Annotated in this window: 108 protein-coding genes, 1 tRNA gene and 1 riboswitch (1 of these 110 only partly in view); of the genes, 61 read left to right on the top strand and 48 right to left on the bottom strand. The window is 68.5% G+C overall.

What is annotated here, in order from left to right:
- Nucleotides 1-160 precede the first annotated feature (160 nt).
- Complete coding sequence (locus ACK4ZD_RS01590) at nt 161-748, bottom strand: RNA pyrophosphohydrolase (RefSeq protein WP_409657813.1); 588 nt, start codon at nt 746-748, stop codon at nt 161-163.
- A gap of 132 nt (nt 749-880) precedes the next feature.
- Between ACK4ZD_RS01590 and ACK4ZD_RS01595 the strand changes: the two genes are divergently transcribed.
- Together ACK4ZD_RS01595 and ACK4ZD_RS01600 are read left to right on the top strand one after the other, a co-directional pair.
- The gene (locus ACK4ZD_RS01595; protein WP_409657816.1) at nt 881-2626 is read left to right on the top strand and encodes a proline--tRNA ligase; all 1746 of its coding nucleotides are present in this window, start codon (nt 881-883) and stop codon (nt 2624-2626) included.
- A complete protein-coding gene (locus ACK4ZD_RS01600; protein WP_409657819.1) occupies nt 2623-3294 on the top strand; it encodes a lytic transglycosylase domain-containing protein in 672 nt (223 codons plus the stop codon). The genes ACK4ZD_RS01595 and ACK4ZD_RS01600 overlap by 4 nt, the downstream gene beginning before the upstream one ends.
- 11 nt (nt 3295-3305) lie before the next feature.
- Here the strand turns inward: ACK4ZD_RS01600 and ACK4ZD_RS01605 are convergent, their stop codons facing one another.
- The 3 genes from ACK4ZD_RS01605 to ACK4ZD_RS01615 all read right to left on the bottom strand — a co-directional run bounded on the left by ACK4ZD_RS01605 (nt 3306) and on the right by ACK4ZD_RS01615 (nt 7670).
- Nucleotides 3306-3872, bottom strand: coding sequence for a UbiX family flavin prenyltransferase (locus ACK4ZD_RS01605; protein WP_409657822.1), 567 nt, complete (start codon nt 3870-3872; stop codon nt 3306-3308).
- A gap of 10 nt (nt 3873-3882) precedes the next feature.
- The gene (gene grxD / locus ACK4ZD_RS01610) at nt 3883-4200 is read right to left on the bottom strand and encodes a Grx4 family monothiol glutaredoxin (protein WP_409657825.1); all 318 of its coding nucleotides are present in this window, start codon (nt 4198-4200) and stop codon (nt 3883-3885) included.
- Nucleotides 4201-4295: 95 nt separating this feature from the next.
- Nucleotides 4296-7670 carry a PAS domain-containing protein gene (locus ACK4ZD_RS01615; protein WP_409657828.1) on the bottom strand — a complete coding sequence of 1125 codons (3375 nt, stop codon included), beginning with the start codon at nt 7668-7670 and terminating at the stop codon, nt 4296-4298.
- 214 nt (nt 7671-7884) lie between these two features.
- On the opposite strand from ACK4ZD_RS01615, the gene ACK4ZD_RS01620 reads away from it, so the two are divergent.
- Nucleotides 7885-8727, top strand: coding sequence for a GNAT family N-acetyltransferase (locus tag ACK4ZD_RS01620; RefSeq protein WP_409657831.1), 843 nt, complete (start codon nt 7885-7887; stop codon nt 8725-8727).
- Nucleotides 8728-8730: 3 nt separating this feature from the next.
- Here the strand turns inward: ACK4ZD_RS01620 and ACK4ZD_RS01625 are convergent, their stop codons facing one another.
- From ACK4ZD_RS01625 to ACK4ZD_RS01640, 4 genes are read right to left on the bottom strand one after another with little or no spacing between them, the layout of a single operon-like run.
- Complete coding sequence (locus ACK4ZD_RS01625; protein ID WP_409657834.1) at nt 8731-9000, bottom strand: HPr family phosphocarrier protein; 270 nt, start codon at nt 8998-9000, stop codon at nt 8731-8733.
- Nucleotides 8969-9415, bottom strand: a complete 447-nt coding sequence (locus tag ACK4ZD_RS01630; protein WP_409657837.1) for a PTS sugar transporter subunit IIA — start codon at nt 9413-9415, stop codon at nt 8969-8971. The genes ACK4ZD_RS01625 and ACK4ZD_RS01630 overlap by 32 nt, the downstream gene beginning before the upstream one ends.
- Before the next feature lie 51 nt (nt 9416-9466).
- On the bottom strand, nt 9467-10735 hold the full coding sequence (locus ACK4ZD_RS01635; protein ID WP_409657839.1) for an MFS transporter: 1269 nt from the start codon (nt 10733-10735) through the stop codon (nt 9467-9469).
- Nucleotides 10732-11250: a hypothetical protein gene (locus ACK4ZD_RS01640; protein ID WP_409657842.1), complete on the bottom strand. Its 519-nt coding sequence runs from the start codon at nt 11248-11250 to the stop codon at nt 10732-10734. The genes ACK4ZD_RS01635 and ACK4ZD_RS01640 overlap by 4 nt, the downstream gene beginning before the upstream one ends.
- A 123-nt stretch (nt 11251-11373) precedes the next feature.
- On the opposite strand from ACK4ZD_RS01640, the gene ACK4ZD_RS01645 reads away from it, so the two are divergent.
- Together ACK4ZD_RS01645 and ACK4ZD_RS01650 are read left to right on the top strand one after the other, a co-directional pair.
- Complete coding sequence (locus ACK4ZD_RS01645) at nt 11374-12546, top strand: hypothetical protein (protein ID WP_409657845.1); 1173 nt, start codon at nt 11374-11376, stop codon at nt 12544-12546.
- Nucleotides 12547-12677: 131 nt separating this feature from the next.
- Nucleotides 12678-13175, top strand: coding sequence for a TlpA family protein disulfide reductase (locus tag ACK4ZD_RS01650; RefSeq protein WP_409657848.1), 498 nt, complete (start codon nt 12678-12680; stop codon nt 13173-13175).
- Here the strand turns inward: ACK4ZD_RS01650 and ACK4ZD_RS01655 are convergent, their stop codons facing one another.
- The 4 genes from ACK4ZD_RS01655 to lipB all read right to left on the bottom strand — a co-directional run bounded on the left by ACK4ZD_RS01655 (nt 13176) and on the right by lipB (nt 16636).
- On the bottom strand, nt 13176-14036 hold the full coding sequence (locus ACK4ZD_RS01655) for a DMT family transporter (protein WP_409657851.1): 861 nt from the start codon (nt 14034-14036) through the stop codon (nt 13176-13178).
- Nucleotides 14037-14256: 220 nt separating this feature from the next.
- A complete protein-coding gene (locus ACK4ZD_RS01660; RefSeq protein WP_409657853.1) occupies nt 14257-14943 on the bottom strand; it encodes a helix-turn-helix domain-containing protein in 687 nt (228 codons plus the stop codon).
- A gap of 2 nt (nt 14944-14945) precedes the next feature.
- The gene (gene lipA / locus ACK4ZD_RS01665) at nt 14946-15938 is read right to left on the bottom strand and encodes a lipoyl synthase (protein ID WP_409657856.1); all 993 of its coding nucleotides are present in this window, start codon (nt 15936-15938) and stop codon (nt 14946-14948) included.
- A 35-nt stretch (nt 15939-15973) separates the two neighbouring features.
- Nucleotides 15974-16636 carry a lipoyl(octanoyl) transferase LipB gene (gene lipB / locus ACK4ZD_RS01670; RefSeq protein ID WP_409657859.1) on the bottom strand — a complete coding sequence of 221 codons (663 nt, stop codon included), beginning with the start codon at nt 16634-16636 and terminating at the stop codon, nt 15974-15976.
- Nucleotides 16637-16761: 125 nt separating this feature from the next.
- Here lipB and ACK4ZD_RS01675 point away from each other — a divergent pair, with 125 nt between their 5' ends.
- Entirely contained in the window at nt 16762-17499 is a 738-nt protein-coding gene (locus ACK4ZD_RS01675; protein WP_409657862.1) for a tetratricopeptide repeat protein, read from the top strand.
- A gap of 6 nt (nt 17500-17505) precedes the next feature.
- On the opposite strand, the gene ACK4ZD_RS01680 is transcribed toward ACK4ZD_RS01675, so the two are convergent.
- The 7 genes from ACK4ZD_RS01680 to ACK4ZD_RS01710 are packed head-to-tail and all read right to left on the bottom strand — an operon-like array spanning nt 17506 to nt 22402.
- Nucleotides 17506-17772 carry a DUF493 family protein gene (locus ACK4ZD_RS01680; RefSeq protein WP_409657865.1) on the bottom strand — a complete coding sequence of 89 codons (267 nt, stop codon included), beginning with the start codon at nt 17770-17772 and terminating at the stop codon, nt 17506-17508.
- The gene (locus ACK4ZD_RS01685) at nt 17769-18656 is read right to left on the bottom strand and encodes a D-amino acid aminotransferase (RefSeq protein WP_409657868.1); all 888 of its coding nucleotides are present in this window, start codon (nt 18654-18656) and stop codon (nt 17769-17771) included. Before ACK4ZD_RS01685 ends, ACK4ZD_RS01680 begins: the two co-directional genes overlap by 4 nt.
- A gap of 40 nt (nt 18657-18696) precedes the next feature.
- On the bottom strand, nt 18697-19851 hold the full coding sequence (locus ACK4ZD_RS01690) for a D-alanyl-D-alanine carboxypeptidase family protein (protein WP_409657871.1): 1155 nt from the start codon (nt 19849-19851) through the stop codon (nt 18697-18699).
- A gap of 57 nt (nt 19852-19908) precedes the next feature.
- Nucleotides 19909-20514: an alpha/beta hydrolase gene (locus ACK4ZD_RS01695; protein ID WP_409657874.1), complete on the bottom strand. Its 606-nt coding sequence runs from the start codon at nt 20512-20514 to the stop codon at nt 19909-19911.
- Nucleotides 20511-20837, bottom strand: a complete 327-nt coding sequence (locus tag ACK4ZD_RS01700) for a (2Fe-2S) ferredoxin domain-containing protein (RefSeq protein ID WP_409657877.1) — start codon at nt 20835-20837, stop codon at nt 20511-20513. The genes ACK4ZD_RS01695 and ACK4ZD_RS01700 overlap by 4 nt, the downstream gene beginning before the upstream one ends.
- Before the next feature lie 9 nt (nt 20838-20846).
- On the bottom strand, nt 20847-21953 hold the full coding sequence (locus ACK4ZD_RS01705) for a VanZ family protein (RefSeq protein WP_409657880.1): 1107 nt from the start codon (nt 21951-21953) through the stop codon (nt 20847-20849).
- 11 nt (nt 21954-21964) lie between these two features.
- Nucleotides 21965-22402: a CopD family protein gene (locus tag ACK4ZD_RS01710; RefSeq protein WP_409657883.1), complete on the bottom strand. Its 438-nt coding sequence runs from the start codon at nt 22400-22402 to the stop codon at nt 21965-21967.
- Nucleotides 22403-22650: 248 nt separating this feature from the next.
- Between ACK4ZD_RS01710 and hemB the strand changes: the two genes are divergently transcribed.
- Complete coding sequence (gene hemB, locus ACK4ZD_RS01715; protein WP_409657886.1) at nt 22651-23652, top strand: porphobilinogen synthase; 1002 nt, start codon at nt 22651-22653, stop codon at nt 23650-23652.
- Complete coding sequence (locus ACK4ZD_RS01720) at nt 23652-24767, top strand: magnesium transporter CorA family protein (protein ID WP_409657888.1); 1116 nt, start codon at nt 23652-23654, stop codon at nt 24765-24767. Before hemB ends, ACK4ZD_RS01720 begins: the two co-directional genes overlap by 1 nt.
- A 7-nt stretch (nt 24768-24774) precedes the next feature.
- Here ACK4ZD_RS01720 and ACK4ZD_RS01725 read toward each other — a convergent pair whose 3' ends face one another.
- Genes ACK4ZD_RS01725 through tsaB form a run of 3 tightly spaced genes read right to left on the bottom strand, consistent with a single transcriptional unit; the run spans nt 24775 to nt 26751 of the window.
- Complete coding sequence (locus ACK4ZD_RS01725; protein ID WP_409658180.1) at nt 24775-25512, bottom strand: uracil-DNA glycosylase family protein; 738 nt, start codon at nt 25510-25512, stop codon at nt 24775-24777.
- Nucleotides 25513-25561: 49 nt separating this feature from the next.
- Nucleotides 25562-26032, bottom strand: coding sequence for a ribosomal protein S18-alanine N-acetyltransferase (rimI, locus tag ACK4ZD_RS01730; protein ID WP_409657891.1), 471 nt, complete (start codon nt 26030-26032; stop codon nt 25562-25564).
- Nucleotides 26029-26751 (bottom strand): tRNA (adenosine(37)-N6)-threonylcarbamoyltransferase complex dimerization subunit type 1 TsaB, encoded by a 723-nt coding sequence (gene tsaB / locus ACK4ZD_RS01735; RefSeq protein ID WP_409657895.1) that lies wholly within the window; start codon nt 26749-26751, stop codon nt 26029-26031. Before tsaB ends, rimI begins: the two co-directional genes overlap by 4 nt.
- Before the next feature lie 32 nt (nt 26752-26783).
- Between tsaB and dacB the strand changes: the two genes are divergently transcribed.
- Nucleotides 26784-28271, top strand: coding sequence for a D-alanyl-D-alanine carboxypeptidase/D-alanyl-D-alanine-endopeptidase (gene dacB / locus ACK4ZD_RS01740; protein WP_409657898.1), 1488 nt, complete (start codon nt 26784-26786; stop codon nt 28269-28271).
- On the opposite strand, the gene ACK4ZD_RS01745 is transcribed toward dacB, so the two are convergent.
- Genes ACK4ZD_RS01745 through purE form a run of 4 tightly spaced genes read right to left on the bottom strand, consistent with a single transcriptional unit; the run spans nt 28265 to nt 31891 of the window.
- A complete protein-coding gene (locus tag ACK4ZD_RS01745; protein WP_409657901.1) occupies nt 28265-29236 on the bottom strand; it encodes a hypothetical protein in 972 nt (323 codons plus the stop codon). The genes dacB and ACK4ZD_RS01745 overlap by 7 nt on opposite strands.
- A 24-nt stretch (nt 29237-29260) precedes the next feature.
- Nucleotides 29261-30241 (bottom strand): L-threonylcarbamoyladenylate synthase, encoded by a 981-nt coding sequence (locus ACK4ZD_RS01750; RefSeq protein WP_409657904.1) that lies wholly within the window; start codon nt 30239-30241, stop codon nt 29261-29263.
- A 16-nt stretch (nt 30242-30257) separates the two neighbouring features.
- Entirely contained in the window at nt 30258-31418 is a 1161-nt protein-coding gene (locus tag ACK4ZD_RS01755) for a 5-(carboxyamino)imidazole ribonucleotide synthase (RefSeq protein ID WP_409657907.1), read from the bottom strand.
- A complete protein-coding gene (gene purE, locus ACK4ZD_RS01760) occupies nt 31415-31891 on the bottom strand; it encodes a 5-(carboxyamino)imidazole ribonucleotide mutase (RefSeq protein WP_409657910.1) in 477 nt (158 codons plus the stop codon). Before purE ends, ACK4ZD_RS01755 begins: the two co-directional genes overlap by 4 nt.
- A gap of 144 nt (nt 31892-32035) precedes the next feature.
- Here purE and ACK4ZD_RS01765 point away from each other — a divergent pair, with 144 nt between their 5' ends.
- Nucleotides 32036-32977 (top strand): tetratricopeptide repeat protein, encoded by a 942-nt coding sequence (locus ACK4ZD_RS01765; protein WP_409657913.1) that lies wholly within the window; start codon nt 32036-32038, stop codon nt 32975-32977.
- A 47-nt stretch (nt 32978-33024) separates the two neighbouring features.
- Here ACK4ZD_RS01765 and ACK4ZD_RS01770 read toward each other — a convergent pair whose 3' ends face one another.
- Together ACK4ZD_RS01770 and fba are read right to left on the bottom strand one after the other, a co-directional pair.
- A complete protein-coding gene (locus ACK4ZD_RS01770) occupies nt 33025-33924 on the bottom strand; it encodes a phosphoribosylaminoimidazolesuccinocarboxamide synthase (protein ID WP_409657915.1) in 900 nt (299 codons plus the stop codon).
- A 69-nt stretch (nt 33925-33993) separates the two neighbouring features.
- Nucleotides 33994-35058 (bottom strand): class II fructose-bisphosphate aldolase, encoded by a 1065-nt coding sequence (gene fba / locus ACK4ZD_RS01775; protein ID WP_409657918.1) that lies wholly within the window; start codon nt 35056-35058, stop codon nt 33994-33996.
- Between the two features lie 262 nt (nt 35059-35320).
- Here fba and ACK4ZD_RS01780 point away from each other — a divergent pair, with 262 nt between their 5' ends.
- Nucleotides 35321-36103, top strand: a complete 783-nt coding sequence (locus tag ACK4ZD_RS01780; RefSeq protein ID WP_409657920.1) for a YdiY family protein — start codon at nt 35321-35323, stop codon at nt 36101-36103.
- 7 nt (nt 36104-36110) lie between these two features.
- On the opposite strand, the gene pyk is transcribed toward ACK4ZD_RS01780, so the two are convergent.
- From pyk to ACK4ZD_RS01805, 5 genes are all read right to left on the bottom strand, one after another.
- The gene (gene pyk, locus ACK4ZD_RS01785) at nt 36111-37544 is read right to left on the bottom strand and encodes a pyruvate kinase (protein WP_409657923.1); all 1434 of its coding nucleotides are present in this window, start codon (nt 37542-37544) and stop codon (nt 36111-36113) included.
- Between the two features lie 88 nt (nt 37545-37632).
- Entirely contained in the window at nt 37633-38826 is a 1194-nt protein-coding gene (locus ACK4ZD_RS01790; RefSeq protein WP_409657926.1) for a phosphoglycerate kinase, read from the bottom strand.
- 71 nt (nt 38827-38897) lie between these two features.
- The gene (locus ACK4ZD_RS01795) at nt 38898-39227 is read right to left on the bottom strand and encodes an AzlD domain-containing protein (protein WP_409657929.1); all 330 of its coding nucleotides are present in this window, start codon (nt 39225-39227) and stop codon (nt 38898-38900) included.
- Nucleotides 39224-39970 (bottom strand): AzlC family ABC transporter permease, encoded by a 747-nt coding sequence (locus tag ACK4ZD_RS01800; RefSeq protein WP_409658183.1) that lies wholly within the window; start codon nt 39968-39970, stop codon nt 39224-39226. The genes ACK4ZD_RS01795 and ACK4ZD_RS01800 overlap by 4 nt, the downstream gene beginning before the upstream one ends.
- Nucleotides 39971-40084: 114 nt before the next feature.
- Nucleotides 40085-40777: a hypothetical protein gene (locus ACK4ZD_RS01805; RefSeq protein ID WP_409657932.1), complete on the bottom strand. Its 693-nt coding sequence runs from the start codon at nt 40775-40777 to the stop codon at nt 40085-40087.
- Nucleotides 40778-40896: 119 nt separating this feature from the next.
- Between ACK4ZD_RS01805 and ACK4ZD_RS01810 the strand changes: the two genes are divergently transcribed.
- Entirely contained in the window at nt 40897-41478 is a 582-nt protein-coding gene (locus tag ACK4ZD_RS01810) for a 5-formyltetrahydrofolate cyclo-ligase (protein ID WP_409657935.1), read from the top strand.
- Between the two features lie 7 nt (nt 41479-41485).
- Here the strand turns inward: ACK4ZD_RS01810 and metF are convergent, their stop codons facing one another.
- Genes metF through ahcY form a run of 3 tightly spaced genes read right to left on the bottom strand, consistent with a single transcriptional unit; the run spans nt 41486 to nt 44617 of the window.
- Nucleotides 41486-42331: a methylenetetrahydrofolate reductase [NAD(P)H] gene (gene metF, locus ACK4ZD_RS01815; RefSeq protein WP_409657938.1), complete on the bottom strand. Its 846-nt coding sequence runs from the start codon at nt 42329-42331 to the stop codon at nt 41486-41488.
- A gap of 29 nt (nt 42332-42360) precedes the next feature.
- Entirely contained in the window at nt 42361-43122 is a 762-nt protein-coding gene (locus ACK4ZD_RS01820; protein ID WP_409657941.1) for a TlyA family RNA methyltransferase, read from the bottom strand.
- Between the two features lie 58 nt (nt 43123-43180).
- Nucleotides 43181-44617 carry an adenosylhomocysteinase gene (ahcY, locus tag ACK4ZD_RS01825; protein ID WP_409657944.1) on the bottom strand — a complete coding sequence of 479 codons (1437 nt, stop codon included), beginning with the start codon at nt 44615-44617 and terminating at the stop codon, nt 43181-43183.
- A 70-nt stretch (nt 44618-44687) separates the two neighbouring features.
- Nucleotides 44688-44759: riboswitch (S-adenosyl-L-homocysteine riboswitch) on the bottom strand.
- Between the two features lie 160 nt (nt 44760-44919).
- On the opposite strand from ahcY, the gene ACK4ZD_RS01830 reads away from it, so the two are divergent.
- Together ACK4ZD_RS01830 and ACK4ZD_RS01835 are read left to right on the top strand one after the other, a co-directional pair.
- Nucleotides 44920-46521 carry a peptide chain release factor 3 gene (locus ACK4ZD_RS01830; RefSeq protein ID WP_409657946.1) on the top strand — a complete coding sequence of 534 codons (1602 nt, stop codon included), beginning with the start codon at nt 44920-44922 and terminating at the stop codon, nt 46519-46521.
- Between the two features lie 11 nt (nt 46522-46532).
- The gene (locus tag ACK4ZD_RS01835; RefSeq protein ID WP_409657949.1) at nt 46533-47309 is read left to right on the top strand and encodes an HAD family hydrolase; all 777 of its coding nucleotides are present in this window, start codon (nt 46533-46535) and stop codon (nt 47307-47309) included.
- Here ACK4ZD_RS01835 and ACK4ZD_RS01840 read toward each other — a convergent pair whose 3' ends face one another.
- Both ACK4ZD_RS01840 and metK read right to left on the bottom strand, forming a co-directional pair.
- Nucleotides 47310-48560: an HD-GYP domain-containing protein gene (locus ACK4ZD_RS01840; protein WP_409658186.1), complete on the bottom strand. Its 1251-nt coding sequence runs from the start codon at nt 48558-48560 to the stop codon at nt 47310-47312.
- Nucleotides 48561-48803: 243 nt separating this feature from the next.
- Nucleotides 48804-49985 (bottom strand): methionine adenosyltransferase, encoded by a 1182-nt coding sequence (metK, locus tag ACK4ZD_RS01845; protein ID WP_409657952.1) that lies wholly within the window; start codon nt 49983-49985, stop codon nt 48804-48806.
- Between the two features lie 200 nt (nt 49986-50185).
- Here metK and ACK4ZD_RS01850 point away from each other — a divergent pair, with 200 nt between their 5' ends.
- From ACK4ZD_RS01850 to ACK4ZD_RS01875, 6 genes are read left to right on the top strand one after another with little or no spacing between them, the layout of a single operon-like run.
- Nucleotides 50186-51049 carry a lysophospholipid acyltransferase family protein gene (locus ACK4ZD_RS01850; RefSeq protein ID WP_409657955.1) on the top strand — a complete coding sequence of 288 codons (864 nt, stop codon included), beginning with the start codon at nt 50186-50188 and terminating at the stop codon, nt 51047-51049.
- A gap of 32 nt (nt 51050-51081) precedes the next feature.
- Complete coding sequence (locus tag ACK4ZD_RS01855) at nt 51082-51930, top strand: lipid A biosynthesis acyltransferase (RefSeq protein WP_409657958.1); 849 nt, start codon at nt 51082-51084, stop codon at nt 51928-51930.
- 37 nt (nt 51931-51967) lie between these two features.
- Nucleotides 51968-52831: a diaminopimelate epimerase gene (gene dapF / locus ACK4ZD_RS01860; RefSeq protein ID WP_409657961.1), complete on the top strand. Its 864-nt coding sequence runs from the start codon at nt 51968-51970 to the stop codon at nt 52829-52831.
- Nucleotides 52828-53517: a DUF484 family protein gene (locus tag ACK4ZD_RS01865; protein ID WP_409657963.1), complete on the top strand. Its 690-nt coding sequence runs from the start codon at nt 52828-52830 to the stop codon at nt 53515-53517. Before dapF ends, ACK4ZD_RS01865 begins: the two co-directional genes overlap by 4 nt.
- Before the next feature lie 13 nt (nt 53518-53530).
- Complete coding sequence (gene xerC, locus ACK4ZD_RS01870) at nt 53531-54466, top strand: tyrosine recombinase XerC (RefSeq protein WP_409657966.1); 936 nt, start codon at nt 53531-53533, stop codon at nt 54464-54466.
- Nucleotides 54467-54486: 20 nt separating this feature from the next.
- Nucleotides 54487-55674, top strand: coding sequence for a class I SAM-dependent rRNA methyltransferase (locus ACK4ZD_RS01875; protein ID WP_409657969.1), 1188 nt, complete (start codon nt 54487-54489; stop codon nt 55672-55674).
- 3 nt (nt 55675-55677) lie between these two features.
- Here the strand turns inward: ACK4ZD_RS01875 and lysA are convergent, their stop codons facing one another.
- Entirely contained in the window at nt 55678-56946 is a 1269-nt protein-coding gene (gene lysA, locus ACK4ZD_RS01880; RefSeq protein WP_409657972.1) for a diaminopimelate decarboxylase, read from the bottom strand.
- On the bottom strand, nt 56946-57119 hold the full coding sequence (gene lptM, locus ACK4ZD_RS01885; RefSeq protein WP_409657975.1) for an LPS translocon maturation chaperone LptM: 174 nt from the start codon (nt 57117-57119) through the stop codon (nt 56946-56948). Before lptM ends, lysA begins: the two co-directional genes overlap by 1 nt.
- A gap of 18 nt (nt 57120-57137) precedes the next feature.
- Here lptM and cyaY point away from each other — a divergent pair, with 18 nt between their 5' ends.
- Nucleotides 57138-57491, top strand: coding sequence for an iron donor protein CyaY (gene cyaY / locus ACK4ZD_RS01890; protein ID WP_409657978.1), 354 nt, complete (start codon nt 57138-57140; stop codon nt 57489-57491).
- Between the two features lie 18 nt (nt 57492-57509).
- On the opposite strand, the gene ACK4ZD_RS01895 is transcribed toward cyaY, so the two are convergent.
- Complete coding sequence (locus tag ACK4ZD_RS01895; RefSeq protein ID WP_409657981.1) at nt 57510-59873, bottom strand: penicillin-binding protein 1A; 2364 nt, start codon at nt 59871-59873, stop codon at nt 57510-57512.
- Nucleotides 59874-60246: 373 nt separating this feature from the next.
- Between ACK4ZD_RS01895 and ACK4ZD_RS01900 the strand changes: the two genes are divergently transcribed.
- The 9 genes from ACK4ZD_RS01900 (at nt 60247) to ACK4ZD_RS01940 (ending at nt 69890) form a co-directional block, all read left to right on the top strand.
- Nucleotides 60247-61326, top strand: coding sequence for a pilus assembly protein PilM (locus ACK4ZD_RS01900; protein WP_409657984.1), 1080 nt, complete (start codon nt 60247-60249; stop codon nt 61324-61326).
- Nucleotides 61323-61937 (top strand): PilN domain-containing protein, encoded by a 615-nt coding sequence (locus tag ACK4ZD_RS01905; RefSeq protein ID WP_409657987.1) that lies wholly within the window; start codon nt 61323-61325, stop codon nt 61935-61937. The genes ACK4ZD_RS01900 and ACK4ZD_RS01905 overlap by 4 nt, the downstream gene beginning before the upstream one ends.
- 10 nt (nt 61938-61947) lie before the next feature.
- Complete coding sequence (locus tag ACK4ZD_RS01910; RefSeq protein WP_409657990.1) at nt 61948-62634, top strand: type 4a pilus biogenesis protein PilO; 687 nt, start codon at nt 61948-61950, stop codon at nt 62632-62634.
- Nucleotides 62631-63170 carry a pilus assembly protein PilP gene (locus tag ACK4ZD_RS01915; RefSeq protein WP_409657993.1) on the top strand — a complete coding sequence of 180 codons (540 nt, stop codon included), beginning with the start codon at nt 62631-62633 and terminating at the stop codon, nt 63168-63170. Before ACK4ZD_RS01910 ends, ACK4ZD_RS01915 begins: the two co-directional genes overlap by 4 nt.
- 5 nt (nt 63171-63175) lie before the next feature.
- A complete protein-coding gene (gene pilQ / locus ACK4ZD_RS01920; protein ID WP_409657996.1) occupies nt 63176-65338 on the top strand; it encodes a type IV pilus secretin PilQ in 2163 nt (720 codons plus the stop codon).
- Nucleotides 65335-65910: a shikimate kinase gene (locus tag ACK4ZD_RS01925; protein WP_409657999.1), complete on the top strand. Its 576-nt coding sequence runs from the start codon at nt 65335-65337 to the stop codon at nt 65908-65910. The genes pilQ and ACK4ZD_RS01925 overlap by 4 nt, the downstream gene beginning before the upstream one ends.
- An 80-nt stretch (nt 65911-65990) precedes the next feature.
- Nucleotides 65991-67661, top strand: a complete 1671-nt coding sequence (locus ACK4ZD_RS01930) for a hypothetical protein (protein ID WP_409658002.1) — start codon at nt 65991-65993, stop codon at nt 67659-67661.
- Nucleotides 67633-68760, top strand: coding sequence for a 3-dehydroquinate synthase (gene aroB / locus ACK4ZD_RS01935; RefSeq protein ID WP_409658005.1), 1128 nt, complete (start codon nt 67633-67635; stop codon nt 68758-68760). The genes ACK4ZD_RS01930 and aroB overlap by 29 nt, the downstream gene beginning before the upstream one ends.
- Before the next feature lie 17 nt (nt 68761-68777).
- A complete protein-coding gene (locus ACK4ZD_RS01940) occupies nt 68778-69890 on the top strand; it encodes a deoxyguanosinetriphosphate triphosphohydrolase (RefSeq protein ID WP_409658008.1) in 1113 nt (370 codons plus the stop codon).
- Here ACK4ZD_RS01940 and ACK4ZD_RS01945 read toward each other — a convergent pair whose 3' ends face one another.
- Nucleotides 69891-70949 (bottom strand): MBL fold metallo-hydrolase, encoded by a 1059-nt coding sequence (locus tag ACK4ZD_RS01945; protein WP_409658010.1) that lies wholly within the window; start codon nt 70947-70949, stop codon nt 69891-69893. It abuts the gene before it with no gap.
- 45 nt (nt 70950-70994) lie between these two features.
- Here ACK4ZD_RS01945 and ACK4ZD_RS01950 point away from each other — a divergent pair, with 45 nt between their 5' ends.
- From ACK4ZD_RS01950 to ACK4ZD_RS02015, 14 genes are all read left to right on the top strand, one after another.
- Nucleotides 70995-71420 carry a MerR family transcriptional regulator gene (locus ACK4ZD_RS01950; RefSeq protein ID WP_409658013.1) on the top strand — a complete coding sequence of 142 codons (426 nt, stop codon included), beginning with the start codon at nt 70995-70997 and terminating at the stop codon, nt 71418-71420.
- A gap of 102 nt (nt 71421-71522) precedes the next feature.
- Nucleotides 71523-71987, top strand: a complete 465-nt coding sequence (locus ACK4ZD_RS01955; protein ID WP_409658016.1) for a PaaI family thioesterase — start codon at nt 71523-71525, stop codon at nt 71985-71987.
- Between the two features lie 48 nt (nt 71988-72035).
- On the top strand, nt 72036-73214 hold the full coding sequence (locus ACK4ZD_RS01960; protein ID WP_409658019.1) for an isovaleryl-CoA dehydrogenase: 1179 nt from the start codon (nt 72036-72038) through the stop codon (nt 73212-73214).
- Between the two features lie 143 nt (nt 73215-73357).
- Nucleotides 73358-75163 (top strand): bifunctional isocitrate dehydrogenase kinase/phosphatase, encoded by a 1806-nt coding sequence (gene aceK, locus ACK4ZD_RS01965; protein ID WP_409658021.1) that lies wholly within the window; start codon nt 73358-73360, stop codon nt 75161-75163.
- 39 nt (nt 75164-75202) lie between these two features.
- Nucleotides 75203-76381, top strand: coding sequence for an acetyl-CoA C-acyltransferase (locus ACK4ZD_RS01970; protein WP_409658024.1), 1179 nt, complete (start codon nt 75203-75205; stop codon nt 76379-76381).
- An 11-nt stretch (nt 76382-76392) separates the two neighbouring features.
- Nucleotides 76393-77061, top strand: coding sequence for an SDR family oxidoreductase (locus tag ACK4ZD_RS01975; RefSeq protein WP_409658027.1), 669 nt, complete (start codon nt 76393-76395; stop codon nt 77059-77061).
- Between the two features lie 22 nt (nt 77062-77083).
- On the top strand, nt 77084-78214 hold the full coding sequence (locus tag ACK4ZD_RS01980; RefSeq protein ID WP_409658030.1) for an acyl-CoA dehydrogenase family protein: 1131 nt from the start codon (nt 77084-77086) through the stop codon (nt 78212-78214).
- A gap of 65 nt (nt 78215-78279) precedes the next feature.
- Nucleotides 78280-79722 carry a Trk system potassium transporter TrkA gene (trkA, locus tag ACK4ZD_RS01985; RefSeq protein ID WP_409658033.1) on the top strand — a complete coding sequence of 481 codons (1443 nt, stop codon included), beginning with the start codon at nt 78280-78282 and terminating at the stop codon, nt 79720-79722.
- Nucleotides 79723-79731: 9 nt separating this feature from the next.
- Entirely contained in the window at nt 79732-81201 is a 1470-nt protein-coding gene (locus ACK4ZD_RS01990) for a TrkH family potassium uptake protein (protein ID WP_409658035.1), read from the top strand.
- 162 nt (nt 81202-81363) lie between these two features.
- Entirely contained in the window at nt 81364-81969 is a 606-nt protein-coding gene (locus ACK4ZD_RS01995) for a 2-hydroxychromene-2-carboxylate isomerase (RefSeq protein WP_409658037.1), read from the top strand.
- A gap of 7 nt (nt 81970-81976) precedes the next feature.
- On the top strand, nt 81977-82375 hold the full coding sequence (locus tag ACK4ZD_RS02000) for a rhodanese-like domain-containing protein (protein ID WP_409658040.1): 399 nt from the start codon (nt 81977-81979) through the stop codon (nt 82373-82375).
- Nucleotides 82376-82490: 115 nt separating this feature from the next.
- Entirely contained in the window at nt 82491-84098 is a 1608-nt protein-coding gene (locus tag ACK4ZD_RS02005) for a carboxyl transferase domain-containing protein (RefSeq protein ID WP_409658043.1), read from the top strand.
- Between the two features lie 14 nt (nt 84099-84112).
- Nucleotides 84113-84898, top strand: a complete 786-nt coding sequence (locus ACK4ZD_RS02010) for an enoyl-CoA hydratase/isomerase family protein (protein ID WP_409658045.1) — start codon at nt 84113-84115, stop codon at nt 84896-84898.
- 35 nt (nt 84899-84933) lie between these two features.
- Nucleotides 84934-86922 (top strand): acetyl/propionyl/methylcrotonyl-CoA carboxylase subunit alpha, encoded by a 1989-nt coding sequence (locus tag ACK4ZD_RS02015; RefSeq protein ID WP_409658048.1) that lies wholly within the window; start codon nt 84934-84936, stop codon nt 86920-86922.
- Between the two features lie 6 nt (nt 86923-86928).
- Here the strand turns inward: ACK4ZD_RS02015 and ACK4ZD_RS02020 are convergent, their stop codons facing one another.
- On the bottom strand, nt 86929-87258 hold the full coding sequence (locus tag ACK4ZD_RS02020; protein ID WP_409658051.1) for a hypothetical protein: 330 nt from the start codon (nt 87256-87258) through the stop codon (nt 86929-86931).
- 123 nt (nt 87259-87381) lie between these two features.
- Here ACK4ZD_RS02020 and ACK4ZD_RS02025 point away from each other — a divergent pair, with 123 nt between their 5' ends.
- From ACK4ZD_RS02025 to ACK4ZD_RS02065, 9 genes are all read left to right on the top strand, one after another.
- Nucleotides 87382-88302: a hydroxymethylglutaryl-CoA lyase gene (locus tag ACK4ZD_RS02025; protein WP_409658054.1), complete on the top strand. Its 921-nt coding sequence runs from the start codon at nt 87382-87384 to the stop codon at nt 88300-88302.
- Nucleotides 88299-88799, top strand: a complete 501-nt coding sequence (locus tag ACK4ZD_RS02030) for a YbaK/EbsC family protein (RefSeq protein WP_409658057.1) — start codon at nt 88299-88301, stop codon at nt 88797-88799. The genes ACK4ZD_RS02025 and ACK4ZD_RS02030 overlap by 4 nt, the downstream gene beginning before the upstream one ends.
- On the top strand, nt 88796-89020 hold the full coding sequence (locus ACK4ZD_RS02035; protein WP_409658060.1) for a DUF1289 domain-containing protein: 225 nt from the start codon (nt 88796-88798) through the stop codon (nt 89018-89020). Before ACK4ZD_RS02030 ends, ACK4ZD_RS02035 begins: the two co-directional genes overlap by 4 nt.
- Nucleotides 89017-89703, top strand: coding sequence for a 2-hydroxychromene-2-carboxylate isomerase (locus ACK4ZD_RS02040; RefSeq protein ID WP_409658063.1), 687 nt, complete (start codon nt 89017-89019; stop codon nt 89701-89703). Before ACK4ZD_RS02035 ends, ACK4ZD_RS02040 begins: the two co-directional genes overlap by 4 nt.
- 240 nt (nt 89704-89943) lie before the next feature.
- Nucleotides 89944-90900 carry a S1C family serine protease gene (locus ACK4ZD_RS02045; RefSeq protein WP_409658066.1) on the top strand — a complete coding sequence of 319 codons (957 nt, stop codon included), beginning with the start codon at nt 89944-89946 and terminating at the stop codon, nt 90898-90900.
- Nucleotides 90901-90940: 40 nt separating this feature from the next.
- Nucleotides 90941-91954 (top strand): AAA family ATPase, encoded by a 1014-nt coding sequence (locus tag ACK4ZD_RS02050; protein WP_409658069.1) that lies wholly within the window; start codon nt 90941-90943, stop codon nt 91952-91954.
- Nucleotides 91929-92996, top strand: coding sequence for a DUF58 domain-containing protein (locus ACK4ZD_RS02055; RefSeq protein WP_409658072.1), 1068 nt, complete (start codon nt 91929-91931; stop codon nt 92994-92996). Before ACK4ZD_RS02050 ends, ACK4ZD_RS02055 begins: the two co-directional genes overlap by 26 nt.
- A 16-nt stretch (nt 92997-93012) precedes the next feature.
- A complete protein-coding gene (locus ACK4ZD_RS02060; protein WP_409658075.1) occupies nt 93013-94068 on the top strand; it encodes a VWA domain-containing protein in 1056 nt (351 codons plus the stop codon).
- A 103-nt stretch (nt 94069-94171) separates the two neighbouring features.
- Nucleotides 94172-95842 carry an MBL fold metallo-hydrolase gene (locus tag ACK4ZD_RS02065; protein WP_409658078.1) on the top strand — a complete coding sequence of 557 codons (1671 nt, stop codon included), beginning with the start codon at nt 94172-94174 and terminating at the stop codon, nt 95840-95842.
- A 3-nt stretch (nt 95843-95845) separates the two neighbouring features.
- Here ACK4ZD_RS02065 and ACK4ZD_RS02070 read toward each other — a convergent pair whose 3' ends face one another.
- Nucleotides 95846-96853, bottom strand: coding sequence for a metal-dependent hydrolase (locus ACK4ZD_RS02070; RefSeq protein WP_409658081.1), 1008 nt, complete (start codon nt 96851-96853; stop codon nt 95846-95848).
- A gap of 225 nt (nt 96854-97078) precedes the next feature.
- Between ACK4ZD_RS02070 and ACK4ZD_RS02075 the strand changes: the two genes are divergently transcribed.
- The 4 genes from ACK4ZD_RS02075 (at nt 97079) to ACK4ZD_RS02090 (ending at nt 101292) form a co-directional block, all read left to right on the top strand.
- Entirely contained in the window at nt 97079-97930 is an 852-nt protein-coding gene (locus ACK4ZD_RS02075) for a transporter substrate-binding domain-containing protein (RefSeq protein ID WP_409658084.1), read from the top strand.
- Nucleotides 97927-100575, top strand: a complete 2649-nt coding sequence (locus ACK4ZD_RS02080; protein ID WP_409658087.1) for a response regulator — start codon at nt 97927-97929, stop codon at nt 100573-100575. The genes ACK4ZD_RS02075 and ACK4ZD_RS02080 overlap by 4 nt, the downstream gene beginning before the upstream one ends.
- Nucleotides 100576-100666: 91 nt before the next feature.
- Nucleotides 100667-100891 (top strand): AbrB/MazE/SpoVT family DNA-binding domain-containing protein, encoded by a 225-nt coding sequence (locus ACK4ZD_RS02085; protein ID WP_409658091.1) that lies wholly within the window; start codon nt 100667-100669, stop codon nt 100889-100891.
- Nucleotides 100888-101292 carry a PIN domain-containing protein gene (locus tag ACK4ZD_RS02090; protein WP_409658094.1) on the top strand — a complete coding sequence of 135 codons (405 nt, stop codon included), beginning with the start codon at nt 100888-100890 and terminating at the stop codon, nt 101290-101292. Before ACK4ZD_RS02085 ends, ACK4ZD_RS02090 begins: the two co-directional genes overlap by 4 nt.
- A 19-nt stretch (nt 101293-101311) precedes the next feature.
- On the opposite strand, the gene ACK4ZD_RS02095 is transcribed toward ACK4ZD_RS02090, so the two are convergent.
- Nucleotides 101312-101388: transfer RNA gene (locus ACK4ZD_RS02095), tRNA-Ile, on the bottom strand.
- A gap of 35 nt (nt 101389-101423) precedes the next feature.
- Complete coding sequence (gene hrcA / locus ACK4ZD_RS02100; RefSeq protein WP_409658097.1) at nt 101424-102452, bottom strand: heat-inducible transcriptional repressor HrcA; 1029 nt, start codon at nt 102450-102452, stop codon at nt 101424-101426.
- 119 nt (nt 102453-102571) lie between these two features.
- Between hrcA and ACK4ZD_RS02105 the strand changes: the two genes are divergently transcribed.
- The 4 genes from ACK4ZD_RS02105 to ACK4ZD_RS02120 are packed head-to-tail and all read left to right on the top strand — an operon-like array spanning nt 102572 to nt 106668.
- The gene (locus ACK4ZD_RS02105; protein WP_409658100.1) at nt 102572-103450 is read left to right on the top strand and encodes an NAD kinase; all 879 of its coding nucleotides are present in this window, start codon (nt 102572-102574) and stop codon (nt 103448-103450) included.
- Between the two features lie 4 nt (nt 103451-103454).
- A complete protein-coding gene (gene recN, locus ACK4ZD_RS02110; protein WP_409658103.1) occupies nt 103455-105146 on the top strand; it encodes a DNA repair protein RecN in 1692 nt (563 codons plus the stop codon).
- A complete protein-coding gene (gene rapZ / locus ACK4ZD_RS02115) occupies nt 105143-106045 on the top strand; it encodes an RNase adapter RapZ (RefSeq protein ID WP_409658105.1) in 903 nt (300 codons plus the stop codon). The genes recN and rapZ overlap by 4 nt, the downstream gene beginning before the upstream one ends.
- On the top strand, nt 106042-106668 hold the full coding sequence (locus ACK4ZD_RS02120) for an LON peptidase substrate-binding domain-containing protein (protein ID WP_409658108.1): 627 nt from the start codon (nt 106042-106044) through the stop codon (nt 106666-106668). Before rapZ ends, ACK4ZD_RS02120 begins: the two co-directional genes overlap by 4 nt.
- A 10-nt stretch (nt 106669-106678) precedes the next feature.
- On the opposite strand, the gene mutY is transcribed toward ACK4ZD_RS02120, so the two are convergent.
- Both mutY and ACK4ZD_RS02130 read right to left on the bottom strand, forming a co-directional pair.
- Entirely contained in the window at nt 106679-107728 is a 1050-nt protein-coding gene (mutY, locus tag ACK4ZD_RS02125; RefSeq protein WP_409658111.1) for an A/G-specific adenine glycosylase, read from the bottom strand.
- A 42-nt stretch (nt 107729-107770) separates the two neighbouring features.
- A protein-coding gene (locus ACK4ZD_RS02130) for a dynamin family protein (protein WP_409658114.1) crosses the window boundary here: on the bottom strand, nt 107771-109548 show its 3' portion. Its footprint extends 229 nt past the window's final position; only the last 1778 of its 2007 coding nucleotides appear in the window; the start codon falls outside the window, past its right edge; the stop codon is at nt 107771-107773.

Raw genomic sequence — 109548 nt, forward strand, 5'->3', positions numbered from 1 at the left:
GCGAATCCGAACTGATCCACCGGGACAACCTGGTGCTCGTGTAACGAGCACCAGGTTGCGGCGCAGGCTCATATCGCGCAGCGATGTGAAGGCGCGCAGCGCCGGGCCGGCGCCACAACGACTGTTTGGCGTGCTCGTGTCACGAGCACATCGCGCACCTTCACCCTTCGTCAGGCTGCGGATGCTCGGCCGCCGGTGCCGCAGAAGGCGTGCGCGGCTCCTCGCGGGCAGGCGGCCGCAGCCCGGAGCGCAGGTAGCGGTTGTGGTGGTGAGGCAGGCGGGGCAGGTAGCGTGCCAGCTCGGTCAGTGCCATCTGGTAGACGCCGCGTTTGAACTCGATCACCGCGTCCAGCGGCACCCAGTAGTCGTTCCAGCGCCAGGCGTCGAACTCCGGGTGGTCGGTGGCGCGCAGGTTCATGTCACTGTCGCGGCCCACGAGCTGCAGCAGGAACCAGATCTGCTTCTGGCCTTTGTAGTGACCACGCGCATCGCGGCGGATGTAGTGCTCGGGCACCTCGTAGCGCAGCCAGTCGCGGGTGCGCGCGACGATGCGCACATGTTCGGGACGCAGCCCCACTTCCTCGTGGAGCTCTCGGTACATCGCCTGCTCGGGGTTCTCGCCGTGTTTGATGCCGCCCTGGGGAAACTGCCACGAATGGGTACGGATGCGTTTGCCCCAGAAGACCTGGTTCTTGTGGTTGAGCAGGATGATGCCGACGTTGGGCCGGAAGCCGTCACGGTCGAGCATAATCGGACCTCGGATTTTTCAGTTGAATTCATTATTGCACCGGCTTGCGTGGCTGCCTACCGGGCTGCACCCAAGGCGCGCCGGTGTGACGTCGTTCACGGCCTGGTCCGCCCCTAGCCTCCATCCCCATTCATGAAAGCCTCCCAGTTCTTCATCTCCACCCTGAAGGAAGCGCCCGCCGACGCGGAGATCGTCAGCCACAAGCTCATGATGCGTGCCGGTCTGATCAAGCGGCTGGGCGCGGGCATCTACAGCTACATGCCGATGGGCCTGCGCACCATCCGCAAGGTGGAGGGCATCATCCGCGAGGAGATGGACCGGGCCGGGGCCATCGAACTGCTGATGCCGGTGGTGCAGCCGGCCGAGCTGTGGCAGGAGACCGGCCGCTGGGACAAGATGGGCCCCGAACTGCTGCGCGTGAAGGATCGGCACGACCGCGACTTCGTCATTCAGCCGACCTCGGAGGAGGTCATCACCGACATCGCCCGACAGGAGCTGCGCAGCTACCGTCAGCTCCCGAAGAACTTCTATCACATCCAGACCAAGTTTCGCGACGAACGCCGACCGCGCTTTGGGATCATGCGCGGACGAGAGTTCACGATGAAGGATGCCTATTCCTTCGATCGCGATCTCGCCTCGGCGCGAAAGAGTTATCAGCAGATGTATGACGCCTATGTGCGCATCTTCGAGCGCTTGGGGCTGCAGTTCCGTGCGGTGGCGGCCGACACCGGCGCGATCGGTGGCGATGCTTCGCACGAGTTCCAGGTGATCGCAGAGACCGGCGAGGACGCGATCGTCTACTGCCCGCAGTCCGACTACGCCGCCAACATCGAGCTGGCCGAGGCGGTGGCGCTGACGGCCGAGCGCGCCGCGCCGTCGCAGGCCTTGGCCAAGACGCCCACGCCGGGCAAGAGCACCTGCGCCGACGTGGCCGAGCTGCTGGGTCTGGAGCTTTCGCGCACGGTGAAGTCCTTGGTGCTGGCCACCGACGAGAAGAACGAGGCCGGCGAGGTGGTGCGCACCCAGGTGTGGTTGCTGTTGGTGCGCGGCGATCACGACCTCAACGAGGTCAAGGCCGGCAAGCTCGAGGGCCTGAAGGCGGGCTTCCGCTTTGCCACTGCGGCCGAGATCGAGGCGCACTTCGGCTGCCAGCCCGGCTACCTGGGCCCCATCGGGCTGAAGCAGCCGGTCAAGGTGGTGGCCGACCGCACGGTGGCGAACATGAGTGACTTCGTCTGCGGCGCCAACGAGGTGGGCTTCCACTACACCGGCGTGAACTGGGGCCGCGACCTGCCCGAGCCCGATCTGGTGGCCGACATCCGCAACGTGGTCGAGGGCGACCCGTCACCCGATGGCAAGGGGCTTCTCGCCATACAGCGCGGCATCGAAGTGGGCCATGTCTTCCTGCTGGGCACGAAGTACAGCGCTGCGATGAACGCGACCTACCTGGACGAGAACGGCAAGCCCCAACTGATGGTGATGGGCTGCTACGGCATCGGTGTGACGCGCATCTTGGGTGCGGCGATCGAGCAGAACCATGACGAGCGCGGCATCGTCTGGCCCGATGCCATCGCGCCGTTCACGGTGGTGCTGTGCCCCATCGGTTACGACCGTTCGGCGCAGGTCAAGGCCGCGGCCGATCGCTTGCATGACGAACTGGCCGCGCTGGGCGTGGACGTGATGCTCGACGACCGCGGTGAACGCCCCGGCGCGATGTTCGCGGACTGGGAGCTGATCGGCGTGCCGCACCGCGTGGTGCTGTCCGATCGCGGCCTCAAGGAGGGCCAGGTCGAGTACCAGGGCCGGCGCGACGCCCAGGCCACCCCGGTGGCGCAGGCCGAGGTGCTGGCTTTCCTGCGCCAGCGCCTGGGGGCATGAGGCCCGGGCGGACGGTCCATCCCTTGCGGCGCCGGCTGATGCTGGCCGGCGCGGCCGGCCTGATCGTGCCCGCCGCGCCCGCGCAGGCCGGCGGCCAGATCGAGGAACCGCTGGCCGACTCGGTGCGCTCGGCCCTGTCGGCAGCGATCGCCAACAGTGCCCCCCCCAAGCCCAGCTTCACCCGCATCGAGGAACGCTTGGCCTACCTGCGCTGGCTGGGCGAGATGAGCGACCGCCTTCGCCGGCGCAAACCGGACCTCACCACACGCCTGGAGTTCCTGGAGACGCTGTGGTACGAGACCACCCGCGCCGGCCTGGAAAAGGCGCTGGTGCTTGGCCTGATCCAGGTGGAAAGCGCGTTCCGCAAGCACGCGGTGAGCCGGGTGGGTGCGCGCGGCTACATGCAGGTCATGCCTTTTTGGAGCCGCCTGATCGGCGATGGCGATCCGGCCAAGCTCTTTCACATGCAAACCAATCTGCGCTTCGGCTGCGTGATCTTGCGCCACTACCTGGACATGGAGAAGGGCAACCTCTTCATGGCCCTGGGGCGCTATAACGGCAGCCGCGGCCGCGCCGAGTATCCGAACGCGGTTTTTGCCGCGCGCGCACATTGGGTCTACGACCCGCCGGCCGGGCCGTCGGGCAGCCCCCAGGCCACGAGCGGGTGACGGGCCGCAGGCTAGAGACCCTGCCAGGCGCGGGGCGCAGCTTCGCCGAAGCCCAGCAGGGCGAGCACGCGCTCGATGCTGTCGTTGACGAGTGCGTCGATGCTGTCGGGGCGGTGGTAGAAGGCCGGCAGCGGCGGAAAGACGATGCCGCCCATCTCGGTGACGGCCGTCATGTTGCGCAGGTGAGCCAGGTTGAAAGGGGTCTCGCGCACCATCAGCACCAGGCGCCGGCGTTCTTTGAGGGTGACGTCGGCCGCGCGACTGAGCAGGTTGTCCGACAGGCCCAGCGCCACGGCGGCCAAGGTCTTCATCGAGCACGGCGCGATCACCATGCCGGCGGTGGGGAAGCTGCCGCTGGCGATGGCCGCGCCCACGTCGCCGGGCGCATAGGCCACGTCGGCCAGGGCTTCGAGCGCGCGGCGGTCCAGGCCCAGCTCGTGATGGGCATTGAGCACCCCGGCCGACGAGACCACCAGATGGGTGCGTGCGCCCAGCGTGCGCAGCCGCTGGAGCAGGCGCACGCCGTAGATGGCGCCGGTCGCCCCGGTGAGCCCGACGACGATCTGGGGGGCGCCCACGCGAGCGGCCTTATCGGGCGGTGCCCAGCACCTGCTGGAGTTCGCCGGATTGGTACATCTCCATCATGATGTCCGAGCCGCCGATGAATTCGCCGTTGACGTAGAGCTGCGGGATGGTGGGCCAGTTGGCGTATTCCTTGACGCCTTGGCGGATGGCTTCGTCTTCCAGGACGTTGACGGTGGTCAGGTCGCTGACGCCGCAGGCCTTGAGGATCTGCACGGCGCGGCCCGAAAAGCCACACATCGGGAATTGTGCAGTGCCCTTCATGAAAAGCACCACACGGTGCGATTTGACGAGGTCGTCGATGCGTTGCTGAACGTCGTTCATGGTGGGGCGGGCGGCGGGGGCCGCATCGTGGAATGGCAGCCCACAGTGTATCGGCCCGGGTCTGTCCCCGGGGGATGAGGGGCCAAGCCCATTCCTCAGGGCGGCTCTGGGGCGGGGGCGGTGTCGAGGTGGACGCGCACGGCTTGGCAGCTGGCCGTCAGGAGATCGTTCAGTTGGGCCAGGTCGGTGGCCTGCACGGGCAGCCCCGATTTGCAGCGGGCCTCCACTCGCGCGGCCTGGTGATGCAGCCGCACCAGGCCCAAGCTGGCCGACGCGCCCTTGAGGCTGTGCGCTTCACGCTGCACCGCCAAAGGGGAGGCGTCGGGCGGGAAGCGGCCTCCTGCTTCGTAGAGTCGCAAGAATTGCTGCAGGGCTCGGCGATGGATGTCCTCGCGCTGGGCGCACAGACGCACGCCCAGCGCCACGTCCAGCAGGGCCAGGTCCTGGTCGGATGGCAGCGCGCAGCGGTCCGGGGCTTGCGGGCCGGTCGGGGCGGGGGCAGTTTTCGTCTGGGACGGTCGCAGCCGGGCCAGCGTGTGGCGCAGGGTGACGGTGTCGATGGGCTTGGTCAGGTGCTCGTTCATGCCCACGGCCAGCGAGCGTTCGCGGTCTCCGGACATGGCGTTGGCCGTCATTGCAACGATGGGCACATGGGCGGCATCGCCCGGCAAGGCGCGGATGCGACGGGTGGCTTCGTAGCCGTCCATCTCGGGCATCTGCACATCCATCAGGACGACGTCGAAGCCGTGCCGCTGCACCTCGGCGACGGCTTGGGCACCATGCTCGACGGCCGTCACCTGAGCGCCGGCTTGCTCGAGCAAGGCCATGGCGAGTTCGCGGTTGATCGGGTTGTCCTCGGCCAGCAAGACGTGCAGACCGTCCAGCCGGGGAACGCCTTGATGCGAGCCGTCGCCGGTGCTGACCGATCCGCAGGCCTCCCGTTCCAGCGGCAACTGGAACCAAAAAAGCGAGCCGCCACCCAGGGTGGAGCGCACCCCGATGCGCCCGCCCATCAGGTCGAGCAGCCGGCGCGAGATCACCAGACCCAGGCCCGTGCCCCCGAAGCGGCGCGTGGTGGACGCATCGGCCTGGGTGAAGGCCTCGAACAGCCGCGCCTGCTGTTCCTCGCTCAGACCGATGCCGGTGTCCTCGACCTCGAAGCGCACGGTGGGCCGCTCGGCCGGCAGGGGATCGGCCAGGCCGATGCGCAACTGGACCTGACCGCGTTCGGTGAACTTCACCGCGTTGGACAGCAGGTTGGTGAGCACTTGGGCCAGCCGGGTCGGATCGCCCAGGCAGCGCTCGGGCACGTCTGGCGCGATCGTGACGTTCAGCCCCAATCCTTTGGAATGCGCCTGCAGCCGCACCATGTCGAGGGCGGTGCCGACGAGGGCCGGCAGCGAGAAGGCGGTGTGGTCCACGTCGAGTTTGCCCGCTTCGATCTTGGAGAAATCCAGGATGTCGTTGAGCACGGTCAGCAGCTTGCGCGCGGCGGCATTGGCCTTGGCGACCAGGTCGTGCTCGCGCTCGGGCAAGGTCGCGCCCAGGGCCAGCTCGGTCATGCCGATGATGGCGTTCATCGGGGTGCGGATCTCGTGGCTGACGTTGGCCAGGAACTCGCTCTTGAGGCGGTTGGCCTCTTCGGCTGCCGCGCGCGCGTGCTGGATGGCCTCGGTGGCCTGGCGTTCGGTGGTGATGTCGAAGGTCAGCCCCACCGTGCCGGTGGGGCGACCGGCCTCGTCGCGTGTGCTGCGGGCCACCACGCGCACATGGCGCACCTCGCCGCCGGGACGCACGATGCGGAACTCCGAGGTGCTGCCATCGAGGTGGTCGTGGACGTGGGCCACCTCGTGGGCCAGCCGCTCGCGGTCGTCCGGATGCACGCGCTCCAGCCAGGCCGCCCGCGACACCGTGACGTCGAGCGGGTCGAGGCCGTAGATCTGGTACTGCTGTTCGTTCCATTCGACCGATCCGTCGGACAGGCGGTGGCTCCACACGCCGATGCCGGCGGCGGTGATGGCCAGCTGCAGCCGCTCGGCGAGCGCTTCGGCGCGTGAGGTCGTCTCCACCTGCGCCGTGATGTCCATGTCCAGGCCGATGGTGCGCACCAGGCGGCCGGCGGCGTCGCGTTCGTTGCGCGCCACCGAGCGGATGTGCCGCTGACCCCGCTGGGGGTGTTCGATGGTGTAGGTGATGTCGAATTCCTGGCAGGCGGGATCTTTCAGGTGGGCGTAGATCCTTTCGCGGGTGCGGGCGGCCAGCGAGGGGGACAGTAGGGACTCCCAGGCTTGTCGGTGGGCATTGACGTCGATGCCATAGAGGTCTTGGCCGCGTTCGTCCCATTGCAGCTTGCGGGTGCGGGCATCGTAGACCCAGACCGAGGCCTGCACGGCCGACAAGGCGATGCGCAGGCGCTGCAGGACCGATTGCAGCTGGGCCTGGGCCTGGGCGTCGGCCGTGATGTCCTGGTCCAGGCCGAAGATGCGAACGGCGCGGCCATCGGGTCCGCGCTCGACTTCTCCCACCGAGTGCACCCAACGCACCGTTTGGTCGGGGCGCACGATGCGGTAGCGGCATTCGTAGACGGACTCGCCCGCCAGCGCCTGAGTGAACGTAGCGCGCACCCGCTCCAGATCTTCGATGTGCACGGCACACAGCCAGTCGTCCAGGCGAGGGCGTTCGAGATCGGGGGCGGCGCCATACAGCTCGCGCTCGCGCGCATCGATGACGAATTCGCCGCGCGCGAGGTCGTACTCCCACACGCCGAAGCGGCCGACGCGCACGGCCATGGCCAACTTTTGGTGGATGTCGCGTAGCTGGACGATCTGCTCGTGGACCAGCCGGTCGCGTTCGCGGTGCCAATAAGCGCGTATCAGATGAGAGCGCAAAACGAGCGCCAGCAGGCTCGTCAGTACGATCATCAATAGAAAGACCCAGGCCTGCTTGTATGGGGGCAGCACTTGCGCAGAGCCGTACAGGCCTGAGACCTGCAAATACGCCAGCCCATAGATGGCTCCAGCGGTCACCAGCGCCGCCCCCAGACCGGGCCAGGGTCCGAACAGGAAGCTGATGTACATCACGGGCAGCGCCAACAACAGCAGTTGCGTGGCTTGTACGGTGCCCAAGTCGATCACCCAGGCCAGACCCCCCAGCAGCGTCAGGGCTACGGCGGCGACCACCGCGCGGCGGCTGCGACGCCGAATCACCCCCATCCGCAAAAGCCAGATCGCGCCGCACAACAAATAGGCGCTGAGGAGGCTGCGCCGATCGGCCCCCGGGATGACCCACCACGTCAAAGTCGCCAGCACCATCCCGCCCAGGCTCAGGAGCAGCAGGATGCGCGAGGTGAGTTCGCACAGGTCTTCGTCGGGCAAGGCCGGGGCCGGCTCTCCAAACCAGGCCAGCCAGGCTCGCCAGCGGGCCCGCGCCTGCTCGGGCAGCGAGTCTGGAGCTGGGAGCGGCCGGTTCATGCGTGCGTGGTGAGGTGGACGGAAAGCAGGCTCCGTCACAGTAGCACGTCCGCCGACGGACGCGCCTCCGGGAAGGCCCCTGCCCTCGCGGCGCATGGCACACCCGGGGACGACGGGGCCCGGGGGGTGCCCGTCATGCGAACGTCATCGGGGGGTCACGCCGGCGTCATGCCCCGTCCCTAGGCTTCATCGCCATGTCACGCCGGAGAACGTCATGAGGGATCTGCCGCTGCCCACCCTGCCCATCGCCGAGATCCGTGCGCCGCGGAGGTCTCTTCACCGCCTCGGCGCGGCGCTTCCCGCGGCTGAGGACACTGTCCGCGCGCGGCTGGAGGTGGTTTGGGCACGCCATGAGGACGAGGTTCGCGAGGCTCAGCGGCTGAGGTACCAGGTGTTCGCCGAGGAGATGGGGGCGCGCCTGAGCGTGCCCAAGGGCTCCCCACCGGGCCATGACATCGATGTCTTCGATGCCTACTGTGAGCACCTGCTCGTGCGTGCTCCCGGCCGCGATGGCGAGCCTGGCCCGGTCGTCGGCACTTACCGGGTGCTCACTCCGGAGGCCGCGCGTCGCGTGGGCGGGCTCTACAGCGAGACGGAATTCGACCTCACGCGGCTGCGCCCCTTGCGCGCCCGGATGGTCGAGCTCGGCCGGTCCTGCGTCCATCCCGATCATCGCAGCGGGGGAGTGATCCTGGCCCTGTGGGGGGCACTGGCCGAGTTCATGGTGCGCAACGGCCTGGACACCATGGTGGGGTGTGCCAGCGTGAGCATGCGCGACGGCGGCCACTACGCGGCGAGCTTGTGGGAGCAGCTGCGCCAAACGCACTTGGCCCCCATCGAGCTGCAGGTGAGGCCCCGCCTGGCGTTGCCGGTGGACGAGCTTCAACGCGACTTGCCGGTGGAGGCCCCGGCGCTGATCAAGGGCTACTTGCGTTGTGGTGCCAAGATCCTGGGCGCTCCTGCCTGGGATCCCGATTTCAACACCGCGGATTTGCCGATGCTCATGCGCATCGACGAGCTGCCGCCGAAGTATCGCCGGCATTTCTTGGGGCGTTGAAGCCTACTCGCCTTCGCCGAACTTATCCTCGATGAGCGCGCGCAGCGCCTCCATCGCGGCTTGTTCGTCCTCGCCGGAGGTCTCGATCTCGACCTCGCTGCCCAGTCCCGCGGCCAGCATCATCACACCCATGATGCTCTTGGCATTGACCCGCCGGCCGTTGCGGCTGAGGTGAACATCGCTCTTGAAACTGCCGGCCAACTTGGTGAGCTTGGCCGAGGCCCGCGCATGCAGGCCAAGCTTATTGCTGATGGTGATTCGTGTCGTGAGCATGGACGGGTGATTGAACCTGGTTCTGCGGGGCGGTGTGGCCCACCTGCATGATGCCCTGGTTGGCGCCGGCCACCGCGCGCGCGACCAGTACATCGAGCGGTTCGTGCTGATAGCACAGACTGCGCCACAGCATGGGCACGTTGACGCCGGCCACCACCTTGACCTGGACCCCGTCGGCCAGGCGCTGGGCGACATTGCAGGGCGTGGCCCCGAACACGTCGGTCAGGATCAGCGCCTCGGGCCGGCGCACGCGCGCCAGCAGGGAGCGCGCACGCGTCTCGACCTCGTCGATGCCCATCTGGGCCGGCACGTCCAGGGCCTCGAGCGTGGCCGCACACTCGGGAAAGGTGTGCCGGGCGCAGGCTTGCAGGGCGCTGGCCAGCGGGGCGTGGGCGATGATGAAAATGCCGGGCATGGGGGACGACGGGGATTCGCGATTATCGGCCGTTCGTGCCGGGGCGGTGTGTCATTCGGCGGACACCCGGGTCGGGGGGAGGGCGAGGCGGCTGGCGCGCCAGTGCTGGAGGTAGGCTGCCACGGCCAGCAGGCCGTACAGCCCCAGGGCCAGCCGGTAGGCGCCGATCACGTCCAGGCCCAGGGCGTGGCCCAGGTCCACCGCCAGACCAATGCTCCATTGCATCGCGAACACGCCGGCGAAGATCACCAGGTTGAAAGCCGACAGGGCCCGGCCGGCCAGATGCGTCGGGAAGGCCTGGCCCACCAGGGGCTGCGCCAGCGCCATGAAGGTGCAGCTCACACAGAACAGCGCCCAGTGTCCCGCGGTGGCCTGGGGGCCCAACACCAGGTTCAGGGTCAGCACACCCAGGCTGAAAGGGGTGCCCGCCGTGATCAGCCGGGCGGCGGGCCAGCCCCGGGCTTGCAGGCGCGGCAGCACCAGCCCCCAGGCAAGGAAGGTCACCAGCATCGCGGCATTGACGACGAACAGGCCGGCGGCCGATTCGGCGGGGGACCAGCCGGCCACCTGGACCAGCCAGGGCCCGATCCACAGCGTCTGCAGTGCGATCATGCCGCCGTAGTTGACGAAGCCCAGTCCCGCATAGCGACGCAAACTCGGATGGCGCCAGATCGCTGCATAGCCCTCGCCGGCCTGCGCACCGCCGGCCGGCGCCGGTGCGCAGGCCGGCCGGTCGCGCGGCACCCACCACCACAGGCTGGCGATGCTCAGCGTCAAGCATGCTCCCAGCAGCCAGAACAGCCCGCGCCAGCCGGTCAGGGGCAGCAGCCACTGCACCGGCAATGTGGAGGCGAGCATGCCCAGCGAGCCGGTCATCAGCATCCAAGAGTTCGCTCGCAATTGCTGGGTGGGGGAGAACCAGCGCCGAAAGCCGGTCAGCGGTGCCATCAGGCAGGCGCTCACCCCGGCGCCGATCAGCATGCGCGCCACCGTCAGCCCGGCAAAGCCCTGCGCCAGCGCGAAGGCGGCGCAGCCCAGCACCGCCACGGCCAGGAAGGCCGCCAGCACCCGGCGGGGGCCGAAGCGATCCAACCAGTGGCCCAGAGGCAACTGCATGGCCGCAAATCCGAGGAAATAAGCACCCGCCAACAGGCCCAGGTCGCCCGGGCCCAGACCCAGATCGGCGGTCAGCGTCGGGGCCAGGGTGGCGGTGACCGCGCGGATCAGCGCCGAAAGGAAGTAGGCCCAGGCGAAGACCAGGAAGAGAACCAGGGCCTGACGCCCCCCCAGGGGAGTGCCGTGGGAGCCGGGGGGGCTCATCGCAGACGCAGCCCGTCGAAGAAGGTCTGCACGGCCTCGTCCGGCGGGTTCGGGCCCAGCACATTGACCTGGTGGACGCGCGTGGCGTGGGCGAAGTAGCCGGCCACCTGCACGATGGGCTGGCCGTCGGGCAGGGTGCCGGCCACGCGCACGCGCAGCGCTTGCGGGTTCGGGGTCATGCCCGGCACCTGCAGGATCTGTGCGGCCGGCGAGGTCGCCCCGAGGTTGGCGGCCGTGGCTTCACGCAGCGAGCGCAGCGCCGGCGTCACCAGGGCTGGGTCGCCCATGTCGGCCAGGCTCAGGGCGTAGGTGTGCCCGCCGGCCGTGCAGGCATACAGGCTCATGCGCACCTGCGCGCCGGCCAGCTCGACGGTGCGGGCATGGGTCTTGGGCTTGCAGGGGAACAGGGCGACCAGTGGGCTGCCCTCGGGGCGCACCTCGCGCCAGTCCAGCGTCGGGGCGCAGGCCGACAGGCCCAGCGCAAGCGCCAGGCCGGGAAGGATTCGAGACGACATCGTCCCGATTATCCGCCGGTCCCGACCGCTGGTGCCGGAACCCTCGATCGGGGGATCGACGCAATTTGTCACATTTCGGAATACTGCGGCCACCCTTTTCGATCCCATGCCGCTGGAGCGCCCATGGATTTGTCCGAGCTCTCCGGCCCGACGCCCGCCGGGCGCCAGCGGCCGGCTTCCTCTGTGATGCCCGAACCGGCCACCGAGCGCTGGCATCGTCTTCTCACCCAGATCGGTGAGGAGATCGCCGCACCGCTGAGCCGCGCGCTGGAGCGTGTGCACAGCCTGATCGCCACCGGCCAGATCGACCGGCGCAGCCTGCGCAGCCTGCGCGACGAACTCGAACGGGCGCGCCGCGTGGGCATGTGCAGCCAGCAGATCGTGCGTTTTGCTTCCGGCCGCGTGCGCCAAAGCGCCGAAAGGCTGCACCTGACGCAAACGCTGCAGAGCGTGCTGGCGCACCGCAGCCGCGAGACCCAGTCCCACGGGTTGGAGATCCGCCAAGTGCTCAAGCCGGTGGAGGTGATCGTCGATCCGGCACTGCTGTTTTCCTTGCTCAACACGCTGCTGGACTGGTGGGCCCTGACGCATGCCCAGGGCTCGATCGAGCTGCGCCTGGACACCAAGCCCTGGCCGGTGCAGGCCCGGTTGCTGTGCCGTTTCCACCACACCCCACCCGACGAGGCCGGCTCGAACGGCTTTGCGGCCACGCTGGCCCCGCAAGATGGCCCCGGGCTGGACGACGTGAGCTGGTGCCTGGTGCAGCAGGCCGCCGCCACGATGGGCCTGGAGCTGGACCGCGACGACGGCGAGGTCGCCACGGCCGTGACGCTGCTCTTCCCGCGCACCGTCGCCGACGAGCTGCCCGGCCTGAGCGTCGTCGAGGAGGACACCGGGTTTGCGGCGTCCTCGGCCAACTCCCGCCCGCTGGCCGGCAGCCATGTCTTGGTGGTGGCCTCGCGGCGCGAGGTCCGGGTCCAGGTGCGCGAGGCGATCCGGCACATGGGCCTGGTGGTCGACTTCGTCTCCAGCGTCGACGAAGCGGCCGCCTTCTGCCGTGAAGGGCTGCCGCACGCCATCATCATCGAGTCCATCTTGCGCGGTGAGCGCTTCAACCAATTGCGCGAGGATCTCACCCGCGAGGCGCCCGACCTCGTCTTCATCGAGATCGTCGAGGAGGGCGACATGTTCGAGGTCTCCGGCTTCGGTCACGCCTCGATCGCTCGGGTGGGGCGCGGCGCCATCCTCGCGTCGCTGCCTTCGGCCCTGGTGTTCGAGTTGGCCAAGACGATGTGATCCGCTGCCGGCGCCCTGGCGAACTTTTCCTGCGCTGCGGGACTCCATCGGCGCGGCTGGGACGCCACCCCGCCGCGGCATGGGCCGGCCCCCGGCCCGTACACTTGTGTCTTGCGCATGGAGCCCCCCCGATGAAGAAACCCGCCGTCTTGGCCGCCGCCGTGGTGGCCCTGGCCGTTGCCGTCACCGGCTGGATGGCCCTGTCCCGCGACGAGGCCCCCGCAGTGGGCTACGTGCTGCTCGATGGCCGCAAGGAACACCTTGCCGACCTGCGCGGCAAGGTGGTCCTGGTGAATTTCTGGGCCACCAGCTGCGTGACCTGCGTGAAGGAAATGCCCGGCCTCGTGGACACCTACCGCAAGTACCATGAGCGCGGGCTCGATCTGGTGGCCGTGGCGATGAGCTACGACCCGCCGGCTTATGTGTCCAACTTTGCCCAGAGCCGCCAACTGCCCTTCAAGGTGGCCATCGACAATACCGGCGAGGTGGCGCGCCAGTTCGGCGACGTCAAGCTCACGCCCACCACTTATGTCGTCAACAAGCGCGGCCAGATCGTCAAACGCTACGTGGGCGAACCGGACTTCGCGCAGCTCCACCAGCTCATCGAGCGCTTGCTGGCCGAGGCCTGATCAAGCCCGGGCGCGCACGCCCACCACCGCTGCACCGACGATGAGCGCGGCGGCCGCCACGATCCAGCCGGACAAGCTGCGCCCTGTGGCCAGCACCAGCAGCACCGTGCTGGCCAGCGGCGTGAGATAACTCAGGATGCCGATGCGCCGCGCATCGCCGGTCTTGAGCGCCTTGTCCCACAGAAAGAAGGCCGCGCCCAGCGGGCCCAGCCCCGTCAGCACGAGCAATCCCCAGTCCTGGGCCGACAGCGCCACGCGCGGCTCCAGCACCCAGTGGCAGCCCAGCGACAGCCCCCCCGACACCAGGCCGAACAGCCCGATGGCCGCCGTGGGGAAGTGGGCCACGCGGCGCGTCCCCAGCGAATAGCTCGCCCAGATGAAGGCCGAACCCAGCGCGGCGACATAGCCCCAGGACCAGCTGCCCGCCAGCTCGCGGCCCCCGGCAATGGCCAGTCCGGCCCCCGCAAACCCGGCCAGCGCCGCCCCTACGTGCACGGCGCGCAGCTCCATGCCCGGTAGGAACAGCGGCGCCATCACCACGATCAGCAGCGGCCAGAGGTAGTTCACCAGGTTGGCTTCCACCGCCGGCGCATGGCGCAGCGCGATGAAGAGCAGGAAGTGGAAGCCGAAGAGCCCGTACACGCCCAGCGCCAGCGTGCGCAGCGGAATGCGCCACTGCCGCCACAGCGGCCAGGCCGGCACGCTGCCGATCACCAGCGCCGCACCAGTGAGCAGGAAGGGCGGGACGTGGGCCAGCGCTACGCCCAGCGTGGCCAGCAGAGCCCACAGCGCAATCGCGCCCAGGGCGTAAAGGTGGGAGGAGGGGGTGCCGCGGCTGGCGGCCAGGGTCGCGGGGTTCATGGCCGGGGAGCATATCGGCCGGCGGACGGCGTGATCGTCGCGCCACGCGGGTCGATCGTCGCGCGACCACGGTCTGACGGGGCTCAAGCCTCGAAACAATGCTTTACCACTGGATACGTCCAGGCCAGGCACCGCCAAAGCTGATCCGCCTAGGATGCCAGGGCACAGACGGCAAGAGATAAGAGATCCAGTGATGTCTGGCTGGGGCGTTCTGGCGAAATCAGCCCTGTCGCCGCAGCGCCGCCGTCAGCGCCGACGGCGAGCGGTAGCCGCAGCGCTGCGCCACCTGCTGCACCTGCAGCCCCTGGGCGCGCAGTTGGCGGGCGGCGGCCAGGCGGCGTTCGCGCACATAGGCCATCGGGGCCAGGCCGGTCTCGGCCAGGCAGCGCGCGGCGAACTGCGAAGGGCTCAGGCACGCTTGCGCCGCCAGGTCGGCCACGCCCAGCGGTTCGGCCAGATGGGCGTCGATCCAGGCGTCCAGCCGGCCCCAGTCGATGGGGCGCCGCGTGCCGCGCGGCAAGGTGATCTCGCCGGGCAGGGTGGACAGCAGCAGGGCGGCGGCCGGGCCCTGCAGGTCGGCCAGATCGTGGCGGCTGGCCAGGAAACGCAGCAGGTGCAGGGCCGAGCCGTCGGCATCCAGCACACGGCCGGCCAGGGCCGCGAGCACGGGGCTGGCGGTGTCGTCGGTATCGAGCACGAAACAGGTGCTGCCGCCGACCGACCAGAAATCATGACGATCCCCGGGGGCGATGACGGCCAGGCGGCCGGCAGTCATCCGCGTGCCACGGCCTTCGATCTCCAGTTCCAGGGCGCCTTGCCAGCCCCACAGGAGCTGGAAGTGATCGTGGGCATGGCTGCCCTTGGATTCGCCATAGCGGCGCCGGCTGAGGCGGGCGACCGCGTCCATGCTCACACGGCGTGGATCACGCCCGCTTCGTGCGCCTGCTGGTCGGCGTGGTAGCTCGAGCGCACCAGCGCGCCCACGGCGGCATGGGTGAAGCCCATCTCGTAGGCCTTCTCCTCGAACATCTTGAAGACGTCGGGGTGCACGTAGCGTCGCACCGGCAGGTGGTGGCTGCTGGGCGCGAGATACTGGCCGATGGTGAGCATGTCGATGTCGTGCTCGCGCATGTCGCGCATCACCTGCAGGATTTCCTCGTCGGTCTCGCCCAGGCCCACCATCAGGCCGCTCTTGGTCGGCACGTGGGGGGCGAAGGCCTTGAAGCGCTTGAGCAGGTTCAGGCTGTACTGGTAGTCGGAGCCCGGACGGGCTTCCTTGTACAGGCGCGGCACCGTCTCGAGGTTGTGGTTCATCACGTCGGGCGGCGCGGCCTTGAGGATCTCGAGCGCACGGTCCATGCGGCCGCGGAAATCGGGCGTGAGGATCTCGATTTTGGTCTCGGGCGACAGCTCGCGCGTGCGGCGGATGCAGTCCACGAAGTGGGCTGCGCCGCCGTCGCGCAGGTCGTCGCGATCGACGCTGGTGATCACCACGTACTTGAGCTTGAGCGCAGCAATCGTCTTGGCCAGATTGAGCGGCTCGTCGGCGTCCAGCGGGTCGGGGCGGCCGTGGCCCACGTCGCAGAAGGGGCAGCGGCGGGTGCACTTGTCGCCCATGATCATGAAGGTGGCCGTGCCCTTGCCGAAGCATTCGCCGATGTTGGGGCAGGAGGCTTCCTCGCACACCGTGTGCAGCTTGTGCTCGCGCAGGATCTGCTTGATCTCGTAGAAGCGCGTGCTGGGCGAGCCGGCCTTCACGCGGATCCAGTCCGGCTTCTTGAGGGTTTCCGCCGGCACGATCTTGATGGGGATGCGCGCGGTCTTGGCCTGGGCCTTCTGCTTGGCCGTGGCGTCATAGGCACCGCTGGGCTGGGCCTCGTGGACGACGTTCGGGGTGGACATGCGCGGATGCTCCATCTCAGCCGGCAGGCTGGGGGTCAGGGACTCAGGTGGGCCTGCAGGCGCTCGCCCAGGCGGGCGGCCACCGTGTCCCAGTCGGTGGAAACGCCAAGTGTAGCCAAGTCGATGCTGCGCAGGCCGGCGTAGCCGCAAGGGTTGATGCCCTCATAGGGGCTCAGATCCATCGCCACGTTCAGGGCCACGCCATGGTAGGTGCGGTGCTGGCTGACCTTGATGCCCAGGGCAGCGATCTTGCCCAGGCCGGCGAAGGGGTCGGGTCGGTCGGGGGGCAGCCGCGCGTGGCCGAAGGGGTCGGCCAGGTTCACATAGATGCCCGGGGCTCCTGCGACGCGGTGGCCGGTCACGCCCAAGCCCTCCAGTGTCTGGATCACCGCCTGCTCGAGCCGGTGCACGTATTCTTTGACATAGATGCCCAGCCGGCGCAGGTCCACGAGGGGGTAAGCGACCACTTGTCCCGGGCCATGATAGGTCACCTGGCCGCCGCGGTTGGTGGGCACGACCGGGATGTCCCCTGGGGCGAGCAGGTGCTCGGCCTTGCCGGCCAGGCCCAGGGTGTAGACCGGCGGATGCTCGCACAGCCACAACTCGTCGGGGCTGTCGGGGGTGCGGGCTTCGGTGTAGGCCTGCATGGCCTGGACGGTGGGCGCATACTCGACTCGCCCGAGCCAACGGATCTCCATACCCGCCAGTCTAGCGGGGGAGGGAAAGCTCCAGGGCGATCCGTGGGGCCCGGCGAAACTCGGCACGGCTGGCGCCACTCCAACCGCGAGGCCGCCTCGCCGAGGTGGACTTCGGGAGTATGCCCATGCGAACCTGGCGACGTTGGATGCGCGGACGAGTACAGGGCCTGGCGGCCGCCGTGGGCATGGGCCTGCTGGGCGGCGCCTGGGCGCAGCCGGCCTTGCCACCGGGTGGGGTCTTCGTCACACCTGAGACCCTGCAGCGTTACCTGCAGGAGCGGCGCGACATCGACCAGGCGCTGGCCGAGCATCAGGCGGGCCGCTGGACGCAGGCCGAGCGCCTTTTCACCACTCTGGCCGATCGGGGCAGCCCGGTGGGCCGCTACAACCTGGCGATGATGCACGTGCGGCGCGAGGCCACCCGGCCCGACATGAACAAAGCGCTCGAACTGCTCGAGGCCTCGGCCGCCCAGGGCTTCGTGCGCTCCGAGCATGCTCTGGGCGAGATCTACGAGCGCGGCCTGACCGGCCGGCCCGACCATGTGCGCTCGGTGCAGTGGTACCTGAAGGCCGCCGAGCATGGCCATGTGGATGCCCAGGTGGCCGCCGGCACGGCCTACTACCTGGGCCGTGGCGTGCCCCAGGACCTGGCCCTGGCAGCCCAGTGGTACCGGCGCGCCGCGCTGCAAGGCGAGATGGCGGCGCAGTACCTGCTGGCGTCGATGTACGAGAAGGGCCTGGGCGTGCCCAGGGACGCACGCCTGGCGCGCTACTGGTACGAAGCCGCGGCCGCCAACGGCGACGAGATCGCGCCCTACAAGGTCCAGGAGATGGACGAGCTGCTGCGGGGGCGGGCGCTGTGAGGCCCGCTACAGCACCACTTTCACCATGGGATGTGAGGTCAGCGCCCGGTACAGGCCATCGAGCTGTTCGCGGCTGGTGGCCGTCACCGTGAGGGTCAGGCCGAGGTAGTTGGCGCTGCGGCTGGGGCGCATCTCGACCGTCGCGGGATCGAAACCCGGGTCGAACTGCAGCGCCACCTCGACGATCGCAGCGGCGAACCCGTCAACGTTGGGCCCCATCACCTTGATGGGGAAGGCGCTGGGATATTCGATCAAGGAGCGGTCGGGGGTCATATCGACTGCTCCGCCTTGGCGCGCTGGTAGGCCTCGTACAGGCGGGCGTAGACGGGGCCGGGTTTGCCTTTCCCAGCCCCATGGCCCACCGGCTCACCATCCAGGCGGGTGACCGGCAACACTTCCTTGGTGGCCGAGGACAGCATGATCTCGTCGGCGGCAAACACCTCGGCCTCGCTGATGGGGCGCAGGTTGAAGCCGATGCCCAGCTCCTCGCACAGCTCGGCGATCAGGCCGTAGCGGATGCCCTCCAGCACATGCTCGCTCTTGGGTGGGCCCAGCACCGCGCCCTCGTGCACGATCCAGACGTTGCTGGCCGAGGCCTCGGTGAGGTGGCCGTCCCGGAACATGATGGTCTCGGCGGCGCCCTGGTCGGCCGACATCTGACGCGCCAGCACGTTGCCCAGCAGCGAGATCGACTTGATGTCGCCCCGTTCCCAGCGGAAGTCGCGCGCGGTGGTGCAGGCCACGCCGGAGTGACGCTGCTCGGGCGTGGCCGGTTTCATCGTGCTGACCATCATGAAGACCGTGGGCGTGATGTCGGGGGGCATCACATGGTCGCGCAGCGCCACGCCGCGGGTGAGCTGCAGGTAGACGAGCTGGTCCTGGGCGCCTTCCTGCTCGGCGTGGGCCGCGATGAGCTTGCGCATGCGCTCCAGCCACTCCATGCGCGAGTGCGGATTGGGGATGCGCAGCTTGGCCAGCGAGCGCTCCAGGCGGGCCATGTGTTCCTCGAAGCGGAACAGGCGCTGCCCGTACGCCGGCACCACCTCGTAGCAGCCGTCGCCGAAGATGAAGCCGCGGTCCAGGACCGACACCTTGGCGTCGCACAGGCGCAGGTACTCGCCATTCAGGTAGCACAGGGTGTCGGGCAAGGCTTGCATGGTCGGGTCCTTCGGTTCGGTACGGCAGGGGATGTCGAGCTTACTGGATCCACAGGCGGATGGCATCCCAGGCGCGGCCCAGGAGGCCGGCTTCGGGCACGGCCTCCTGCACCACCAGCGGGGTCTCGGCGATCACGGTGTCGCCCAGCAGCACCTTGATGCGGCCCACGGCCTGGCCCTGCTGGAGCGGGGCCACCAGCGGGTCCACGCGCTCGATCTTGGTGGTGACCTTGTCGCCCGCGCCGCGCGGCACCGTCACGAACAACGGGCCTGCGGCCCCCAGCCGGGCCTTGGCCGCCTTGCCTTTCCACACCTGGGGCTCGACCACCGGTTGGCCGCCCTCGAACAGGCGCAGCGTGTCGAAGGCCTGGAAGCCCCAGTTGAGCAGGCGCTGGCTTTCGTTGGCGCGTGCCTCCATCGAGGTGGTGTTGAGCACCACGCTGAGCAGTCGGCGTTTGCCGTTGGGGAAGTCGCGCTGCGCCGAGGCGATCAGGCAGTAGCCCGCGGACTCGGTGTAGCCGGTCTTGAGGCCGTCCACGCTGGGGTCGCGGCGCAACAGCAGGTTGCGGTTGGGCTGGGTGATGTTGTTGAAGCGGAACTCGCGGATCGAGTACATCGGGTAGTACTCGGGGAAGTCGGTGATCAGCCGCGAGGCCAGCACCGACAGGTCGCGCGCGGTGCTGTGGTGCCCGGGCTCGGTCATGCCGGTCACGTTGGCGAAGCGGGTGTTCTTCAGGCCCATGCGCTGGGCCTCGCGGTTCATCAGCTCCACGAAGGCCTCGACGCTGCCGGCCACGCCCTCGGCCAGGGCCACCGAGGCGTCGTTGCCCGACTGCACGATCATGCCCTTGAGCAGGTCTTCCACCTTCACGCGCATGCGCGGTTCGATGAACATCACCGAGGCGCCGCCCTTGCGCTCGTTCCAGGCCCGCACCGACACCGGCAGGTCCTGCTCCAGCGACAGGCGCTTGTCGCGCAGGGCGCCGAAGACCACGTAGGCGGTCATCAGCTTGGTCAGCGAGGCCGGGTCCGAGGGGGCATCGGGCTCGCGCGAGGCGAGCACCTGGTTGCTGTTCATGTCCAGCAGCACGTAGGACTTGGCAGCCACCTCCGGGGGCGGCAGGGGCTGGGCGGAAGACAGGGGAGTCCACGCCAGCGAGGCGGCGGTCAGCAAGAAGGCAAGCAGTCGTTTCATCGATGCGGGTTCGGTTGAGGTGCAGCAGGCCCGGGTGCGGCGGTGCTTCGCACCGTCTCAGGCCAGGGCGCGCAGCACCAGGGTCTTCAGCAGCGGCAGCTGCCCATGGAAAAAGTGGCCCACGCCGGGCACCACCACGACCGGCAGGCTTTGCGGGCGGGCCCAGTCCAGCGTGGACTGCAGCGGCACCACGTCGTCGTGTTCACCGTGGATCACGACCGCGTGGGCCGGCACGGGCGCCACCTCGAAGTTGCCGGTGGCCGGACCCACCAGCACCAGGTGGGCCACGTCGTCTCCCAGCCGCTGGGCGGCGTGCGAGGCGACATAGGCCCCGAAAGAGAACCCGGCCAGGGCCAAAGGTTCCCCGCCCTGGCGCCAATGCGTGATCACGGCCATCATGTCGTCGATCTCGCCGCGCCCGGCATCCCAGGCCCCTTGCGAGCGCCCCACGCCGCGGAAGTTGAAGCGCACCACGCGCCAGCCGCGCTGCACGAAGGCCCGGGCCAGGGTCTGCACCACCTTGTTGTCCAGGGTGCCGCCATGCAGCGGGTGCGGGTGGGCCACGACGGCCAGGCCGAGGGGCTGGCCCGCCGGCGCGTCGAGGGCACATTCGAGATCGCCGGCCGGACCGGCGATCAGGCGCTTCTCGGTCTGGGCGTTCATCGGCCGACGTGGGGCGCGAGCAGCAGCCGTTCGACGACCTCGCCGTGCCGCAGGTGGCGCTCGACGATCTCGTCGATGTCGGTGTGGTCCACGTAGGTGTACCAGGTGGCTTCGGGATAGACGACCGCCACCGGGCCGCCGGCGCAGCGGTCCAGGCAGCCCGCCCGGTTCACGCGCACGCGGCCCGGCCCGGCCAAGCCGGCGGCCTTGACGCGGGACTTGCAATGGTTGAAGGCCGCCTCGGCCCCCTGATTCGCACAACAGGCCTCGCCGTTGTCGCGCTGGTTCAGGCAGAAGAAGATGTGGCGCTCGTAATAGCTCATCGGGGGATTTTAAGGCGCGCGCTCCCGCGAGGCCGTGCGAGCGATCAGGTAGACCAGCACCGCGTACGGCCACAGCCAGCCCACCCACTGGGCCAGACCGTGGAAGCGGATGAAGCGGCCTTGCTCCCAGGCCGCCAGGCTCTGGGCATAGTAGGGATCGGCCGGCGCGTCGTTGACGAAGCCGGCCAGCGCCGTGATGGCCACCAGCCCCAGCGCGGCGGCCGCGCGCGGGGGCACCGGGGCCAGCACGACGGCGGCGACCACGCCCACCGTCAGCCCTAGCGGAGTGGCCGGCGTGATCCAGGCCAGCGCATGCTGCGGACCGTAGCTCAGGGCCGTGGACAAGGTGGTGGCGGCAAAGCCCAGGACCGCCGCCCCGGCCACCAGCGCCAGGCGTGGCCAGCGCGGCGGGCTGATCGAGAAGGCCAGCAGGCAGGGTGCCAGCACGCCCAGCGCTACCACCACCAGCTCGGTGACCGCCGGCAGCCGCGAAACGGCCCCGGCCACTGGGGCCTGGACCCAGCCCTCCAGCACCGTGCCCTGCAGGGCGCGCGCGATCAGGTCGTCCACCCGGTCGGCCACCTGGCCCACACCCAGCGGCGCCGGGGTGGGGAAAAGCAGGGCCGCCGGCCACAGCAGCAGCAGGGTCAGCCCGCCGGCGCTGCGCTCGATGAACCAGCGCTCGCGCAGCCACTGCCAGCGTCCCAGCAGGCCCACGGCCTGCAGCGCCAGCATGGCCAGCGCGCCGGCCGCGGTGCCCAGCACGTTGAGGGCCCAGTCCAGGTTGGACGGTACGCGGGCCGGCAGGAAGTTCTGCAAGGTCTCCATCGCGCCCGACAGCAGCGCCCCGCTGCCCAGGGCGAAGGCGAAGGCGTGCGCGCGCGGCCGTTCGCTGCGCAGCGCCGCACCGGCCACCAGGATCCCCAGGGGCATGTAGCCCAGCAGGTTGGACACCAGGTCGAAGCCCGTCCACCAGCGCGGCCAGGGCTCGAGCACGAAGGCCCACAGCGGCAGGTGGGGCGCGACCCAGCCCCGGAAGGGGTACAGGCTCGCATAGACGATGAGCGCGGCGTACAGCAGTGCCAGCGGCACCAGCGAGCTGCGATGGCGGGACACTGGCGCCCCGCTCAGAAGGGCTTGAACACCACCAGCAGCACGACCGCCAGCAGCACGACCACCGGCACCTCGTTGAACCAGCGGTACCACACGTGGGAGCGGGGCGTGGCCTGCAACTGCTCGAAGTCGCGCAGCAGGCGACGGCAGCCGTGGTGGTAGCCCACCAGTCCGAGGACGAGCACGAGCTTGGCATGCATCCAGCCACTGCCCGGGCCGCGCCCGATGCCATAGCCCAGCCACAGCCACAGGCCAAACCCCAAGGCCGGGATCATCAGCAGCGACATGAAGCGGTAGAGCTTGCGCGCCATCAGCAGCAGGCGTTCGCGCTCGGCATGGCTGTCGGGGCTCACCATCGCCAGGTTCACGAAGATGCGAGGCAGGTAGAACAAGCCGGCGAACCAGCCGACCACGAAGACGATGTGCAGGGATTTGACCAGGGCGTAGAGCATGCGCGGCATGATAGCCACCGCCCAAAAGAAAGAGCCCCAGTCGGGGACTGGGGCTTCAAAGCCTTAACGCTGTCATCACGGTAAGGCACCTGCTCAGGGAGGAAAGCAGGGAATGACCGCCTTGCGACGTATCATTCAGATGTGAGCTTATCACAGATCCGTGGCAGGCTGGAGGGCCCCAGTGATCCACTCGGGCATGGAAAACACCAGCTTTTCACGCTTTCGAACGTTTGTTACAGGATCCTGCTTTGGTTTTCCCCGCTTCCTTCCCGGCGGCCCGTCCCCGCCGTCTGCGCCGCGACGACGCCACCCGCCGTTTGGTGCGTGAGCATGCCCTGCGTGCCGACGACCTGATCCTTCCGGTGTTCGTGCTCGACGGCCAGGGGCAGACCCAGGAGGTGGCTTCGATGCCGGGCGTGCAGCGCCTGAGCCTGGACCGCCTGCTGCCGCTGGCCGAGCGCTGCCTTGCCCTGGGCGTGCCGGCGATGGCGATCTTCCCGGTGATCGATCCGGCCCTGAAAACGCCGGACGGCCGCGAGGCCCTGAACCCCGAGGGCCTGGTGCCGCGCGTGGTGCACGAGCTCAAACGCCGCTTCCCGGAACTGGCCCTGATGACCGACGTCGCGCTCGACCCCTTCACGAGCCACGGCCAGGACGGGCTGCTCGATGACACCGGCTACATCCTGAACGACGAGACGGTCGAGGTTCTGGTCAAGCAGGCCCTGGTGCAGGCGCAGGCCGGCGTGGATATCGTGGCCCCCTCGGACATGATGGACGGGCGCATCGGCGCGATCCGCCAGGCGCTGGAGGCGCGCGGGCTCATCCACACCCGCATCATGGCCTATAGCGCCAAGTACGCCTCGGCCTTCTATGGCCCCTTCCGCGACGCGGTGGGCTCGGCAGCCCACCTGGGCAAGAGCCACAAGAAGGTCTACCAGATGGATCCGGCCAACAGCGACGAGGCCTTGCGCGAGGTGGCGCTGGACATCGCCGAAGGCGCCGACATGGTGATGGTCAAACCCGGCCTGCCCTACCTGGATATCGTGCGCCGCGTGAAGGACGAGTTCCGCATGCCCACGTTCGCCTACCAGGTCAGCGGCGAGTACGCGATGCTCAAGGCGGCCGCGGCCAACGGCTGGCTCGACCACGATGCCGTGATGATGGAGTCGCTGCTGGCCTTCAAGCGCGCCGGCGCGGATGGGGTGCTGAGCTACTTCGCGCTGGACGCGGCGGCGCGGCTCAAAGCCTGATGCGTGTCTTCCACGTCCGCCCAGACGGCTTCGACGAATGGCCGGCCCTGCCGGCCGCGCTGCCCGACGCCGGCTACCTCTGGGTGGGGGTGACGCGCAGCGAGTTCGAGACGGACATCGCCCGCCTGCAGGCCTGCCTGCAGGCCTGGACCGGCGGGCCGCTGGTGGACCTGCACGTCTCGGACCTGCTCAACCCGCAACTGCCCTCCCACTTCGAGGACACGCCCTGGTACGACGTGCTGGTGTTCCGGCGTCTGGCCGCCGGCCCCGGCACGAGTGCGCTCTTCCTCGACGAGGCCGGTGGAGACCTCCGCGGCGCCCGCCGTGCCCTGGAGGCCATCGACACCAGCCCGGTGGGCTTTGCGGTCTTCGACCGGGTGCTGCTGACGGTGCACCCGGCCGACTGCCTGGTGCGCGAGCACTTTGCGCAGCGCTACACCCAGATTGCCCAGGGCCAGGCCGATCCCCGCACCGAAGGGCGGCCGGTGGCGGTGCGGCTGCCCACCAGCCCGGCCGACCAGATGCTGCGCATGGTCAACCACATCGTCGACGGCTACCTGGAGCTGCGGCGGCTGCTTACGCGCCAGTTCGGCGTGCTGCAGCAGGCGCTGTTCAACCCGCGCTCGAGATTCCGAAGCTGGCAGTTGCTGCTCGATTCGCGCAACACCCTGCATCTGCTGGAAGACATCTGCGAGGACCAGCGCAACGCGATCCAGGAGTGGATCGACGCCCTGCAGGAATGGCCCCCCGAGACCACGCCCCAGGCGCAGCGCGAGCGCGAGCTGCTGCGCCTGCGCTCACGCGACGTGCTCGAGCACATCGAACGGGTGCTGGGTCACGTGCGCCGGCTGGAGTCCTCGGCCGAGACGGCGGTGCAGATGCACTTCTCAGCGCAGAGCAACCGCACCAACGACATCATGCGCACGCTCACCGTGCTGACAGCCATCTTCCTGCCGCTGAACCTGATCACCGGCATCTTCGGCATGAACTTCGACACCCTGCCGCTGATCCACGAGGCCACCGGGGTGTGGATCACGCTGGGCCTGATGGCCGCGCTCGGCCTGGGGCTGGGACTGTTCTTCTGGCGCAAGCGCTACCTCGGCACCAGGGACTGACCGCGGCTCAGGGGCGCGAGCGCAGTGTGTCCAGTGCCAGGCAAAGGTCGTCCCAGGCCTTGGCCTTGTCGGGCAGGTTGCGCAACAAGTACGCGGGATGGTAGGTGACGATGAGCGGCACGCCTTCGTAGTCGTGCACCCGCCCGCGCAGCCGGCCGATGGGCTCGGTGGTGCGCAGCAGCGACTGCACCGCAAAGCGCCCCATGGCCAGGATGATGCGCGGCTTCACCAAGGCCACCTGTCGCTTCAGGAAGGGCTCGCACTGCGCGACTTCCTGGGGCTCGGGGTTGCGGTTGCCCGGCGGGCGGCATTTGAGCACGTTGCAGATGAAGACCTGCCGTTCGGGCGGCGCGGCCTCGCGTGTCAGGCCGATGGAGCGCAACATGCTGTCGAGCAAGCGGCCGGCCTGGCCGACGAAGGGCTCGCCATGGCGGTCTTCGTTCTCGCCCGGGGCTTCGCCGACGATCATCCAGTGCGCCTGCTCATGACCCACACCGAACACGGTGTTGCGGCGGCTCTCGCACAGCGCACAGGCTCGGCAGCCGGCCACCGCTTCGCGCAGCGCCGGCCAATCCATCTGCTCGATGCCGCCGAGGCGCGCGCCGCGCGGCGTCAGGGCCACCGGCGACGCAGCGACGATGCGGTCCGGCTCCACGCCCGCGACGACCGATCCGTCGGCCGCGGCGGCCGGGGGGGCGCCCAGGGCGACGCCTGCATGGCGCGGCACCCAGGCGGTCAGGCCCATCTCGCGCAGCACCGCCAGGCGACGATCGTCCAGGTTCACGGGGCCGTCCTCACAGGGGCAGGCTCATGACCAGCGCGTCCTCGCGCAGCCCACGCGCGGCCGGGTAGTAGCCGCGGCGCAGGCCCACCTCGGCAAAACCGTAGCGCTCGTACAGACGCCGGGCTCGCTGATTGCTCGGTCGCACCTCCAGCCACAGTTGCGCGGCGCCTTCGCCGCGCGCCATCTCGCACAGGCGGTCGAGCATCCACACGGCGTGTCCTCGCCCCTGCTGGGACGGGGACACGGTGAGGTTGAGCAGGTGCATCTCCTCGACCCCGCGCATGGCCAGGAAGTAGCCGATCATGGGGCCGTTCCCCTCGCGCAGCCAGCAGGCCACATGCCCTGCGGCCAGGGAGTCGATGAAGTTGCCGCGTGTCCAGGGAAACTCATAGGCCTGCACCTCAATGGCCAGCAGCGCATCGAGATCCTCGACGCGCAGGGGCTCCAGGCGCCGGCCAGCAGGGTGCAGCAGGGCGTTCATGTCAGGGCCGAGCGGACAGCGTCGCGTTCGGCGGTGGTCTGGGCCACCTTGTCGCGCACGTACAGGGGCAAGGCCAAGGCGGCGTCGACCGCCTCGCCACGCTGCCAGGCCGCCAGCGCCAGCGCCAGCAGGGCGTGTGCGCTGGGGGCGGCTTCGGGATGGACAGGCCGCGAGCCCGTGTCCAGCCGCGCGCCGAGCGCGGCCAGCGCCGAGCCGGCCAGCGCGGCTTGCGGGTCGGCGCGCAGCAGCGTGTTGAAGGCCTCGGGCTCATGCAGGGCCGGCGCGGACCGGGTGTGCCAACGGTCGCCGTCGTGCCGATAGCGGGCGGCATACAGCTGGCCCATGCGCGCATCCTGGGCCGCCCAGACCTCGGTATGCCCGTGGGTGCGGTGGACGTCCTCGGCCACCACGAGCAGGGTGTCCACCGGGATCACCGGACAGCCGGCACCGAGCGCCAAGCCCTGCGCCACCGAGCAGGCGGTGCGCAGGCCGGTGAAGGCGCCCGGGCCGCGACCGAAGGCGATGGCATCGAGGTCCCGCGGGGCGAGGCCGGCCTCGTCCAGCAGCCGGCGCACGGTCGGCAACAGTGTGGCCGAGGTGTGGGCGCTGCCCGGGCCGGTGAAGACGCGCACCTGGCCGCTGCAGCGCAGGCCCAGGTGCATGGTCTCGGTGGCGGTCTCGATCGCCAGCAGGCGGGGGTCTCGCGCAGGAAAGGACATGCCCACAGTGTAGCGGCCGGGATAATCGGGGGATGCCTTGCCCTGCCTTGTCTTCGATGCTGCGCCGTGCCCTGCCCCGGGCCGGCGCCTGGACCCTTGCTGCGATCGTCCTGGGGCTCGTGCTGGCGCGCGGGCCGGCGCAGGCCCAGACCGCGCCACCGGCTCTGCCGGCGCCGGTGGAGGCGGCGCTGGCGCAGGCGCAGGTGCCGCGCGAGGCCCTGGCCGTCGAGGTGGTGCCGGTCGGCGGTGGCCGGCCGCGCCTGAGCCACCAGGCCCAAGTGCCGATGAACCCGGCTTCGCTGATGAAGCTCGTCACCACCTACGCCGCGCTGGATCTGCTGGGGCCGGCCTACACCTGGTCCACGCCGGTCTATGTCGAGGGCTCGGTGGCCGACGGGGTGTTGCAAGGCACGCTGTACCTGCAGGGGCAAGGCGACCCGAAGCTGGTGGTCGAGCGACTGTGGCTGCTGCTGCGGCGCGTCCAGCAGCTGGGCATCCGCGAGATCCGGGGGGACATCGTGCTCGACGGCTCGGCCTTTGAAGTGCCGCCGGGCGATCCCGGAGCCTTCGATGAAGAGCCCTGGCGTCCGTACAACGTCCTGCCCGACGCGCTGCTGATCAACTACAAGTCCTTCGTGCTGGGCTTCGTGCCCGATCCGGCCCGCGCGCGGGCCTGGGTCACGGTGGAGCCGCCGCTGCACGGCTTTGCGGTCGACCCCTGGGTGCCGCTGGACTTCACCGCCGCCTGCGCCGATTGGAGGGGCCTGCTCAAGGCCGAGCTGGGCGATCCCGCCCGGCTGCGCTTTCGCGGCGCCTACCCGGCACGCTGCGGCGAGAACCAGTGGGCCATCGCCCATGCCGACCCGCGCGGCTACAACGCCCAGGCCGTGCTGGGGCTGTGGCGCAGTCTGGGCGGGCAGTTGTCGGGCACGGTGCGTGAGGGGCGGGTGCCCGAGGGCCTCCAGCCCTTGGTGGCCGCCACTTCGCCGGCCCTGGCCGAGGTGGTGCGCGACATCAACAAGTTCAGCAACAACGTGATGGCCCGCCAGCTCTTTCTGACCCTAGGGCGCGAGCGCCGCGGTGTGGGCAACCTGGCGTCGTCGCGTGCGGCGGTCGAGGACTGGCTGCGCAGCCGCCACGGCGAGCTCGATGCCTCGCTGGTGCTGGACAACGGCGCCGGGCTGTCGCGGCAGGCCCGCGCGAGCGCGGCTTTCTTCACCCGGCTGCTGCAGTCGGCCTGGGCCGACCCGGTGATGCCCGAGCTGATGGCCTCGCTGCCGGTGACGGGGCGCGACGGCACCCTGCGGCGCGCCCGAGCCGGGCCGGGCCGCGCACATTTGAAGACCGGCTCGCTGCGCGACGTGGCCGGCCTGGCCGGCTACGTGCTGGGTGACAGTGGGCAGCGCTATAGCTTCGTGGCCCTCGTCAACCACCCGCGCGCATCGGCAGCGCGTCCGGCCTTGGAGGCCCTGGTCGAGTGGGCCGTGCGTGATCTCGAACCCGTGTCCGCCCGTCAGTAGGGGTGCCGCTCGGCCCGCCGCCAGGCGAGGTCGCCGATCAGGCGATTCATCTGGGGGCTGAAGTAGAGGTCGTCGGCGTAGACGAAGCGGTAGTCGTTGAGACTCTCCCGGTACTCGCCATCCACGGTGGACAACGTGCAATCGAGCGCCGGCTGGACGGTGCAGGCCGGTGAGGTCTCGTTGCGAAAGCGCGTCCCGGTGTTGCTGTCGTCGTCGGTGGCCAGGCGCACCAGGTTGTTCACCTGGGCGTAGGCCGCCTTGCGGCTGTTGCTGCCGAAGCTGTTGTAGAAGCCGGAGTTGAAGGCATCGGTCAAGGCCTTGAGCAGGCGTTGGCCGGCCACACTCTGGGCCAATCCGCGCGGGGTCTTGCCCTGGTTGACCACGTCGATGGCCAGCACGCGCGCATCGCGGTCGGTGATCTGCTGCACCAGCCGGCCAAGGTCGGCACCGCGGTCGCAGGCCTCGCGCAGGGTGGATGGCAGGTTGGACCGGCTGCACAGGCCCTCGTTCTCGTAGTTTGGGGGCACGACGTTCGGATCCTGCGCGTACAGTGCCCACACATCCTGGGTGCCGGCTTGCAGCAGCACCATGTCCCCGGGGCCCAGGTTGGGCAGTTGGGCCTCCACCTGCGCGCGCACGTCGGCCAGCGTCCAGGTCTCGTCGGCGAAGAGCTGGGCTACACGGTTGCCGGTGAGGTTGCTGGGGTTGCAGGCCGCGAAGGCAAAACCGTAGTTCTCGGCGACGATTTGGTTCCAGTGACGGTAGCGCCGGCAGTCGGCCGGATCGTTGACGGTGTACTTGCGCCCGTCGCTGGCCATCGCGCTGTGGCCATCGCCGAAGGCATACACCCGGTCGGGCTGGAAGGGGTCGAAGACGTCGCCGCCGCAGCCGGCCAGCGCGACCACGGTGGCCAAGGCGGCCAGCGGCTTGCAGCGCCACCGGGCGCCGAGGGACAACAGGGACATGCACACTCCAGGAAGCATGGGGGGTCAGGCGGCTGCGGCTCGGGTCAGCCGGTCGCGCACCCCGTCCCATTCGGGGCCGGGGGGCGGGCTTTCGACCCAGATGATCCGCGCACCGCGCTCATCGAACTCGCGCAGGACGGCAAACAGTTCCCGCGCGGCCCGGGCCGCATCATCGGGCATGGCCCGGTGCAGCATGCCCTTGGCCGGGGCAATGGTGCGGGAATATAGCGCCACCCCGCCCGGGGCGTCGCCGAGGACCTGCAAGGCCGTCTGCAACACGTCGGCGCTCATCAGGCGCACGGCCGCACGGGGGGCGTAGTGGGCCTTCAGGGTGCCCGGGGCCCGCGGGGCCTGCTCGTCGCGCTCGAGCAGGGGTTCGCCCAGCGCGGCCTCGATCTGTGCGCGGGTGAGCGTGCCCGGGCGCAGCAACACCGGGCGGCTGCGCGAGCAGTCGATGATGGTCGATTCGATGCCCACCTGGCACGGCCCGCCATCGAGCACCAGCACCTCGTCGCCGAACTCCGCGGCCACGTGGGCGGCGGTGGTCGGGCTGACCCGGCCGAAGCGGTTGGCGCTGGGGCCGGCCAGCCCGAGCAGCCCGCGCCGGCTGGCCGCCTGCAGCAGGGCCTGGGCCACCGGATGGGCCGGGCAGCGCAGGCCGATCGTGTCCTGTCCGCCTGCCGCCGCCGAGGCCACTCCTTCGCGGCGGGGCACGATCACGGTGAGCGGTCCGGGCCAGAAGGCGTCCATCAGCCGGCGGGCCGCCGGCGGCACGGCCCGGGCCAGGGCCAGGGCGGCTTCGGCATTGGGCACATGCACGATCAGCGGGTGGTCGGCCGGCCGGCCCTTGGCGGCAAAGATGCCGCGCACGGCCTCGTCCCGGCCGGCATCGGCGCCCAGGCCGTAGACCGTTTCGGTCGGAAAGGCCACGAGGCGCCCGGCCGCCAGGGCCTCCAGGGCCTCGGCGATCTGGGCGGTGGGGTCGCCGTCGAGGATGCGCGCCATGGTGCGACAGGCTCCTTCACCAGGGGGCGATGCCGAGCCGCTCGGCACAACGCCGTGCCACGTCGTCGGCCTGGGCTGCGGTGGCCGCCGTCACGGTCAGGTGGCCCATCTTGCGCCCCGGCCGCGCCGCCAGCTTGCCGTACAGGTGCAGATGCACCCCCGGCAGGGCCAGCACCTCGGCCCAGGCGGGCTCGCGCTCGCGTCCCTGTGCGTCGAACCACAGCTCGCCCAGCAGGTTGAGCATCACGGCCGGGGAGTGCTGGCGCGGGGCCACCAGCGGCAGCCCGGTCATCGCGCGCACCTGCAGCTCGAACTGCGACACGTCGCAGGCGTCCAGCGTGTAATGGCCCGAGTTGTGCGGCCGCGGTGCCATCTCGTTGGCCAGCAGCCGACCATCGCGCAGCACGAAGAACTCCACGCACAGCACGCCCACGTAGTGCATCGATGCGGCCAGGTGCTCGGCCGCGCCGATGGCCTGGGCCTGCAGTTCGGGGCCCACGTCCGGCGCCGGTACGGTGGTGACCGCGAGGATGCCGTCGCGGTGAAGGTTGCGCTGCACGGGGAAATGCACGACTTCGCCCTGGGCATTGCGGGCGACGATCACGCTCACCTCGAAGGCCAGGTCCAGCCGCTGTTCCAGCACGCAGGGAACGCGGCCGAGCCGCTCCCAGGCGGCGGCCAGATCCTGCGGGTTCTCCACCATGGCCTGGCCCTTGCCGTCGTAGCCCAGGCGGGCGGTCTTGAGGATGCCCGGCAGCCAGGCGGCATCGACCGCCGCGAGCTGTTCGGCGGTTTCGATCACGACATGGGGCGCGCAGGGCACGCCGCAGCGCCTGAAATGCGCCTTTTCCAGGGCGCGGTCCTGACAGATCGCCACGGCCTGCGCCCCCGGGGCGACTGGACGATGGGCTTGCAGCGTCGTCAAGGCTGCCGACGGCACGTTCTCGAACTCGGTGGTGATCGCGGCGCAGCGCTGCATGAGTTGTGCCAGGCCTTGCTCGTCCAGGTAATCGGCCTGGATGTGGTGGTGCGCCACCAGTCCGGCAGGGCTGCTCGCATCCGGGTCGAGCACGGCAGTGAAATAGCCCATCTGCTGGGCGGCATGCACGAACATGCGGCCGAGCTGGCCACCGCCCATCACGCCCAGGGTCGCGCCGGGCTGCACCGTGCCGTTCATGCCCGGCCTCCTGCGGGCGGCAGCGTCATCGCCCGCGCGGCCTCGGTCTGGCGGGCGCGGAAGTCCAGCAGCTTTTCGCGCAAGGTCGCGTCCTCGTTGGCCAGCAGGGCCACGGCGAAAAGGGCCGCATTGGCGGCGCCGGCCGTCCCGATGGCGAAGGTCGCCACCGGAATGCCCTTGGGCATTTGAACGATGGAGTGCAGGGAATCGACGCCTTGCAGGTGCTTGCTCGGCACCGGCACGCCCAGCACCGGCACCACGGTCTTGGCGGCCAGCATGCCTGGCAGGTGGGCCGCACCGCCGGCGCCGGCGATGAGGGCCTTGAGGCCGCGCGGCGCGGCCTGCTCGGCATAACGGAACATGTCGTCAGGCATGCGATGGGCGGAAACCACCCGTGCCTCGTAAGGCACGCCGAAGTCGGCGAGAATCTGGGCGGCGTGCTGCATGACGTCCCAATCGCTGTTGGAACCCATGACCACACCGATGAGGGGCGAAGCGCTCGACAAGGACGGCTCCAGGCTGGGCAGAAACCGCAATTTTAGGCGGGGCTGGGAAAGGCCGGGGCCGTCCCCATCTGTGTCCGTGCCGGCGTCCCGCCTCCATTGAACGGCTTAGCCATGATCGACATCACCCTCCAGAACTTTGAAGCCGAGGTGCTGCAAGCCTCGGTGTCGCGTCCCGTGCTGCTCGACATCTGGGCGCCCTGGTGCGGCCCGTGCCGCACGCTGGGGCCCCTGCTCGAGAAGCTCGAGACCCAGTACGGCGGCCGCTTCGTGCTGGCCAAGCTCAATTCCGACGAGCAGCCCGAGATCGCCGGCCAGCTCTCGCAGATGTTCGGCGTGCGTTCCATCCCGTTTTGCGTGATGTTCCGCGACGGCCAGCCCGTCGATGGCTTCGTGGGGGCGCTGCCGCAGGCGCAGATCCAGCAGTTCCTGGACAAGCATGTGCCCAGCCAAGCCGAACTGCAGGCCGAGGAGGAAGCCGAGGCGGCCGTCGAGCTGGCCGCCGACGGCCGCACCGATGCAGCGCTGGAGAAACTGCAGCAGGCCGTGGCCATCGACCCGGCCAACGACGTGGCGCGCTTCGACTATGTGAAGCTGCTGCTCGAGCGCGGCCAGCTGGCCGAGGCGCGCGCCGCCTTTGAGCCGGTGGCCTCCAAGGCGGCGGTGGACGCCCGCCTGGCCGCCCTGGGGCGGTACCTGGAGGCCTGCGAGCGCGCCCCGCAGGCCCGCTCGCTGCAGGAACTGGAGGCGGCGATCGCGGCCAACAAGCGCGACTTCGAGGCCCGCCACGAGCTGGCCCAGGTGCACTTTGCCGCCGGCCGGTTCACGCAGGCGATGGACGAGCTGCTCGAGATCCTGATGCGCGACAAGGCCTGGAACGAGGGCTTGGCGCGCAAGACCTATGTGGCCGTTCTCGAGATGATGAGCAAGCCCGCGCCCAGGCCGGCCGCGGCCGAAGCCAAGGGCACGCTGGAGGTCACCGGCAAGACCGCGGTGGCACCGGCGGATCCGGTCGTCGAGCAGTACCGCCGCAAGCTGTCGATGACGCTGTTCTAGGGCCTGTCAACGCCGCGCAGGGCTGCGCGAGCCGGCCCTGGGGCCGCTCAGACCCCCAGCAGCCGGTCGCGCGCCTCGCGGTACTTGGCCGCCGTCTTTTCGATCACCTCCGCCGGCAGCGCCGGGGCGGGCGCCCGCTTGTTCCAGGGCCGGCCGTCGACGGTGGCCTGCTCCAGCCAGTCGCGCACGAACTGCTTGTCGTAGCTGGGCGGGTTGGCGCCTTCGGCATAACCTTCCACCGGCCAGAAGCGCGAGGAATCGGGCGTGAGCACCTCGTCCATCAGCGTGAGGGTGCCGTGCTCGTCCAGGCCGAACTCGAACTTGGTGTCGGCAATGATGATGCCGCGCGACAGCGCATAGTCGGCGGCCGTGCGGTAGAGCTCGATGGACACCGCACGCACGCGCTCGGCCAGCTCGGGCCCGATGAGCTCGCACATGCGATCGAACGAGATGTTCTCATCGTGCTCGCCCATCTCGGCCTTGGTGGCCGGGGTGAAGATGGGCTCGGGCAGCCGGCTGGCGTTCTTCAGCCCGGCCGGCAGCTTCACGCCGCAGACCTCCCCGGTCTGTTGGTATTCCTTCCAGCCGCTGCCGGCCAGATAGCCGCGCACCACGGCCTCCACCGGCAGGGGCTTGAGCCGTTTGACCAGCATCGCCCGGCCGCGCACCTGGGCACGCTCGGCCTCGGTGACGACGCGTTCCGGGTCTTCGCCGGTGAGGTGGTTGGGCACCACATGCCGCAGCTTGTCGAACCAGAACAGCGCCACTTCGGTGAGCAGGGCCCCTTTGCCGGGGATGGGCTCACCCATCACCACGTCGAAGGCCGAAAGCCGGTCGGTGGCGATCATCAGGATGCGGTCGGTGCCCACCGCGTAGTTGTCGCGCACCTTGCCGCGCGCCAGCAAGGGCAGGGAGGTGATCGAGGAGTGCAGCAAGGCGGCGGTCATGAAGGTCTCCGGAAAAAAACGAGCCCGCTGGTCCAGCGGGCTCGGCAGGTGCGGATCGGGCTGCGGGTCTTACTGGACCACTTGGGCCAGTTCGCCGGCCGCGTAGCGGCGCGCCATCTCGGACAGGGCAATGGGCTTGATTTTACCGGCCTGGCCTTCGCAGCCGAACTGCAGGTAGCGCGCCTTGCAGATCTGCTTGGCCGCCTCGCGCGCAGGCTTCATCCACTCGCGCATGTCGAACTTGTCGGGGTTTTCGGCCTGGAATTTGCGCACCGCGCCGGTCATGGCCAGTCGGATGTCGGTGTCGATGTTGATCTTGCGCACCCCGTGCTTGATCGCTTCCTGGATCTCCTCGATGGGCACGCCGTAGGTCTCCTTCATCTTGCCACCGTACTGGTTGATGATGGCCAGCAGTTCCTGCGGCACCGAGGACGATCCGTGCATCACCAGGTGGGTGTTGGGGATGCGGGCGTGGATCTCCTTGACGCGCGAGATCGCCAGGATGTCGCCGGTGGGCTTGCGGGTGAACTTGTAGGCGCCGTGGCTGGTGCCGATGGCGATCGCCAGCGCATCGAGCTGCGTGGCCTTGACGAACTGGGCGGCCTCCTCGGGGTCGGTCAGCAAGGCGGAATGGTCGAGCTTGCCCTCGGCGCCGATGCCGTCTTCCTCGCCGGCCATGCCGGTCTCCAATGAACCCAGGCAACCGAGCTCCCCTTCGACGGTGACGCCCACCTTGTGAGCCATCTCGACCACCTCGCGCGTGACCTTGACGTTGTAGTCGAAGGAGGCTGGGGTCTTGCCGTCCTCCATCAGCGAGCCGTCCATCATCACCGAGCCGAAACCCAGCTCGATGGCGCCCTGGCAGACCTTGGGCGAGGTGCCGTGATCCTGGTGCATCACCAGCGGAATGTGCGGGTAGGCCTCGACGGCCGCCTGGATCAGGTGCTTGATGAAGCTCTCGCCGGCGTACTTGCGGGCGCCGGCGCTGGCCTGCAGGATCACCGGCGCGCCGACTTCGTCGGCGGCGGCCATCACGGCCTGCACCTGCTCGAGGTTGTTGACGTTGAAGGCCGGGATGCCGTAGTTGTTTTCGGCGGCATGGTCCAGCAGCTGGCGCATCGAGACGAGTGGCATGGTGGGGCCTCGTGGAAGTCGGGGAAACGGAAGTCGGGGAAACGGAAATCGCCGGGGGCGCGGCGGCATGAAACCGCGCTGTAATTCCCTTGGATTCTACCGAGCCCACCGGAGCGGGGCGGCCCTCACCCCCTGGGACCGGGGAGGGATGCCGCAGTGCAGCATGGGGTTTCCGGGCCCGGGGTGGCGGCGCGCGGCCAGGCGTCCTAAAGTCGGCCGCTTTCCCGTTCACGCCACCACCGACGCCGAGATGACCCGAAGCGTGTTTCCGACCCTTTCCCTCTTGCACCGCAGCGCAGGGCTCGTCCTGGCCCTGGGCCTGCTGACGGCCGCCGGGCCGGCCCCGGCGCAGGTGACGCAGCGTCCCGATGGACAATGGCGCCACCTCATCGGACTGGGCGCCAGCGTGGCCTCGGGCAACACGCGCACCACCAGCCTGAACCTCGCCCTGGACAGTGTGCGGGCCACCTACGAGGACAAATGGTCGCTGACGGGCAGCGCGCTGCAATCGCGCACCGAGGGCGACACCGCCGCGCAGCGCGCCGAGATCAAGACCCAGTACGACCGCGACCTGTCGCTGCTGTGGTTCGGCTACGGCAGCCTTGCAGCCTTGCACGACGAGGCGGCGAACGTCGAGTCACGCGGGTCGGTGGCTGCGGGCCTGGGCTATCACCTGCTGCGCACCGAGGACAGCTACTGTGATGTGTCCGCGGGCCTGGGCTACACGCGCGACCGCTACGAGGCGGCCACGGTGATCGATGGCCTGAGCCGCCGCAGCCGCGACCGCCTGGAGCTGGTGCTGGCGCAGGAATCCACCACCTACCTGTCCGATACCTCGCGCCTGAAGCAGCAGGCCCGGCTGCTGCCGAGCCTGCGTGAATCGGGGGAGTTCCGCGCCGAGCTGACCGCCAGCCTGGCGGTGGCCATCGATACCCGGCTCAGCCTGACGGCCAGCCTCACCTATCGCCATGACACCCAGCCGGGCGCGGGTTTCAGCAAGTCGGACACGCTGTTCGTGACCGGCGTCTCGCTCGGCCTGGACTGAAGGGGGCTCAGCCGCCCACGCGGCAGACCTTGAGCATGTTGGTGCCCCCGGGGTAGCCCATGGGTTCGCCGCAGGTGATGGCATAGGTGTCGCCCGGCTTGAGCACTCCCCGTTCGACGAGCAGGGCCTCGGCCTTGTGCAGGGCCTCGTCGCGGTCGTGGTAGGACGGCATCAGCAGCGGACGCACATTGCGGTACAGCGCCATCTTGCGCTGCGAGACGGGCTGTGAGGTCAGGCCGAAGATGGGCACATGGATCTTGTGCCGGCTCATCCACAGCGCGGTCGAGCCCGACTCGGTCAGTGCGATGATGGCCTTGCAGCCCAGGTGGTGGGCGGTGAAGAGTGCGCCCATGGCGATGGCCTGGTCGATGCGGCCGAACTTCTTGTTGACGAAGTCCGAGTCGAGCTCGATCTCCTCGGCACGCTCGGCCTCCAGCGCGATGAGCGCCATGTGCTCGATGGTCTCCACCGGGTACTTGCCCGCGGCGGTCTCGGCGCTGAGCATCACCGCATCGGTGCCGTCGAGCACCGCGTTGGCCACATCGCTGACCTCGGCGCGCGTGGGCACGGGGTTGACGATCATCGACTCCATCATCTGCGTGGCGGTGATGACCACCTTGTCCATCTCGCGCGCCAGGCGGATCATGCGCTTTTGCAGCGCCGGCACGGCGGCATTGCCCACCTCCACGGCCAGGTCGCCGCGCGCGACCATGATGCCGTCGCTGGCCTTGAGGATGCCCTCGAGCTGCGGGATGGCCTCGCTGCGCTCGATCTTGGCGATCAGCGCGGGCTTGTGCCGCCAGGGCTCGCCGGCCACGTTGGCGAGCTGGCGGGCCATTTCCATGTCGGTGGCGCTCTTGGGGAAGCTCACCGCCAGGTACTCGCACTGGAAGCTCATCGCGGTGCGGATGTCTTCCATGTCCTTGGCCGTCAGCGCCGGGGCCGTGAGCCCGCCGCCTTGCTTGTTGATGCCCTTGTTGTTCGACAGCTCGCCGCCGATCTTCACGCGAGTGAACACCGCATCGCCGGCCACACGTTCGACGGCGAGCACGATCAAACCGTCGTTGAGCAGCAGGGTATCGCCCGGCTTCACGTCGCGCGGCAGTTCCTTGTAGTCCAGACCCACTCGTTCGTTGTTGCCCAGGTCCGTCCAGCCTGCATCCAGGATGAAGGTCTGGCCAGGTTCGAGCAGGGTCTTCCCACCTTCGAACTTGCCCACCCGGATCTTGGGGCCTTGCAGGTCGGCCATGATGGCCACCTCCTTGCCGGCACGCTGGGCGGCTTCACGCACCACAGCCGCGCGGTCGATGTGGTCCTGGGCGGTGCCGTGAGAGAAGTTCAACCGCACCACGTCGACCCCAGCGCGGATCATGCGCTCCAAGATCTCGAGAGTGGACGAGGCGGGGCCCAGGGTGGCGACGATCTTGGTGGCGCGGTTCATGGCAGCTTGTCTCCGGTGAGGATGTAACTTTATTCCATTTTGAGCGCCTTCAGAAGGCCTTTGGAGTTACAGCGCCACCCTGCGCCGATCACGCCGCGGCGCGGCGTGCCAAGATCTCGAAGGCCGGCAGCTGCTTGCCTTCGAGCACCTCCAGGAAGGCGCCGCCGCCGGTGGAGATGTAGCCCACGTCCTTCTCGATGCCGTACTTGGCGATGGCCGCCAGGGTGTCGCCGCCACCGGCGATCGAGAAAGCGCTGGACTCGGCAATCGCTCGGGCCAGGGTTTCGGTGCCCTTGGAGAAGGCTTCGAACTCGAACACCCCCACCGGGCCGTTCCACACGATGGTGCCGGCGGCCTTGAGCTGCTCGGCCAGCAGCGCGGCGGTCTTCGGACCGATGTCGAGGATCAGGTCGTCGTCGGCGACGTCGGCGGCCGCCTTGATGGTGGCCGCGGCATCGGCCTTGAACGCCTTGGCCACCACCACGTCCACGGGGATGGGCACGGCCGCGCCGCGGGCCTGCATCGCTTCCATCACGGCGCGGGCTTCGTCCACCAGGTCGGGTTCGGCCAGCGACTTGCCGATGGGCAGGCCGGCGGCCAGCATGAAGGTGTTGGCGATGCCGCCGCCCACGATGAGCTGGTCGACGTTCTTGGCGAGGCTTTGCAAGATGGTGAGCTTGGTGCTGACCTTGGAGCCGGCCACGATGGCCACCAGCGGGCGCTTGGGCTGGGCCAGGGCCCGGGTGATGGCGTCGATCTCGGCGGCCAGCAGCGGGCCGGCACAGGCCACCTTCGCGAACTGCGCGATGCCGTAGGTGGAGGCCTCGGCACGGTGGGCGGTGCCGAAGGCGTCGTGCACGAAGATGTCGCACAGGGCGGCCATCTTGCGCGCCAGCGCCTCGTCGTTCTTCTTCTCCCCCTTGTTCAGGCGGCAGTTCTCCAGCAGCACGACCTGGCCGGGTTGCACGTCCACGCCATCGACCCAGTTCGCACGCAGCGGCACCTCGCGCCCGAGCAGCTCGCCTAGGCGCCGCGCCACCGGGGCGAGCGAGTCCTCCGGCTTGAACTCGCCTTCGGTGGGCCGACCCAAATGCGAGGTCACCATCACGGCCGCCCCGGCCTGCAGGGCCATCTCGATGCAGGGCACCGAGGCGCGGATGCGGGTGTCCTCGGTGATGTGTCCGGCGTCGTCCAGCGGGACGTTGAGGTCGGCACGGATGAAAACGCGGCGCCCAGCCACCTGGCCTTGGGCGATCAGATCGGAAAAGCGAAGCACGTTCATGGCGGAAGGACGCGGCCTACATGCCGCAGCATGGACTCAGGACGCCGCCGATTGTAGGAGCCCGACGCTCACTACCACCCCAGCCCCAGCCGCAGCGGCAGGTACAAGGCCATGCCCACGACGATGGTGCCCAGGATGTCGCGGCGCCAGAAGTAGTAGGCCGTGGCGGCCGCCAGCCCGAAGATCCGGGCGTCGCGCCAGGTGGTGATCAGTTCGCCCTGGGTCATCAGCACTTCGGGCGCGATCACTGCGGCCAGTGCAGCCAGCGGGGCGTACTTCAGGCCGCGCTTGACGAGACCGGGCAGGTGCAGCTCGCGCTCGGGCAGCAGGAAGAAGCTGCGCGTGAGCACGGTGATCACGCCCAGCCCGGCGATCGTGAGGACGGCTTCCCAGGGGCTCACGTTCCCGCCCCCGGCCGGCCGGTGCGTTTCCAGGCGCGCTCGGCGGTTTCCATCACCAGGCCGGCGGCCACGGCAGCGGCAATGGCCACCACGATGTTGAGCTTGAGCGGCAGGGCATAGGCCGCCACCGCGGCGGCACCAGCCACGCCGGCGGCCACCCAGGTGGCCCGTTCACTCAGGAGCGAGCACATCACGCCCAGCAGCGCGAGCACGCCGGCAAAGCCCAAGCCCCACTGCGGCGGGATCACGTTGGCCAGCACGATGCCCAGCACCGAAGCGCTTTGCCAGGCGATCCAGTTCGTCGCCACGCCACCCCAGTAGTAGGGCATCTGATCCTCCACCCGGTGCCCGGGTTCGGGAAAACGTTTCATGAACATCACATAGTTCAGGTCGCCGCTGAAATAGCCCAGCACGCAGCGCTGGCGCAGCGGGAAGCGCGCGAAATAGGGCCGCCACATGGCGCTGAAGATCACGAAGCGCAGGTTCACGCAGGTGGCCGCGGCCCACACCACCCACACCGGCGCGCCGGCGGCCATCAGCGGCAGGGCGGCGAGCTGGGCGCTGCCGGCGAACACGAAGAAGGTCATGAACAGCGCCAGCGGCACCGACAGGCCTGATTTCACCATCGCCACCCCGGTGACCAACCCCCAGGCCGCGATGCCCAAGGCCAGGCTGACCATATGGCGGGCGCCGAGGCGGAATTCGGGATGGCGCCAAGTGGCGCGGAGCAGGGCGGTGTTCATTGGCGAGGACGACAACCTGCCATTGTCGCCAAAACTGGCGTACAGCGACCTGAACATCGGATGATTCGAGGGAGCCGCTTGGCCGGGATTCGGCGGGAAACCGTCGGTCGATTCTCAGTCGGCCGGGGAGGGCGCGCCGGGCGGGACGGCCCGCAGCAGCAGTCCGGTGGCGGACACACGCAACTCCATCTCGCTCGCACCGTTCACGGCCTTGAAGCTGGCCGAACCATGGTCGGTGTCGAGCAGGCCCGAGAGCCAGCCCAAGCGCTCGCGCAGGGTGAACAAGTCCACCGGCCGGTCCAGGCGCAGGCTGTGCACCGTGCGCTCGGCTGCGCGCTCCTGCTCGAGCGAGAGATAGCGGCCCGCCACGCGGTCCAATTCGTAGGCGGTGTGCAGGCCCAGCAGGTTGGCCATCGGCTTCCACTTCAGCACGTGGGCATCCACGTAGAGCGCATCGCCGCGCAGCTCGAAAGCCTTGCGGCGGCCGTCGGGCAGGGTGAAGTGGGCGCGGAAGTGCTGGGGCCCCAGCGGCTCGATGCGGATGTGTGCAGCCACCTGCTCATGCGTGAGCGCGCGGTAGCCGTGCATTCCCAGCCCGACCAGGCTGATCGCCACCCCGCTCATCAGCAACACGAGCCCCGTGAGGGTGTGGACCAGCAGGCCCAGTGGCCGGGCGCGCAGCAGGCTGCGAAAGGCGGCGGCCATGAAGAGCAGACCCAGCAGCCACAGCGCGAGCGAGGCCCACCCACCCGGCCCCAGGGCCAGCGGCATGTCCTCGAACCAGCGCCTCACGACGGCGGTGTCCATGGGCTGATCCTGCCATGGACGGGGGTGCGCGACCGGGCAAGCCCGAGCGGGCAGGATGGCCATGGCCCGGCACAATCGCTGGCATCCGCCAGGGCCTGCCAGGCCAGGAGACTGCCCCGATGACCGCTTTCGACCCTGATCGCCGCGTGCTGCGCGAACGACTGCTGGCCGCCCGCCAGGCCCTGCCTGACCGACTCGAGCGGGCCGTGCAGTTGCAGACGGTCCTGCGGGGCTGGCTGGTGGGCCGGCGAGAGACGCGCATCGGCGCCTACTGGCCCATCAAGGGCGAGTTCGACCCGCTGCCCGCCCTGTACCGCTGGCAGGAAGGGGCCCCCGAAGGCACGACCCGCCAGATCGGTCTGCCCGTGGTGGACAAGGCCAGCGGCCAGTTGCGCTTTCATGTATGGTTTCCGGGCTGTCCGATGGAGGAGGACGCCTATGGCATTCCCAAGCCCAAGGACACCGAGGCCTTCGATCCCGAGCTGTTGCTCGTGCCTTGCGTGGGTTTCGGGCCGGCAGGTCTGCGGCTGGGCTATGGCGGCGGCTTCGTCGATCGCACGCTGGCCGCGCTGCAGCCGCGTCCTTGGTCGGTGGGCCTGGCCTACGCGCATGGTTTCTTGCCGCTGCTCAGGCCCTTGCCCGGCGAGGCCTGCCTCGACACCCTTCTCACCGAAGAAGGGGTGATGTGGGAGCGCGGCTGAGGTCTTCTCAGACCAACCCCAGCCGCTCGCAGATCTGCAGCGTGGCCTGGGCCTGGTTCATCGTGTAGAAGTGCAGGCCCGGTGCGCCGGCCGTGCGCAACTGGTCGCACAGATCGCTCACCACGTCCAGGCCGAAGGCCTGGATCGAGGCCTTGTCGTCGCCGTAGGCCATCAGCCGCAGCCGGATCCAACGCGGGATCTCGGCCCCGCAGGCGTCGGAAAAGCGCATGAGCTGCGAGGAGTTGGTGATGGGCATGATGCCCGGGACGATGGGCACATCCACGCCGAGCTTGTGCACGTCATCGACGAAGCGGAAGTAGGCGTCGCTGTTGAAGAAGTACTGGGTGATCGCCGCGTTCGCCCCGGCCCTGACCTTGGTGGCGAAGGCCTGCAGGTCGGCCTCGGGCGAGCGGGCTTGCGGGTGCACTTCTGGGTAGGCGGCCACCTCGATGTGGAAGTGATCGCCGGTCTCGGCCCGGATGAAGGCGACCAGGTCGCTGGCATGGCGGAACTCGCCGAAGCTGCCGTAGCCGCTGGGCAGGTCGCCGCGCAGCGCCACGAGGCGGCGGATGCCCGTCTGGCGGAACACGGCGAGCTGGGCACGCACGCTGTCGCGGGTGGCGCCGATGCAGGAGAAGTGCGGTGCAGCGTCCACGCCTTCGGACAGGATGGCCTGCACCGTTTGCAGGGTGCCGTCCTGGGTGGAGCCGCCGGCGCCATAGGTCACCGAGCAGTATTCGGGCTTGAGCGCATAGAGCTGCGCGCGCGCGGCAGCGAGCTTGACCACCCCTTCCGGGGTCTTGGGGGGGAAGAACTCCAGGCTGACCGGCAGCCGGTTCTCAGTGGCTTTCATCGGATCCTCTCTTGTCTGTTCGGTCGGGGTCAGCCCGGCGTCTGCGCCCAGAGGAAGAACTCGCGGTTGCCGTCGCCGCCGGTGATGGGGCTGGCGAACCAGCCCCGCACCGTCCAGTGCAGGGCCGCACAGGCGACCCGCAGGCGTTGCTCTACCTGCGAATACAGGGCCACGTCCCTGACCAGACCGCCTTTGCCGATCTGCGCCGGGCCGAGTTCGAACTGCGGCTTGACCAGCATGAGCACTTGGGCAGCGGGCCTGAGCCAGGGCGCCAGCGCCGGCAGCACCAGGGTCAGCGAGATGAAGGACAGGTCGCCCACCATCAGGTCGAAACTGGCCGGTGCCTGTTCGCGTGCGAAGGCGGTGCCCTCGGGCGAACGCGCATTGAGGCCTTCGTAGACCGTCACGCGCGGGTCGCCGCGCAGGCGTTCGTGCAGTTGCGCCTGGCCCACATCCAGTCCCACCACGGCCGCCGCACCGGCGCGCAACAGCACGTCGGTGAAGCCGCCGGTGCTCTGTCCCACGTCCAGGCAGCGCCAGCCGCGCACGTCCAAGCCGCTGTCACGCAGGGCTCCCTCCAGCTTGAGCCCCCCGCGGGAGACGAAGCGCAGCTCGGCGTCGTCGGTCACCTCGAGCGTGCAGCCCTCGGGCAGGTCTTCCCCTGCCTTCTTCGGCACTTGCCAGCCCCGCGGCCCCTGCCAGCGCACCGCCCCGCGCTCGATCAGCCGCTGAGCGGCCGAGCGCGTGGGGGCCAGGCCCCGCAGCACCAGGAGTTGATCCACACGCGTCATCGATGCCTCGGACATCCAGCGTCGCCCCCCGATGGGGAGATCGCAGGCCGAAGGGGGTTCAATACCGATAGGTATCGGACTTGTAAGGGCCTTCCTTCTTGACGCCGATGTAAGCCGCCTGCTCGTCCGTCAGCTCGGTGAGCATGGCTCCGAGCTTGGACAGCTGCAAACGCGCCACCTTTTCGTCCAGGTGCTTGGGCAGCACGTAGACCTTGCCCACTTCGTACTGGCCGGGCTTGGTGTAGAGCTCGATCTGCGCCAGCGTCTGGTTGGCAAAGCTCGACGACATCACGTAGCTGGGGTGGCCCGTGGCGCAGCCCAGATTCACCAGGCGGCCCTTGGCCAGCAAAATGATGCGCTTGCCATCGGGGAAGATCACATGGTCCACCTGAGGCTTGATTTCCTCCCAGCGGTACTTCTCGATCGACGCGATGTCGATCTCGTTGTCGAAGTGACCGATGTTGCAGACGATGGCCTGGTCCTTCATCTTCAGCATGTGGTCATGGGTGATCACATGCTTGTTGCCGGTGGCGGTGACGAAGATGTCGGCTTTGTCGCAGGCGTAGTCCATCGTGACGACCTTGTAGCCTTCCATGGCCGCCTGCAGCGCGCAGATGGGGTCGATCTCGGTCACCCACACCTGGGCCGACAAGGCACGCAGCGCCTGGGCCGAACCCTTGCCCACGTCGCCGTAGCCGCACACCACCGCGATCTTGCCGGCGATCATCACGTCGGTGGCGCGCTTGATGCCGTCCACCAAGGACTCGCGGCAGCCGTAGAGGTTGTCGAACTTGCTCTTGGTGACGCTGTCATTGACGTTGATGGCACGGAAGAGCAAGGTGCCGCGCGCGCTCATCTCGTTGAGGCGGTGCACGCCGGTGGTGGTTTCCTCGGTCACGCCGATGATCTTCGCGCTCTTGCGGCTGTACCAGGTCGGATCCTGGGCCAGCTTGGCCCGGATCGCGGCGAAGAGCTCGCGCTCCTCCTCGCTGCCGGGGTTGGCGAGCACCGACGGATCCTTCTCGGCACGCCGGCCCAGGTGCATCAGCAGCGTGGCGTCGCCGCCGTCGTCCAGGATCATGTTCGGGCCTTCGGCCTCGGAGCCCTGAGGTCCGAACTCGAAGATGCGGTGGGTGTAGTCCCAATAATCCTTCAGCGACTCGCCCTTGTAGGCAAACACGGGTGTGCCTTGCGCCACCAGTGCGGCGGCGGCATGGTCCTGGGTGCTGAAGATGTTGCACGAGGCCCAGCGAACGCTGGCTCCCAGGGCTTGCAGCGTCTCGACCAGCACGGCCGTCTGGATCGTCATGTGCAGGCTGCCGGCGATGCGCGCGCCGCGCAGGGGCTGACTGGCCGCGAATTCCTCGCGAATGGCCATCAGGCCGGGCATCTCGGTCTCGGCGATCCGAATTTCCTTGCGCCCCCAGTCGGCGAGCGACAGGTCGGCGATGACGTACTGGTCGGGCGACAGGGCGGGCTTGAGGACAGCGTTCATGCGTTTCTCCTGGAGGAAAAACCGCTGTGCACCGGAAGGGAACGTCGTGAAACCCACCCGGCAAGACACATGCGGGTGAGCGCCGTTGCAATCGAAGCCGTCCGAGCCTGGGGCCTGAGGCCTTGCAACGCTCCTCGGACAGACTGACATTGTAGCCGCCCTGGCGGGGGCATGTGACGGTGGGCTGCTGCGCGGGTGCCAAAAACGGTAGCATTTGCACTTTGCGCACGGTCCCAAGCGTGCCAGACGCCGCCAGGCGTCCGATCCCTCGGCCCATCGGCCGAGACTATGGAGAGTTTTCCGTGTCTTTCGCCCCCGAAACCCGGCGCCGCCGGACCTTCGCCATCATTTCTCACCCCGACGCGGGCAAGACCACGCTGACGGAAAAGCTGCTGCTGTTCTCGGGCGCGATCCACATCGCCGGCTCGGTCAAAGCGCGCAAGGCCAGCCGCCATGCCACGTCCGACTGGATGGAGATCGAGAAACAGCGCGGCATCTCGGTGGCCAGCTCGGTGATGCAGATGCTCTACCGCGATCATGTGGTGAACCTGCTCGACACTCCGGGCCACAAAGACTTCTCGGAAGACACCTACCGCGTGCTGACGGCGGTGGATTCGGCGCTGATGGTCATCGACGCGGCCAACGGCGTGGAAGCTCAGACCCGCCGCCTGATCGAGGTGTGCCGCCAGCGCGACACGCCCATCCTCACCTTCGTGAACAAGATGGACCGCGAGGGCCGCGACCCCATCGCTTTGCTCGACGAGATCGAGCAGGAGCTGGGCATGCCCTGCGTGCCCATGACCTGGCCGGTCGGCCAGGGCAAGGCCTTCGCCGGCATCATCAACCTGCGCCAAAAGAACATGCGCCTGTTCAAGCCGGGGCAGGACCGCGTCACCGACGACGAGGTCGTGCCGCTCGAGCAGGCGCAGGCCCTGCGCGCGCGCTTCGGCCACGACTTCGAGCTGGCCGAGCAGAACATCGAGCTGCTGGCCGAGGCCGCGCCGGCCTTCGACTTGGCCGCCTTCCTGGCGGCCAAGCAGACGCCGGTGTTCTTCGGCTCGGCCGTCAACAACTTCGGTGTGCAGGAAGTGCTCGATGCCCTGGTCGATCTGGCCCCGCCGCCGGCGCCGCGTCGCAGCACCACGCGGCTGGTGCGCCCGGAGGAGGCACAGTTCTCCGGCGTGGTGTTCAAGGTGCAGGCCAACATGGACCCCTCGCACCGCGACCGCATCGCCTTCGTGCGTGTGTATTCGGGCCGTTACACCCAGGGCATGAAGCTCAAAGTGCAGCGCACCGGCAAGGAGCTGCGCCCCACCAGCGTCGTGACCTTCCTCTCGCAGCGCCGCGAGGCCGTGGACGAGGCTTACGCCGGCGACATCATTGGTTTCACCACCCACGGTGGCGTGCAATTGGGCGACACCCTCACCGAGGGCGAAGCCCTGCAGTACACCGGGCTGCCGTTCTTTGCGCCCGAGCTCTTCCAGGCGGTGGAGCTGGCCAACCCCATGAAGAGCAAGCAGCTCCAGGCCGGCTTGATGCAACTGGGCGAAGAGGGCGCCATCCAGGTGTTCCGTCCGCATGAGGGCGGCGCGATGCTGCTGGGGGCCGTGGGCCCACTGCAGTTCGAGGTGGTGCAGCACCGCTTGAAGGCTGAGTACGGCGTGGAGGTGCGCCTGATGCCTTCGCGTTTCGTCGGGGCCCGCTGGGTCACGGCCGACTCGCCCGAAGAGCTCAAGAAGTTCACCGACCTCAATGGCAGCAAGCTGGCGCTGGATGCCGCCGACACCTTGGCCTATCTGATGACCTCGCCCTATGACCTGCGCCTGACGCAGGAGCGGCATCCCAACATCCGCTTCCATCCGCTGCGCGAGCATGCGGGCCTGACGCTGCAGCAGGCCGCCTGATGCACACGCCGATGCAGCCCCTATCGGCCTGGCCGGAGCCGGCGCGCCGGCACCTGCGCGGTCTGTTCACCGACATCGACGACACGCTCACCCGCGAGGGCGCGATCACACCCGAGGCCTTGCAGGCCCTGCACGCACTGCGCGACGCCGGCTTGGTGGTCATCCCGATCACGGGACGGCCGCTGGGCTGGTCCGAGCCCTTGGCACGCCAGTGGCCGGTGGCGGCCATCGTGCCCGAGAACGGTGCCTTGGCCGTGCTGCCCGACGGTCGGCGCCTGTATGTGCAGGACGAGGCCACCCGGGCGCACAACGCCCGCCGCCTGGCTGAGGTGGCGCAGCGCATCCTGGCGCAAGTGCCGGGGGCTCGACTGGCTCGCGACAGCGCCGGTCGCCTCACCGACATCGCGATCGACCACAGCGAGTTCACGCACCTGCCGCCCGAACGCATCGACCAGGTCGTGGCGCTGATGCAGTCCGAGGGCATGGTGGCCACCGTCAGCTCCATCCATATCAACGGCTGGTTCGGCACGCACGGCAAGTGGAGCGGCGCCTGCTGGATCGCCAAGGAACTGCTGGGCATCGACCTAGAGCGCGAGCTCGACCGCTGGGCCTACGTGGGCGACTCCACCAACGACCAGCCCATGTTCGAGCGCTTCGAGCACAGCGTGGGCGTGGCCAACATCATGCGCTTCGTGCCGCAGATGCAGCACCTGCCCCGCTACGTCACGCGATCCGAGCAGGGCGCCGGCTTCGCCGAGGTGGCGCGCTGTGTGCTGGCGGCGCGCTGATCAGGGCCTGCGGCCGGGGATCCCCGTCCACAGCTCGTCGAGGTTGGCGATGCCCCAGGCCTGGGGATCCTCATGGCCGACGATGCGGTCGTTGGTCTGTGCCGTGCCCAGTTCCAGCACCTCGGGCACGATGTAGGTGTTCGACTTGGTCGAGAAAAACACCTTCACACGCGGCAGGAGCAGCGAGCGCTCGCTCTGGTCGAGCACTACCCCCAGTCGCCCCGACTGCAGGCGCACCAACGAGCCCGTGGGATAGATGCCCACGCATTTCACGAAGGCCTGGAAGATGCGCTCATCGAAGTGGCCTTGTTTGGCCCACAGCGCCATCTTTTTCAGCGATTCGGCTGGATGCCAACCGGCCTTGTAGGGGCGGTCCGAGGTGATGGCATCGTAGACGTCACATACTGCACCCATCTTGGCGTACAGGCTGATGGCCTGCCCGGAAAGTCCGTCCGGGTAACCGCTGCCATCGATCTTCTCGTGATGATGCAGGCACACATCCAAGACCATGTCTGATTGCACGCCGGCTCGCACCAACATATCACGTCCGGCCCTGGGGTGGGCTTTGACCTGGTCGAACTCTGCTTCGGTCAGCCGGCCCGGTTTGTTCAGGATTTCCAGTGGAATGGCTGCTTTGCCCAAGTCGTGCAGCAGGCCAGCCAAGGCCGCATGTTCTGTCTCGGCGGGACTCAGCCCAAGTTGGTGAGCCAGACTCGTCATGAGAGCGCCCACTGCCACCGAGTGCAAATAGGTGTAGTCGTCTTTGGCTTTGAGTCGGGCCAGACTGATCAAGGCTGCCGGGTTGCGTAGCACCGAGTTCGCGACTTCTTGCGCCAGCGGCTTGAAGTGGTCGGCCTGCACGACGCGCCCCAGTCGGGCTTGCTTGAACAAGACCGACACCTCGCGCTTGGCCTGACTCAGTATCCGTGCGGCCCGCTGCAGCTCTTCGTCCAAAGACACTTGTTCGATCGACGGCTGCGACGACGCGTGTGGAAAGTCCCCTGCTTGACGCAACTCGGCTTTCAAACGCTCTTCGTCGGCGCTGCCCGCGAGGGGGGCGGCGTCGACGTCACGACCGCGCGAAGTATCGATCACAACCTCCCGGATCGGGCTGTTGTGCAGCTTGTCCAGCGTGGCCATGTCCTCGATGACAAAAGACGTGGCCCAAAACGGGTGATCCAACCAAGACCCACACAGACTGTGCAGGTACATGCCAAGCCGCACCTGTTCTACCGGGATTCGTTTCAGCATCGGGGCCGATCTTACGGCGGAGGTGCCGGCCATTTGCGCGTAAATGCGTGGCACATTGCGCATGCCCCGCTGATTTATAGCGCGTCTGCCGTCGCCTGTCGTTGCCCCCGAGGCGAGCAAGTGCCTTTGCGTACAAGTCCCCGCAGGCGCCGACGCGCCTGCAGGGCTTACAGCCCTGCCGCTGCACGCAGCGCCTGGGCCTTGTGGCGCAAGTCCCGGGAGGCGCTGACGCGCCTGCAGGGCTTACAGCCCTGCCGCTGCACGCAGCGCCTGGGCCTTGTCCGTGCGTTCCCAGGTGAACTCGGGCTCCTCGCGGCCGAAGTGGCCGTAGGCCGCAGTCCGAGAATAGATGGGGCGCAGCAGGTCCAGCATCTGGATGATGCCCTTGGGCCGAAGGTCGAAGTGCTCGTTGACCAGGGCGGCGATCTTCTCGTCGGGGATCACGCCCGTGCCTTCGGTGTAGACGGTGACGTTGATCGGGCGGGCCACACCGATGGCGTAGCTGACTTGGATCTGGCACTGGCGGGCCAGGCCGGCGGCCACGATGTTCTTGGCCACGTAGCGTGCGGCGTAGGCGGCCGAACGATCGACCTTGGAAGGATCCTTGCCCGAGAAGGCCCCGCCGCCGTGCGGGCAGGCGCCCCCATAGGTATCGACGATGATCTTGCGGCCCGTCAGGCCGCAGTCGCCCTGCGGGCCGCCGATGACGAAGCGCCCGGTCGGGTTGATCAGGTAGCGCGTGTCCTTCAGCCACTCTTTGGGCAGCACTGGCTTGATGATTTCCTCGATCACCGCCTCGATGAAGCTGGCTTTCATCTTGGTGGGCGTCTCGGACTGGTCGGGGCTGTGCTGGGTGGACAGCACCACGGTGTCGATGCTGTGCGGACGACCGTCGACGTAGCGCATCGTCACCTGGCTCTTGGCGTCCGGCCGTAGGAAGGGCAGGCGGCCGTCCTTGCGCAACTGGGCCTGGCGTTCGACCAGCCGGTGCGCGTAATAGATCGGCGCGGGCATCAGCTCGGGTGTTTCGTCGCAGGCGTAGCCGAACATCAGGCCCTGGTCGCCGGCGCCCATGTTCAGGTAGTCGTCGCTGGCCTGGTCCACACCCTGGGCGATGTCGTTGCTCTGCTTGTCGTAGGCCACCAGCACGGCGCAGCCCTTGTAGTCGATGCCGTACTCGGTGTTGTCGTAGCCGATGCGCTTGATGGTCTCACGCGCCACCTCGATGTAGTCGACATGGGCGTTGGTCGTGATCTCGCCGGCCAGCACCACCAGCCCGGTGTTGCACAGGGTCTCGGCGGCCACGCGCGAGCGCGGATCCTGCTCGAAGATGGCATCGAGGATGGCGTCGGAGATCTGGTCGGCCACCTTGTCGGGGTGGCCTTCGGACACGGATTCGGACGTGAAGAGAAAATCGTTCGCCACTGCAGGGCCTCCTGTTTCGATGACACTTCGGGCGTTTGCCGACCCGGATCGCGAAGGAGGAGCGGCGAACGCTTTAGCGGTATTTGTAGGGAAGGCTCCCGAAGCTGGCGCCCACCCGGCAGGCGCTCGCTATGCTTGCCACCTGCACATCGCCCCGCAAGTTGTTCCTTAACCCGGCGACCTGCCCATTATAGAAACAGATGTTGATTCTCTTTCGCCTGCTGTCCCGATGTCCCTTGTGGCTGCTCCACCACATCGGGGCCGCCCTGGGATGGCTTGCGTTCGGCCTGTCCCCTGCCTACCGGCGCCGTTTCCGGGAGAACGCCGACCAGGCCGGCCTGGAGTGGGCGCAGGCCCGGCCGGCCGTGGCCTCGGCCGGGCGCATGGTCGCCGAGCTGCCCTGGCTGTGGATGCGTCCGCACGACCGCCTCCTGGGCTCGCGGGTGCGCGTCGAGGGGGGGGAACACATCCGGGCGGCCCATGCGCAGGGGCGCGGACTGATCTTCCTGACACCCCACCTGGGGTGTTTCGAGGTGACGGCACAGGCCTATGCCGAGCACTTCGGCGCCTTGTGCGGGCCGCTCACCGCCTTGTACCGGCCGCCGCGCAAGGCGGTGCTGCGCGAGCTGGTGGACACCGCGCGTCATCGCCCTGGCCTGAAGACGGCGCCCGCGAACTTGGCGGGCGTGCGGCAGATGATCCGAGCCCTCAAGGCGGGCGAGGCGGTGGGCCTGCTGCCCGATCAGGTGCCGCCCGAAGGGATGGGGGTCTGGGCGCCTTTCTTCGGCCGGCGGGCCTACACGATGACCCTGGCCGCCCGTCTGGCCCACCAGACCGGTGCCCAGGTGCTGCTGGTTTGGGGCGAGCGCCTGGCCCACGGGGCCGGGTATGTGGTGCGGTTCTCGCCGCTGGAGGAGGCCTTGCCCCTTGAGGCAGAATCGGCGGCCGCGTGCATCAACCGTGCGATGGAACGACTGATCCTGCAATGCCCCGGCCAGTACCTGTGGGGCTATCACCGCTACAAAGGGCCGCGGATGCTGCCGGCCGACGGGGCCCACCCGTGAGGCCGTGGGCCAGCCATGCCGCGATCGGCCTGATGTGGCTGTTGCACTGGCTGCCGCTGCCGGTGCAGGCAGCCCTGGGCCGCAGTCTCGGCCGCGCGTTGTTCGCGCTGGGGCGTTCTCGCCGGCGTATTGCGCTGCGCAACCTGGAGCTGTGCTTTCCTCACTGGAGCGCCGCGCAGCGGGAGGCCTTGGCTCGCGAGCACTTCCGGTGGCTGGGTCGCAGCCTACTCGAGCGCGGCCTGCTGTGGTACGGCTCGCGCAGCCGTCTGGAGCGCCTGATCCGCGTCGAAGGCGACATCGGCCTGGCCGATCGCAGCGACAAGCCAGTGATGTGGCTCGCCCCCCATTTCATGGCACTGGACGTGGCCGGCGTGGCCATTCAATTGCATGTGAAGAAGACCGGCACTTCCATCTACCAGGCCCAGAGCGACAAGGTCTTCGACGCGGCGATGCGCCGCGGGCGGCTGCGCTTTGGCAATGCCGAGATCTTCTCCCGCAAGGAGTCGGCCAAGCCGCTGATGCGCTGCATTCGTCGCGGCCAGCCGTTTTTCAACCTGCCCGACATGGACTTTGGCCCCAAGGACGCGGCCTTCGTACCCTTCTTCGGCGTGCCGGCGGCCACACTGCTGGCACCCTCGCGCATGGCCCGCGCCCTGGACATGGTGGTGCAGCCGGTGGTGGCCGAAATGCTGCCGGGCGGTCGGGGCTATGTGGTGCGCTTCTTGCCGCCCTGGACGGACTTCCCCACCGACGATGCCTTGGCCGACACGCGGCGCATGAACCAGTGGATCGAGCACGAGATCGAGCGCATGCCCGCCCAGTACCTGTGGGTGCACAAGCGTTTCAAGACCCGCCCGCCTGGCGAACCCCGCCTCTACTGACCGCCCGGCGGTCGGCGCGGCGGGGGATAATCGGTCCATGAAACTGCGCTTCACCAAGATGCATGGGGCGGGCAATGATTTCGTGGTCATCGATGCCACGGCGTCGCCGCTGTCGCTGTCCGCAGCCCAGCTGCAGCGCCTGGGCGACCGGCGCTTGGGCGTGGGGGCCGATCAGATCCTCGTCGTCGAGCGCGCCTCGTCGAGCGAGGCCGATTTCCGCTACCGCATCTTCAATGGCACCTCGGGCGAGGAGGTCGAGCACTGCGGCAACGGTGCGCGCTGCTTCGTGCGCTTCGTGCACGAGAAGGGCCTGAGCGACCGCAACCCCTTGCGGGTCGAGACCGTCAACAACCGCCTGGTGTTGCAAGCCCAGCCCGATGGCCGGGTGACGGTGGACATGAATGCCCCGATCTTCGAGCCTGAGCGCGTGCCCTTCGACGCTGCGGGACTGACCCCCCGCCTTGCAGGGCCGCCGCCCGCCTTGCCGCTGTGGCCCCTCGACCTGGACGACACGGTGGTCGAGGTGGCGGTGCTGTCCATGGGCAATCCGCATGCCGTCGTTCTGGTGGACGATGTCGATCGCGCCCCGGTGACCCAGTGGGGCCCGCGCATCGAGCGGCACCGGCGCTTTGCGCGCAAGGTCAACGCCGGCTTTGTGCAGATCATCGACCGCGGCCATGTGGCATTGCGCGTGTACGAGCGCGATGCGGGCGAAACCCTGGCTTGCGGCACCGGGGCCTGCGCGGCTGTGGTGGCCGGCATCCGCCAGGGCCTGCTCGACCCCGCGGTCGAGGTCGATACCCGTGGCGGCCGCCTGCGCATCGAATGGGCGGGCGGGGACGCGCATGTGTTCATGACCGGCCCGGCGCAGACCGTCTTTGAAGGAGAAATCGAACTGTGAGCACCCCCACCGGCATTCAGGGCATCACCGAGGACGACATCGCCCATTTCCTCGCCAACACGCCCGGCTTCTTCGAGCGCCATGCCGAACTGCTCGCCAGCATCCAGCTCACCAGCCCGCATGGCCACCGCGCCGTTTCGCTGCAAGAGCGCCAGATGGAGATGCTGCGCGAGAAGATCCGCGGCCTGGAGATGCGTCTGATGGAGATGATCCGCCACGGCCAGGAGAACATGGCGATCGCCGACAAGCTGCACCGTTGGACGCGCGCCCTGATGCTCACTGCCGATCCGGCCGACCTGCCCGGCACCTTGGTGCACGAACTCAAGGCCCAGTTCCTCATTCCCCAAGCGGGCATTCGCGTCTGGGACGTGGTGGGGGCCTATGCCGACCATCCTTTCGCCCTGGGGGCTAGCGAGGACACGCGCACCTTCGCCAGCAGCTTGGCGCAGCCCTATTGCGGCGTGAACGCGGGCTTCGAGGCTGTGGGCTGGCTGGAGGAGCCTTCCACGGTGACCTCGGTGGCCCTGATCCCGCTGCGTCACGGCGTGGGCGCCCAAGCCTTCGGCCTGCTCGTGCTGGGCTCGCCGGACCCGACCCGCTACACCGCCGACATGGGCACCGAGTTTCTGATGCGGGTGGGCGACCTGGCCAGCGCCAGCCTCACGCGCCTGCTGCCGGAAGGCTGAGGCCGAACACGCCATGAAGGACGAGCCGCTGCCGCCGCCAATCGAGGGCTATCTCGAGCACCTGCGCGTGCAGCGGCGCCTGGCCGAGCTCACGCTGCGAGCCTATGCGCGCGACCTCGCACAACTGGCCCGGCTGGCGGACGAGACCGGCGTGGCCCTGGAAGCGGTGCAGGCCCATCACGTGCGCCGCTGGCTCGGCCGGCTGCATGCGGGAGGGCTGTCCGGACGCAGCCTGGCGCGCACGCTCAGCGCCTGGCGGGGCTGCTACCGCTGGTGGGGCCGGCAGGGCCACGTCGCCCACAACCCCGTCGAGGGCATCAAGGCCCCCAAGGCCCCCAGGACGCTGCCCAAGGCCCTGTCGGTGGACCACGCGGTGGCCCTGGCTGAACAAGGGCCGAGCGCCGGAGACGATCCCGTGCTGGCCGCGCGCGACCGCTGCATCGTCGAGCTGCTGTACGGCTGCGGCCTGCGCATCGGCGAGCTCGCGGGCCTGGATCTGTGCGCCACGCCGTCTTCGCGCGGCTGGGTCGATTTGGCCGGGGCCGAGTTGCACGTGCGGGGCAAGGGGGGCAAGCGGCGCAGCGTGCCGGTGGGGCGGGCCGCGCTGGCGGCCCTGCGCGAGTGGCTGGCCCTGCGGCCCCGGCTGGCGCGCGGTGAGGAGGCAGCGCTGCTGCTCAGCGAGCGCGGCGCAAGGCTGTCGCCACAGCAAATCCGTGTCCGCCTGTCCCGGCGTGCCCTGCAAGTCGGCGTGCCCACGCGGGTCCATCCGCATATGCTGCGCCATTCTTTCGCCTCGCATCTGTTGCAGTCCAGCGGCGATCTGCGCGCGGTGCAAGAGCTGCTGGGCCACGCGCACATCACCACCACCCAGATCTACACCCGGCTGGACTTCCAGCACCTCGCCCGGGCTTACGATGCCGCCCATCCGAGGGCGCGTCGCAAGTCCTGAGCCGTTGCACCGAAACCCTCATGAACGTCATCACCCTGCGCGAAGGCAAGGAGCGTTCCCTGCTGCGCCAACACCCCTGGGTCTTTCAAGGGTCCATCGCCCGCGGCAACGCCGAGGCCGGCGACACCGTGCGTGTCCAAGCCCATGACGGCCGCTTCCTGGCCTGGGCGGCCTACAGCCCCGCCTCGATGATCCGCGCACGTGCTTGGAGCTTCGATGAGGCCGAGCGCATCGACGCGGACTTTTTCGCCCGCCGCATCGGCCGCGCGCTCGCGTTGCGGGCGCGTCTGCCGTTGTCCAGCGACGCCGTGCGCCTGATCCATGGCGAGGCCGATGGCCTGCCCGGCCTCATCGTGGACCGCTATGGCGACACGCTCAGCGCCCAGTTCCTCTCCGCTGGCACCGAGCGCTGGAAAGCCGTGATCGCCGATCAACTGCTTGCGGCCACCGGTCTGGCGCGCCTGTACGAGCGGTCGGACTCCGGGGTCCGCGCTCTGGAGGGGCTGCCGGCGGCCCGCGGCTGGCTGCGCGGCCAGGGGCCCACCGAGATCGCCATCCGCGAACACGGCTGGCAGCTCACGCTCGACGTGGACGAGGGCCACAAGACCGGCTACTACCTCGACCAGCGCGACAACCGGCGACGCTTTGCCGAGTGGGTGCGCCACTTCGGTTGCCGGCGGGTGCTCAACTGCTACAGCTACACAGGGGGCTTCAGCGTCGCTGCGCTGGCCGGTGGGGCGCAGGAGGTGCTGAGCGTCGACTCCTCGGCGCCGGCCCTGGCTCGGGCGCAGGCCCATGTGGCGCTCAACGGCTTCGAGGCGGCACGCCACCAGGCCCTCGATGCCGACGTGAACGAAACCTTGCGCCGCTTCATCCGCGAAGGCCGGACCTTCGATGCCATCGTGCTCGATCCGCCCAAGTTCGCCCCCTCGGCGGCCCATGCCGAGCGTGCGGCGCGAGCCTACAAGGACATCAACCGCCTGGCCTTCAAGCTGCTGGCCCCGGGGGGGCTGCTGCTGACCTTCTCGTGCTCCGGCGGCATCGGTGCCGAGCTCTTTCACAAGATCGTTGCCGGCGCCGGAATCGACGCCGGTGTGGACGGGATGATCCTGTCACGCCTGGAGGCCGCGCCCGACCACCCGATGACGATCTGCTTTCCCGAGGGCGAGTACCTCAAGGGACTGGCCATCTTGAAGCAGTCGGCCTGAGCGTCAGGGCAGCAGCCGCTCGCCGCGGAAGAGCTCGGCCGGCTGCTCGCGCTCGCGCACCAGGTGGGCCTCGTCGCCGACGACCAGCACCTCGGCCGCTCGGCCGCGGGTGTTGTAGTTGCTGGCCATGCTCATGCCGTAGGCCCCGGCCGACAACACCGCAAGCCGGTCGCCCGGCTGCACGGCCAGCGATCGGGCCCGGCCCAGCCAGTCGCCCGACTCGCACACCGGCCCCACCACGTCGTAGGTGACCGGCGCCTCGTCGCGCCGCCGGCAGGCCACGATGGCCATCGTGGCCTCGTACATCGCCGGGCGCATCAGGTCGTTCATCGCTGCATCGACGATGCAGAAGTTTTTTTCCTGCCCGGGCTTGAGGTAGAGCGTCTCGGTGAGCAGCACGCCGGCATTGCCTACCAGCGAGCGTCCGGGCTCGAACATCAGCATGCGGTGGCCATGGCCGCGCGCATCCAGGCGGGTCAGCAAGGCGCCGATCAGCTCGTCCGCCGCAGGCGGCGTCTCGTCGGTGTAGGTGATGCCCAGCCCGCCCCCCAGGTCCAGGTGATGCAGGGCGATGCCCTGGGCCTCGATCGCCTCGACCAAGTCGAGCACGCGGTCCAGGGCATCCAGATAAGGCGCGATCTCGGTGATCTGCGAACCGATGTGACAGTCGATGCCGATCACCGACAGGCCGGGCAGTGCGGCGGCCCGGCGGTAGGCGGCCACGGCGCGGTCGTGGGCCACACCGAACTTGTTGGCCTTGAGCCCTGTGGAGATGTAAGGGTGGGTGCCGGCATCCACGTCAGGATTCACTCGCAGGCTCACGGGGGCTTGGCGTCCCTCCTGCACCGCCACCGCCGACAGCACCTCCAGCTCGGCTTCGCTTTCCACGTTGAAGCACTTCACGCCGGCACGCAGGGCCAGGCGCATTTCCTCACGGGTCTTGCCCACGCCGGAGAACACCACGCGATCGGCGCTCACCCCTGCGGCCAGCACCCGTGCGAGCTCGCCGCCCGAGACGATGTCGAAGCCGCACCCCGCCCGCGCAAAGGTCTGCAGCACGGCCAGATTGGAGTTGGCCTTCATCGCGTAGCAGATCAGATGCTTGCGACCGACCAGCGCCCGCTGGTACGGTGCCAGCGCCGCCAGCATGGCGGCCTGGGAGTAAACGTACAGGGGCGTGCCGAAGCGATCGGCCAGAGCGTCGAGCTCGCAGCCGTCGAGGTGGAGCGACTCGCCCCGGTAGGCGAGAAAGGGGGCGCCGGGCAATTTCATCAAGGACGCGAAGCAGAAGGGGGAGGAGTGGGCGCCGAGGCCGGCGCCGCCGCCGCAGCGGCGGCCGGCGACGCGGCGGGCAGGTACAGCGGCCCCTTCTGGCCACAGGCCGATAGGCCCACCGCCAGTAGCGTCAGCAGGCCGACCGCTAGAATGAGTGCCCGTTTCGACATGCGCGGATTCTATCGGCGATGGCCCTCGAACCCACTCCCTTGAGCGACAGCGAATACCACGAACGCGCGCAGGCCGTGCTGGCCTCGGTGGAGGCCTGGGTGGACCGCTTGCTCGAGGACGACGTGATCGACATCGACACCCACCGCACCGGCGGGCTGCTCGAGCTCGTCTTCCCCGGCGGGGCCAAGCTGGTCATCAACACCCAGCCGCCCTTGCACGAGATATGGCTCGCGGCCCGCTCCGGGGGCTACCACTACAAATACGTGCAGGGCCGCTGGCTCGACACCCGCGAAGGGGGCGAGTTCTTCGACCGGCTCTCGCGCTGCGCCAGCGAGTTGGCCGGACAGCCCCTGCCGTTTCGCGCCGGCTGAGCCGTCCCGGGGAGGCCATCAGGGCCTGAACAGGTCCAGGATGCTGCGCCGCTCCTCTTCCGAGGTGGAGGCGCCCGGTGATGGCGGGGCGTCCAGGCCCAGGCTCGTGACACCCGCGCCGTGGTCGTATTCGTCATAGAACCATTCGCCGCCCACCTGGATGAGCCCCGCCGGGGGGTCGGGCTGGTTCACCGGCACGCCTTTGAGCGCGGTGGCCATGTAATCGATCCATACCGGCAGCGACAGGCCCCCGCCGGTCTCGCGGTCTCCCAGCTTGCGCGGGGTGTCGTAACCGATCCACACCACCGCCACCACCTCGGGCTGGTAGCCGGCGAACCAAGCATCCACCGAATCGTTGGTGGTGCCGGTCTTGCCGTATAGGTCGGGTCGCTTGAGCGTGGCCTGGGCCCGGGCAGCCGTGCCGCTGCGGGTGACCTCCTGCAGCAGGCTGCTCATCACGAAGGCGTTGCGCGGATCGATGGCCCGCATCGACTCGTCCAGCGGCGCGGGGGAGTGCTCCACGAGCACCCGGCCCCGGTTGTCGGTGACCTTGGTGATCAGCGACGGCGGCACCCGGTAGCCCCCGTTGGCGAAGACCGCATAGGCGGTGGCCATCTGCAGCGGCGTGACCGAGCCCGCGCCCAACGCCAGGGTGAGATAAGGGGGGTGGCGTTCCGGGTCGAAGCCGAAACGGGTCACCCACTCCTGCGCATAAGCCGGGCCGATGGCTTCGAGCATGCGGATGGACACCATGTTCTTCGAACGGGCCAGGGCCCGGCGCAGCGACATCGGTCCGTCGAAGGTGCCGTCGTAGTTCTTGGGTTCCCAGGGCTTGCTGCCGGTGGTCGTTGCGTCATAGAAGAGCGGCGCGTCGTTGATCACCGTGGCCGGGGTGAACCCGCGCTCCAGCGCGGCCGAGTAGATGAAGGGTTTGAAGCTCGAACCGGGCTGGCGCCAGGCCTGGGTGACATGGTTGAAGCGGCTCTTGGCGTAATCGAAGCCACCGACCAGCGCGCGGATCTGGCCGGTGCGAGGGTCGAGCGAGACGAAGGCTCCTTCCACCTCGGGCAGCTGGGTGATCGACCAGCCGGCGCGACCCAGGTCGATGACCCGGATCACCGAACCCACGCGGATCTGGATGTTCGGCTTGGCCTTGGGGGACAGGCCCGACTGGGCCGGCCGCAGTCCCTCGCCTGCCAGGGTGACCGTCTGCCCATCGGCCAGCATCGCGACGACCTTCTTCGGGTCGACCTCGAGCACCACGGCGGCGCGCACCTCGTCATTGTCCGGGTGCTCCACCAGGGCCTCGGCCACTCGGGCATCGACCTGGGCCGGATCCTTGGGCAGATCCACATGACCCTCGGGGCCGCGGTACCACTGGCGGCGCTCGTAGTCCATGATGCCCTTGCGCAGCGCACGGTAGGCCGCAACCTGCTCGTCCGAGCGGATCGTGGTGTACACGTTCAGCCCCCGCGAATAGCTCTCTTCCCCATACTGGTTGTGGATGAGCTGGCGGGCGGTCTCGGCCACGTACTCGGCGTGGACGGGCAGAGACGGGGTCTGGCGGTAGCGCAGCACCTCCGCCTTGGCCGCGGCGTGCTGGGCTTCGGTGATGAAGCCGTTGTCCAGCATGCGGTCGATGATGTACTGCTGGCGCACCCGCGCACGGGGCGGGTTACGGATCGGGTTGTAAGCGGCCGGTGCCTTGGGCAGGCCGGCCAGCATCGCCGCCTCGGCAATGCTGAGGTTGTTGAGATCCTTGCCGAAATAGATCTCGGCTGCGGCGGCGAAACCATAGGCCCGCTGGCCCAGGTAGATCTGGTTCATGTAGAGCTCGAGGATCTCGTCCTTGCTCAGCATGTTCTCGATCTTCAGGGCCAGCAGCACCTCGTAGACCTTGCGGGTGAAGGTCTTCTCGGAAGACAGGTAGAAATTGCGCGCCACCTGCATCGTGATCGTCGAGGCCCCCTGGCTGCCCACCGAGCCGAAGTTGGCCAAGGCCGCCCGCAGCATGCCCTTGTAATCGATGCCGCTGTGGTCGTAGAAGCGCGCGTCCTCGATGGCCAGCACGGCATGTTTCATCACTGCGGGGATCTGCTCGATCGGCACGAACTTGCGGCGCTCCTCGCCGAACTCGCCCAGCAGCACCCCGTCGGCCGAGAATACGCGCATCGGCAGCTTGGGCCGGTAGTCGGTCAGGCCGTCGATGTCGGGCAGGTTGGGATAGGCCACGGCCAGCGCCATGGCCACCAGCATCGCGCCGGCCGCCGCCCCGGCGGCCAGCAGTCCCAGCGCCCAGGCGGCCACACGGGTCGCCCAGTGCGCCCAGGGCGGCACCGTGGGGCGACCCTGGGGCGAAGACGAGCGGGAGGAATCAGACATGCATGCGCTTTCGATGGGCCGCCGTAGGACGCGGCCGTGCCGGCCCAGCGCCGGCGGACGCCCCGGCGCCGCGCGCCGTGGGGTGGGTGGATCGCTGTTCCGATTATAGGAAGCCCCCATGCCGCACCGGGCCCACAGCGCCCTTGCAACCTCCTCCCATCAGGCCCGCAGACCGGGGTTCGGACACAGCTTGTTTCAATGTCCGGCGGGGGCTCAGGGTTCTCCCGGAAACAGGGCTTCGACGTCAACTTCCGGCAACGGAAACAAACGTTCAAACCGTGAAAAAATCTTTGTTGCACAAAGGGTTTACTGCTAGCATTGAAGTAACTTATTAACAATCCGGCGCACCTGTCCGTGCCGTTGGGGGATCCCCGTGAGCTTTCTTGACGTTTTGCTGGGCCGCAAGCATCCGCCGCTTGTCGGGCTGGACATCAGTTCGTCGAGCGTGAAGCTGGTCGAACTGGGGCAGACCGCCTCGGGCGAATACGTCGTCGAACGTTTCGCCACCGAGAGTTTCGAGAAGGGCTGGATCGCCGACGGTCAGATCGAGAAGTTCGACGAGGTGGCCGACGCGGTGCGCCGCGTGGTGGTCAAGAGCGGCACGCGCACCAAGCACGTGGCCATGGCGATGCCCCAGTCCTCGGTGATCACCAAGAAGATCATGCTGCCGGCCGGCCTGCGCGAGGAGGAACTCGAGATGCAGGTCGAGTCCGAGGCCAACCAGTACATCCCCTTCTCGCTCGACGAAGTCAGCCTGGACTTCTGCGTGGTCGGCCCGAGCCCCACCTCGGCCGGCGACGTGGAGGTGCTGATCGCCGCCTCCCGCAAGGACCGCGTGCAGGATCGCCAGGGGCTGGCCGAGGCGGCCGGGCTCAAGCCGGTGGTGCTCGACATCGAGTCGCATGCCTCGCGCCTGGCCGTCAGCCGCCTGATCCAGGCCCTGCCCAACGAAGGGCGCGATTCGCTGGTGGCGCTGTTCGAGATCGGGGCCGAGACCACGAGCCTGAAGGTGTTGCGTGACGACGAGCTCCTCTACGACCGCGATCAGGCCTTCGGCGGCAGCCAGCTCACCCAGCTGATCTCGCGCCAGTACGGCTTCTCGTTCGAGGAGGCCGAGCAGAAGAAGCTGGCCGGCGACCTGCCCGAGGACTACGAACAGACCATCCTCAATCCCTTCGTCGACAGCATGGCCCAGGAAGTCGGCCGCGCGCTGCAATATTTCTTCACCAGCACGCCCCATCACAAGGTGCATTACGTGATGCTGGCCGGCGGCAGCGCGGCCCTGCCCGGACTGAAGGAGCGCGTCACCGAGCAGACGGGCTTTGCCTCGATGATCGTCAACCCCTTCGAGGGCATGAAGCTCGGCTCCAGCGTGCGCGAGAGCAAGCTGCGCCGTGAGGCACCGTCGTACCTCACGGCCTGTGGCCTGGCGATGCGGAGGTTCCTGCAATGATCCTCATCAACCTGCTTCCCCACCGGGAAGAAAAGCGCCGCCGCCGCAAACAGGCCTTCTTCGCCGTCTTGGGCTTCTCGGCCCTGGGTGGGGTGCTCATCGTGGTGCTGTGGTATGCCGTGCTGCAACAGATGATCTCCACCCAGCAAGAGCGCAACGCCTTCTTGCAACAAGAGATCCGCAAGCTCGACGAGCAGATCAAGGACATCGCCAACCTGCGCGCCGAGATCGAGGCGCTCAAGGCGCGTCAGAAGGCCGTGGAGGATCTGCAGACCGATCGCAACATGCCGGTGCACTTGCTCAACGAACTGGTGCGCCAGACGCCTGAAGGCGTGTACCTCACCGCCATCCGCCAAGACGGGCAGACCGTGTCGATCAACGGTGTGGCCCAAACCAACGAGCGCGTATCCGAGCTGCTGCGTAACACCGCCTACAACTCGACCTGGCTGGAGCGTCCGGAGCTCATCGAGATCAAGGCAGCCAACGTGCGCACCGACGGTCGCGAGCAACGCCGGCTCTTCGAATTCTCGATGCGTGTGGCGCTCAAGCGCCCGCAGGACGCCTCGGCTCCGGCTGCGGCGGCCAGTGCGCCGGCGGGTTCGCCCTCCTGAGGAAGACGTCATGGCCAAAGCAAACCTCAATCTGAGCGAGCTGTCCGACGAGATTGCCTCGCAGTTCCGGGGGCTGGATCCAAACGAACCCGGGCAGTGGCCCATCCTCCCGCAGGTGGCGGTGTGGCTGCTGGCGGCCGTGGCGGTGGTGGTGCTGGGCTGGTTCCTCGTGCTGACCGGCGAGGCCGACCTGCTGGAGGCCGAACGCAACCGAGAGCCCGAACTGAAGCAGACCTATCGCAGCAAGCTGGCCCAGGCGGTGAACCTGGGCGAACTGCGCAAGCAACGCCTGCAGGTCCAGGAGTACGTCACCCAGCTCGAAAAGCAGTTGCCCGGCAAGGCCGAGATGGATGCCCTGCTGTCGGACATCAACCAGGCCGGTCTGGGCCGCGCCCTGCAGTTCGAGCTGTTCCGCCCTGGCCAGGTGGTCGTCAAAGACTATTACGCCGAGCTGCCCATCGCGATCCGCGTGACCGGCCGCTACCACGACATTGGCGCCTTCACGGCCGACATCGCCAATCTCTCGCGCATCGTCACCTTGCACGGCCTGAACGTGACTGTGCCCAAGGGCAACGAGGCCGGTGGGGCCTTGGGCATGGAGGCCACGGCCCGCACCTACCGCTACCTGGATCAGTCGGAGATCGAAGCGCAGCGCAAGGCCAAGGCCGAGGCTGCCAAGCAGGGGGGCAAGCAATGACCTTCCGGTCCGTGAAGTCGCTCGTGCTGCCGCTGGCGGTGCTGGCCGTCTTGTCCGGCTGTGGGGGGCCGCAGGATGAGCTGCAGGCCTGGATGGAACAGCAAAAACGCGAGGTCCAGCCCCGCGTCACGCCGCTGGAGCCGCCCAAGAAGTTCGATCCTCAGCCCTATGTGGCGGCCGATGGCGTCGAGCCTTTCAGCGCCCAGAAGCTGACCGTGGCCCTCAAGCAAGAGGCCCGTCAGCCGAACTCGCTGATCGCGGCCGAACTGAACCGGCGGCGCGAACCCCTGGAGGCCTATCCTCTGGACAGCATGGTCATGGTGGGCAGCGTTGCCAGACAGGGACGCCAGTACGCTTTGCTTCGTGTGGACAACTTGTTGTACCAGGTGAAGGTGGGCGACTACCTGGGACAGAACTACGGCCGCATCACCCGCATCACCGAGACGGAGGTTTCTCTCCGGGAGATCGTTCAGGACGCCGCTGGCGAGTGGATCGAGCGCACCAGCAGCCTGCAGCTTCAGGAGAAGACCCAATGAGAACCATGCAGCAACACACCAAGATGAAGAACCTGCGCATCGGCGCCCTGGGGCTGGTCTTGTTCGTGGCGCCGGCCTTGGCCCTGGCGCAGGCGGCCATCCGTTCGATCAGCGCCAGCCAGAGCGCAGGCGCCGAGGTCGTGCGCATCGAGCTGTCCCAGCCGCTGCAGGCCGTGCCCAGCGGCTTCACCGTGCAGACGCCGCCGCGCATCGCCATCGACCTGCCCGGCGTGACCAGCGACCTGCCACGCTCCAGTGTGGACATCAACCAGGGCAATGTGCGCTCGGCCAACATCGCTCAAGCCGCTGAGCGCACCCGTCTCGTGCTGAACCTGAAGCAGCCGGCCAACTACACCGCCCAGCTCCAGGGCAACGCCTTGCTGCTGGTGCTCGAGAACACCGGCGCGGCGGCTTCGGCCGCCGGCAGCACCGTGCATTTCGCCCCCAGCACCAACGAGACCGTGCAGGCCCTGCGCGGCGTGGATTTCCGGCGAGGGGCCGAGGGTGCCGGGCGCGTGGTGGTCGATCTGCCCAGCACCCAGGTCGGCGTGGACATCCGGCAGCAGGGTGCGAACCTGGTGGTGGAGTTCCTGCGCACCACCCTGCCCGACAGCCTGCGCCGCCGTCTGGACGTGACCGATTTCGGCACGCCGGTGCAGACGGTCTCCACCACGCAGGTGGGCGATATGGTGCGCATGGTGGTCGAACCCCGCGGGAACTGGGAGCACAGCGCCTACCAGACCGACACCCAGTTCGTATTGGAGGTCCGTCCGCAGAAGGAAGATCCCAACCGCCTCGTGCAGGGCCCCACCTTCCAGGGCGAGAAGCTCTCGCTGAACTTCCAGAACATCGAGGTGCGCTCGCTGCTGCAGGTGATCGCCGACTTCACCAACTTCAACGTGGTGACCAGCGACTCCGTGACCGGCAACGTCACGCTGCGCCTGCGCGACGTGCCCTGGGACCAGGCCCTGGAGATCATCCTGCAGGCCAAGGGACTGGGCTATCGCAAGGCCGGTAACGTGCTGTGGATCGCACCGAAGGACGAGATCGCGGCCAAGGAGAAGCTCGAACTCGAGGCCAAGGCCCAGATCGCCCAGCTCGAACCCCTGCGCACCCAGTCCTTCCAGCTCAACTACGCCAAGGCCACCGATGTCGTGCGCAGCCTGGTCGGCTCCGGCGGGGGCGCGGGCTCGCCAGGGGCGCCGGGCGGCGGCGGTGGTGGCATGCGCATCCTCACGCCGCGTGGCAGCGTCATCGCCGAGCCGCGCACCAACCAGCTGTTCATCACGGACATCGCCTCCAAGCTGGAGGAAGTGCAGCAGCTCATCAGCAAGATCGACATCCCGGTGCGGCAGGTCATGATCGAGGCGCGCATCGTCGAGGCCGACGACAGCTTCGGCCGCCAGCTGGGCGTCAAGCTCGGCGCGACCGACCTGCGAGGCATCCGGGGCGGCACGCCGGGCTGGAGCCTGGGCGGCAACAACCGCATCGGCATCGGTGGCACCTACCTCGGCATCGGTGAGCAGACCTTGCAGGCGGCGGTCACCGGGGGCAGCTACATCCCGAACAGCTACTTCGTGAACCTGCCGGCCCAGTCCATCGATGGGTCCAACCCGGCCACCCTGGCGCTGTCGCTGTTCAGTTCCACGGCCAACCGATTCCTGAACCTGGAGATTTCGGCACTCGAAGCCGACGGCAAGGGCCGCGTGGTCTCGAGCCCACGTGTCATCACGGCGGACCAGGTGACGGCGCTGATCGAGCAGGGGACCGAGCTGCCCTACCAGAACGCCACGTCCAGCGGTGCCACCAGCGTGGAGTTCCGCAAGGCGAGCCTCAAGCTCGAGGTCAAACCCCAGATCACGCCGGAGGGCGGCATCATCCTCGACGTGGACGTCAACAAGGACACCCCGGGCATTCTGACGCCTGGCGGCTACGCGATCGACACCAAGCACGTGAAGACCCAGGTGCTGGTGGAAAATGGCGGCACGGTGGTGATCGGCGGCATCTTCACGATGAGCGAGCGAGAGGACGTCAGCAAGGTTCCGTTGCTGGGTGACATCCCGGTGCTGGGCCACCTGTTCAAGCAGCGCGGCACGTCCCGGGAGAAGACCGAGCTGCTGGTGTTTCTCACGCCCCGCATCGTCTCCGAGCGCGGCGGGGTGCAGTGAGGCCGGAGTCCCTGCCGTCTGCCTTACGACCCGCGCTCCGCCTGGCCCTGGTGGGCTTGCCGGGGTGCGGCAAGTCGACCATCGGGCGGCAGCTCGCCAAGCGTTTCGGCGTGGAGTTCGTCGACAGTGACGCCGAGATCGAGAAGCGCCTGGGCATGACCATCAGGCAGTACTTCGAGGCGCACGGGGAAGCGGCCTTCCGCGACGTCGAACAGGCTATGCTGGACGAGCTCTGTCGCAGGCCTGGGCCCTTTGTCCTCGCCACGGGAGGAGGCATCGTGCTCAAGCCGGCCAACCGGGAGTTGCTGCGTTCGCACACTTGCGTGGTCTATCTCCATGCATCGGTCAGCGACCTGTGGCGGCGCTTGCGCCATGACACCAAGCGGCCGCTGTTGCAGGGGGGCGATGCCCTCGGGCGGCTGAAGTCCCTGGCACGTGAGCGCGAGCCGCTGTACAGGGAGGTGGCCGAGTTCGTGGTCGAGACGGGACGCCACGGGCCAGCCGCCAGTGTGAACATGATTGCGATGCAAGTGGAACTGGCGGGAAGGCACCGGGCACTTCGATCCGGCTGAAGGATGCGCAGCCCAATACCAACGAGTTTGCCAACGAGTTTGCGGCGACCTTGTGCGAGGTCTGGCCAGGAGGGAATCCGATGACGACAACTGCAATTTCCAGGCGGTACTGCGCAGGTCTGGCGCTGCTGGCGTTCGTTTTAGCGCTCGTGTCTTGCGGAGGCGGGGGCGGGGGCTCCGGAGACGGGCCGTTTGCATCCACCGGGAAGGGGGCTCCACCCTTCTCCAGTGATGGTGCGGGCAACCCACCGTTCGGCGAAGGTTCGGGAGGTGGTGGCACCGTTGGTGACGGCCCGCGTCCCAGTCCCGATCCGACCGTCACGATCAGCGACGATGCCATTCAGGGTTCTGTCCTCAACGCCGGCACAGGTGGGGCGCTGGCCAATGCCACCGTGCGAGTCGACGGCGTGACGCTGAGCACCAATGCGCAGGGCGATTTTGCCCTGGCCAGCCATGCGCCAAATCCCCGCTTGATTCTGCGCAGTGAGGCGACGGGCTTCGAGACCATGGTGCGTGTGACTCCGCTGGTTGCAGATGTTCCTAGCTACACGTTGTTCAAACTGACCGCGCACGGGCTGTCAGCCAGTCTCCAAGCGGCGGATGGCGGGACCGTGGGTGCCGAGGATGGGACCACCCGGATCGTGGTGCCGGCTGGCGCCCTTCAGGAGGCGGGGGCTGCCGCTAGCGGGGAGGTCACGGTGAGGGTGACGGCCTTGGCCATGGGATCGGACACCTACCTCGCCAGTGGCGACTACACGGACAGTTCGGGCACGTCGCTGGAGGCTTTCGGCGGAGTGGTCCTGACCAACAACCGCGACCTGACGGTGGCGTCCGGCGCGTCCCTAGATGTGCGCGTGCCCGTCAGCACCCGATCTTCGAATCCGCCCGCGTCCGTGACGGCATATTACCTGGATCCGGCGACTGCCCGCTGGGTGGCGGGTCCCTCGGCTACGCTGGCCGGCGGGGACGCTCCTTACTACAGCTTCCAGGCCGACCGCTTCGGCCAATGGATGGTGGGTGCTCCGCTGAGTGGCGGTGTCGTGGTGACAGGCTGTGTTCAAGATGAGAACGGCAACCCGGCGGTCAATGTCACGGTTACGGCCGAGGGCATCTCTTACACAGGGCTCGCCGTTGACGTCACTGACGCGGGGGGCAACTTCACACTGCCAGTGCGTTCATCTGGCACGGTCATCGTGTCGGGCCGGCGCGGCGCCCTGCTGACGAACTCCGCGACCGCCACCACCAGCGGTGGCAGCACCAATCTGTCACCTTGCCTGACCCTGCCGACGGTCAACGCGGCTACCGTTCGGCTGACCTGGGGAGAGGCTCCCCGTGATCTCGACTCGCACCTGCGGCTGCCTGGCGGTGTCCACGTCTACTACGTGGACCGCGGCTCGTTGGGCCAGGCGCCCTATGCCAACCTGGATGTGGACGATGTGACCGGCTTCGGCCCCGAGGTGACCACCATCCGGCGTCCGCGCGTTGGGATCTATCGCTTCTACGTCCACAACTTCTCGGGGACGTTCGCGCCGGGCATGACCCAGTCACCGGCAAGGGTGGAACTGAACTACGCCGGCCGCACGGTAGTGTTCACGCCGCCCGCCAGCGAAGGCAGTGCACGGTACTGGCACGTCTTCGACCTGGAGATCGGCGACAATTGCTCGATGACGCTGTACCGCTACAGCCGCTGGCGCCTGGACGAGCCGCAGAACCCTAACAGCGATGCGACGCCCGCGGAGTGCCAGCCTTGAGCCTCTTGCGGGAGTGGAATTGGATCGACTGGACCTTGACCTCGGCGAGCGCAGCTACCCCATCCTGATCGGCCCCGGTCTGCTGGGGTCGTCGGACAGCTATGCTGGGCTGCCGCGCAGCCGGATGGCTGCCATCGTCAGCAACGAGACGGTGGCGCCGCTGTATGCCCGGGCCCTGGCCGATGCGCTGGCCGCTCGCCACGAACGGGTCGTCCAGATCGTGCTGCCCGATGGCGAGGCGTACAAGGACTGGCATACGCTCGACCGCATCTTCGATGCCCTGCTGGCCGAAGGCTGCGACCGCCAGACGGTGCTCTACGCGCTGGGCGGCGGGGTGGTCGGCGACATGACCGGCTTTGCCGCCGCCTGCTACATGCGTGGGGTGCCCTTCGTGCAGGTGCCCACGACGCTGCTGGCGCAGGTCGATTCCTCGGTGGGCGGCAAGACGGCGATCAACCACCCGCGCGGCAAGAACATGATCGGGGCCTTCTATCAGCCGCGACTGGTGGTGTGCGACCTCGACGTGCTCGACACCCTGCCCGAGCGCGAGCTCTCGGCCGGCCTGGCCGAAGTGATCAAGTACGGGCCCATCGCCGATCCGTCCTTCCTGGACTGGATCGAGGCGAACATCGTGGCCCTGCGTACTCGCGACAAGGCCGCGCTGGCGCATGCGGTGCGCCGCTCCTGCGAGATCAAGGCCTGGGTGGTGGGGCAGGACGAGCGTGAGTCCGGCCTGCGCGCGATCCTGAACTTCGGCCACACCTTTGGACATGCGATCGAGGCGGGCCTGGGGTATGGGCAATGGCTGCATGGCGAGGCGGTGGGCTGCGGCATGGTGATGGCCAGCGAGCTGTCGGCCCGGCTGGGCCTGATGCCCGCCAGCTTCGTCGAGCGCATGCGTCGGCTCGTCGAGCGCTCCGGCCTGCCCGTGACCGGCCCGGCGCTGGGGGCGCAGCGCTACCTCGACCTGATGCGTGTGGACAAGAAGAACGAGGGCGGCGAGATCCGGTTCGTGGTCATCGAGGCCCTGGGACGCGCGGCTCTGCGTCCGGCGCCCGATGCCCTGGTGGCCGAGGTGATCGAGGCCTGCACGGCCTGAACGCCGATTCGGGGTCCATGCTCGCTCCCTACGCCTGTGATCCGGCTCGCTCCCGAGGGCGGCGTCATCCCGAGCCCGAGGCACCCACCCGCAACGCCTTCCAGCGTGACCGGGACCGCATCGTGCACAGCACGGCTTTCCGACGTCTGGTCTACAAGACCCAGGTCTTTCTGAACCACGAGGGCGACCTGTTCCGCACACGCCTGACGCATTCGCTGGAAGTGGCCCAGCTGGGGCGCTCCATCGCCCGGGTGCTGGGGCTGCATGAGGATCTGGTCGAGGCCATCGCGCTGGCGCATGATCTGGGCCACACGCCCTTCGGCCATGCAGGCCAGGATGCGCTGCATGAATGCATGCGCGAGGACGGCGGCTTCGAGCACAACCTGCAGAGCCTGCGGGTGATCGACGAGCTGGAGGAGCGCTACCCCGGCTTCGACGGGCTCAACCTCAGTTTCGAGACGCGCGAAGGCGTGCTCAAGCACTGCTCGCGTGCGAACGCCCAGCGACTGGGGGAGGTGGGGCGGCGGTTCCTGGAGGGGACGCGGCCCAGCCTGGAGGCCCAGTTGTGCAACCTGGCCGACGAAATCGCCTACAACGCCCACGATATCGACGACGGCGTGCGCTCGGGCCTGCTGCGTTTCGAACAGCTCGACGAGGTGCCACTGGTGGCGAGCTATCGTCATGCGGTGCTGCGCGAGCACCCGGATCTTCCGGCCAAGCGCGTGCTGGCCGAGGCGATCCGCCGCATGCTGTCGGACCAGGTGTATGACGTCATCGATGCGACGCAGGCCGCTTTGGAGGCCCATCGGCCGCGGGATGTCGATGAGGTGCGTCGGCTGCCCGTGCTGCTTCGCTTCAGCGAGACCATGCGCGCGCAAAGCGATGAGCTCAAGCGTTTCCTGCGCGCCAACCTCTACCGCCACCCGCAGGTGGTGGAGACCACCGAGCGCGGCAAACGAGTCGTGCGCGAGTTGTTTGCCGCCTACGATCATGACCCGCGAGAGATGCCGGCCGATCACTGGCAGGACGGCCGCAAGGGCCGCCGGGCGATTGCCGACTACATCGCCGGCATGACCGACCGCTACGCGATCCGCGAGCACGAACGGCTCACGGGCGTGCGGCTGTTCTGATCAGGCGCTCGCGAAGCGCCAGACACCGTCCTCACCGAGCCGGCGTTCGAGCCGGCCCTCGAACCACAGGGCGTGCAGGTGGGCCAGGGCCTCGCCCATGGCGAAGGTGGTCTGGTGCAGGTCGAGTTGGCGCTTGAACATCACCTCCAGCAGATCGGCCGCGCTGCGCGGCGCGGTGCTGCAGGCTTGCAGCACTTCGTGCAGGCGCTCGGCATGGTGGGCCTGCAACTGCCGCACCCGCTCGTGCAGCCCGAGGAAGGGGCGCCCATGCGAGGGCAGGACCAGCGTGTCCTCGTGCAGACCGCACAAATCCTGGATCGATGCGAGGTACAGCGGCAGGGGGTTGCCCTCGGGTTCGAGGTCGAAGACGCTGACGTTGGTGGAGATGCGCGGCAGCAGCATGTCGCCGGAGATGAGCAGCGGGCCGCCATCTTCGGTGTACAGCGAGATGTGCTCGGGGGCGTGGCCATAGCCGGCGATGCAGCGCCAGTCGCGCCCGCCGATGCGCAGCACCTGGGCGTCCATCAGGCGGCGGAACTGTTCGGGCACCCGGGGCACCATGGAGGCGTAGTAGTTGCCCCGCTGGCGCACCCGCTCCACGGACTGCGGGTCGGTGAGGCCATGGCTGGCGAAGAAGGCGGCGGCGCTGTCGCCGCCGTGCCCGCCGGCGCGCAGGCTGCCCACCCGGGCGGCGTTGTAATCGGTGGCGCTGATCCACATCCGGCAGCGCCAGCGCTCGGTGAGCCAGTGGGCCAGGCCGATGTGGTCGGGGTGCATGTGCGTGACCACCACGCGCAGCACGGGCAGCCCGTGCAGTTCCCGGTCGAAGACTTGCTCCCAGGCCTGGCGCGTGGCGTCGTTGGCGATGCCGCAGTCGACGAGCGTCCAGCCTTCGCGGCCGTCCAGCCGGTCGCGCAGCAGCCACAGGTTGATGTGGTCGAGCGCGAAGGGCAGGCCCATGCGCACCCAGCGCAGCCCGGGGGCCACCTCCAGGCTGGTGCCGGGTGGCGGCAGGCAATCGCCCAGCGGGTATTCGAGACGCTGTTCCTGCGGGTTCATTCGCTACACTTTACGTAAACGTCACTCGCCCCAGTATAGGCAGCCATGGCCAATTCCGCTGTCACCACCGCGTCGCCCAGCTACACCATCAGCGAGCTGGCGCGCGAGTTCGACCTGACCACCCGGGCCATCCGCTTCTACGAGGACTGCGGCCTGCTCAGCCCCGAGCGCAGCGGCCCCAACGGCCGCAACCGCGTCTACACCGCGCGCGACCGCACGCGCCTGAAGCTCACGCTGCGCGGCAAGCGGCTGGGACTCAGTCTGGCCGAGATCAAGGAGCTGGTGGACATGTACGAGTCGCCCCGCGACACCGTGCCTCAGTTGAAGAAGTTCCTGGTCGTGCTGGCGGCGCATCGCGAGCAGCTCGAGCAGCAGCTCGCCGACCTGCAGGTGACCCTGGAGGAAGTGAGCAGCCACGAACGCGAGGCGCGGCGCCTGCTGGGCGAGTTCGAGCGCAAGAAGCGCGCCTGAGCTTGGCGTCCGCGCAACCGCTATCTGCGCAAGTCCGAATTGACGTTTACGTCAACGTCAATTAGGCTGCGGGTTTCGTCGCTTGCGGTCCAGGAGTCGCACATGCCCAGTCCCGCCGAACCGGCCCCGGCCGATCCGGACTTCGCCGCCCGCGTGCGCGCCTCCTTTGCGCGCCAGGCGGTGATGGCCACCCTGGGTATTGCGCTCGAAGAGGTGCAGGCCGGGCGGGTGGTGCTGACGATGCGGCACCGTGACGACCTGACCCAGCAGCACGGCTTTCTGCATGCCGGGGTGGTGTCCACCGCGCTGGACTCGGCTTGTGGCTATGCCGCGTTTTCCCTGATGCCGCCGGAGGCGGCGGTGCTGACCATCGAGTTCAAGGTGAACCTGCTCGCGCCGGCGCGAGGGCCTGGATTCCGCATCGTGGCCGAGGTCACCAAGGCCGGGCGCACCATCTCGGTCGTCGATGGCCGGGCCCTGGAGGCCGGACCGGACGGCGAGCGCCTGGTGGCCACGATGACGGCCACGATCATGACCGTGCTTGGCCGCGACGGCGTGCGGCACTGAGACGCAGCGGCGATCCGTTTCTTGTTGTGCAGACGAAGGACCATGACCATGCAACTGCCCGGACTCAACTTCCAGCTCGGCGAGGACATCGACGCGCTGCGCGACTCGGTACGCGCCTTCGCCGAGGCCGAGATCGCCCCGCGGGCGGCCGAGATCGATGCCACCGACCAGTTCCCGATGGACCTGTGGCGCAAGATGGGCGAGCTCGGTGTGCTGGGCATCACCGTGCCCGAGGAATACGGCGGAGCCAACATGGGCTACCTGGCCCACATGGTGGCCATGGAGGAGATCAGCCGCGCCAGCGCCTCGGTGGGCCTGTCCTATGGCGCCCACTCCAACCTGTGCGTGAACCAGATCCGGCGCAACGGCACCGAGGCACAGAAGCGCAAGTATCTGCCCAAGCTGATCAGCGGCGAGCATGTGGGTGCGCTGGCGATGAGCGAGCCCGGTGCGGGCTCGGACGTGGTCTCGATGAAGCTGCGCGCGCAGGACAAGGGCGGCTACTACGTGCTCAACGGCAGCAAGATGTGGATCACCAACGGCCCCGATGCCGACACCTTGGTGGTTTACGCCAAGACCGAGCCCGAATTGGGCGCGCGCGGCATCACGGCCTTCCTCGTGGAGAAGGGCATGAAGGGCTTCTCGGTGGCGCAGAAGCTCGACAAGCTGGGCATGCGCGGCTCGCACACCGGTGAGCTGGTCTTCCGCGACGTGGAGGTGCCGGCCGAGAACGTCCTGGGAGCGGTCAACGGCGGCGCCAAGGTGCTGATGAGTGGCCTGGACTACGAGCGTGCCGTGCTGGCCGCCGGTCCCATCGGCATCATGCAGGCGGTGATGGACAACGTGGTGCCCTACATCCACGACCGCAAGCAGTTCGGCCAGAGCATCGGCGAGTTCCAGCTCATCCAGGGCAAGGTGGCCGATATGTACACCGTGCTGCAGGCTGCGCGCGCCTTCTGCTACACCGTGGGCAAGAACCTCGACATGCTGGGCAGCGAGCATGTGCGCCAAGTGCGCAAGGACTGCGCGAGCGTCATCCTCTGGTGCGCTGAAAAGGCCACCTGGATGGCCGGGGAGGGCATCCAGATCTTTGGCGGCAACGGCTACATCAACGAGTACCCGCTGGGCCGGCTGTGGCGAGATGCCAAGCTCTACGAGATCGGCGCTGGTACCTCGGAGATCCGCCGCATGCTCATCGGGCGGGAGCTGTTTGCCGAGACGATGTGAGCATGGCAGTGGGCTTTGCGCCCGGCTGCGCCTACACTGCGCACTGGGATACTGCACTGCACCATCATGTCGATCCAGCAGATCAAGTCGGTCCACAGCCGCCGCCGTGGCGTTCACAGGCCTTAACCGGCGCGGAGGGCACGATGTTTCCCCAAAAGCTCACCGATCCGCGCGCCTTCGACATTGCCGCGGCCCTGCTGGAGGGCTTCAATCGGCACTATCGGCTGTTCCGCCAGACCAGCATCGAGGCCAAGCGGCGCTTCGAGATGGCCGATTGGCACGGACAGCAGCGCGCCCAGCGGGAGCGCATCGAGTTCTACGACAAGCGCGTGGATGAGGCGGTGGAGCGGCTGCAGAGCCAGTTCCGGGCCCATCAGCTGCCCATGGACGTGTGGCACCAGGTCAAGCTGCATTACATCGGATTGCTGACCAACCACCTGCAGCCCGAGCTGGCCGAGACCTTCTTCAACTCGGTGACGACCAAGATCCTGCACCGCAGCTACTTCCATAACGATTTCATCTTCGTGCGTCCGGCGATCTCGACGGAGTACCTCGAGAACGACGAGCCTGGCTCTCAACCGACCTATCGCGCCTATTACCCGACACGTGAGACCCTGCGCGAGACTTTGCTGAGGGTGGTGACCAACTTCCAGCTCGCGGTGGAGTTCGAGGATCTGGGGCGCGACGTGGACTTCGTGTTGCAGGCCATGCGCAAGGAGTTCGGGGAGGTGCGGCTGCGCACCAATTTCCAGCTCCAGGTGCTGTCGTCCCTGTTCTTCCGCAACAAGGGGGCCTACATCGTTGGCAAGATCGTCAACGGTTTCCGCGAGATCCCGTTCGCGCTGCCGATCCTGCATACCTCCCGGCGCCAACTCGTCATCGATGCGGCCCTGTTTGGCGAGGACGACCTGCAGATGCTCTTCAGCTTTGCGCGGGCCTACTTCATGGTGGATATGGAGATCCCGGCGGCTTATGTGCAGTTCCTGCGCTCACTGATGCCGCGCAAGCCGCGGTCGGAGATCTACAACGCACTGGGCCTGCACAAGCAGGGCAAGAATCTCTTTTACCGCGATTTCCTCTACCACCTGAAGCACTCCAGCGACCGCTTCCGCATTGCGCCAGGCATCAAGGGCATGGTCATGCTGGTCTTCGACCTGCCGTCCTTCCCCTATGTGTTCAAGGTCATCAAGGATTTCTATCCGCCTCAGAAGGACACTTCGCGCGAGCTGATCCAGCGCAAGTACCTGCTGGTCAAGACGCACGACCGTGTCGGGCGGATGGCCGACACGCTGGAGTACTCGAACGTGGCCTTCCCCCGTGCACGCTTCGAGGACGAACTGGTGGCTGAACTCAAGCACTTCTGCGGCAGCCTCATCGAGGAGGACGGCGACGACCTCGTCATCCGGCACCTGTACATCGAGCGGCGAATGATCCCGCTCAACATCTACCTGCAGGAAGCCTCGCCCGAGCAGATCACCCACGCCGTGATCGAGTACGGCAATGCCATCAAGGATCTGGTGGCGGCCAACATCTTTCCAGGGGACATGCTCTGGAAGAACTTCGGCGTGACGCGCCACGGCAAGGTGGTGTTCTACGACTACGACGAGATCGAATACCTCACCGACTGCAACTTCCGCAAGGTGCCGCAGCCGCGCACCGAGGAAGAGGAGCTGTCAGGCGAGGTGTGGTACAGCGTCGGCCCGAAGGACGTCTTCCCGGAAACCTTCGGGCCCTTCCTGCTGGGCAATGCGGCCGTGCGCGAGGTGTTCATGCGCCATCACGCCGACCTGCTCGACCCAGCCTACTGGCAGGCGCACAAGGAGCGCATCCTCGCCGGCCATGTCCATGACGTATTTCCTTACGACGCCCACAAGCGTTTCCCGCGGCTGCGTCAGGTGCAGCCTTCCCATCCCCCCCAGGCGGCGGGCCATCCTGCGATGGCGTCCTGACGTCTGGCCCCTGGCCCGTGTTTCCCGAAGGAGAGCATCATGTCCGACCCCATCGTCATTGCTTCTGCCGCCCGCACCCCCATTGGGGGCTTGCTGGGTGATTTCGCCGGCCTGCAGGCCTGGGAATTGGGGGCCGTCGCCATCCGAGCGGCGGTCGAGCGTGCTGGCATCGATGCTGCCGCCGTTGACGAAGTGCTCATGGGCAATTGCCTGATGGCCGGCCAGGGCCAGGCCCCGGCACGCCAGGCGGCCCGCCGCGCCGGCCTGCCCGATTCGGCCGGCGCCGTCACCTTGTCCAAGATGTGCGGCTCTGGCATGCGCGCGATGATGTTTGCGCACGACATGCTGGCGGCCGGCAGTGTGGACGTGATGGTCGCCGGTGGGATGGAGAGCATGACCAATGCCCCGCACCTGGCCTTCATCCGCAAGGGGCAGAAGTACGGCGCCACGGCCTTCTACGACCACATGGCCCTGGACGGCCTGGAGGACGCCTACGAGCGCGGCAAGGCCATGGGCGTGTTTGCCGAGAGCTGTGTGGCCAAGTATGGCTTCAGTCGCGAGGCCCAGGACCACTACGCCATCACCTCGACCGAGCGGGCCCGCCGCGCCAACGAGGATGGCAGCTTCGACTGGGAGATGGCGCCCGTGGCCGTGCCCGGCAAGGGCGGCGAGCTTCACATCACCAAGGATGAGCAGCCCGCCAAGGCCAAGCTCGACAAGATTCCCAGCCTGAAGCCGGCGTTCAAGAAGGACGGCAGCATCACGGCGGCCACCTCATCGAGCATCTCCGACGGTGCCGCGGCCCTGGTGCTGATGCGCCAGTCGACCGCGGCCAAGCTGGGTGTGATGCCGTTGGCGCGCGTCGTGGCCCACAGCCTGCACGCCCAGGCGCCCGAATGGTTCACCACCGCCCCGGTGGGTGCCATCGACAAGGTGCTGAAGAAGGCCGGCTGGGCAGCCAAGGACGTGGACCTGTGGGAGATCAACGAGGCCTTTGCCGCCGTGACCATGGCGGCGATGACCGAGCACAAGCTGCCTCATGAGAAGGTGAACGTCAACGGCGGGGCCGTGGCCTTGGGCCACCCCATCGGAGCCAGCGGCGCGCGCATCGTCGTGACCCTGCTTGGGGCGCTGCGCAAGCACGGTCTCAAGAAGGGCGTGGCCTCGCTGTGCATCGGCGGCGGTGAAGCCACGGCCATGGCCGTGGAGCTGCTCTGAAGGACTGCGCCATGCAGGTGCTGGTGATCGGAGCTTCGCGCGGGCTGGGTCTGGAGTTCGCCCGCCAGTATCGGGCGGCCGGCGACCGCGTGGTGGCCACGGCGCGCAGCGACGAGGGACTGGCGCGGTTGCGTGCGCTGGGCTGCGAGTCCTGGCCGCTGGATCTGCTGGACGCCGCGAGCGTGGCCGGCCTGGGCTGGCGCCTGGATGGCGAGCGCTTCGACGCCGTGATCCTCAATGCCGGGATCTACGGCCCGCGCACGCAGGGGCTGGAGACGCCGACCCAGAACGATTTCGATGCGGTGATGCGCACCAACGTGCTTGGGCCCATGCGCGTGCTGCCCCAGCTCGAGACGGCATTGGCGAGCGGCGCCAAGCTCATGGTGCTGTCGTCGATGATGGGATCGATCGGTCAGCGCAGTTCGAGCACCGGCTGGCTCTACCGCGCCTCCAAGGCCGCGCTGAATTCGGTGCTGCGCGATGCCGCGCTGGCGCTCGGGCCGCGCGGCATCACCTGCGTGGCCGTGCATCCGGGCTGGGTGCGCACCGACATGGGCGGGCCCAACGCCAGCCTCGCACCCGAGGACAGCGTGGCCGGCCTTCGCAAGCTGCTCGCGCGACTGACGCCCGACGACAATGGGCATTTCCTCCACCACGACGGCACACCCATCGCCTGGTGAGCCGCGCATCCCCATCGACATCATGTTGTTGAGCGAAGACCACCGCGCGGTGCAAGACGCCGTGCGCGCCTATGTGCAGGACTGTATCGCCCCCAACGCGGCGCGCTGGGACAAGGAGCATCACTTTCCGGCCGAGGAGCTCAAGGGCCTGGCCGCGCTGGGCTGCTATGGCGTGGCGGTACCGGCCGAGTACGACGGCGCCGGGCTGGACTACCTCGCCCTGGCCGTGATTCTGGAGGAGATCGCCGCCGGCGACGGCGGAACGAGCACCGTGGTGAGCGTGAACAACTGCCCGGTGTGCTCCATCCTGATGGCCTACGCCAGCGAGGAGCAGAAGCAGCGTTTCCTGAAGCCGCTGGCGCGCGGCGACATGCTCGGAGCCTTCTGCCTGACCGAGCCCCATGTGGGCAGCGAAGCCGGCGGCTTGAAGACCACGGCGGTGCGTGAAGGGGACCACTACGTCCTCAACGGTGTCAAGCAGTTCATCACCAGCGGCAAGCATGGCGATGTAGCCATCGTGATGGCGGTGACCGACAAGGCCGCGGGCAAGAGGGGCATCAGCGCCTTCGTCGTGCCCACCGACACGCCCGGCTACACCGTGGCGCGCCTGGAAGACAAGATGGGCCAGCACAGCAGCGACACCGCGCAGATCCTCTTCGAGAACTGCCGCGTGCCCGTGGCGAATCGGTTGGGCGAGGAGGGTATGGGTCTGAGAATTGCCCTTTCGGGCCTGGAGGGCGGTCGCATCGGCATCGCGGCGCAGAGCCTGGGTATGGCGCGCGCGGCCTTCGAGGCGGCACTGGCCTACAGCAAGGAGCGCGTGGCCTTCGGGCAGCCCATCTTCAACCACCAGGCGGTGCAGTTCCGCCTGGCCGACATGGCCACGCAGATCGAGGTGGCGCGCCAGATGATCCACCATGCGGCAAGCCTGAAGGATGCGGGCATGCCCTGTCTGAAGGAGGCAGCCATGGCCAAGCTCTTTGCCAGCGAGATGGCCGAGCGGGTGTGCTCCGATGCCATCCAGATCCACGGGGGCTATGGCTACGTCAGCGACTTCCCGGTCGAGCGCATCTACCGCGACGTTCGGGTGTGTCAGATCTATGAAGGCACCTCGGATGTGCAGCGCATCCTGATCGGCCGCGCCCTGGGCTGATGGCGGCCCGTGTCTGGCCCTGGGCGGGCTTGTCGCGCTGCGGTGTCCGCGCATAATCGCGGCCCATGAACATCATCATCCTCGGCGCCGGGCGGGTGGGCGAGAGCGTGGCCGAAAGCCTGGTGTCGGAAAGAAACGACATCACGGTGATCGACACCAACCCGCAGCGCCTGCGCGAGCTACAGGACCGTCTGGATCTGCGTGGCGTCGCGGGCAACGGTATCCAGCCCTCGGTGCTGCAGGAGGCCGGCGCACAGGATGCCGACATGATGATCGCCTGTGCGCCGCTGGACGAGACCAACCTGGTCGCGTGCAAGATCGCCCACGACGTCTTCAACATCCCCACGACGATCGCCCGCCTGCGCTCGCCCGAGTTCCCCGACGGCTCGCCGCTGATGGACAAGAGCGGCTTTGCGGTGGACCGCGTGATCTGCCCGGAGGCCTCGGTGACGCGCTATGTGCGCCAGCTCATCGCCTACCCCGAGGCCCTGCAGGTGCTGGAATTCGCGCAGGGGCTGGTCAGCCTGATCGCCGTGCGCGCCGTGGCCGGGGCTCCCCTGGTGCGTCACACCATCTCGGAGTTGCCCAGCCTGGTGCCTGACGTGGACATGCGCATCGTGTCCATCTACCGGCCCGATCCGGAAGGGCCCGACCAGGCCATCGTCTGCGACGGCGTCACCCGCATCGAGCCCGGCGACGAGGTCTTCGTGCTGGCGGCCACGCAGCACATCCGCACCGTGCTGGAGGCGCTTCGGCGGCGCGACCGCCCGGTCAAGCGCGTGATGATCGCCGGTGGCGGCCGCGTCGGCCTGCGCCTGGCGCGTGAGCTCAAGGGTGAATACCGCGTCAAGATCATCGAGCACGACGCCAAGCGCTGCGAGTACTTGGCCTCGCAACTGCCAGCCGACACCCTCATCCTCAAGGGCGATTCCACCGACGAGGAACTGCTCGAGGGTGAGAACGTCCACGACATGGACCTTTTCCTCGGACTGACCAGCGACGACGAGGACAACATCATGGCCTGTCTGCTGGCCAAGCGCATGGGTGCCAAGCGGGTGCTGGCGCTGATCAACCGCAAGGCCTATGCCGACTTGATGCAGGGCTCCCAGATCGACATCGCGCTGTCGCCGGCCCAGACGGTGATCGGCGAGCTGCTGGCGTATGTGCGCCGTGGCGACGTCGAGGCCGTGCATTCGCTGCGGCGCGGTGCAGCCGAGGCGCTGGAGGCGGTGGTGCGCGGGGACGCCAAGACTTCCAAGGTCGTGGGGCGGCCGATCGGCGAGCTCAAGCTGCCGCCGGGAGCGCAGATCGGCGCCATCGTGCGCGGCCTGCCGGAAGACGATGTCGACGAGGAGACGCGCGAGCAGGCGCTGCGCCAGGCGCAGGTCATCATCGCTCATCACGACACGGTGGTCCAGGCCAACGACCACGTGATCGTCTTCCTGCCGCGCAAGCGCATGGTGCGCGAGGTAGAAAAGCTCCTGCAGGTCAGTGCCACCTTCTTCTGATCGAGGCCCATGCAATCGTTCCTGCCGGTCCTGTCGATCCTCGGCACCATCGTGATGGCCTTTGCCTTGACCATGGGCGTGCCTCTGGGGGTGGCCTGGTTCGGACAGGACGAGGCCCTGGCGTCGTGGCATGTGGGCATCGCTCTGACCTTCGGGGTGGGCGTGGTGATGCGCCTGCTGGCACGGCATCACCGGCGCGAGCTGCAGCCGCGCGACGGGGTGATGCTCGTCTCGCTGGTGTGGACGGTGCTGCCGCTGTTCGCCAGCGTGCCGCTGATGGTTTATTTCAGGCAGGCGGGCATGCCCCTGTCTTTCACCGATGCGTATTTCGAGGCCATGTCAGGCCTCACGACGACTGGGGCGACGGTGCTCAGCGGTCTGGACGCTCTGCCGCCATCGATCAACCTGTGGCGCTGCTTCATGCAGTGGATGGGGGGCATGGGCATCCTCGTGCTGGCGGTGGCCATCTTGCCGATGTTGGGGGTCGGCGGCAGCCAGCTCTTTCGGGCCGAGGTGGCCGGCCCGCTGAAGGACACCAAGCTGACGCCGCGCATCACCGAGACTGCCAAGGGCCTGTGGAGCATCTACTGTGTGCTGTCGGTACTGTGCGTGCTGGCCTATCGGGCTGCGGGAATGAGCTGGTACGACGCCTGGGTGCACATGTTCACCACGGTAAGCCTGGGCGGGCTTTCGTCGTACGACGCCAGTTTCGGGCATTTCGATTCGCCCCTGATCGAGGCCGTCTGTGTGTTCTTCATGCTGGTGGCCGCCTGCAACTTCGCGATGTACTTCGTCGCCATGCGCAAGCGCAGTCTGCAGCGCCTGTGGGTGGATCCGGAAGCCCGCGGCACGCTCGGCCTGTTGCTGCTGTCGTCGGCCATCGTGGCCGTGCTGTTATGGAGCAAGGGGGTCTACGAGGATCCCCTGCAGGCGGTGCGCATGGCTTTCTTCAACGTGATCTCGATCGCTACCACCACGGGCTACGCCAACACCGACTATGCGCAATGGCCCATCTTGGCCCCGGTGCTGATGCTCATGCTCTCGGGCCTGAGCACCAGTGCGGGTTCCACGGGGGCGGGAGTCAAGATGGTGCGAGTGCTCATTCTGCTCAAGCAGGCCCGGCGCGAGATGTCTCGCATCGTGCACCCCCGAGCGGTCCAGCCCGTGACCCTGGGGACCAGCACCGTGGACAATGACACCATCTTCGCCGTGCTGGGCTTCATGCTCGTCTATGGGGCCACGATCATTGGCCTGACCATGGTGCTGCTGGCCACCGATCTGGATGTGGTCACCGCCTTCACTGCCGTGGCTGCCAGCGTCAACAACATGGGCCCGGGTTTGGGCGCAGTGGGGCCCGCGAGCAACTTCGCCGGTCTGAGCGATTTTCAGACCTGGGTGTGCACTCTGGCCATGCTACTGGGCCGGCTGGAGATGCTGTCCTTCATGGTGCTGCTGACCCCTTCGTTCTGGCGCAAGTGAGCGGCTGTCGGGACGACGTTGCCGCAGGATTCAGCCCGATGGTCGCCCGGCGCTGTTCACGGTTGGCTCGTTGCCCGATCGCGGTTAGCATGGGTGGGCCCCACGCATCGACGGTCTTCGATTGGTCGCCAGGGGTGTCACCATTGCTGTACCGTTGAGGGCATGAACAAGCCGCCGATCGATTTCTACTTCGACTTCTCCTCGCCCTACTCGTACATCGCGTCCGAATGGATCGAGGCCCTGGCTGCGCGGCATGGGCGCACCGTGCGCTGGCATGCCGTGCTGCTGGGCGTGACCTTCCAGGCCGCCGAACTGCGACCGCCGGTGGCGCATCCGCTCAAGCGCGAGTACGTGCTGCGCGACTTTGCCCGTTCGGCGCGTTTCGAGGGGGTGCCTTACACCCAGCCTGCCGTTTTTCCGATCCCGACCCAGAATGCTGCACGGGTTTTCTGGTGGCTGCACGACGGCGATCCCGCGCGAGCCGTGGCTTGGGCGCGCGCCGGTTTGCGGGCCTATTTCGCACGCGGTGTCGATCTGTCGGACGTACAGGCCCTGAAAGGGCTGGCCTCGCAGTTCGGGCTCGACGCGGACCAGGCCGAGGCCGTTTGGAACGACCCGGTGTGGAAAGAGCGCCTCAAGCATGCCAACGAGGCCGCAGTGGCCGCCGGCATGTTCGGTGCGCCGTACATCGTGGTCGATGGCGAACCCTTCTGGGGCAATGACCGCAAGGCCCAGATCGAACGCTGGCTCTCGCAGGGGCCGTTCTGACCCGGAGGTGCGGATGAAAAAAGGCTACAAGGCCCTGGTGGACGAGGCCATGGCCCAAGTGACGACCTACAGCGTCGAGCAAGCGCGCGCCAAGCTCGGCGACCCCGACGTGTGTTTCGTCGATGTGCGCGACGTGCGCGAGCTCGAGCGCGAGGGGGTCATCCCCGGCGCCGTCCACGCACCGCGCGGCATGTTGGAGTTCTGGGTCGATCCCGAATCGCCCTACCACCGGCCGGTGTTCGCCGAGGACAAGGAATTCATTCTGTTCTGCGCCGCCGGCTGGCGCTCGGCCCTGGCCACCAAGACCCTGCAGGACATGGGCCTGCCGCGCGTGGCCCACATCGAGGGGGGCTTCTCCGCCTGGAAGAGTGCCGGCGCGCCGGTGGCCGACAAGCCGAAGAAATAGGGCCTGGATAGGGTCTGCCCGCTAGTCAAGTGGCCCTGGGTCGGCCTAGAATTGACGTTTACGTAAACGTCAATAAAGTGTCGGCCTGCCACGGGCCGGCCGGCTGGGAGCCTGCATGAGCGTCCTCGAGTCCCGACTCCATCCCCGTTCCGACGAATTCAAAGGCAATGCCGCCGCGATGCGGGCCCTGGTGGACGACCTGAACCGTCAGCTCGCCACCATCGCCCAGGGGGGCGGCGAGGCGGCGCGGGCCAAGCACCTGGCCCGCGGCAAACTGTTGCCGCGCGAACGGGTGGACATGCTGCTCGACCCGGGCACTCCCTTTCTGGAGCTGGCCCCGCTGGCGGCGTTGAACATGTACGGCAACGAGGCGCCGGGGGCCGGGCTGATCGCCGGCATCGGCCGGGTGTCGGGCGTGGACTGCGTGATCGTCTGCAACGACGCCACCGTCAAAGGGGGAACCTACTACCCCATGACGGTGAAAAAGCACCTGCGCGCGCAGGAGGTGGCCCAGCAAAACGGCCTGCCGTGCATCTACCTCGTGGACAGCGGCGGTGCCAACCTGCCCAATCAGGACGAGGTCTTTCCCGACCGCGACCACTTCGGCCGCATCTTCTACAACCAGGCCACGATGAGCGCGGCCGGCATTCCGCAACTGGCGGTGGTGATGGGCTCGTGCACCGCTGGCGGGGCCTATGTGCCGGCGATGAGCGACGAGGCCATCATCGTGAAGAACCAGGGCACCATCTTTCTGGGCGGCCCGCCGTTGGTGAAGGCCGCCACCGGCGAGGTGGTCAGCGCCGAGGATCTGGGTGGCGGGGACGTGCACACGCGCCTGTCGGGCGTGGCCGACCACCTGGCCGAGAACGACCTGCACGCCCTGGCGCTGGCGCGCGCCGCGGTGGCACGCTTCAACCGGCGCAAGCCCCAGCCGCTGGCCTGTGTGTCGCCGCGGCCTCCGAAGTACGCGCCCGAAGAGCTGCACGGCGTGATCCCCACCGACCCACGCAAGCCCTTCGATGTGCGTGAGGTCATCGCCCGCATCGTCGACGCCAGTGAGTTCGACGAGTTCAAGGCACGCTACGGCAGCACTCTGGTGTGCGGCTTTGCTCACATCGAGGGCATGCCTGTGGGCATCGTGGCCAACAACGGCATCCTCTTCAGCGAAAGTGCCAACAAGGGGGCGCATTTCATCGAGCTGTGCTGCCAGCGCAAGGTGCCGCTGGTCTTCCTGCAGAACATCACCGGCTTCATGGTGGGCCGCAAGTACGAGAACGAGGGCATCGCCCGCGCCGGCGCGAAGATGGTGACGGCGGTCGCCTGCGCCCAGGTGCCCAAGTTCACCGTGATCATCGGGGGCAGCTTCGGCGCGGGCAACTACGGCATGTGCGGCCGGGCCTATTCGCCCCGCTTTCTGTGGATGTGGCCGAATGCGCGCATCAGCGTGATGGGCGGTGAGCAGGCCGCCAGCGTGCTGGCCACCGTCAAGCGCGACGGCATCGAGGCCAAGGGCGGCCAGTGGAGCGCCGAGGAGGAAGAGGCCTTCAAGGCCCCGATCCGCCAGCAGTACGAGGAGCAGGGACACCCGTACTACGCCTCGGCCCGGCTGTGGGACGACGGCGTCATCGACCCGGCCGACACACGCCGCGTGCTGGCCCTGGGCCTAAGCGCCAGTCTCAATGCCCCCATCCCGGAGACGCGCTTCGGCGTCTTCCGTATCTGACCTCAGGAGGCTCCATGCCCGCCACCCTCGACATCCGCATCGACGGCCCCGTGGCCCGTGTCTGGCTCAACCGGCCAGACGTGCGCAATGCCTTCAACGATGCCACCATCGCCGAGCTGACCGAGACGTTCCAGGCCCTGGGCCGTGATCCGCAGCTGCGCGCGGTGGTGCTCGGCGCTCACGGCAAGGCCTTCAGCGCAGGCGCCGACCTGAACTGGATGCGCGCGATGGCCGACTACACCTGGGAGCAAAACCGCGATGACGCGGCACGACTGGCCGAGATGCTGTGGACGCTGTACAGCTGCCCGCTGCCGGTGGTGGGGCGGATCCAGGGCGACTGCTATGCCGGCGGTGTGGGCCTGGCGGCCGTGTGCGACGTGCTCGTGGCGGCCGAGGGCGTGCAGTTCTGCCTGTCGGAAGCGAAGCTGGGCCTGCTGCCGGCCACCATCAGCCCCTATGTGATCCGCGCGATGGGCGAGCAGGCGGCGCGGCGCTACTTCCTCACCGCCGAACGCTTCGATGCCGCTCAGGCCCATCGCCTGGGCTTCGTGCACGAGGTGTGCTCGGCGCAGGCGCTGGACGAGCGCGTCGATGCGATCGTCGCGGCCCTGGTGGCCAACGGCCCGCAGGCGGTGAAGGCCTGCAAACGCCTGGTGCAGGACGTGGCGGGCCAGCCGATCAGCGCGGCGCTGCGCGAGGACACCGCACGACGGATTGCCGACGTCCGCGCCAGCGACGAAGGCCGCGCCGGGGTGCGCTCCTTCCTCGACAAGCGCAGCCCGCCCTGGGCCGGTGCGTGAGCCGCAAGCCCATTCAACGACACGAAGGTCTGTGCATGTTCAAGAAGATCCTGATTGCCAATCGTGGCGAGATCGCCTGCCGGGTGGCGGCCACCGCCCGACGCCTGGGCATCCGCACCGTGGCGGTGTACTCCGACGCCGACGCCCAGGCCAAGCACGTGCAGGTGTGCGACGAGGCCGTGCACATCGGTGGACCGGCGCCGCGCGACAGCTACCTGCGCCACGAACGCATCCTGGAGGTGGCGCGTGCCACCGGCGCGCAGGCCATCCACCCAGGCTATGGCTTCCTCAGCGAGAACGAGGTCTTCGCCCAGGCCTGTGAGCAGGCGGGCATCGTCTTCATCGGCCCGCCCGCCTCGGCCATCGCCGCGATGGGCAGCAAGGCGGCCGCCAAGGCCCTGATGGAGAAGGCCGGCGTGCCGCTGGTGCCGGGCTACCACGGGGATCGGCAGGAGAGCGACTTCCTGCTCGCACAGGCCCAGGCCATCGGCTTTCCGGTGCTGATCAAGGCCAGTGCCGGTGGGGGCGGCAAGGGCATGCGCGCGGTGCAGGCGGCCGAGGAGTTCGAAGCCGCGTTGGCCTCCTGCAAGCGCGAGGCGCGTTCGAGCTTCGGTGACGACCACGTGCTGGTGGAGCGCTACGTGACCCGGCCGCGCCACATCGAAATTCAAGTGTTCTGCGATGCCCACGGCAACGGCGTCTACCTCTTCGAGCGCGACTGCTCGGTGCAGCGGCGTCACCAGAAGGTGCTGGAAGAAGCGCCCGCGCCGGGCATGACACCGCAGCGCCGGCGCGAGATGGGCGAGGCGGCCGTGGCCGCGGCGCGGGCCGTGGGCTACGTGGGCGCGGGCACGGTGGAGTTCATTGCCGAGCAGGACGGCCGCTTCTACTTCATGGAGATGAACACCCGGCTGCAGGTGGAGCACCCGGTCACCGAGGCCATCACCGGGCACGACCTGGTGGAATGGCAGCTGCGCGTGGCCGCAGGCGAGCCGCTGCCGGCGCGGCAGGAGGATCTGCACATTCGCGGCCACGCCATCGAGGCACGGCTGTGCGCGGAAAACCCCGAGGCCAACTTCCTGCCCGCCACGGGGCCCTTGCGGGTCTTCCGCCCGCCGACGCGGGCCAGCGAGTTCACGGTGGCGCCGGTGCGTGTGGATGCGGGGGTGCGCGAGGGCGATGAGATCTCGCCGTACTACGACTCGATGATCGCCAAGCTCATCGTGCATGGCGACACGCGCGAGCAGGCCCTGGCCCGGCTCGATGCAGCGCTGGCCGAAACTCATATCGTGGGTCTGCACACCAACGTGGCCTTCCTGCGCCGCGTGGTGACCAGCGCGTCGTTCGCCGGGGCTGACCTGGACACCGCGCTGATCGAGCGCGAGCGCGCTCATCTGTTCGGTCAGCCCGGACTGCCCCTGGCCTGTGCGGTGGCTGGCGTGGCCGCGAGGGTGTTGGCTGACGAGGCGGCGCTGCAGGATGCCGACCCCTGGAGCCGGCGCGATGGCTGGCGCCTGCACGGCACTGCGCGCCGACGCATGGAGATCGAAGCCGCAGGCCAGCGCCATGTGGCCTTTCTCGAATACCTGCATGACGGCCGGCACGTGCTCGACCTGGGGGGGCAGCGGCAGCCGCTGCAGGTGCATGCACGCTCGGCCGAAGTCCACGAGGTGGTGCTAGGGGAATCGCGCTGGCGCCTGACGGTGTACCGCCACGGCGAGCACTTCCATGTGTTCGCCCCCGAGGGTGTGGCCGTGCTCCAATGGATCGATGCGATCGCCCATGCAGGCGAGGGCGTTCATGAGGGCGGGCGGCTGACCGCTCCGATGCCCGGCAAGGTGCTGGCCTTGCATGTAAGCGCCGGTCAGGCCGTCAAGAAGGGCCAGGCCCTGGCTGTGATGGAGGCGATGAAGATGGAGCACACGATCGCGGCCCCGGCCGATGGCGTGATCGAGGCCTTGCTCTATGGGGTGGGCGACCAGGTGGCCGAGGGGGCCGAACTGCTGAGGCTGAAAGTGTCTTGAGGGCGCTTACTGGGCGCCAAGCGTCAACGGGCCACCAGGTCGGCTGGCGCCAAGGGCGGCGCCCAGGGAGCGCCACCAGGCGCGGCGAGGGCGTGGCGCCGGCGTGGAGCGGGTGGGCGGGGGAGGCACAAGCGGCCGCGGGGCGCTGGCTTGGACGAACTGCTCGGCCAGGCGTTCGAGCTCTTCGTTCTCGCTGGCGCGGCAGACGTTGAGCACGTCCAGCGCATAGAGCTCGCGGCTGAGCATCAGGCCCACGTCGATGCCGCTGCCCAGTTCGCGCAGCAAGGCAAAGTGAATGCGGGTGGCGATCTGGAGGCGATGGGTGCGACGGTCCATGGTGGATGTCCTCGTGACGGACGCATTGTTCTTCCCTTGCGTGCCCAGGGCTATCCCCATAAAGGTGGAACAGTCCCCCCCTAAATTGGGGGCAAAATCGACATCGATGGTTGGAGATTGGTGATGTTGCCTGCACGTGTCACCCTGGTGGACGTCGGTCCGCGCGATGGTCTGCAAAACGAGAAGCAGCCGGTGTCGGCGGCCCACAAGATCGAGCTGGTCCACCGCCTGCAGGCCGCTGGCCTGCGTGAGATCGAGGTCACCAGCTTCGTCTCCCCCAAATGGGTGCCCCAGATGGCCGACAACGCCGAGGTCATGGCGGGCTTGCAGCGCCAGCCGGGCGTGCGCTACTCGGTGTTGGTGCCCAACATGAAGGGCCTGGAGGCGGCCTTGCCCACGCGGCCCGATGAGGTCGTGGTGTTCGGCGCCGCCAGCGAGGCGTTCAGCCGACGCAACATCAACTGCTCGATCGAGGAGTCGATCGAGCGCTTCCGACCGGTCGTGCAGGCCGCGCGCGAGCGGGGCCTGAAGGTGCGCGGGGCCATCTCGTGCGCCGTGGGCTGCCCCTACCAGGGGGAGGTCTCGCCCGACGAGGTCGAGCGGGTGGTGCGCCTGATGAAGGACATCGGCGTGCAGCACGTGGGGGTGGCCGACACCATCGGCGTGGGCACGCCGCGCAAGGTGCGTGCCGCGATGGAGCGGGCCTTGCGGCACTACCCGCTGCACGAGGTGAGCGGGCATTTCCACGACACCTATGGCCAGGCCATCGGCAACATCTATGCCTGCCTGGAGATGGGCATCCACCACTTCGACGCCAGCGTGGCGGGCCTGGGCGGCTGCCCCTATGCCAAGGGGGCGACCGGCAACGTGGCCACCGAGGACGTGGTCTTCCTGCTGCAAGGACTGGGCATCGACTGCGGCATCGATCTGGATGCGCTGGTCGATGCGGGCGACTTCATCTCGCGGGTGCTGGGCCGCAAGCCGGTATCGCGCGCTGGCAATGCCTTGCTGGCCAAGCGCGTGCGCGAGGAGGCCGCAGCATGAGCGTCCTTGTGCCCGCCGATCTGCATGAACGCCCCGAGGGCTTCCAGCGCGTGGCCCGGGCGCTGGCCGCTGCCGGTCATCCGCAGCCACCGGTGTTCCTGGAGGTGGCCGCGCGCACGGCCCAGGAGGCGGCCGATGCACTGGGCATCGTGGTGGGCCAGATCGCCAAGAGCATCGTGTTCCGCCGCAAGACCGACGATGCCGCGGTGCTGGTCGTGACCTCGGGCGACAAGCGCGTGGACGAGGCGAAAGTGGCGGCGCTCGTGGGGCCGCTGGGGCGTGCGGATGCGCAGTTCGTCAAGGCCCGCACCGGGTTTTCCATCGGGGGCGTGTCGCCCGTGGCGCACCTGCAGCCGCCGGTCATGCTGATCGACCGCGAGCTTTTCCGCTTCGAGGTGGTGTGGGCCGCGGCGGGGCATCCCAACGGGGTCTTCCCGGTGGCGCCGCAGCAGCTGGTGGCGCTCACGGGCGCACCGGTCGAGGACGTGGTGCAGTGAGTCGGCATCACCCGCCCCGGCCCGATGCTGGCCGGGTGCCCAGCCCCTGTGTCAGCGTGTGCCGCATGAACGCGACCACCGGCTGGTGCGAGGGATGCCACCGCACCCTGGAGGAGATCGCCGCCTGGTCGACGATGAGCGACAGGGACAAGCGCGCGGTGTGGAAGCAATTGCCCGCGCGCCGGCAGGCCGCGGCGCGTGCCGCGACGGAGGGCTCATGAAAGCGCTGCAATTCTGGTTCGACCCGGTCTCCCCCTATGCCTACCTGGCCTTCGAGCGGCTGCCCCAGGTGCTTGAAGGCCTGTCGTACACCGTGAGCTACCGGCCGGTGCTGTTCGCCGGGCTGTTGCAGCATTGGGGCCAGCTCGGGCCGGCCGAGATCCCGCCCAAGCGGGACTGGACCTACCGCCAGGTGGCCTGGCTGGCGCACCGTCTGGACATCCCGCTGGTGATGCCGGCGATTCACCCGTTCAACCCCCTGGCGCTGTCGCGCCTGCTGCTGGCCCACGGCCAGGCCTCGGCCCTGCCGGGTGCGGCCAATCGCTTCGCCTGCGAGACGGTGCTGCGGCGGGTGTGGCGCAGCGGCGAGGCTGCCGGCGAGCCCGCCCAGGTCGAGGCCTTGGCCGAGGCGCTTGCGCCCGGGCGGGCCCAGGAGCTGCTGGCCGCCTCGCGCGACGAGACGGTCAAGGCCATGCTGCGCAGCAACACGGACCAGGCGGCGGCCGGGGGCCTCTTCGGGGTGCCCACGGTGGTGGTCGAGGACCGGGCTTTCTGGGGCCTGGACGGATTGGAACTGCTGGCCGCCTGCTTGCGGGGGGATCCCTGGTTCGAGGGGCCGGCCTGGGAGGCCGCGGCCCATGTGCCCGGCGGCAGCGTGCGCCGCGCCGCGCCGGGTCAGCCTTGAGGCCGGCGAGACGGCGTCGGCCCGACGGGATGCTGCTTCGAGCCTGGGCAAAAACGTGCACATGACCGGCTTGCAGGCAGGGGCAGCCGGCGGCAAGATGCAACTCATCCCCTGACGTGCTAGCGTCAGGATGAAGGTGGGCGGACCCGCCCGCCGGCGATTCCTTGCGGTTGGCGCCACCGCCGCACGGGGCGTCTGCGCAGCTGTCGCGCACGAGGTGGCGGTCGGGGCGGGTGACCGATGGGCAAGCGTGCGCTGTACAGCAGTTCCAGGCCGGCGATGCCGGCTCAGACAGCCCAGGCGGCGACACCGCGGGTTCTGCCTCCGGCGGGCGCTGCCACGGCGGGCTCTGGCGGCCCCTCCCGTCTTCCGCCGCCGGATGCCGGGCGCTGGGCCCATCTGCGGGCCTGGGCGGGGCGCCACGAGCGTTGGGGGCTGGTGCTGGCCGGCGCCTTGCTGGGCTTGGCGCTGATGCTGCTGCAAGACACCTGGCGCGACCCCCTGGGGCGTCTCACGCAGGACGACATCGACAAGGCGGTGCTGCACACCCTGGCGAACAAGCCCCTGCCTTCGATGGCGGCCAAGGCCTACGAGAAGATCCGGCCCTCGGTGGTGCGCGTGCGGGGGCTGAGCCTGCCCAATGCCCAGGGCCAGCAGCGGGAAATCGGCACCGGCACCGGCGTGGTCATCGTCGATGAAGGCCTGATCCTCACCAACCTGCATGTCGTGATGGGGGCACCGCGGTTGCAGGTGGTCTTCGACGACGGGCATGAAGCCGATGCCGACGTCGTCGCTGCCCAACCCGAGAACGACCTCGCGGTGATCAAGCCGCGCAGCCTGCCCGACGACCTCGTTCCAGCCACGTTGCGCTCCACGGGCGATCTGACCGTGGGCGATGCGGTGGTGGCGGTCGGCTTTCCCTTCGGCATCGGCCCCACGGCCACGGCCGGCGTGGTTTCGGGCCTGGACCGGGAATTCCGCTCGCCCGAGGGCGAACGCATCCTGACCAACCTGATCCAGTTCGATGCCGCGGCCAATCCTGGCAGTTCCGGCGGCCCGCTGGTCACGGCCGACGGTGAGGTCGTGGGCATCGTGACCGCCATCCTCAACCCCACCGAACACCGGGTCTTCGTGGGCATCGGCTTTGCCGTGCCCATCGAGAACGCCGCGGCGGCGGTGGGCTTGTCACCCTTTTGACGACGCTGTTTTCCTGGACCTGCGACGAAAGGACGCCCGCATGGACATCACCTCCTCCCCCAACGCCGTGGCCGAGCAGATGCAGCGGGTGCTCTATGAAGTCAAGCGCGTGGTCGTCGGGCAGGACCACTTCCTCGAGCGCGTGCTGGTGGCCATGCTGGCTCAGGGCCACCTGCTGGTCGAGGGCGTGCCCGGTCTGGCCAAGACGCTCACGGTGAAGACCCTGGCGCGGGTGATGCGCGGCAGTTTCCGGCGCGTGCAGTTCACGCCCGACCTGGTGCCCGCGGATCTGGTGGGCACGCGCATCTACAACCAAAAGACAGGCGAGTTCAACACCTCGCTGGGCCCCGTGTTCACCCACCTGCTGCTGGCCGACGAGATCAACCGGGCCCCGGCCAAGGTGCAAAGCGCCCTGCTCGAGGTGATGCAGGAGTACCAAGTCACCATCGCGGGGCAGACGCATCCCGTGCCCCGGCCCTTTCTCGTGATGGCCACGCAAAACCCCATCGAGACCGAAGGCACCTACCCGCTGCCCGAGGCCCAGGTCGACCGCTTCATGATGAAGGTGCTGGTGGGCTATCCGAGCGAGGAGGAGGAGTTCGTGATCGTGCAGCGCGTCACGGGCCGCCCCGAGGACGTGGCCCCGGTCGTGAGCACCGAGGAGCTCGCACAACTGCAGAAGGAGTGCCGCAAGTGCTTCGTGGACCCTTCGTTGATCCAGTACGCGGTCAAACTGGTGGCGGCCACCCGCTCGCCCGAGCGTTTCGGTCTGCCCGATCTCTCACGCTACCTGAGCTTCGGCGCCAGCCCGCGCGCCACCATCCACCTCATCGAGGGTGCACGCGCCCTGGCGCTGCTGCGCGGGCGGCCCTACGTGCTGCCCGAGGACGTGACCGACCTCGTGCCCGACGTGCTGCGACACCGCCTCGTGCTGTCCTACGAGGCCCTGGCCGAGGCCCTCACGGCCGACCACCTGGTGCGGCGCATCATGGACAAGCTGCCCGTGCCCGACAAGCCCCTGGACACCCATGCACGCACCGAAGTCGTCGTCTGAGGCCCGACGCCGGGCCGAGACCCGCCCCGCGGCGGATGGCGAAGCTGCGCCTTTCGAGACGAGCCAGACCCACGCCGCGCTGGGCGAGGCCGACCGTCTGCTGCGCCGGCTGGAGTGGACGGTGCTGCGCCGTCTGGACGGCCTGCTCGAAGGCGACTACCGAACCTTGTTTCGTGGCCAGGGGCTCGATCTGGCAGACCTGCGCGAGTACCAGTTCCACGACGACGTGCGCTACATCGATTGGAACGTGACCGCACGCATCCAGGTGCCGCATGTGCGCGAATTCCAGCAGGACCGCGACATCAACGTCTGGTTCTTGCTCGACCTCAGCGGCTCCGTGCATTTCGGCGCCGGCGAGTTCAGCAAGCGCGACCTGCTGATCGCTTTCGTGGCCTTGATGGCGCGCTTGCTCACGCGCCATGGCAACCGCGTGGGCGCCATCGTCTGCGGCGACACGGTCGACACCGTGATCCCGGCGCGTGGCGGGCGCTCCCAGGTGCTGCAACTGGTGCACGGGCTGCTGACACGGTCCGTGCCTGCGGCGGCCCGGTCAGGAGGGGCGGACGGAACCGATCTGGCCCAGCTCTTCCACCGCGCGGGCAGCCTGATGCGCCGGCGCTCGCTGGTCTTCGTCGTGTCGGACTTCATCGCCGCGCCGGGCTGGACCGAGCCCCTGGGCCGCCTGGTGCAGCGCCACGAGGTGCTCGCCGTGCGTCTGACCGATCCGCTGGAGGCGGCGCTGCCCGACCTGGGCCTGGTGATGTTCGAGGATGCCGAGACAGGCGAGCAACAGTTGGTGGACACCCACGACGCGGCGTTTCGCCGGCGCTTCGAGCAAGCCGCGCAGGACCGCGAGGCCCGATTGCGCCTGGCCTTCGGCGACGCCGGGGTGGACGTGCTGGAGCTGGCCACCGACGAGGACCTGGTTGCGGCGGTGCGCCGCTTCGTCGAACTGCGCAGGCTGCGTGCGCGCCTGGCCGCCGGCGGCGGGGCCGTGTCCTCGCGTCCGGCCGCGGCCCTGGCCTCGACGACACCCTCGTGATCACAGGGAGACGGACATGGCATTCCTCTGGCCTGAGATGTTGTGGCTGCTGGGGCTCGTGCCCCTGAGCATGGCCGCCTACTGGTGGCTGCTGCGCCGCCGCCGACGCCAGGCGCTGCGCTATTCCGGGCTGTCCCTGGTGCGCGAGGCCCTGGGCCGCGGTCCGGGCTGGCGCCGCCATGTGCCTCCTGCGCTGATGTTGCTGGCGCTCATCGGCCTGCTCGTGGCCGTGGCCCGGCCCACGGCCCGCGTGATCCTGCCGTCGCAACAGCGCATGGTGATCCTGGCGATGGACGTCTCGGGCAGCATGCGTGCCACCGACGTCGAGCCCAACCGCATGGTCGCGGCCCAGGCGGCCGCACGGGAGTTCGTGGCCCTGCAGGACAGCGGCACCCGCATCGGCGTGGTCACCTTTGCCGGCACGGCCCTGCTGACCCAGCCGCCCACCCACAGCAAGGAAGACGTGCTCGCCGCCATCGACCGCTTCAACTTCCAGCGCGCCACGGCCGTGGGCAGCGGCATCCTGGTGTCCTTGCAGGCCATCTTTCCCGACATCGAGTTCGACCTGCGCGGCAGCAACCCGCGCCCGGGCAGCGAGGACAACCGCCTGGGCCGCTCGCTCGACCAGCGCGGCGGGGTCGGCGGCAAGGCACCGCCGCCGCCGGTGGAGCCGGGCTCCTACGCCTCGGCCGCCATCATCCTGCTCACCGACGGCCAGACCACCACCGGCCCCGACCCGCTGGAGGCCGCCCGCATGGCGGCCGAACGCGGCGTGAAGATCTACACCGTGGGGGTGGGCACCGAGCAGGGCGAGATCCTCGTCGGCGACGGCTGGTCCATGCGCGTGCGCCTGGACGAGGAAGCCCTGCGCGGGATCGCCAACCTCACCGGCGGGGAGTACTTCTATGCCGGCTCGGCCCCCGACCTGAAGAAGGTCTACCAGGGCCTGCATTCCAAACTGGCACTGGAAACCCGCGAGATCGAGATCACGGCCCTGTTCGCTGCCGCGGCAGCGGTGCTGATGCTGCTGGCCGCCGGCTTGTCGGTGTTCTGGTTCCACCGGGTGTTGTAGCCACGGCCATGTGAGCGGGGTTCAGGCATCATCGGTCGCGAACGTGACGGCCGGGCCGTGCCCGGCCGTGCATGATGCCTGCACACCTCGCACAGCCCCACCGATGAACGACACCTCTGCCCACGCCGTCGCACCGGCCACGCCGTCCGAGCGTCCTCCCCGTCCTGCCGCCACCCTGGTCGTCGTGCGCGACGGTCCGTCCGGGCTGGAGGTGCTGTTGCTGCGCCGTGCCGAACGGGGCGACCACAACAGCGGCGCCTGGGTCTTTCCCGGTGGCCTGGTCGACCCGGGCGACCGGGAGGCGAGCGCCTGCGCCCGCGGGCTCGATGCGCGTACCGCCAACGAGCGGCTGGGCCTGAACGACGGGGCCCTTGACTACTTCGTCTGCGCGATCCGCGAATGCTTCGAGGAATGCGGCCTGCTCTTTGCCGACGGGCCGCGCCCCGACGCGCCCACGCTGCTGGCCTGGCGGCACGACGTCCACCGCGGCGAACGCTCCTTTGCCGAGTTGTGCCGCCAGGCCGGCTGGACGCTGCGCCTGGATCGGCTGGCCTACCTCAGCCATTGGCTCACGCCCCTCGGGCGCGCCAAGCGCTTCGATACGCGCTTTTTCGTCGCCGTCGCGCCCGAGGGGCAGGACACGGCTCACGACACCCACGAGACCGTCGAGCACGGCTGGTTCCAACCCGCCGAGGCCCTGGCCCGCGACGCCGGCGGTTTCAAGCTGATGACCCCCACGCGCGTCACGCTGGAACTGCTGTCTCGCTTTGCCGATGCGGCGTCCCTGATGGCCTGGGCCCGTGCGCCGCGTGAGGTGGCCTTGGTGATGCCGCGCATCGGCCGGGGGCCGCAGGGCGAGCGCCCTGTGATGCCCGACGAACCCGCCTGGGCCGAGATCGGCCGCCTGGACCCGCAGGGCCATGGTCATGCGTCCTACGCGCTCGAGCCCGGCGTGCCGGTGCGCCTGTCCGAGCGGGTGATCCGCGTCACCGCGCCCAACGGCAGCGTGATGACCGGGCCGGGCACCAACACCTACCTCGTCGGGGGCGGCGCGGCCAACCGCTGGACCGTGATCGACCCCGGTCCGGCTGACGAGGTGCATGTCCGGGCGGTGCTGGCCGCCTCGCCCGGTCCCATTGAGGCCATCGTCCTCACCCACAGCCACCAGGACCATTCGCCGGCCGCGCGGCGGTTGCGCGAGCTCACCGGGGCGCCGGTGGCAGGGCGCTGGCCGGCCCACCCGCAGGGCCAGGACGCGCAACTCGCGCTGGACCACGAGCTGCAGCACGGGCAGCGCCTGACCTGTGCGGCCGATGCCCATCTGCGTGTGTGGCACACCCCAGGGCACGCCTCGAACCACCTGTGCTTCCTGCTCGAGGAGGAAAAGCTGCTCTTCACCGGCGACCACGTGATGCAGTCGTCCACCGTGGTGATCAATCCGCCCGACGGCGACATGGCGGCCTACCTCGCCTCGCTGCGGGCCCTGCTCGACGTAGACCTCGAATGGCTGGCTCCCGGCCATGGCTTCCTGATGGCCGAGCCCCGCCAAGTGCTGGAAGGCCTCATCGCCCACCGCCTGCACCGAGAGGCCCTGGTGCTGCAGGCCGTCGCCCGCCTGGGGCCGGCGCCGGTGGGGGCCTTGCGCGAGCAGGTCTACACCGGGATCCCTCCCGTGCTGCAGGCCATGGCCGAACGCTCCCTGCTGGCCCATCTGCTCAAGCTGCAATCCGAAGGCCGGGTGCGTGCATCCGAGGCGGGCTGGAGCGCCACCTGAACCTCAGCGAGGCGGCGGCAGCGGCTCGCCCCACAGGCGCCGCCACAGCCACGGCAGCGCCAGCGCCAAGTTGGGGCGCGAGCCCACCTGTTCGGGCCGTTCCAGCGGCACCGGGTCGCTGCGCAGCTGCGCCATGCGGAAGGTGAAGAAGTAGAAGGGCTCCTGCCCCATGCGCAGGTCGCTCATCAGCACATGGCCATCGCGCGCCTGCATCTTGAAGTAGCCCTTGCTGAACCAGGCCAGGCGCTCCACCGGCCAGTGGCCCCGCAGCGCTTCATACAGCGCCTGGCCGCGGTCGAAACGGTCGAAGTGCACGTCGCGCGTGTCGTCCAGCAGCGAGTAGAAGCCCTCCAGGTGGGCATCGGGCGTGATCACCAGGATGCGCCACAGCACGGTGTTGAAGGCCGTGGGCGTGGCCATCACCTGCCGCACCTCCACCCCCTGGGCTGCGAGCGACTCGCGGGCCGCGGCCAGGGCCTGCTGCTGGGCCACGACGCTCCAGCCGAGGTAGGCCGTGCTCAGCACCAGGCCGGCGGTGTTCCAGCGCAGGCGGTCGACCTGCCGCGACCTCCAGGCCGCGGTCACGCCTACCAGCAGGGGCAGTGTGTACAGCGGGTCGATGATGAAGATGCTGCCCACGCCGAAGGGGTGGTCGCTGAAGGGCAGGGCGAGCTGAGTGCCGTACACCGTCATCGTGTCCAGCAGCGGATGGGTCACGAGCACCAGCCACAGGGCCAGCCACCAGCGCCGGAACAAGGCGGCCTCGCTGTGCACGCGCGTCACGATCCAGGCCAGCAGCGGCGAGGCCAGGGTCAGATAGAGCAGGGCATGGCTCTCGCCCCGGTGGTAGGTCATGTTGCGCACCGGATCGCCGAAGTCGATCAGCGCATCCAGGTCGGGCAGGGTGCCGGCCAGCCCTCCCCACAGGGCGGCCTTCCACAACGCGGTGCGCCGCCCCATCACGGCCAGGCCGACGGCCGAGCCCAGGGCGATCTGCGAGAGCGAGTCCATGCTTGGCATTGTGGGCTCGCTCCATCGCTCCCGTGGGGGCAGGGGTGGGTGGGGCTGTACGATAAGCGCACACAACCCCCTCTTTGGGGGTGCATGACAGCGTGACGGGCAGCCTCTAGCATCCGAGGTCGATGGATCGACGGGAGACCGTTGCCCGCCACCGACACCGCGGTTGCAGCGGCCCCAGTGTCCCGGGAGTACTTGAGCGTGCCATTCCTGCGGCCCGTGCAACGTTGGCTGATCGTCGTGTGCGTGCTGGCCGTGGCCGCCGTGCTGGCGTGGCGCTGGGCGCCGCACCCGGGGCGCGACGACAGTCTGCAGCGCGTGCAGGCGGGCGCTGCCTTGCGCGTGGGCTATGCCGTGGAGGCCCCCTACGCCCTCGTGCAGGCCGACGGTGGGGTCACCGGGGCGGCACCGGAGCTTGCGCGCTTGGTCGGCGAACGACTGGGCGTGCGGCAATTCGTCTGGATCCAAACCCACTTCGATGCTTTGATCCCCGAGCTGTTGGCGCGACGCTTCGATGTCGTGGCGGCCGGCATGTTCATCACGCCTGAACGTGCCGAGCGCGTCGCTCACTCGCGGCCGACCCAGAAAGTGCGTGCGGGGCTGCTGGTGCGCGCTCCCACAGAGGAAACGGCCAAGGCGACCGGCGCGATCGACGAGCTGGCGCGCGTGGCCGTGATCGAAGGCTCGGTCGAGCACATCCGCTGGGTGCGGGCCGGTTGGCCGGCCGATCGACTCATGCTCGTGCCCGATGCGGCGGCCGGGCGCAGTGCCGTGCTCGAAGGCTTGGCCGATGCGCTGGCCCTGTCCCTGCCCACCGTGCGCTGGATGGCCGCTCACAGCAACGGCAAGCTCAGCGCCCGCGCCATGGGCAGCGGACAAGCATGGACCGAAGAAGCCGACTTCACCGCCTTCCAGTTCCATCCGCAGGACGTGGCCTTGCGCGAGGCGTGGGACGAGGCACTGGCTGCCGTGATCGGCAGCCCGGCCCATCTGGAGGCGGTCCGGCCCTGGGGCTTCGGGCTCGAAGAGCTTCCCGGCTCCCTCAGCGTGCGAGAGGTTTTGGTTCGATGACCCGGGTGTCGAGGCGGCTCGTCTGGCGATCGTCGGCCACACTTTGGGCCTGGGTGGCGCTGTCGTCGGCGCTATGCATCAGTGCGGCCATGGTGTGGTTGCTGACGGCCCAGCAGCGGCAGATCGATCGCAAACTGGAAGCGATGCAATTCATGCGCAGCGCCGCGAGCGACTTGGCCCAGGGCTTCATGCACGTCACCCTGAGCAGCGAAGACTCGCCCTGGGATGCGGGCCAAGGATTGGCCCTGATCGACCAGGCCTTGCATCACATCACGCAGGCCGTGCAAAGCTTTCCGCAGAACTCGAACCATGGGGCTGCACTCGTGGAAGAAGTCAGCCAGCTGCGCAGCCGCTTGGCCCAAACCATACAGACAGGTCCGCGTGATGACCTGCGTTCGGTGCGATGGCGACTCGATCTGCACCGAATTCATGCCCTGACGATGCGAGTCACCCAAGAGATGCGATCTGCGCTCGATGAGCGAATTGCCCGAGACCGTCGTGTGCAGCACGCTGCGCTGTTGGGAGCCACCATGCTGCTGGCCCTCGTGGCGGCGGCGGTGGCTTTGTCGGCGCGCCACCAGCGCCGCGCCGAACAGGCGTTGCGCGACAGCGAAAGCCGCTACCGGGCCTTGGCCAACGAGCGCCAGCGGCACCTGGACCGCGCCATCGAGGCGCGCAGCCAAACCGAGGCGTTCGCCCGTACCGTGGCCGATCACCAGCCCTCGTTCGTGTCGTACTGCGACGCCGACTTGCGCCTGCGCTTTGCCAATCGCGCCTATTTGGCATGGATGGGGCTGAGCGAAGAACAAGCCTTCGGGCGCACTTACGAGGAATTGTTCGGTCCTCAGCGGCACGAGCAGTTGCGCCCGCGCATCGAGCCGGTGTTGGCCGGGCAGTTGGTTCAAGGCGAAGAAGTGCTGGTCAGTGCCCAAGGCACGCCGCGCCGCTTTTGGGTGCAACGCTTGCCCGACATTCAAAACGGTCAAGTGCGCGGCTACTACTTTTTCGCCACCGACATCACCGAACTCAAGCAGGCGCAGGCCCGCCTGGAGATCCTCAATCTCGACCTCGTGCAGGCGCGCAACCGGGCCGAGGCGGCCAATCGCGCCAAGAGCGCCTTCCTGGCCAACATGAGCCACGAAATCCGCACGCCGATGAACGCCATCATCGGCCTGACCCATCTGATGCAGCGCGACGCACGCGACCCCACCCAGGCTGAGCGCCTGAGCAAGGTGGAAGAAGCGGCCCAGCACCTGCTGTCGATCATCAACGACGTGCTCGACCTGTCCAAGATCGAGGCCGGCAAACTCCAACTCGAGTGCGCCGACTTTCGCATGGACGGCATGCTCTCGCGCGTATGCGCCCTGGTAGGCCAGCGCGCGCGCGACAAGGGCCTTGAATTGGTGCTCGACACCGATCACCTGCCTGCGACAGCCCATGGTGACGAGACCCGCCTGGCGCAGGCCTTGCTCAACCTGCTGGGCAATGCGGTGAAGTTCACCTCCAGCGGCATGGTCCTGCTGCGTGGCGAATTGCTGCGCGAGGACGGGCCGCACTTGAGGCTGCGCTTTTCGGTGCGTGACACCGGCGTGGGGCTGACGGCCAATCAGCTCGAACGCATTTTCGAACCCTTCGAGCAAGACGACGGCACCACCACCCGGCGCCATGGCGGCACCGGCCTGGGCCTGGCCATCACCCGCCACCTCGTGCAGCTGATGGGCGGCGAGGTGGGCGTTGAAAGCGAGCCTGGTGTTGGCAGCACGTTTTGGTTCACGGTCGAGCTGGGGCGGGCGGCCCGAGTGGCGCCGCGCGCGGACACCCGATTGCAAGACTTGCGGGTGCTGATCATCGACGACCTGCTCGAGGCCCGTGAGGCCTTGGCAGAGATGCTGCGAGTCATGGGCTTGCGAGTCGAACTTGCCGACAGCGGCGCGGCGGCGCTCGAAGGCCTGGATGCGGCCGACCGTGCAGGCCTGCCCGATGTGATCTTGACGGATTGGCTCATGCCCGGGATGGATGGCATCGAGACCTTGCGTCGCCTGCGCGAGCGGCTGGGGCAGGCCATGCCGCCCAGTCTGATGGTGACCGCCCGAGACGATCCCAGCCTGTGGGAGGCCGCCCGTCAAGAGGGTGCGGCGGCGGTGTTGCTCAAGCCCGTCACCCCCTCGGCCTTGCATGATGCGCTGATGAACGTCCTGCGCGTCGAATCTCAGCCGGCCCAGGCTCCGGCGGCACGGGGCGTGGGGTCAAGTCACTGGTCTGGCGCCGGCCGCGTGCTGCTGGTCGAAGACAACCCGGTCAACCAGGAGGTCGCGCGCGAGCTGCTGCACGTCGTCGGCCTCACGGTGGACGTGGCCGCCACCGGCCGCCAGGCCGTCGAGATGGCCGCGGCCCATCCCTACGCCCTGATCCTGATGGACATGCAGATGCCCGAGATGGACGGCATCGAGGCCACCCGCGCGATCCGCACGATGCCTTTGCATGCGCGCACCCCCATCCTGGCGATGACGGCCAACGCCTTCGGTGAAGACCGCGAAGCCTGCCTGGCCGCCGGCATGAACGACCACATCGCCAAGCCGGTGGAGCCGGGGCTGCTCTATGCGCGTCTGAGGCGGTGGCTGGTGATGGATGCCTGTGGCAACTGAGCGAATCGAATGGCAGGCCGTGACCGTCGGCTGAGCGCTTGCGCTTGCGTTCTCCAGGTATTACGATGAAGGATATCGTAAGGAGAGTCTGATGTCTGAAACCACCTTGACCAGCAAGGGCCAGGTGACCGTGCCCCGGGAAATCCGCGACAGGCTGGGCCTTGCATCCGGCGACAAGTTGACCTTCACGCTGCTGAGCGACGGAACCGTCATCATGCGAGCCAAGACGCGGCGGCTGCTCGACGTGGCCGGATCGCTCACGCGGCCGGGCCAGCCGAAGGTCACGGTCGAGCAGATGAATCCCTTCAAGCGGTGAGCATCGCTCTCGACACCAATGTGCTGGTGCGCCTGCTGGTGCGCGATGACGAAGCGCAGTTTGAAGCGGCCAGGCATCTGATCCATCAGGCCGCCGCCGCGGACGAGCCTGTCCTGATCATGCTGTGCGCGCTGATGGAGACCGAATGGGTGCTCAGGAGCCGCTACCGGCTCGACAAGGCATCCATCGCAGCAGCCTTCGGGCACCTGCTGGAAAGCCGCGGTGTCACCTTCGAACACGAACCGACGGTTGAAGAAACCCTGTACCTGTGGTCCCAGCACCCGTCGGCCGACTTTGCCGACTGCCTGCTTGCGGCACGCGCTGCCCAGCTTGGGCGCACCCGCTTCGTGACCTTCGACGCCGGCGCAGCGAAGCTGCCGAACACCGAACTGCTGGCGTGAGCGAGATTCCCTTGCAGGATGGTAGGCCGTGCTGGGCTCGAACCAGCGACCAAAGGATTATGAGTCCTCTGCTCTAACCAACTGAGCTAACGGCCCGGGGTGAAACCTGAGGGCCCCGATTGTAGGCGGTGCTACTTCTGGCTCAGCGCGTTGGACACCAGGCGGGAGGTGATGTCCACGATCTGGATCATGCGGTCGTAGGCCATGCGGGTGGGGCCGATCACGCCGAGCGTGCCCACCACCTGGCCGTTCACCTCGTAGGGGGCCGAGACGACGGACAGCTCCTCGTAGGGCACGACCTGGCTCTCGCCGCCGATGTAGATGCGCACACCCTCGGCGCGGCTGGAGACGTCGAGCAGGCGCATGAGCTGGGTCTTCTGTTCGAACAGGTCGAAAAGCTTGCGCAGTGACTCCAGGTCGCTGGAGAAGTCCTGCACGGTCAGCAGGTTGCGCTCGCCCGAGACGACCACCTGCTCCTGGCTGCTGGCCATGGCCTCGGTGCCGGCTTGCACGGCCGCCTGCATCAGGTCGGCGATCTCGCCGCGCAGGGCCTCCACTTCGGTTTGCAGCCGGTTGCGCACCTCCTCGATGGTCAAGCCGGCGAAATGGGTGTTGATGTAGTTCGTGGCCTCGACGAGCTGGGCCTGGCTGTAGGGGTGCTCGGTGAAGAGCACGCGGTTTTGCACATCGCCGTCAGGGGCGACCAGGATCACCAGGACACGTCGGTCGGACAAGCGCAGGAACTCGATGTGGTGGAACACCGAGGGCTTGCGCGGCGCAGTGATGACGCCCACGAACTGAGACAGATTGGACAGCAGTTGGGCGGCGTTGGCGATCACGCGCTGCGGCTGATCGGGCTGGAGCTGGTCGCGCACGCAGGCCACCTCCGGCGGCGGCTGGTTCAGGTCCAGCGGCCGGGCGGTGAGCATGGTGTCGACGAACAAGCGGTAGCCGCGCGCAGTGGGCACCCGCCCGGCCGAGGTGTGGGGGCTGGCGATCAGCCCCAGCTCCTCGAGGTCGGCCATCACGTTGCGGATGGTGGCCGGCGACAGCTCCAGCCCCGAGGCCTTGGACAGGGTGCGCGAACCCACCGGCTGGCCGTCCGCGATGTAGCGTTCCACCAGGGTTTTGAGCAGGGTCTTGGCGCGGTCGTCCAGCATGTCATCGATTTTAGGGCGCGCCGGCGCGCTGCAAGGGGCGCGGGGCAGGCGTTTTCCCGGGCCTGGCAGGGACTTGGGCGACACCGTGGCGGCGTGGGCGCTGTGGTGTAATCCCGCCCATGAAATCCCGCTTCCGTCACGTGGCACTGATCGGCAAATACCAGGCCCAGGGCATGCGTGGGGTGCTGGAGGACATTGCCCAGTTCATCTGTCGCCAGGGGGCGGAGGTCTCGGTCGAACACGACACGGCGATGAACACCGGCCTGACCGGCCACCCCATGCTCGACGTGCAAGGCGTGGGCCGCGACTGCGACTTGGCCGTCGTGGTGGGGGGCGACGGCACCATGCTGCACATCGCCCGCGAGGTGGCGCGCCACGGGGTGCCGCTGGTGGGCATCAACCAGGGCCGCTTGGGCTTCATCACCGACATCCCGGTGGGCGAGGTGCGCGAGGTGTTGGGGCCCGTGATGGCCGGCGACTTCGAGGAGGAGCGCCGCAGCATGCTCGAGGGCCAGGTCGTGCGCGATGGTCGCGTCATCTTCGAGGCCTTCGCCCTCAACGACGTGGTGGTCAACCGCGGCGCCACGGCCGGCATGGTGGAGTTGCGCATCGAGGTGGCCGGCGACTTCATGGCCAACATCCGCTGTGACGGCCTCATCGTGGCCTCGCCCACGGGCTCGACGGCCTATGCGCTGTCGGCCGGCGGACCCATCTTGCACCCCGACATTGCGGGCTGGGTGCTGGTGCCCATTGCGCCGCACACCCTGTCCAACCGGCCCATCGTGCTGCCCGACGACAGCGAGGTGGCGGTGGAGATCGTGGGCGGACGCGACACGAGCGTGAATTTCGACATGCAAAGCCTGGCCAGCCTGATGCACGGCGACGTTGTGCGCGTGCGCCGCTCGGCGCACCGGGTACGCTTTCTCCATCCGCGCGGCTGGAGCTATTACGCCACGCTGCGCAGAAAACTCCATTGGAACGAAGGTTTGGGGGCCTGAGCCGATGCTGCGTCGCATCGCCCTGAGAGATTTCGTCATCGTCCACGCGCTCGAGGTCGAGCTGGCCCCGGGCTTTTCCGTGCTGACCGGCGAGACCGGCGCCGGCAAGTCCATCCTGATCGATGCGCTGCAACTTGCGCTGGGCGCGCGTGGCGACGCGGGGGTGGTGCGCGAGGGGGCCGCCCGCACCGAGATCAGCGCCGAATTCGACAGTCCGGCCGCTCTGGCGGCATGGCTGGACGAGGCCGGCTTCCAGCCCGACGAGGTTCTGCTGCTGCGACGCAGCATCGATGCCCAGGGCAAGAGCCGCGCCTGGATCAACGGCAGCCCGGCCACCGTGGCCCAGCTCAAGGCGGTGGGCGAGCGCCTGGTGGACATCCATGGCCAGCATGCCTGGCAGAGCCTGACTCGGCCTGAATCGGTGCGCGGCCTGCTCGATGCCTATGCGGGCTGCGACCTGACGCCGCTCGCACGGGCCTGGACGGACTGGCGGGCGGCGGCCCAGGCGCTGGAAGACGCCCGTGCCGGCCAGGACCACCTGCAGCGCGAGCGCGAGCGCCTGGCCTGGCAGATCGGCGAGCTCGACAAGCTCTCGCCCGGCCCGGACGAATGGGCCGAGCTCGATGCCGAGCACCGGCGCCTGAGCCATGCCCAGGCCCTGATCGATGCGGTGCAGGCCGCCTTGCAGGCGGTGTCCGAGTCCGAAGGCAGCGCCGACGAACTGACCGCCCGGGCCATCGACGGCCTGGAGGCGGTGGCCGACTACGACGGCACGCTGGCCAACGTGATCGAGGTGTTGCGCAGTGCCCAGGCCCAGCTCGAGGATGCCGCCCACAGCCTGAACGCCTACCTGCGCCATGGCGAACTCGATCCTGCACGCTTGCAGGAGCTGGACGAGCGCCTGTCGAGCTGGCTGGGCCTGGCGCGCCGCTACCGCCGACCGCCCGAGGAGCTGCCTGCGCTGTGGGCGCAGTGGAAGGAGGAGCTGGCCCGGCTCGACGCGGCGGCCGACCTGGAAGGCCTGGAGCGCGCCGCGGCCCAGGCCCGCAAGGCCTACGATCAGGCGGCGCGCGAGGTCTCTCGCGCCCGCCGGGAAGCCGCACCCCGGCTGGCCCAGGCCGTCACCCAAGCGATGCAGCAGCTCGGCATGGCCGGCGGGCGCTTCGAGGTGGCCTTGGTGCCCCACGATGCACCGCAGTCTCATGGCCTGGAGTCGGTGGAGTTCCTGGTCGCCGGTCACGCCGGCAGCTCGCCGCGCCCGCTGGCCAAGGTGGCCTCGGGGGGGGAGCTGTCGCGCATCGCGCTGGCCATAGCCGTCACCACCAGCCAGCTCGGCGAGGCCGGCACGCTGATCTTCGACGAGATCGACGCTGGCGTGGGCGGCGCGGTGGCCGACACCGTGGGGCGGCTGATGAAGCAGCTCGGGCGCGACCGCCAGGTGCTGGCCGTCACGCATCTCCCGCAGGTCGCTGCCTGTGCCGATCACCATTGGGTGGTCAGCAAGACCACCGAGGCGGGCCGCACCACCAGCAGCCTGCGCGATGTGGCCGGCGAGGCCCGGGTGGCCGAGCTGGCCCGCATGCTGGGTGGCCAGCAGCTCTCTGGCACGAGCTTCGCGCATGCCCAGGAGATGCTGGCCACGGCCGCCACGCCACCTGGCTTGGCCCCGGTGCCGCGGGTGCGGAGGCGCGGATGACCGAGTCCGCCCCGGCAGTGTTGCGCGAGCTGGTGCTCATCACCGGCATCTCCGGCTCGGGCAAGTCGGTGGCGCTGCACGCCCTGGAGGATGCCGGCTACTTCTGTGTGGACAATCTGCCTGCCGAACTGCTGGAGTCATGCGTGCGGCTCGAGCACGAGAAGTTCACCCCGCGCGTGGCCATCGCGGCCGACGTGCGCGCCGTGCAGTCGTTGCCGCTGCTCGCGCCCGCGCTGGCGCGGCTGCGCGGCCAGGGGGTCACGGTGCGACCCATTTTCCTGGACGCTTCCACCGACACGCTGGTGCGGCGTTTCTCGGAGACGCGCCGCCGCCACCCCTTGTCCGATCCTTTGGCGGCCGACCCCACCGCCCAGCGCGCGCTGATCGAGGCGATCGAACTCGAGCGCGACTTGCTGGCCGAGTTGCGCGAGATGTCTACCATCATCGATACCAGCGAACTGCGGCCGGCCCAACTGCGGCAATGGACGCGCCAAATCGTGCAGGCTCCGGCGGCCTCGCTCACGCTGGTGTTCGAGTCCTTTGCTTTCAAGCGTGGGGTGCCGCTCGATGCGGACTACGTCTTTGACGTGCGCATCCTGCCCAACCCCTACTACGACCGCGAGCTGAGGCCCCACACCGGGCGCGACGCGCCGGTGATCGCCTACCTGCAGCAACAGCCCGAGGTGGCCGAGATGCTGGCCCAGATCGAAGCCTTTCTCAAACGCTGGCTGCCCGCCTTCGAGCAGGACCAGCGCGCCTACCTCACCGTGGCGGTCGGCTGCACTGGTGGGCAGCATCGTTCCGTCTACCTCGTCGAACAACTGGCCCAGCGCTTCCGGGCGCGGGGCTCTACCCTGATCCGTCACCGCGAGCTCGATGCGCGTGGCGCTGCTTCATGACCGATCTGCCCGACCCCTCCGCGCTGCCACTCTTTCCCCTGCAAACCGTGCTGTTCCCCGAGGGCCTGCTGGGCCTGAAGGTGTTCGAGGCGCGCTATCTCGATCTCGTCAGCCAGTGCCTGCGCACCCAGCGGCCCTTCGGCGTCGTGGCCCTGCGCCAGGGCCAGGAAGTCCGGCGCGAAGGCCAGGCCGTGGCTTTCGAAGCCGTGGGCTGCTTGGCCGAGTTGATCGAGGTCGACAGCGAGCAGGCTGGCATCTTGCATGTGCGCTGCCGCGGCTCGCGGCGTTTCCGCATCCGCTCCACGCGCCAGCGCGACGACGGTCTGTGGTTGGCCGAGGCGGATTGGCTGCCTGCCGACCCGGCCGTGCTGCCGCAGGAGGACTACCTCGCCAGCGCACAGGCTCTGGCCAACGCGATCCAGATGCTGCGCCAGCGCGGGCCCTTGCCGTTCCTGGAGCCCTTCCGCTTCGAAGACGCTGGCTGGATCGCCAACCGCTGGTGCGAGATCCTGCCCATCCCGCAGGCCGCGCGCCAGAAGCTGATGGAGCTGGAGGATCCTCAGGTGCGCCTGAAGCTGGTCGATCAGTTCCTGCGCAGCAAGGGCATCATTGGCGAAGCCTGAGGGCCTGTGTTCACACCGGGCCTCGCGAGGCCAGCAGCTTGCGCAGCGGTGCCGGCAGGCCCCAATCGGCCAGGGCTTCGTAGGCCACCCACTGTCCCGGGCCGGGCGGCCGCGGCTCGGGGCCATGCAGTACGCACTGGCGCGGGTGCAGCAGCCAGTCGAAGTGCGTGAGCGCATGCGAGATGCTGGGCCAGGGAATCAGCGGCCCGGGCCAGTCCGCCTGCAAGGCGGCCTCGCTGTCGTATTCGGGCAGGCTGTGCAGGCCGGCCCACACCCCATGCGCGGGCCGCGGCTGCAGCCACACCCGGCCTTCATGCTCCAGCCACAGCCACCAATGCTCGCGACGGCTGCGCCGCAGCTTGCGGGTGTGAACGGGGTAGGCCTCGGGGCGGCCTTCGGCACGGGCTGCGCACCAGGCCTGGACCGGGCAGTGCGAACAGCGCGGCGAGCGCGCCGTACATACCGTCGCTCCCAGATCCATCAGACCCTGGGTGTAGGCCGTCATGTCCTGCTCGGGCAGCAACGAGGTGGCCTCCTCCCACAGCGCGCGCTCGTGGCGGGCCTGGGCCAGGTCCTCGTCGAAGCCCAGCACGCGCGTGAGCACTCGCTTGACATTGCCATCCAGGATGGCCGCGCGCTCGCCGAAACAAAAGGCCGCGATCGCCGCCGCGGTGGAGCGTCCGATGCCTGGCAGCTCGGCCAGCGCCTGGGCCGTGCGCGGGAACTGCCCGCCGTGCTCGTCCACCACCACCTGCGCGCAGCGGTGCAGGTTGCGCGCGCGGCTGTAGTAGCCCAGCCCGCTCCAGGCGGCCATCACCTCGTCGCTGCCGGCCCGCGCCAGGGCCCGCACGTCGGGAAAGCGTTGCAGGAAGCGTTCGTAGTAGGCCAATACCGTGCTCACCTGGGTCTGCTGCAGCATGATCTCCGACAGCCAGACGTGGTAGGGCTCGCGGCTGCGCTGCCAGGGCAGGTCATGGCGGCCGTGGGTGCGCTGCCAGGCGATCACGGCCGGTGCGAAATGCGGGCGCAGCGCTGCGGTGCAGGGAAGACGACGCGACATGCCACGATTGTGGCGGCTGCGCGCGGGCGCGTTCACCCCGGCTCAGGCCTGCAGCGGGGCCGGGCGGGTGCTCAGATCGAGGTCCAGTGCCAGCGGCTCGATCCCGGATGAAGGCAGGGGGGCGGCGGCCTGCTGCTGCAGGCCAGCCACCAGGCGGTGCAGGCGCTCCTGGAGTTCGCGCAGGCGCCCTTCCTGGGCTTCCATCTCGCTCAGGCGGGCTTCCAGCTCGGCCGCGGCGCTGCGCACGCGCTCCAGCGTCTCGCGTCGTCGCTTGAAGTTGCGCCGGCGGTCGCGCAACTGGGTGTCGATCTGCGCCGAGGCGGTCTTGTTCCACAGCTCGAGTTCGGCACTGGCGCCTTCGAAGACGACACGCAGCTTGGACACCAGCATGCGCCGGAACTGCGACATGAAACGCTCGTTGGACAGCCGCAGCGCGTGCGACAGCCCCAGGTACTGCGTGTAGTTGCGCTCGATCAGTTCGAGGTCGCGCATGAAGCGCGAGAGATCAGGCGGGGCTGGTGTGGCCAGGCCGAAGCCGAACTCGGCGTTGAGCTTCTGGAAGGACGCGCCCAGCATCGTGTGGATCTCGTGCCCCTTGGCCTGGGCCTCGTCGAGCTTGGCACGCAAGGCTTGCGCCATTTCGGCGAAGGCTTTGCGCGACCCGAAGTTGAGGATGGCCGAGCGCAGCCGTTCCTGCAGCACCTCGGTGTGGCGGCGCACCACGTCGCTGGAGATGCCGACCAAGGCATCTTTGAGCATGCGCGTGTGCACCGCGCGCATGGCCTGCACATGAGCGATGCACTGCTCGAACTCGCGGCTTTCGGTCTCCACGCGCCGGATCATCACCTCGACCATGCCCGCGTTCTTGCCGCGCAGACCGCGCAGTTCCAGCAGCTGCTCCGCGCATTGCCGTCGGCGGTCGGCCAGGCGGCGGCCGATCTGGGCCTCCAGCTGGCGGGCGCTGTCGATCACCATCTGTGCCAGCACCTCCTTGCGGTGCGGCAGCAACTGCCGGCCCAGCGCGTCTTCCAGCTCCAGCAGCCGGCTGGCGCGCAGGTCGTCGGCATCGCCGGTCACGCGACCGGCCAGCGCGAGCTTGGCCGAGATCGGAAAGACCCGGTCTTCGGGGATGCCCAGCGTCTGCGCTGTCTGGGTGCGCTGCCGGCCGATGTGCGCCTCCACCTCGGCCGGCGAGCTCAGCGGATCGGTGAGCGCATCGATCTTGTTCAGCGCCACGTAGCGCGCCAGCGGCTGGCCGCACAGGTGGTCCCGCCAGATCGCCAGGTCGGACTTCGTCACGCCGGTGTCGGCGGCCAGGATGAAGACCGTGGCATGCGCCGAGGGCAGCAGGCTCACGGTCAGCTCGGGCTCGGCGCCGATCGCGTTCAGGCCCGGGGTGTCCAGGATCACCAGGCCGCGCTTGAGCAGCGGGTGCGGGTAGTTGATGACGGCATGCCGCCAGGCCGGCACCTCGACGAGCCCGTCCTCGCCCAGCGGCGGGTTGTCCTGCACCCGGTCGTCATCCCAGAAGCCCAGCGCACGGGCCTCCTCCAGCGGCACGCGCCGCGTGGCCATCACGCGGGTCAGCGCCTCGGCCAACTCGTCGGGGCGCTTCACATTGAGCGCTACCTCCGTCCAGACACCACTTTGCAGGCGCAGCTCGGCCAGCGAGGCCGGCCCCAGACGGGTCTCGATGGGCAGCAGGCGCAGCGACGGCGGTTCGTCGGCGTCGTAGCTCAGCTCCACCGGACACATCGTGGTGCGCCCAGGGGTGGCCGGCAGGATGCGTCGGCCGGTGTCGGCAAAGAAGATCGCGTTGA

It is taken from the genome of Caldimonas sp. (genome assembly GCF_046291045.1).
Classification (GTDB): domain Bacteria; phylum Pseudomonadota; class Gammaproteobacteria; order Burkholderiales; family Burkholderiaceae_C; genus Caldimonas.

What these genes read in the sequence shown, in the direction of transcription:
- ACK4ZD_RS01590 (WP_409657813.1), bottom strand. Translation starts at nt 748, where the DNA reads ATGCTCGACCGTGACGGCTTCCGGCCCAACGTCGGCATCATCCTGCTC.
- ACK4ZD_RS01595 (WP_409657816.1), top strand. Translation starts at nt 881, where the DNA reads ATGAAAGCCTCCCAGTTCTTCATCTCCACCCTGAAGGAAGCGCCCGCC.
- ACK4ZD_RS01600 (WP_409657819.1), top strand. Translation starts at nt 2,623, where the DNA reads ATGAGGCCCGGGCGGACGGTCCATCCCTTGCGGCGCCGGCTGATGCTG.
- grxD (WP_409657825.1), bottom strand. Translation starts at nt 4,200, where the DNA reads ATGAACGACGTTCAGCAACGCATCGACGACCTCGTCAAATCGCACCGT.
- ACK4ZD_RS01615 (WP_409657828.1), bottom strand. Translation starts at nt 7,670, where the DNA reads ATGAACCGGCCGCTCCCAGCTCCAGACTCGCTGCCCGAGCAGGCGCGG.
- ACK4ZD_RS01620 (WP_409657831.1), top strand. Translation starts at nt 7,885, where the DNA reads ATGAGGGATCTGCCGCTGCCCACCCTGCCCATCGCCGAGATCCGTGCG.
- ACK4ZD_RS01625 (WP_409657834.1), bottom strand. Translation starts at nt 9,000, where the DNA reads ATGCTCACGACACGAATCACCATCAGCAATAAGCTTGGCCTGCATGCG.
- ACK4ZD_RS01630 (WP_409657837.1), bottom strand. Translation starts at nt 9,415, where the DNA reads ATGCCCGGCATTTTCATCATCGCCCACGCCCCGCTGGCCAGCGCCCTG.
- ACK4ZD_RS01635 (WP_409657839.1), bottom strand. Translation starts at nt 10,735, where the DNA reads ATGAGCCCCCCCGGCTCCCACGGCACTCCCCTGGGGGGGCGTCAGGCC.
- ACK4ZD_RS01640 (WP_409657842.1), bottom strand. Translation starts at nt 11,250, where the DNA reads ATGTCGTCTCGAATCCTTCCCGGCCTGGCGCTTGCGCTGGGCCTGTCG.
- ACK4ZD_RS01645 (WP_409657845.1), top strand. Translation starts at nt 11,374, where the DNA reads ATGGATTTGTCCGAGCTCTCCGGCCCGACGCCCGCCGGGCGCCAGCGG.
- ACK4ZD_RS01650 (WP_409657848.1), top strand. Translation starts at nt 12,678, where the DNA reads ATGAAGAAACCCGCCGTCTTGGCCGCCGCCGTGGTGGCCCTGGCCGTT.
- ACK4ZD_RS01655 (WP_409657851.1), bottom strand. Translation starts at nt 14,036, where the DNA reads ATGAACCCCGCGACCCTGGCCGCCAGCCGCGGCACCCCCTCCTCCCAC.
- ACK4ZD_RS01660 (WP_409657853.1), bottom strand. Translation starts at nt 14,943, where the DNA reads ATGGACGCGGTCGCCCGCCTCAGCCGGCGCCGCTATGGCGAATCCAAG.
- lipA (WP_409657856.1), bottom strand. Translation starts at nt 15,938, where the DNA reads ATGTCCACCCCGAACGTCGTCCACGAGGCCCAGCCCAGCGGTGCCTAT.
- lipB (WP_409657859.1), bottom strand. Translation starts at nt 16,636, where the DNA reads ATGGAGATCCGTTGGCTCGGGCGAGTCGAGTATGCGCCCACCGTCCAG.
- ACK4ZD_RS01675 (WP_409657862.1), top strand. Translation starts at nt 16,762, where the DNA reads ATGCGAACCTGGCGACGTTGGATGCGCGGACGAGTACAGGGCCTGGCG.
- ACK4ZD_RS01680 (WP_409657865.1), bottom strand. Translation starts at nt 17,772, where the DNA reads ATGACCCCCGACCGCTCCTTGATCGAATATCCCAGCGCCTTCCCCATC.
- ACK4ZD_RS01685 (WP_409657868.1), bottom strand. Translation starts at nt 18,656, where the DNA reads ATGCAAGCCTTGCCCGACACCCTGTGCTACCTGAATGGCGAGTACCTG.
- ACK4ZD_RS01690 (WP_409657871.1), bottom strand. Translation starts at nt 19,851, where the DNA reads ATGAAACGACTGCTTGCCTTCTTGCTGACCGCCGCCTCGCTGGCGTGG.
- ACK4ZD_RS01695 (WP_409657874.1), bottom strand. Translation starts at nt 20,514, where the DNA reads ATGAACGCCCAGACCGAGAAGCGCCTGATCGCCGGTCCGGCCGGCGAT.
- ACK4ZD_RS01700 (WP_409657877.1), bottom strand. Translation starts at nt 20,837, where the DNA reads ATGAGCTATTACGAGCGCCACATCTTCTTCTGCCTGAACCAGCGCGAC.
- ACK4ZD_RS01710 (WP_409657883.1), bottom strand. Translation starts at nt 22,402, where the DNA reads ATGCTCTACGCCCTGGTCAAATCCCTGCACATCGTCTTCGTGGTCGGC.
- ACK4ZD_RS01720 (WP_409657888.1), top strand. Translation starts at nt 23,652, where the DNA reads ATGCGTGTCTTCCACGTCCGCCCAGACGGCTTCGACGAATGGCCGGCC.
- ACK4ZD_RS01725 (WP_409658180.1), bottom strand. Translation starts at nt 25,512, where the DNA reads ATGGGCCTGACCGCCTGGGTGCCGCGCCATGCAGGCGTCGCCCTGGGC.
- rimI (WP_409657891.1), bottom strand. Translation starts at nt 26,032, where the DNA reads ATGAACGCCCTGCTGCACCCTGCTGGCCGGCGCCTGGAGCCCCTGCGC.
- tsaB (WP_409657895.1), bottom strand. Translation starts at nt 26,751, where the DNA reads ATGTCCTTTCCTGCGCGAGACCCCCGCCTGCTGGCGATCGAGACCGCC.
- dacB (WP_409657898.1), top strand. Translation starts at nt 26,784, where the DNA reads ATGCCTTGCCCTGCCTTGTCTTCGATGCTGCGCCGTGCCCTGCCCCGG.
- ACK4ZD_RS01745 (WP_409657901.1), bottom strand. Translation starts at nt 29,236, where the DNA reads ATGTCCCTGTTGTCCCTCGGCGCCCGGTGGCGCTGCAAGCCGCTGGCC.
- ACK4ZD_RS01750 (WP_409657904.1), bottom strand. Translation starts at nt 30,241, where the DNA reads ATGGCGCGCATCCTCGACGGCGACCCCACCGCCCAGATCGCCGAGGCC.
- ACK4ZD_RS01755 (WP_409657907.1), bottom strand. Translation starts at nt 31,418, where the DNA reads ATGAACGGCACGGTGCAGCCCGGCGCGACCCTGGGCGTGATGGGCGGT.
- purE (WP_409657910.1), bottom strand. Translation starts at nt 31,891, where the DNA reads ATGGGTTCCAACAGCGATTGGGACGTCATGCAGCACGCCGCCCAGATT.
- ACK4ZD_RS01765 (WP_409657913.1), top strand. Translation starts at nt 32,036, where the DNA reads ATGATCGACATCACCCTCCAGAACTTTGAAGCCGAGGTGCTGCAAGCC.
- ACK4ZD_RS01770 (WP_409657915.1), bottom strand. Translation starts at nt 33,924, where the DNA reads ATGACCGCCGCCTTGCTGCACTCCTCGATCACCTCCCTGCCCTTGCTG.
- fba (WP_409657918.1), bottom strand. Translation starts at nt 35,058, where the DNA reads ATGCCACTCGTCTCGATGCGCCAGCTGCTGGACCATGCCGCCGAAAAC.
- pyk (WP_409657923.1), bottom strand. Translation starts at nt 37,544, where the DNA reads ATGAACCGCGCCACCAAGATCGTCGCCACCCTGGGCCCCGCCTCGTCC.
- ACK4ZD_RS01790 (WP_409657926.1), bottom strand. Translation starts at nt 38,826, where the DNA reads ATGAACGTGCTTCGCTTTTCCGATCTGATCGCCCAAGGCCAGGTGGCT.
- ACK4ZD_RS01800 (WP_409658183.1), bottom strand. Translation starts at nt 39,970, where the DNA reads ATGAACACCGCCCTGCTCCGCGCCACTTGGCGCCATCCCGAATTCCGC.
- ACK4ZD_RS01805 (WP_409657932.1), bottom strand. Translation starts at nt 40,777, where the DNA reads ATGGACACCGCCGTCGTGAGGCGCTGGTTCGAGGACATGCCGCTGGCC.
- ACK4ZD_RS01810 (WP_409657935.1), top strand. Translation starts at nt 40,897, where the DNA reads ATGACCGCTTTCGACCCTGATCGCCGCGTGCTGCGCGAACGACTGCTG.
- metF (WP_409657938.1), bottom strand. Translation starts at nt 42,331, where the DNA reads ATGAAAGCCACTGAGAACCGGCTGCCGGTCAGCCTGGAGTTCTTCCCC.
- ACK4ZD_RS01820 (WP_409657941.1), bottom strand. Translation starts at nt 43,122, where the DNA reads ATGACGCGTGTGGATCAACTCCTGGTGCTGCGGGGCCTGGCCCCCACG.
- ahcY (WP_409657944.1), bottom strand. Translation starts at nt 44,617, where the DNA reads ATGAACGCTGTCCTCAAGCCCGCCCTGTCGCCCGACCAGTACGTCATC.
- ACK4ZD_RS01835 (WP_409657949.1), top strand. Translation starts at nt 46,533, where the DNA reads ATGCAGCCCCTATCGGCCTGGCCGGAGCCGGCGCGCCGGCACCTGCGC.
- ACK4ZD_RS01840 (WP_409658186.1), bottom strand. Translation starts at nt 48,560, where the DNA reads ATGCTGAAACGAATCCCGGTAGAACAGGTGCGGCTTGGCATGTACCTG.
- ACK4ZD_RS01850 (WP_409657955.1), top strand. Translation starts at nt 50,186, where the DNA reads ATGTTGATTCTCTTTCGCCTGCTGTCCCGATGTCCCTTGTGGCTGCTC.
- ACK4ZD_RS01855 (WP_409657958.1), top strand. Translation starts at nt 51,082, where the DNA reads ATGTGGCTGTTGCACTGGCTGCCGCTGCCGGTGCAGGCAGCCCTGGGC.
- dapF (WP_409657961.1), top strand. Translation starts at nt 51,968, where the DNA reads ATGAAACTGCGCTTCACCAAGATGCATGGGGCGGGCAATGATTTCGTG.
- xerC (WP_409657966.1), top strand. Translation starts at nt 53,531, where the DNA reads ATGAAGGACGAGCCGCTGCCGCCGCCAATCGAGGGCTATCTCGAGCAC.
- ACK4ZD_RS01875 (WP_409657969.1), top strand. Translation starts at nt 54,487, where the DNA reads ATGAACGTCATCACCCTGCGCGAAGGCAAGGAGCGTTCCCTGCTGCGC.
- lysA (WP_409657972.1), bottom strand. Translation starts at nt 56,946, where the DNA reads ATGAAATTGCCCGGCGCCCCCTTTCTCGCCTACCGGGGCGAGTCGCTC.
- lptM (WP_409657975.1), bottom strand. Translation starts at nt 57,119, where the DNA reads ATGTCGAAACGGGCACTCATTCTAGCGGTCGGCCTGCTGACGCTACTG.
- cyaY (WP_409657978.1), top strand. Translation starts at nt 57,138, where the DNA reads ATGGCCCTCGAACCCACTCCCTTGAGCGACAGCGAATACCACGAACGC.
- ACK4ZD_RS01895 (WP_409657981.1), bottom strand. Translation starts at nt 59,873, where the DNA reads ATGTCTGATTCCTCCCGCTCGTCTTCGCCCCAGGGTCGCCCCACGGTG.
- ACK4ZD_RS01905 (WP_409657987.1), top strand. Translation starts at nt 61,323, where the DNA reads ATGATCCTCATCAACCTGCTTCCCCACCGGGAAGAAAAGCGCCGCCGC.
- ACK4ZD_RS01910 (WP_409657990.1), top strand. Translation starts at nt 61,948, where the DNA reads ATGGCCAAAGCAAACCTCAATCTGAGCGAGCTGTCCGACGAGATTGCC.
- ACK4ZD_RS01915 (WP_409657993.1), top strand. Translation starts at nt 62,631, where the DNA reads ATGACCTTCCGGTCCGTGAAGTCGCTCGTGCTGCCGCTGGCGGTGCTG.
- pilQ (WP_409657996.1), top strand. Translation starts at nt 63,176, where the DNA reads ATGCAGCAACACACCAAGATGAAGAACCTGCGCATCGGCGCCCTGGGG.
- ACK4ZD_RS01930 (WP_409658002.1), top strand. Translation starts at nt 65,991, where the DNA reads ATGACGACAACTGCAATTTCCAGGCGGTACTGCGCAGGTCTGGCGCTG.
- aroB (WP_409658005.1), top strand. Translation starts at nt 67,633, where the DNA reads ATGCGACGCCCGCGGAGTGCCAGCCTTGAGCCTCTTGCGGGAGTGGAA.
- ACK4ZD_RS01940 (WP_409658008.1), top strand. Translation starts at nt 68,778, where the DNA reads ATGCTCGCTCCCTACGCCTGTGATCCGGCTCGCTCCCGAGGGCGGCGT.
- ACK4ZD_RS01945 (WP_409658010.1), bottom strand. Translation starts at nt 70,949, where the DNA reads ATGAACCCGCAGGAACAGCGTCTCGAATACCCGCTGGGCGATTGCCTG.
- ACK4ZD_RS01950 (WP_409658013.1), top strand. Translation starts at nt 70,995, where the DNA reads ATGGCCAATTCCGCTGTCACCACCGCGTCGCCCAGCTACACCATCAGC.
- ACK4ZD_RS01955 (WP_409658016.1), top strand. Translation starts at nt 71,523, where the DNA reads ATGCCCAGTCCCGCCGAACCGGCCCCGGCCGATCCGGACTTCGCCGCC.
- ACK4ZD_RS01960 (WP_409658019.1), top strand. Translation starts at nt 72,036, where the DNA reads ATGCAACTGCCCGGACTCAACTTCCAGCTCGGCGAGGACATCGACGCG.
- aceK (WP_409658021.1), top strand. Translation starts at nt 73,358, where the DNA reads ATGTTTCCCCAAAAGCTCACCGATCCGCGCGCCTTCGACATTGCCGCG.
- ACK4ZD_RS01970 (WP_409658024.1), top strand. Translation starts at nt 75,203, where the DNA reads ATGTCCGACCCCATCGTCATTGCTTCTGCCGCCCGCACCCCCATTGGG.
- ACK4ZD_RS01975 (WP_409658027.1), top strand. Translation starts at nt 76,393, where the DNA reads ATGCAGGTGCTGGTGATCGGAGCTTCGCGCGGGCTGGGTCTGGAGTTC.
- ACK4ZD_RS01980 (WP_409658030.1), top strand. Translation starts at nt 77,084, where the DNA reads ATGTTGTTGAGCGAAGACCACCGCGCGGTGCAAGACGCCGTGCGCGCC.
- trkA (WP_409658033.1), top strand. Translation starts at nt 78,280, where the DNA reads ATGAACATCATCATCCTCGGCGCCGGGCGGGTGGGCGAGAGCGTGGCC.
- ACK4ZD_RS01990 (WP_409658035.1), top strand. Translation starts at nt 79,732, where the DNA reads ATGCAATCGTTCCTGCCGGTCCTGTCGATCCTCGGCACCATCGTGATG.
- ACK4ZD_RS01995 (WP_409658037.1), top strand. Translation starts at nt 81,364, where the DNA reads ATGAACAAGCCGCCGATCGATTTCTACTTCGACTTCTCCTCGCCCTAC.
- ACK4ZD_RS02005 (WP_409658043.1), top strand. Translation starts at nt 82,491, where the DNA reads ATGAGCGTCCTCGAGTCCCGACTCCATCCCCGTTCCGACGAATTCAAA.
- ACK4ZD_RS02010 (WP_409658045.1), top strand. Translation starts at nt 84,113, where the DNA reads ATGCCCGCCACCCTCGACATCCGCATCGACGGCCCCGTGGCCCGTGTC.
- ACK4ZD_RS02015 (WP_409658048.1), top strand. Translation starts at nt 84,934, where the DNA reads ATGTTCAAGAAGATCCTGATTGCCAATCGTGGCGAGATCGCCTGCCGG.
- ACK4ZD_RS02020 (WP_409658051.1), bottom strand. Translation starts at nt 87,258, where the DNA reads ATGGACCGTCGCACCCATCGCCTCCAGATCGCCACCCGCATTCACTTT.
- ACK4ZD_RS02025 (WP_409658054.1), top strand. Translation starts at nt 87,382, where the DNA reads ATGTTGCCTGCACGTGTCACCCTGGTGGACGTCGGTCCGCGCGATGGT.
- ACK4ZD_RS02030 (WP_409658057.1), top strand. Translation starts at nt 88,299, where the DNA reads ATGAGCGTCCTTGTGCCCGCCGATCTGCATGAACGCCCCGAGGGCTTC.
- ACK4ZD_RS02040 (WP_409658063.1), top strand. Translation starts at nt 89,017, where the DNA reads ATGAAAGCGCTGCAATTCTGGTTCGACCCGGTCTCCCCCTATGCCTAC.
- ACK4ZD_RS02045 (WP_409658066.1), top strand. Translation starts at nt 89,944, where the DNA reads ATGGGCAAGCGTGCGCTGTACAGCAGTTCCAGGCCGGCGATGCCGGCT.
- ACK4ZD_RS02050 (WP_409658069.1), top strand. Translation starts at nt 90,941, where the DNA reads ATGGACATCACCTCCTCCCCCAACGCCGTGGCCGAGCAGATGCAGCGG.
- ACK4ZD_RS02055 (WP_409658072.1), top strand. Translation starts at nt 91,929, where the DNA reads ATGCACGCACCGAAGTCGTCGTCTGAGGCCCGACGCCGGGCCGAGACC.
- ACK4ZD_RS02060 (WP_409658075.1), top strand. Translation starts at nt 93,013, where the DNA reads ATGGCATTCCTCTGGCCTGAGATGTTGTGGCTGCTGGGGCTCGTGCCC.
- ACK4ZD_RS02065 (WP_409658078.1), top strand. Translation starts at nt 94,172, where the DNA reads ATGAACGACACCTCTGCCCACGCCGTCGCACCGGCCACGCCGTCCGAG.
- ACK4ZD_RS02070 (WP_409658081.1), bottom strand. Translation starts at nt 96,853, where the DNA reads ATGGACTCGCTCTCGCAGATCGCCCTGGGCTCGGCCGTCGGCCTGGCC.
- ACK4ZD_RS02080 (WP_409658087.1), top strand. Translation starts at nt 97,927, where the DNA reads ATGACCCGGGTGTCGAGGCGGCTCGTCTGGCGATCGTCGGCCACACTT.
- ACK4ZD_RS02085 (WP_409658091.1), top strand. Translation starts at nt 100,667, where the DNA reads ATGTCTGAAACCACCTTGACCAGCAAGGGCCAGGTGACCGTGCCCCGG.
- hrcA (WP_409658097.1), bottom strand. Translation starts at nt 102,452, where the DNA reads ATGCTGGACGACCGCGCCAAGACCCTGCTCAAAACCCTGGTGGAACGC.
- ACK4ZD_RS02105 (WP_409658100.1), top strand. Translation starts at nt 102,572, where the DNA reads ATGAAATCCCGCTTCCGTCACGTGGCACTGATCGGCAAATACCAGGCC.
- recN (WP_409658103.1), top strand. Translation starts at nt 103,455, where the DNA reads ATGCTGCGTCGCATCGCCCTGAGAGATTTCGTCATCGTCCACGCGCTC.
- rapZ (WP_409658105.1), top strand. Translation starts at nt 105,143, where the DNA reads ATGACCGAGTCCGCCCCGGCAGTGTTGCGCGAGCTGGTGCTCATCACC.
- ACK4ZD_RS02120 (WP_409658108.1), top strand. Translation starts at nt 106,042, where the DNA reads ATGACCGATCTGCCCGACCCCTCCGCGCTGCCACTCTTTCCCCTGCAA.
- mutY (WP_409658111.1), bottom strand. Translation starts at nt 107,728, where the DNA reads ATGTCGCGTCGTCTTCCCTGCACCGCAGCGCTGCGCCCGCATTTCGCA.